The organism is Streptomyces sp. NPDC001450, from assembly GCF_053597295.1.
This window is the reverse complement of the sequence record NZ_JBSFHY010000032.1, coordinates 1-115343: the sequence shown is the minus strand read 5'-3', so window position 1 is coordinate 115343 and position 115343 is coordinate 1. Positions and strand designations below refer to the sequence as shown.

Sequence of the window (115343 nt, the reverse complement as noted above, 5' to 3'; positions counted from 1 at the left end):
GATGCCGTCGATGATCTCCCGGGCTCCCTGCCGCAGCAGCGCCACCGCGACCGAGGTGCCGAGCGTGGCCGCGTCCAGCCGGCCCGCCCACTCGTGGGCGTTCAGCCGCGTCTTGCCGTCCGGGGTGAACACACAGGCCCGTAGGGAGAGTTCACCGCCGCGGTCCACGTGTGCGTAGCCGGCGATCGGGCTGTTGCAGTGCCCCTGCAGCACGTGCAGGAACATCCGCTCGGCCGTGGCCTCCCGGTGCGTGGCGGGGTCGCCGAGCCCGCTGACCGCGTCGATCAGCTCGGTGTCGCCCTCCCGGCACTGCAGGGCGAGGATGCCCGCGCCGATCGGCGGCATCATCGTCTCCGGGGACAGCACCTCGCTGATCACGTCCTGGCGGCCGATCCGCTCCAGACCGGACACCGCGAGCAGCAGTGCGTCCGCCTCACCGGCGGCCAGCTTCTCCAGCCGGCGGTTGGCGTTCCCGCGGAACGGCACGCACTCCAGGTGCGGGTGCGTGGCGGCCAGTTGGGCGACCCGGCGCACCGAGGAGGTGCCGATCCGGGTGCCGGCCGGAAGTTCGTCGAGGGTGAGCCCGTCCGGGTGCACGAGCGCGTCCCGGATGTCGTCCCGCTTCAGGAACGCGGCGAACACCGTGCCGGCGGGCAGCGGCCGGTCGGCGGGCACGTCCTTGACGCAGTGCACCGCGAGGTCCGCCTCCCCGGCCAGCAGGGCCGCGTCCACCTCCTTGGTGAACGCCCCCTTGCCCTCGACCTTGGACAGGTCGCCGAGCCACTTGTCACCCGTGGTCTTCACGGGTACGACCTCGGTGCGCACCCCCGGATGCAGCTCGCCCAACTCGGAGCGCACGCGCTCGACTTGGGCGAGAGCCATCGGTGAGTCGCGGGACACGATACGGATCAGTTCCGGGACGGACATGAGGGACACGATAGACCCTCGGGCGTGATGCCCCGTCATGTTCCCACTCGGAATCAGGAGTTCGGGTATGGGTCAGGCGTTCGGGTCGAAGGTGATCCCGGACGGCTTGGCCGAGGCCAGGTGGGAGGGGAAACTCGCGTCCTTGAGGCCGAAGTGGGCGCTGCCGAAGTCGTAGGCGCTGAGCTTGTCGCGCAGGCCCGCCGGATAGCCGTTCCAGCCGACCAGCGGCGGGTACTGCCAGGTGTGCTCGTGGTTCTCCGGCGGCTCGTCGTTCGCGTTGGCGAGCCGGAAGCAGTGCGTGCCGATGCCGTCCTTGTGGTACACGACCTTCGGGTGGCTGCCCTCGAATCGGACCTGGGAGACCGGGTGCACGGTGAACGAGCCGTGGTTGGACGTCGACACGTACCGCACCTGCCCGTCCTGTACCCACACCACCACGTGCTCCCAGTCGTGCCGGTGCCCGCCGATGCTGCTGCCGGGGAGCGCCTGGTCCTTCTCGAAGTACAGGCCGTACAGGTAGGCGCACCAGCCGTTGTTGCACTTGTAGCGCGAGTAGCTGTTGGTGTTGTCCAGGTCGGAGGCGTCGTGGCAGCTGCCGTTGAGGGCGCCCGTCGGCTTGAGGCCGCCGTTGACGGTGCCGTCCGGCCCGATCGCGGGCGTCGGGTAGCAGCCGTCGGTGTCGTAGTCGAAGGCGGGCTGGTACGTCAGCTCGCCCGGCTCGGCGTCCGCGGGCAGCGCGAGCGGCGGTGCGGCGAAGGCGGAGGTCGGGAAGGCGACGACGAGAGCGGCGGCACCGGCGAGCGCGGCGAGCCATCTGCCGCGCCGGACACGGGAAGCGGACGACGACACGCAGGACCTCCAACAGCGGTGGGGCGCAAGGGAGTTCAGCATCGCGGGTGGAAGCCGTGCTGCCAAGAGATCACACGCGTTCCATGCGTGAAGCCCCGCACAACACCTACTGCCGGTCCTCCGGGACGTCCGCCGCCGACTCCTCCGGGGTGAGGTCGGGGCGCAGCCGCAGCCACGACGGCTGGCGGAGCAGCCCGGCCCGGGTCCGGGTGCTGTAGCTGACCTCGCCGACCAGCCGGGGCAGCACCCAGCGGGCGTCCGCGATCCGCGGCACCGGGTCGAAGGGGCACTCGGTGCCGGCGGCGGCCCGCAGCAGCGCCGCCAGCTCCGTCCGCTCCGCCTCGCTCCAGCCGGTGCCCACCCCGCCCACGTAGCGCAGCCGGCCGCCGGCCCGCTGGCCGACCAGCACCGCGCCGGGCAGCCCGGTCAGCCGCCCCCGGCCCGGCAGCCAGCCGCCGACGATCACGTCCTCGCTGCGCATGTTGCGGATCTTGATCCAGGTGCGGGAGCGCACCCCGGGCTCGTACACCGAGTCCAGCCGCTTGCACACCAGCCCTTCGAGACCGTGCTCCCGGGTCGCCCGCAGCGCCTGGGCACCGTGCCCGGTCACCGCGGCCGGCGTCGACCAGTACGGTCCCGTCAGGCCCAGCTCCTCCAGCCGTGCCCGCCGCTCCGCGTAAGGGAGCCTGAGGAGCGGTCGCTCCAGGTAGGGCACGTCGAAGAGCACCAGGTGGACCGGCACCTGCGCGGCCCGGCGGGCCGCTCGCGCGGGGGAGTGGGCGAGGCCCATCCGGCTCTGCAGCAGCTGGAAGTCCGCCCGCCCCTGCTCGTCCAGGGCCAGCACCTCGCCGTCCAGGACGGCGGCCGCGCCGCCCAGGGCACCGCCGAGCGCCCGGAGTTCGGGGTAGGCGCCGGTGATCTCCTCACCGGACCGGGCGCGCAGCAGCACGCTGCCGTCGCCGGGCAGGTAGACCATCACCCGCTGACCGTCCTGCTTGGTCTCGTACGCCCACCGCTCGTCCTGGGCGGCGGGCGGCAGCTTGCCCGGGGTGGCGAGCATCGGCGGAATCAACGGCAGGGTCACGGCGGTCACGGCAGAAGGTGTCGACCGCACCCGGCACCCTCACGCGCCTTTCGCCACCGGTTCCCCTGAACGGGCCCCTCTGGTCGCCTCGGTCGCGGCCGGCGCCGACTGACGGGCCGGCACCAGGAGTTGGGCTCGGTCAGGGGAGGCTCACGCGTGCTGCAGGTGGGCGAGCACGGCCAGCACCCGGCGGTGTCCGCCGTCGCTGGGCGGCAGCCCCAGCTTCAGGAAGACGTTGCCGATGTGCTTGCTGACCGAGCGTTCGGTGATGACGAGGGTCTTGGCGATGGTGGTGTTGTCGTGGCCCTCGGCCGTCAGCTGCAGCACCTCGCGCTCGCGCGGTTTGCCGTGGGCCGGTCCGCGTCCCGGCCCGCACCACGGCGAGCGTCAGTTTCGCGCGGTCACGATGCTGGTCGCGTTCGCGGCCACGACCGCGCCGATGCCCGCCCACTCCGGCGCGCCGAGCCCCTGGCCGAGGACGATCCAGCCGACCACCGCCGCGAGCACCGGATTGACGCTCATGAACAGCCCGAACGTCTGCGCGGGCACGGTTCGCAGGGTGAGAAGGTCGGCGAGGTACGGCACGGCCGAGGAGAGTACCCCGGCGGCCATGGCGCACAGCACGGCCCCGGCCGTGGGCGTGTGTCGTACGGCGACGACGATGCCGGCCGGCAGGAAGGCCAGCGCCGACACCCCCGCGGCGGCGGCCGCGCCCTGGGCCCCGGGGATGCGGCGGCCGACGACCCGGTTGAGCAGGATGTACGAGGCCCAGCAGCAGGCCGCCACCAGGCCGAGACCCATGCCCACGTAGTCGGTGGAGGGCTGCGGACGCATCAGGACCACGACCCCGGCCGCCGCCAGCACCGCGCACCCCGCGTCCAGCCGGCGCCGGGACGCGGCCAGGGCGATGGCGAGCGGGCCGAGGAACTCCAGGGTCACCGCGAGACCCAGACCGATCCGGTCGACCGCGCTGTACAGGGTGAGGTTCATCGTGCCGAAGACCGCCGCGAGCAGCAGCACGGGCCACCACTGGCGCCAGGTGAAGGACCGAAGGCGCGGCCGGCCGACGGTCAGCAGGACCAGCGCCGCGACGTACTGGCGCATCGCGACCACGCCGAGGGGCCCGAGCACGGGGAAGGCCAGTGCCCCGATGGCCGCGCCGGTCTGGTTGGACAGGCCGCTGCCGAACATGGTGGCCACCCCGGCCGGCCGCCGGACCTGCGGCGCGGAGCCGGACGGGGTGGTGGGCGCGGTCCCGGCGGCAGGGCGTTCGAGAGCTTGAGGCATGCCCGGATGGTGCGCCACCAGGGTGCTTACGCAAAATGCATGCTCGGGTTCATCTATACGCTGAGCGTATGCATGACGCCGACATCGACCTGCGCCAGCTCCGCTGCCTCGTGGCCATCGTCGACGAGGGCACCTTCACCGACGCGGCCATCGCCCTCGGCGTCTCCCAGGCCGCCGTCTCCCGCACCCTCGCCTCCCTCGAACGGGCCCTGGGGGTACGGCTGCTCAGGCGCACGTCGCGCGCCGTGACCCCGACCGCGACCGGGCTGCGCGTGGTGGCGCAGGCCCGGCGGGTGCTCGCGGACGTGACCGAGCTGGTCCTGGAGGCCACCTCGGGGCAGGAGCGGGTGCGGATCGGTTACGCCTGGTCGGCGCTCGGCCGCCACACCGTGGCCTTCCAGCGGCGCTGGACCGCGGCGCATTCCGACACCGACCTGCACCTGGTGCGCGTCAACTCCCCGTCCGCGGGGCTGGCCGAGGGCGCCTGCGATCTCGCGGTCGTCCGCAGGCCGCTGGACGACCGGCGCTTCGACTCCGCCATCGTCGGCCTGGAACGGCGCCTGTGCGCGCTGGCCGCCGACGACCCCCTCGCCAGGCGCCGCTCGGTCCGGCTCGCCGACATCGCCGGACGCACCCTCTTCGTCGACCGCCGCACCGGCACGGCCACGCCGGAGCTGTGGCCGCCGGACGCCCGGCCGGCCGTGGCGGAGACGTACGACGTGGACGACTGGCTCACCGTCATCGCCGCCGGACGGGGTATCGGCGTGACGGCCGAGTCCACCGCGAACCAGTACCCGAGGCCCGGCATCGTCTACCGGCCGGTGCGCGACGCCGAACCCGTCGCCGTGCGCCTCGCCTGGTGGCGCGACGACCCGCACCCCGCCCACCAGGCCGTGCGCGAACTGCTCACCGAGCTGTACCGGGCGGGCTGAGGCGGCTGAGGAAGTATGAACAAAATTGTTGACAATCTTGTTTGGCTAGATTTACGTTCGACAGGCACTCACTCAGGGAGGGCACGATGCCGAAGGAAGCCCGTCCGACCACCGGAGAGCAGGCCAAACAGCATGCGCTCGCGCAGCTGCGGCAGGCGATCGCGCACGGCGAGATGGCACCGGCCCAGCGGCTGGTGGAGAACGAACTCGCCGAGCAGTTCGGTGTGACGCGGGCCAGCATCCGGGCGGCACTGATCGATCTGGAGGCACAGGGACTGGTCGAACGGATCCGCAACCGCGGCTCGCGGGTGCGGGTGGTGACCGTGGAGGAAGCGGTCGCGATCACGGAGTGCCGCATGGTCCTGGAAGGACTGTGCGCGGCGAAGGCGGCCGTCGCGGCGAGCGACGAGCAACTGGCCGGGCTGGCCGACCTCGGCGCGGCGATGCAGAAGGCCGTCGCCGACGGCGAGCCGGTCACGTACTCCGAACTCAACCACCGACTCCACGACCGGATCCGGGAGATCTCCGGACAGCAGACCGCCGTCGAGCTGCTGGAGCGGCTGAACGCCCAACTGGTCCGCCATCGCTTCCAGTTGGCGCTCAGGCCGGGGCGTCCCCAGCAATCCCTGACCGAGCACCTGGCGATGATCGAAGCGATCAGGGCCAGGGACCCGCAGGCGGCCGAAGCGGCCGTCCGCGCCCACCTCGCCAGCGTGATCGAGGCGCTCAGCGACTGACGCACCGCGCGCGGGACGCGGGGCGGGCGCACACCTGTCCATCGAGGCGAGGGCACCGCAGGGGCACACCCCTGCGGTGAACCGAGCCTGAAAAGGGAGATTTCCGCAATGACGCACGCCCACGCGCCCGTGCCCCCCGCCCCACCACGTTCGACACTGGTCGTCACCGCGCACGCCGGGGACTTCGTGTGGCGCGCGGGCGGAGCCATCGCCCTGGCCGCCTCCCGCGGGGAGAAGGTCATCATCGCGTGCCTCACCTTCGGCGAGCGCGGCGAGTCCGCCAAGGCGTGGCGCGAGGGGAAGACCCTGGAGGAGATCAAGGCGATACGCCGGGCGGAGGCCGAGGAAGCCGCCGCCACGCTCGGTGCCGAGGTCCGCTTCTTCGACGCCGGCGACTACCCGCTCGTCCTCGGCGCCGAGTTGACCGACCGGCTCGTCGCCGTCTTCCGCGAGACCCAGCCCGACGTGGTGCTCACCCACCCGGTCGAGGACCCCTACAACGGCGACCACCCGGCGGCCAACCGCATGGCTCTGGAAGCCCGGGTCCTCGCCCAGGCCATCGGCTACCCCGGCCCCGGCGAGATCATCGGCGCCCCGCCCGTCTTCTACTTCGAGCCCCACCAGCCCGAGATGAGCGGCTTCCGGCCCGAAGTCCTGCTCGACATCACCGAGGTGTGGGAGACCAAGCGCAAGGCCATGGAGTGCCTCGGCGCCCAGCAGCACCTGTGGGACTACTACACCGACCTCGCCGTCCGCCGCGGCGTCCAGCTCAAGCGCAACGCGGGCCCCAACCTCGGCCTGCCCCACAAGGCCATGGCCGAGGCCTACATGCGCCCCTACCCGCAGGTCACCAAGGAGCTGGTATGAGCGGCGTGATCGTCACCGGCCCGCCCAAGGCCGACGCCGAGGACGTCGAGGCCCTCGCCGGGTACGGCGTGGCCACCGTGCACGAGGCCATGGGCCGCACCGGTCTCCTCCCGGCGCGGCTGCGTCCGATCCAGCAGGGCACCCGGGTCGCGGGCACCGCGGTCACCGTGCTGTCCTGGCCCGGCGACAACCTCATGATCCACGCGGCCGTCGAGCAGTGCGGCGAGGGCGACGTGCTGGTCGTCACCACCACCTCGCCCTCCACCGACGGCATGTTCGGCGAGCTGTTCGCCACCGCGCTGAAGCAGCGGGGTGTGCGCGGCCTGGTCATCGACGCCGGCATCCGTGACACCCAGGAGCTGCGCGAACTCGGCTTTCCCGCCTGGTCGGCGGCCATCTCGGCGCAGGGCACCGTGAAGGCGACCGGCGGCTCGGTCAACGTACCCGTGGCCGTCGGCGGTCAGCCGGTCCGGCCCGGTGACGTGATCCTCGCCGACGACGACGGAGTCGTGGTCGTGCCGCGCGAGAAGGCCCGCGAGGCCGTCGAGGCGTCCGCGGCCCGCGAGGCAAGGGAAGCCGCCTCCCGCGCCGCCTTCGTCGAGGGCCAACTGGGCCTGGACCGGTACGGGCTGCGGGAGAGGCTCGCGCAACTGGGCGTCAGGTACACCTCGTACGAGGAGCGCGCCCGGGACGGAGCCGGGGCGTGAGCGGGTCCACGGAGGTGCGCTGCATGCTGATGCGCGGCGGCACCTCCAAGGGCGCCTACTTCCTGGCCGAGGACCTGCCCGCCGACCCGGCGGCCCGCGACGACCTGCTGCTGCGGATCATGGGCAGCCCCGACCCGCGCCAGACCGACGGACTCGGCGGCGCCCACCCGCTCACCAGCAAAGTGGCCGTCGTCTCCGCCTCCGGCGCCCCGGACGCCGACGTGGACTACCTCTTCCTCCAGGTGGCCGTGGACCGCAGCGAGGTGAGTGACCGTCAGAACTGCGGGAACATCCTCGCCGGAGTCGGCCCGTTCGCGGTCGAGCGGGGGCTCGTGGCCCCCGGTGGCGGCGAGACCTCCGTACGGATCCGCATGCTCAACACGGGGGAGCGGGCCGTCGCCACCTTCCCCACCCCGGACGGGCGCGTCGACTACACCGGTGACGTCGAGATCCCGGGCGTGCCCGGCACCGCGGCGCCCGTGGTGATCGAGTTCCCGGCCGGGGACACCCCGCTGCTGCCCACGGGCCGTGTCCGCGACACCGTCGCCGGTACCGAAGTGACCTGCGTGGACAACGGGATGCCGACCGTGCTCGTCCCGGCGACCGCGCTGAAGGTCACCGGATACGAGGAACCGAAGGACCTGGAGGAGGACCCGGCGCTCGCCGACCGCCTCCGTGAGATCCGGCTGGGGGCCGGGCGGCTGATGGGACTCGGGGACGTGGAGACCGCCACGGTCCCCAAGCTCACCCTGCTCGCCCCGCCCCGCGCCGGCGGCGCGGTCACCACCCGCACCTTCATCCCCGTCCGCTGCCACACCTCCATCGGCGTCCTCGGTGCCGCGAGCGTGGCGGCCGGACTGCGGCTGCCCGGCGGGGTGGGGGAGGGGATCGCCCAGCCGCCCGAGCGCGGTGACCGCGTCCGCATCGAGCACCCCAGCGGCTTCCTGGACATCGAGACGGCCGTCGATCCGGCTGCCTGCCCGCCCACGGCGCGTCGTACCGCCGTCGTCCGCACGGCCCGAAAGATCATCGACGGCATCGTCTTCCCGCGTGCCGCCGCCCCCGCACCCGCACAACCCCTTGGAGGCAACGATGGCTCCGCCGCTCGGTGACATCGCCCATATCGGCCACGTCGAGCTGTTCACCCCGGACCTGGACGCCAGTGTCGCCTTCTTCACCGACTACCTCGGGCTCACGGTCAACGGAGAGGACGGCGACACCGTCTATCTGCGCACCTTCGACGACTACGAGCACCACAGCCTCGTCCTCACTGCCCGGGACCGGCCCGGCCTCGGCCGGCTCGCGCTGCGCACCTCGGGCGAGGAGGCCCTGCACCGCCGTATCAGGGCGATCGAGGCGGCAGGCGGCAAGGGGCGCTGGGCCGAGGACGAACCCGGCCTCGGCGCGCTGTACGTCACGACCGATCCGGACGGACACGAGCACGCCCTGTACTGGGAGAGCGAGCACTACCAGGCCCCCGACGAGCTGAAACCGGCGCTGAAGAACCAGCCGCAGGCCAAGCCCAACCGGGGCGTGGGGGTGCGGCGGCTCGATCACGTCAACTTCCTCGCTGCCGACGTACTCGCCAGTGCCGAGTTCCAGGAACACGTGCTCGGCGCCCGGCCCACCGAGCAGATCCGGCTCGACACCGGGCGGATCGCGGCCCGCTGGCTGACCTTCACGAACAAGTCGTACGACGTCGTGTACACGGACGACTGGACCGGTTCGAGCGGCCGGCTGCACCACATCGCCTTCGCGACCGACACCCGCGAGGACATCCTGCGCGCCGCCGACCTCGCGATCGACACCGGCGTCTTCATCGAGACCGGCCCGCACAAGCACGCCATCCAACAGACGTTCTTCCTCTACGTCTACGAGCCCGGCGGCAACCGCATCGAGCTGTGCAACCCGCTCACCCGGCTCGTCCTGGCCCCGGACTGGCCGCTCATCACCTGGACCGAGGCCGAGCGGGCCAAGGGGCAGGCCTGGGGGCTTAAGACCATCGAGTCGTTCCACAGCCACGGCACACCGCCGGTGGGCTGACCGCCGACGCCCTGCGTCCCCACGCCGGCGCCTTATTGTCAATGCGATTGTTGACAAAAATGTTGACGTTACGCGTGATGGGTCCTTAGCGTCTGGCGCACTCACTGATCCCCTCCAGGGAACGCCTCCTGGACGAGAGGAAAACAAAGATGTCCTCCTCCCCCGCCCCCTCCGCTCGCGGCAGCAGACTCGCGCTGCTGGTCGTCGGACTGTGCTGGCTCGCCGTCCTCTTCGACGGCCTCGACATGTTCATCTACGGCTCGGTGCTGCCCCACCTGCTGGCGACCAGGACCTTCGGCCTCACCCCCGACCAGGCCGGCGACCTCGGCAGCTACGCCACCTTCGGCATGCTGGTGGGCGCCCTGGCGGCGGGCACGATCGCGGACCGCATCGGCCGCAAGGGGCTGATGGTCGCCTGCGTCACGCTGTTCTCGCTGGCCTCCGGCGTGTGCGCGACAGCGGACAGCGTCGCGGTCTTCGGCCTCGGCCGGACCCTGGCCGGTGTCGGCCTCGGCGGTCTGCTGCCCACCGCGATCAGCATGGTCTCCGACTACGCCAGGGGCGGCCGCGGCGCCCTGACCATCGGCGCGCTGATGACCGCCCACCACGCCGGCGGCATCCTCTCCGCCTACGTCGCCAAGTGGCTCGTGGAGCCCGTCGGCTGGCGCTGCGCGTTCTGGGTCTGCGTGCTCCCGCTGCTCTTCGTCCCGGTGCTCGCCAAGGTGATGCCCGAGTCGCTGAGCTTCCTGGTCACCAAGGGCCGCACCGAACAGGCCCGGGCGCTGGCCGACCGCTACGAGGTCGAGCTGCCCGCCGCCGGCAGGAAGACGCCCGCCGACCGCTGGGACGCCCTGCTCAACCTGTTCCGCGGCGGCGAGTGGCTCCAGACCCTGCTCTACTGGCTGGCCTCCTTCGGCGGTCTCTTCCTCGTCTACGGCGTCGCCACCTGGCTGCCCACCCTGATGCGCGGCGAGGGCTACAACCTCGGCTCCGCGCTGACCTTCGTCGTCCTGTTCAACCTCGGCGGCATCGTCGGCATGCTGGTCGCGGGCCGCGCCGCCGACCTCCCCCACGCTCGGCTCCGCTCGCGCGGGGGGACCCCCACCGGCGCCCCGCGCATCTCCGCGATCTGGTTCGCGCTCACCGCGGCCGGTGTCTTCCTGCTCAGCGTCCACATGCCGCTGGGCGTGACCTTCCTGGTCGTCTTCCTCACCGGCGTGTTCCTCAACAGCGCCCAGACGATGATCTACGCGACCGTCTCCATCCGCTCCACCCCGGACAACCGCGCCACCGCCGTCGGCTGGACCTCCGGCATGGGCCGCTTCGGCGCCGTCTTCGGCCCCTGGCTCGGCGGTCAGCTGCTCGCCGCGGGCAACGGCGACTGGGGGTTCACCGCCTTCGCCCTGGCCGGTGTGTCGTCGATGGTCTTCATCGGCCTCGCGGCCCTGCGCTCGGCCCGGGGGCCGGAGCGAAGCGGCGCGGAGCAGCAACTCGTCGCCGCCCGGTGACCGACACGGTGCCGCACCCGGATCCCGGGTGCGGCACCGCCGTCTCCTCACTCGCCGGGCGGCTCCACATCCAGCCCCGTGCACGCCAGTTTCCCGTCCACCTCGGCGCAGGCCTCCACGCCCTTGGGGGAGCGGACGGCGAGCATCGGGCTCGTGTCCTCGGCGGACTCGCCCGCCGGATAGCTCGCCGACAGCACGTCCTGCCCGGCCCGTACCGACACCTCCCGTGCCATCGGGGTGCGGAGCCGTACCTCCGACCACGCGGTGCCGCAGGAGGGGGAGTAGCGCAGCCGGACGTCGTAGTCGGTGTCGGACACCGTGCTCTTGGTCAGCGCGTCCCGGGCGCACACCGACGCGTCGGGCAACTGGCCCTGACAGGAGCGGGCGTGGCAGCGGGGCACGGTCAGGAGGGTCTGCGCGGCGGGAGCGGGGGCGCCCTGCCGGCCGGAGACGGTGACCGCGGCGGCAACCGCGGCGGCCGTGCCGAGCAGCGCGAGCGCCGACAGCGGAAGCCATCGCGAGCGGGACCGGGCCGCCTGCTCGGGTGGACTCGGTGCGGGCGGCTCTCCGGCCGCCTCCCACAGGGCCAGTACGACTTCGGGGTCGGCGCCGGCCAGTCGGCTCAGCGCCTCCACCGCGGCCCGCGGGGGCCGTTTGCTGCCGGTCAGATAGCGGTGCCAGGCCGACTTGCTGTACGGGGTGCGCGCGGCCAGTGCCGCCAGGCTCAGTCCCGTACCGTCCTTCAGTTCGCGCAGTCTCACCACCAGTGGCTCGTCCGGCGTGGTCGATCCTTGGGGATGCCGCATCGTGCGTCCCTCGACTCCCATTCCGCTATGGGCACTTTCGCCCCTGTTGTCGGAATGGCTTCCCAGGGGATCGGGATCCGCAACACCGGCCGAGGTATGAGGACGGTGAGGCGTGTGTACGCCGAAGGCCTGTTCGGGAGAAGGGGGTTCCCGGGCAGGCCTTCGACGGTCAGGCGGTGCGTGTGTGAGTGGTCGTCAGCACCACGGGACGGCGGTGCGGCCGGTGCGGACGTAGCGGGCGGAGACATAGCCCCGGTGGTGCGGGAGGCGGTACCAGGTGTGGTTGCCGTACACCCAGGAGCCGTACGTCTTGCAGCTGAGTGCGAGCAGCCGGTGCGTGTGCCGGTGCCCGATCACGCGGTAGCCGGTGCCGGGACCGGAGCGGACGTTCAGCCGGGCGCCGTGCGTGGAGACCCGGCCGAGGGCGGGCAGGGTGCGGCGGTACGACATGCCCTGCGCGACCGCCCGCGCCACTCCCGCGGCGACGAAGTGGGGGATGTGACGCGTGCGGTAGCGACGGTGGTGGACGCGGCGGACGGTGCGCTTGGCGTGGTGGCCGCGGTGCTTGGTGTGGTGCGTGCGCTGCTTCGCGTGGTGCGTGGTGTGCTGGGCCGCGATGCTGGGCACCGGGCGTGGGGTGGTGGTCGCGCTCGCCGGGGCGGCCCCGGCCGCCGCGGGCAGGAACGCGAGCACCGCGACCGTGGCCAGTACCCCGCTCTTGAGAGTCCGTCGGATCATGGAAACCTCCGGCTGTCGTTCTCGTGACCACGAACCGTGATCACAACAGCCAGCGTTGCCGTGACGGACCGTCAGGATGCCGTTCCCGCATCCCCTGGGACGCGGGGGACGTCCCCGGGGACGGGCGCCGCCCCGCGTCTTGGTCCATCCGGTCCTGTGCCGAGAGGCGTTCCACCGTCCTGCCCGTCTCCGTGAACGTCCGGGCACGGGCACTTCACTAAGTTACTTAAGTTACGCAACCATATGCGTAAACTCGTGAGTATGTCCACGGAACCGCTGCCCGACGTCCCGTCCGCCTCCGCCGAGGTCATCGAGATCGAGCGGGCCCTGACGCGCATCACGTACCTGGCCACGCGTGCTCGCCGGCACGAGCGGCTGATGGCGCTGGCCGGCGTGCCGCTGGACCGGGCCGCGGTGGCGCTGCTGCGGCAGATCGCCGACTCCGAGCCGCTCAGGCCGGGGGAGCTGGCGCAGCGGCTGGGCGTGGAGGCCTCCCACGTGACGCGGACCGTGCAGCAACTGCAGCGATCGGGGTACGTAACCCGGGTCCCCGACCCCGACGACCGCCGGGCCCAGCGGATCCAGCTCACCGACGCCGGCCGGGAGGCCGTCGCGCGGGTCCGGGAGGCCGGGGCCCGCGGGATGCAGCTCGCCCTCTCCGACTGGCAGCCCGAGGAACTGCGGCAGCTGGCCGGGCTGTTCCATCGCATGGTCGACGACTTCCTCGCCTGCGCGGTGGACGACGAGTCCGTCCAGGAGGCCGACGTTCCCGTTTCGAAGGCCTGACGGTGGCGGCTCCGGCCGTGCCCCCGGAGTAATGGTGCCGCTCGTTCCTTCCGGAGCGGAGGGCCCGGCCGTTCCTCCCGCGGTAGCAGCCCCATCTGTTAGCGCCGAAGCAACGGCCCCGACGTCTACCGTCGAGTAATATCCGGCGGCAGGACACCAGAGGAGGAGCCGTGCCCCGGTCCGAACGCTCACCCCTGCTGCTGGCCGGCCTGCTGGCCGCGGCCGGGGTCGCCCACTTCGCCGCCCCGCGGCGGTTCGACGCCACGATTCCGAAGACGCTGCCGGGCTCGCCCAGGGCATGGACGTACGGCAGCGGGTTCGTGGAACTGGCGCTGGCGGCCGGTGTGGCCGCGCCCCGGACGCGCGCCGTGGCCGCGAAGGCGGCCGCCGCCTTCTTCGTCGGGGTGTTCCCCGCCAACGTGAAGATGGCCGTCGACTGGCGGCACCGGCCCGCACCGCAGCGGAACGCGGCCCTGGCCCGGCTGCCCCTCCAGGTGCCCCTCGTGCTGTGGGCCCGCGGTGTCGCAAGGAATGGAGAAGGACGGTCGTGAGCGAGCGTATCGAGGTCGGGGACAAGGTCGAGGACTTCGCCCTGCAGGACGAGACCGGCACCACCCGGCGGCTCACCGAGCTGCTGGCCGAGGGCCCGGTGGTCCTCTTCTTCTATCCCGCCGCCCTGACGCCCGGCTGCACCGCCGAGGCCTGCCACTTCCGCGACCTCGCCGCGGAATTCGCCGCCGTCGGCGCCCGCCCGGTGGGAATCAGCGGCGACAGCGTCGAACGGCAGCAGGAGTTCGCCGGCCGGCACACCCTCGGCATGCCGCTGCTGTCCGACGCCGACGGAGCGGTCCGCGAGCGCTTCGGGGTCAAGCGGGGCTTCACGCTCGCGCCCACCAAGAGAGTCACCTTCGTCATCGCCGAGGACCGCTCGGTCCTGGAGATCGTCCGCAGCGAGCTGCGGATGAACACCCACGCCGACCGGGCCCTGTCCGCACTGCGCGCCCACAAGGGCTGAGGCGGGCCGCTGCCGCGCTCATGCCCTGGAACGATTGGATCATCCTTGGGTGTATGGAGCGTGTCGCGGCCGCGGCGATCAGGCGGCCGCGGGCTGCTCCTGGTCGCCCGGCTCACCCAGTGCTGGGGCAGCCGGCAGACGGGCAGCGGCAAGACGATCCGGGCGGAACAGCCGCTGCCCGACGCCTGATCACTGGAACGAGCAGCCCGGGTTCGGCGCGTCCTCCGAGAACGGGGAGCCGTGCGGCAGCACGTAGAGCACATCGAGGACGAGCGGGGTGTCACCCAGGTTGCGGCCGATGTGGACGTGGCCCGGGCCGGACGGCTCCTGGATCGTCGAGCCCTTCCGGTACACGCTGTCCGAGGCGCAGGTGGAGTCGAAGTGGCTCAGCGTGCCCTGCTTCACGAAGCCGTACAGCGGACCGTCGTGGTAGTGCCATCCGGTGCTCTGACCGGGCGGGATGGTGATCTCCCGCAGGGTGTAGTCGGTGCCGCCGACGGTGGTCTGGCTGATGAGCCGGGCCGTGACCCCGGGCCCCGGCGGGGTCGCCCCGGCGGTGCCGCAGGTCAGGACGGTGGCGGCGGTCACCACGCCGGTGACGGCCATGCGGAGTGCGGTGCGCATGCGGAGCCTCCATGGGCGCGAGGGAGTACCGCCGTGAACATAGGCCCGGGGAGGTCGCGTTGGGGGCGGAACCTGTCGATCCGGATTTCCTGGAACCGCCCGGCGGACCGCGCCCTTGGCTTCCGGGCTCCGGGAGATCGCACTGGCTCCGCGGCCGGTCTGCTGCTGACCGGACCCGTGATGGACCTCGACCTCGTCCCCGTGAACAACGTGGCGGTGGGGACCGTCCCTGCCGAACCGCGCGGCTGAGCGCCTGCCCGCCCGGTCCCGAGCGGACTTCGCCACGAACCTTCGTGGCACGGCGCAGACGAGTCGGGCAGGCGGTGCGCGCATCCGGCTGCCCGACAGCCTTCCGGCCCACTTGCGGCCCCACGCACAGGACTTCGCCTCACAAGCCGTGCGAGCCGAACTCGCGCGTGCCGCGGCGGACACCCTGATGCTGGTGATCGCCGTGCTGCTCCCGCGTACCGGCGGCCGTCGTGGTGCCGGGGCGCCGACCGGTCCTGGCCGAGCCCGGCACCGCATGACGCCCACCGGCGCCCGCGGTCACTCCCGGCCGTCGTCGGCGGCGACCTGGGCCAGCGTGCGTCCGGTGCGGACCGAGCGGGCCCGGCGGGGGTCCGGCGTGCCCTGGGCCTCCGCGCGGGCGGCGCCCTTGCGGACCAGCAGCCAGGCCTCCTCCTCGTCCTGGCCGGTGCGGAAGCGGGTGAGGGCGTACTCGCCGTGCAGCTTTGCTCCGCGCAGCCGGAAGGTGGCGTGTCCCTGCTCCAGTGACTCCGCGAAGTCCACCGGACGGCCCCGGCGGTCGTGGCTGAGCGGCTCGTACGTCCCGTGATCCCAGACGATCACGGTGCCGCCGCCGTACTCGCACCGCATGATCAGTTCAGCGGGATGATGACCTCGTCCTCGACCGGCGGATCGAGTTCCTGGGCGCGGTTGCCCGTCGCGGCGAAGCAGCGCAGCCGTACCGCCTCCGGGGTGACGTCCAGGCGCAGGAAGCACTTGAAGAACGGCGGGCTGTAGGTGGCCGAGCCGGGCGAGAACAGCTGGGTGTACAGCTTTCGCACGGGCAGCCGGAAGCGGGAGGTGCGGTCGGGGCGGCTGCCGGTGCCCAGCAGGCTCGCGACCAGGCGGGTGCGCCGGGTGACCCGGGCCTCCGGGGCGGGTGCCCGGCCCGGCTCGATGCCCAGCCGCTCGGCGATGACGGCAGTCGCCTCGGACTCGGTGAGCGTGAAGAAGCGCGGCAGGCGCAGGCGGCGGCCGTACAGGCGGCTGTAGAAGGCCAGCGAGTCACCCCGCAGCGGATAGCAGCGGAAGTCCCGCTCGCTGACGCCAGCGACCGACACCCGCGGGATGGTGTGTGTGGCGTGCATGAACGCGCCGCCGCCGCCCGAGACCACGTACTGGATGGTCCGGCCGTCCACGTCGACCGGATAGCGCTGGTAGTTGTGGATGTCGCCGCCGATCGCGGCCACGTAGTGGTGCGCCGGGTCGCGGACGATGTCGTCGACCGTGCCGCCGCCCTCGATGGCGCAGGGGTGGTGCTCGCCGTCCACGTACAGCGGCGAGCCGGTGATCAGGATCTTCGGCTTCGGCCCGCGGGAGACCTCCCGCAGCCACCCGCCCTGTTCGGCGTCGATCGTGCCGAGCAGCCCGGTGTCGATGCCGACGATCCGCACCGGGCCGGCGTCGATCGCCCAGTACGGCCCCGGTTGTACGGCCTGTTGAGCTGGCGCCGACCTCAACTTCCGTGCGTCGGCGAGGCGTTGCCCGTCCGCCGGGCGCGGCCGGTGCCAGAGCAGGGCCTGCCACCAGGCGCCGGTGAGCGGGCGGGGCGCGGGCTCTGGGGCCGGCGGTGGTGCGTCGGCGCAGAAGACGCGCATGAACGCGCCGAGGTCCTCGTACCAGTCGTGGTTGCCCGGTATCGCGTATATGGGAGCCGGGTAGTCCTGGTACGGCTGGAAGAATTTGGTGCCGTAGTCGTCCGCGCTGCCGACGGGGTAGATGACGTCGCTCGCGATCACCGCGAACTCCGTGTCCTGACCTGCCTTCAGAAAGCCCGGCACGACGGCGTACTGGGAGTCGTCGCCCTCGCCGGTGTCCCCGATGACCATGAAGGAGAACCGGTCCGGCACCTCCCGCCGGATCACCTTGTCGACGGGTGCCCCCGCCTCGGCCTGCCGGGCCACCAGGCGGCTGCGGGTACGGCCCGTCGGGTCCCCGAACCAGGACGCCAGCACCCCGTTGCGGGCGGCCCACAGGGTCCTCGGGTTCAGCCACGACAGCTTCTCGACGTGGTCGGGCATGAGCTGTTGGTAGGCGCCGCGTTCGGCCGCGCCCCAGCCGGCGCCCTGTGCGGTATCGCGTGAGGATTCAGACACGCGGTGCACGGTAACAACGAGTCGATCACGGCCCGCAGGGCGGGTCCTGACACGATGCGTCCCCGGACCCGCACCGAGCGTTCCGGGAACCACACCGACCGAGAGGCCCGCATGACCGGCGACGACACCTCCGCCCCCGACTTCCTCGACCTCGTGCCCGACCTCGAAAGCGGCCCGGAGCGGCGGCTGTTGGGCATCCGCTACTTCGACGAGCCGTTCCTGCTCACCGTCTCGCTCTCCCAGGGGGTCGGGTCCAGCGAGCTGCAGCTGGACCGGGGGCGGGCGGGCAAGGCACGCCTCGCGGAGTTCCGCCGGGTGGGCGGCCGGGTGCTGCTCCTCGTGCGCAACAAGCACTTCCTGACCAGCGGTGAGCCGGCCGCCGTGCGGGCGGGGCAGGAGTCCTTCGCCGTGTCCGTGGTGTGGAGCGGACCGGTGCTGCGGGAGGAAGCGGGAGCGGTCGTCGTGGACGCCACCGGGCTCGTGCTGTACGACCACGACCGGGTCGCCGAGCACCTGGAGGACGAGGGGCAGGGCGAGTACGCCCTCGACGCCGCCACGAGTCTTCCGCTCGTCGCCGACAGTCGCACCGGGCCAGACGCCACCCGTCTGCCCGCGCTGCTCACCTTCCGGGGACCAGGCCGCGGCCCGGCCCTCCGGGCGGCCGCCGCCGACCCGCGCGCGGTGACCGTCGTCCAGCAGCTGGTCCTCCTGCGCCTGCCCAAGTACCCGCTGCCCGCCCGCCGTTACCATCCGGCCTCCGGCGGCTACGGTGTCGGGTGGGCCGACCACGGCCTGGCCGGACGTGCGGACACCCAGGTCAAGGTCCAGCCCCGGTTCCGTGCCGAGCCCGGTGGCGCGCCCATCGTCTTCCGCGTCGATCCGGCCGTCCCCGAGCCCTTCCGTACGGCGGTCGTCGAGGGCGGCAACTGGTGGCGGGAGGCCTTCGCCCGGATCGGCCTGCCCGACGCCTACCGCGTCGAGGCCGCGGGCGACGACTTCGACCCGCACGACCCAGCGGTCAACGGCGTGGTGTGGGTGCACCGTTCCGGCCGGGGCTGGTCCCTGGGGCAGGGCCTGACCGACCCGCGCAGCGGTGAGATCCTGCACGCCCGGGTCCGGCTCGGCTCCCAGCGCCTCGACCAGGTCCGCGCGCTCGGCGAGGCGCTGCTCGCCCCGTACGGCCGCCCCGACGAGGCCGAACGCCTCGCCGTCGTCCAGGAGTTGGTGCTCGCCCGGCTCCGCCTGCTCGCCGCGCACGAGATCGGCCACGCCCTCGGGTTCATGCACAACTTCGCCAGTACACGGCACCCGGCACCGTCCGTCATGGACTACCCGCACGCCCGCGTCACCGTGAGCGACACCGGCGAGCTCGACCTCACCCACGCCTACCCCACCGGCCTCGGCCCCTGGGACCACTTCCTCGTCGCCCATGGCTACGGCCACTTCGCCGACGAGGAACGCGAGTTGGCCGGGTTGCGCCGCGAGATTGCGGAGGCGGGTCTGGGGTATGTGAGCGACGTGGACGCCCAGGGCGCCGCGGCCGCGCACCCGGACGGCGTGCCCTGGGTCACCGAGGGAGACCCACTCCGGGCCTTGGAGACCGTGCTGCGGGTACGGCGCGTCGCCATGGAGGGCTTCTCACGCGCGGTGCTGCCGCCCGGCCGGCAGACCGGTGAACTGGAGGAACGGGCGGTTCTGCTGCATCTGCTCCACCGCCACGAGGTCACCGCCGTCGCCCGCCTCGTCGGCGGGGCCCGGTACGGCTATGCGCAGGCCGGGGACGACGCCCCGGGCGTCGAGCCCGTCGACGCGGCCACCCAGCGTACGGCCCTGACCCGACTGGCCGAGCTGCTCCGGGCCGGCCGACTCGGCCTGCCCGAGGCGGTGTTGGATGCCCTCACCCCGCCCGCGATCCGGTACGAGCGGAGCGACCAGTACTTCGACACCCGCACCGGACGGCTCCCCGACCCCTTCGAGGCCGTACGGACCGCCGTCACCCTCGTCACCGCCGAACTGCTCGACCCCGCCCGGCTCGGCCGCGTGGCCTGGCAGCACGCGAAGGACCCGGCCATGCCGGGGGTCGGGGATGTCGTGGACGCCCTGCTGGCCACGACCTGGCTGGGCGACGAGGAGGGCGGCGACGCACAGGTGCCCGGAGGGGAGGGCGTGCGGCACACGGCCGACTGGACCGTCCTGAACCATCTGCTCACCGTTCTCGAAACGCCCGGCCTGCACGCTCCGGCCAGGGCCACCCTCCGGGACGCCCTGCGACGACTCGCCGACGCGCTGCGTGTGATGGCCGGGGAACAGCGGCGTGAAGCGGCCAGGTTGATCGGTGCGTACCTGGCCGACCCACGCACGGTGAGGCTCGACCCGCTGCCCCGGGTGCCGCCCGGGGCGCCGAACTGAGGGTGCCTGGTCAGTCCACGGTCAGCGAGAACGGCCCGGCCAGCACCGAGTAGCCGTCGTTTGCGAGGTAGTACACGTCGTACTTGCCCGCGCCGTTGACCTTGCCGGTGGAGAAGGTGGCCGCACCGCTGGCGTTGGGTGTGTAGGCCCAGGTCAGTGCGGACCGTTGGCCCGGGGTGGCACCGGCCGGGTAGATGCCGATCCAGTTCTTCGCGCTGACCTGCCCGGCGGACGGGACCGCGTACCGGAAGGTGACGTTGCCGCCGTTCGCGACCGCGTCCAGGTCACCGGTGAGCGTCGGCGCCGTCGCGGTGGACGGTGCGAAGGCGGCGTTCAGCGGTGTCGCGTAGGTGTCGTTGGCGGTCAGGCCGGGCAGGCCGAGGGCCGCCTCGATGGTGCGGGCGATGCCGTAGTGGTCGTAGTGGGCCGGGCTGCTGGTGCCGGCCGGGACGGTGCCCTGCGAGCCGACGACCGTGGTGACGATGTGGTTGTAGGCCTCGCTCTGGCTCTCGTCCCAGGTCAGGACGAGCAGGGAGCGCTGCTGGGTCCAGGCGGGGGAGGACAGCACCGGGGCGAGGGTCTGCTTCAGCCAGCCGTCCTGCGTCTTCAGGCTGGTGGTGCTGCCGTTGCCGGAGGCCTCGCCGTCGTAGTAGTCGTCGGCCGCGATCCAGGAGAAATTCGGAGTGGTCGCGGCCGACTGCAGGTCGGTGGTCAGCTGCGAGGTGTCGAACAGGTGCGCGGCGCAGCGCGACGCGTTGCCGCTGATGTCGGTGTAGTTGATGAACGGGGCGTCGTCGGGCTCGTAGTAACTGTCGTAGGTGTTCTTGGTGTTGCAGGGCGTTCCCATGCCCTGCTCGTAGGCCTTCCAGGTCTTCCCGGCGTCCTCCAGGGTGTCGCCCAGGTTGCGCTGCGGGGAGTTGATGTTGGGCCAGTAGGTGGCGCCCCTGGCATAGGTGTCGCCGCCGGCGACGGCGAGGTAGTTCTCGTCGCTCGGGTGGTAGACGCCGTGGAAGTCGGTCAGGGTCGCGCCCTGGTTCATCAGGCTGTGCATGTAGGGCGTATCGGCCGGGTCGTTCATGACCTCGGAGTAGTCGGTGTTCTCCATCATGACCATGAACACGTGGTCGTAGCCGGGCACTTGGGACGCGGGCGGGGTGAGCGGCGCCGGCGCGGTGACCGGGGTGTTCAGGGTGAGGGAGAGGTTGTCGAGGTAGCCGGTCTCGTGCGACGTCGACAGGAACTGCACCTCGACCTGGATCGACCGGGTCCCCACGGGCACCTGGCCGGTGATGGCGCGGGACAGGAACTTGGTGACCAGGCCCCGGTCGGACGCGGAGGCCGTCGGCAGCTTGGCCGTCGTACCCAGCGGGTGGCCGCTCGCGTCGTGGAAGTGCAGGCCGACCGCGACATAGCCGCCGTAGACCGTCCAGCCGCCGAGCCAGCCGGAGAGGTTGTAGCTCACGCCGCCGCCGTCGACGGCCGTGGCCGCCGAGGAGACGTCCACGGTCTGCGACATCGAGCCGTCACCGAAGTTGCCGGGCCCGAAGAAGGCCTTGCCGGGGGACTTGCCGTCGCTCGGCAGCCCGAAGGACCCTGCGGTGTGGCACATGACGTCCGGGCCGCCGGCCTCGGTCGTCCAGCCGGGCACCGTGGTGGCCGCGGACCAGTCGTCGGTGCAGTAACCGCCGCCCTCCGCGTCGCCGTTGACGATCAGATTGCCGCTGCCGCCGGCCGCGTGGGCCGCGGGAGCGGAGACGATCAGTGCGCCGAGGAGGGCCAGGAGCCCGCCGAGGGATCTCCAACGCAGTCGCATGCGTGTACCTCGTCCCGTTCAAGAGGGTGTGGTGAGGGTGGGCCGTACGGCCCGGCTGTGCACGATGAACGGGACATAGGTATCGGTCTGCGCTGTCGAACGGAAGAACCGAGGCCAAACTTGACCAGACAAGTTGGCGTGGTGTTGGTCAGGTGGCACCTTGCTCCGGGGCGTCATCCAAGGGGACGCCCACTGGGTGCAGTTGATGACCGGACTCCCCGCCCGTACCGCCTCCGGCATCCTGTTCTCGCACGCCGACCTGGCCGTCCTGCACCGTCCGGACGTCTTCCACGCGGCCGTCGCCGGCGCGGGCGTCACCGACCAGCGGCTGTATCACGCCCACTGGCGCGAGAGGTTCCTCGGCCACCCGGACGAGCACCCCGAGCGGTAAGACGCCTGCTCGTTGCTCGGCGAGGCGCACCGGCTCGCCCGCCCCCTGCTGCTGGTCCACGGCCTCGCCGACACCAACGTCCGGCCCGTCCACACCCTGCGCCTGTCCGAGGCGCTGCTCCTGCCCGGCACGGGTCACCAGCCGATCGGCACCGACCTGACCGGAAATCTGCTGGGCCATCAGGTCCGGCTTCTGCGACACCGTTTGGGGCCATACCTGCGGGAGTGTCCCAAGCTGCCCCGCCCGCATAGGGAAAACCCTCGATTGCCCCCGCCGTGGCTGACATGCGCGGGTCAAAGCTGAAATCCTCCCCCCGCACACGGATCCTCCAAGTGTGTGCACGGATCACGGTCCCCGCACAGCTCAGCTCGTCCCGGGCAGCACACCCGTCTGTCCGGTCTGTCACCGGCCGCGACCCGGCGGCCGCAGCAGGAGGAGTACGAGTGAGACGTCTTCCCCACAGACGGGCCACGGTCGGAGCCGCACTGGTCTCCACCGCCGCCTTCCTCGCCGTCGGCATCCAGTCGGTCCCGGCGACCGCCAAGCCCGCAGGCCCCCACCCGAGCCCCCTTCGCACCGGAGGCCTGGAGGCCAAGCTCACCCCCGCCCAGCACTCCGCGCTGATCAAGAGCGCCAGGGAGAAGACCTCCGCGACCGCCCGCACCCTCGGGCTCGGCGCCAAGGAGAAGCTGGTCGTCAAGGACGTCGTCAAGGACAACGACGGAACCCTGCACACGCGTTACGAACGCACCTACGCCGGCCTCCCGGTCCTCGGCGGCGACCTCGTCGTGCACACCCCGCCCGCCTCCCTGGCCGCGGGCACCGTGAGCACGACCTTCAACAACAAGCACAGGATCAAGGTCGCCTCCACCACCGCGACCTTCACCAAGTCCGCCGCCGAGACCAAGGCCCTGAAGGCCGCGAAGGCCCTCGACGGGAAGAAGGCCACCGCCGACAGCGCCCGCAAGGTGATCTGGGCCGGCCACGGCACCCCGAAGCTCGCCTGGGAGACGGTGGTCGGCGGCTTCCAGGACGACGGCACGCCCAGCCGGCTCCACGTCGTCACCGACGCCTCCACCGGCAAGGAGCTGTACCGCTACCAGGCCGTCAGGACCGGGACCGGCAACACCCAGTACAGCGGCCAGGTGACGCTGACCACGACCCAGTCGGGGTCGACCTACACGCTGAACGACGGGGCGCGCGGCGGCCACAAGACGTACAACCTGAACCACGGCACCTCGGGCACCGGCACGCTGTTCTCCCAGACCAACGACACCTGGGGCAACGGCACCACGTCCAACGCGGCCACCGCGGGCGCGGACGCCCACTACGGCGCCGCGGTCACCTGGGACTTCTACAAGAACACCTTCGGCCGCAGCGGCATCAAGAACGACGGCGTCGGCGCCTACTCCCGTGTCCACTACGGCAACGCGTACGTGAACGCGTTCTGGGACGACAGCTGCTTCTGCATGACCTATGGTGACGGCTCCGGCAACGCCGACCCGCTGACCTCGCTCGACGTCGCGGGCCACGAGATGAGCCACGGTGTCACCTCCAACACCGCGGGCCTGGAGTACAGCGGTGAGTCCGGCGGCCTGAACGAGGCCACCTCCGACATCTTCGGCACCGGCGTGGAGTTCTACGCCAACAACAGCTCGGACGTCGGCGACTACCTCATCGGCGAGAAGATCGACATCAACGGCGACGGCACCCCGCTGCGCTACATGGACAAGCCCAGCAAGGACGGTGGATCCGCCGACAGCTGGTACTCCGGCGTCGGCAACCTGGACGTGCACTACTCCTCGGGCCCCGCGAACCACATGTTCTACCTGCTGTCCGAGGGCAGCGGCACCAAGGTCATCAACGGCGTCACCTACAACAGCCCGACGTCCGACGGCGTCGCCGTCACCGGCATCGGCCGGGCCGCGGCCCTGCAGATCTGGTACAAGGCGCTGACGTCGTACATGACGTCGAGCACCGACTACGCCGCCGCCCGCACCGCGGCCCTCAACGCGGCCGCCGCGCTCTACGGCACCAACTCCACCCAGTACGCCGGGGTGGGCAACGCCTTCGCCGGTATCAATGTCGGCGGCCACATCACCCCGCCCAGCAGCGGAGTGACGGTCACCAACCCGGGCAGCCAGACCGCCACCGTCGGCACCGCGGTCAGCCTGCAGATCCAGGCGAGCAGCACCAACAGCGGTGCCCTCTCCTACAGCGCCTCCGGGCTGCCGGCCGGTCTGTCGATCAACAGCTCGACCGGCCTGGTCTCCGGCACGCCCACCACCGCGGGCAGCTCCAGCGCCACGGTCACGGTGACCGACTCCACCGGCGCGACCGGCACCGCGACCTTCAGCTGGACGGTCAACCCGACCGGCGGCGGCTGCTCCTCGACCCAGCTGCTCAGCAACCCGGGCTTCGAGTCCGGCAGCACCGGCTGGACGGCGACCAGCGGAGTCATCGGCACCGACAGCGGTGAGGCGGCCCACAGCGGCTCCTACAAGGCCTGGCTCGACGGCTACGGCTCCTCGCACACCGACACCCTGTCCCAGTCGGTGACGATCCCCGCGGGCTGCAAGGCGACCCTGACCTTCTACCTGCACATCGACACCGACGAGACCACCAGCAGCACCCAGTACGACAAGCTGACGGTGACCGCCGGTTCGAAGACCCTGGCGACCTACTCGAACCTCAACGCGGCCTCCGGCTACAGCCAGAAGTCCTTCGACCTGTCCTCGCTGGCGGGCTCGACGGTCACGCTGAAGTTCAACGGAGTCGAGGACTCCTCGCTCCAGACCAGCTTCGTCGTGGACGACACCGCCCTGACGACCGGCTGAGTCCCACGTCACGGTCCCGCACACCGGAGGCTTCCGGGTGCGGGACCGTGGCCTGTCAGGACAGCGGATCCAGCGTCAGATACGCCTGCTGCGGGCTGCCGTCGTGGACCAGCGACTCCTGGTTGCCGACGTCGTCGAAGGCGAACGCGTACGCCTTGCCGTCGGCCATCTGTGCGTGGATCTTGCGCGCGTAGTGGTTGGTCACGGGATCCTGGTAGAAGTTCGCCGTCGAGGTGTCCGGCTGGTTGGGGTTCACCAGCAGGGTGGAGCGGTTGAAACCGGCGCACAGCGTGCGGGAGATGGGGCCGCGCACGGCGTCGTTGGGGGCGTCCAGCAGCTTGTGACAGCCGAAGATGCTGGACGCGTCCGGCTTCTGGAAGCTGGTGACGACCGCGCCGGAGGAGTTGGTGAAGTTCATGACGTTCCCCGAGACCCGGCCGTAGTACTTGGTGCCCGGCTGGTCGGTGAACGGCGTGACCGTGAGGGTCGACGTCGAGTACTTCTGCCACACCCGGTTCACGTAGTCGTCCATCACGTTCGCCGGCAGGGCCCCGGTCTCCACGCCGTACAGCGGGGACAGGGCGCGCAGCACGGTGCCGTCCGAGCGCGTCTGGATCAGGTTCGCCCAGCCGCCCGGCTGCCCGCGCAGCGCGTTGAAGAAGCCGGTGTAGCCGCCGGACCTGAGATGCCCGGTACTGCTCACGCTGCCGTCGGAGCGCTGCACGCCGACCGCGTACGGCGCCGAGAACATGTCCACCTGGGTGCTGTTGAGCCACAGCCCGGAGTCGTTGAGCGTGTACTCCGACCAGTTGAACAGGGTGTTCCGGTTCGGGTCGGACGGGTTCTGCACGGCCGGCTGCACCAGCCCGCCGGTGGTCAGCCGGAAGTCGAGCTTCTGGCCGTAGGAGAAGTAGATCCGGCCGGAGAACTTCGGGATGCGGATCGTCTTGGACTGCCCGGCGGCGGGCCCGGCGATCGCCGCGTCCGGCGCGGGAGTCGGCGGGTTGCCGCCCGCCGGCCAGGCGTGGAAGGTGCCGTTCGCGTCGGCCCAGCCCTGCCGTCCCGAGGACAGCTGGGTGCCGAGGTCGTAGACGTAGACCGGGTCGGAGCGGCCTGAGTTGTTGGTGATCTGCAGCGGGACGGTGTCCGGCACGGCGGCACCGGCGCGGTCCGGTGCGGCCAGCGTGAGCAGGCCGCCGACCAGGGCCGCCGCGGCCGCCAGGGGCAGCGCGGGGCGCGTGATGCTGGGGAGCACTCTCCACCTCCGTGTGGGGTCGGGGTCGTACGGACGTTGGTCCGTACCTGTTTGAGAGCGCTCTCAGCGTTGCGGTCGGGCGGGTGCATGTCAATGAGTTGAACGGGATCCCGGCGGCGCTCACCGCTTGGCGGGTGCCCCGCAGACCTCAGAAGGCGCGATTCAGCAGGTCGAGAAGCGCCGCCCAGTGCCGCTCGTCGGCCTCCCGGTCGTAGGCGGGGGTGTCGGCCTGCGTGTAGCCGTGCCGCGCCCCCGGGTAGACCTCCCAGGTGTTCCGCACGCCGGCGGCGGTGAGCGTGTCCGCCAGGAGCCGGATCTGTTCCTCGGGCATGGACTGGTCCTGGTCGGCGTGGCCGAAGTACAGCTCGGCGGTGATGTGCTCGGCGCCGCGATGCGGGCTGTCCGGGGCGTCGGTGGCCAGCCGGCCGCCGTGGAAGCCGGCCGCCGCGGCCACCCGCTCGGGATGGGTGGCCGCCGTGCGCAGCGCCAGTCGGGCGCCCATGCAGTAACCCGTCAGCGCGACCGGGCCGTCGGCGACCAGCGGGCTGTCGGCCAGCCAGCCCAGGTAGGCGTCCGCGTCCCGCCTGATCCGCTCGGGGGTGAGGGAGGCCATGACCGGGCCGATCCGTTCCCAGATGGTCGGGTCGGCCGCGGGGTCGATGAACTCCGGAAGCTCTCCGATCGGGGTGCGGCCGTGCCGGTAGAAGACGTTCGGCACCAGGACCGTGTAGCCGGCGCCGGCCAGCCGGTCGGCCATCGCCCTCAGCTGCGGGCGCAGGCCGTAGGCGTCCTGGTAGAGCAGGACGCCCGGATGCGGGTTCCCGTCCGCAGGGTGGGCGAGGTAGGCGTCGGCGGTGCCGTCCTCGGTCGGGATGTCGACGGCTGTTCCCTGTACGGCGGTCATGCTGAGAAGCCTCCTGAGGAATCAGCGGCGGGAGGCGGATGCCCCTCGTCGCCGCGTGTACCTCTCATGCTGCCACGCAAGATCCACACCGCCGGGACCGGACCTGCGTCCTCTACTCGAACCGGGAGGTGTCCCCGGCGCCCCGCCGCACGATCTCCGCCTCGCCGCTGGAGAAGTCCACGACCGTGGTCGGCTCGGTGCCGCAGTCCCCGGAGTCCACCACCGCGTCCACCACGTGGTCGAGCCGGTCCTTGATCTCCCAGCCCTGTGTCATCGGCTCCTCCTCGTCCGGCAGCAGCAGCGTGCTGGACAGCAGCGGTTCGCCCAGCTCGGCCAGCAGCGCCTGGGTCACCACGTGGTCGGGGATGCGCACACCCACGGTCTTCTTCTTGGGGTGCTGCAGCATGCGCGGCACCTCGCGGGTGGCCGGCAGGATGAAGGTGTAGCTCCCTGGAGTCGACGCCTTGACGGCCCGGAACACGTCGTTGTCGACGCGGACGAACTGGCCGAGCTGTGCGAAGTCCCGGCACATCAGCGTGAAGTGGTGCCGGTCGTCGAGCCGACGGATGGAACGGATCCGGTCGATGCCGTCCCGGCTGCCCAGCTGGCAGCCGAGCGCGTAGCAGGAGTCGGTGGGGTATGCGATGAGCGCACCCGAGCGGATCGCGTCGGCGACCTGAGCGATGCTGCGCGGCTGGGGGTTCTCGGGGTGCACGTCGAAGTACTTCGCCATCCGCCGAGCTTATGCCGTCGCCGGGCGCCGCGCCCGGCTCCGGCGCGCTGCGCCGCGATGCCCGTGAGGACGGTGCGCTTTGCCTGCCGGGCGCGGTCTCGCCACTGCCCGGATGCGGGCCGCAGCCGAACGGCGAACTGCCAACGGACGTACCGGAGTTGTGGGACATCCGGCTGGTGCCCGATCCCCTGCCCGGGGTGCCATGTCCCCGCCGCCGCGTTCGCGCTCGCCACCAACGGGAGGCGTGAGGCCCCGCTTGGGGTAACGTCCACATTCGAAAGCCGAGGTCAAACCGACGACGAGGAGAAGGGCGACGTGGCCGGCCGAGCCGACGAGGGCCCTCACGCCCAGCAGCCGCGGGACTCCGACACCACGTGGGCGGAGCAGCTGCTCGACCAGCTGCGTCCCGCCGGCCGCGACCCGCGCCGGGTCGTCGCCTGGCTCGCGCGGACCGTCGGGGCCACGGTCTGCCTCCAGGACGCCCACGGAAGCCTCCTCGCCGGTGAGCGCCTGCCGCTCGACGGCACCGTGCTCGCCGACGTGGTCACCGGCCGGATCTCCGCGGCCGCCCTGGAGGACGGCGAACGTCATGTCCGCCTGGTCGGGATAAGGCACCCCGAACGGGGCCCGGCGGCGGGAGCGGTGCTCGCCGTGGCCCGCCCCGACCCCTTCGACCGGCGCGCCGCCGACGTCGTGAACCGCACCGCTTCCGTGCTCGAACTCCTCCTGAGGGAGCGGAAGCTGACGGACGACGGGAACCGGCTGCGCCGGGCCACGGCGGACCTGCGGCTCGCCATCCTGCAGCTGCTGATGGTGGAGGACACCGTCTCCGCCCGCCGGGTCGCGGCAGGACTGTGGCCGGGCCTGCTCGAGGAGGACACCGCGTGCGTCTACGTCGTCGAGGTGTCGCCCGCCGAGCGGGACGCGCTCGCCGACGCCTGCGCACACATCACCGAAGGCCTGGCACTCGTCGTGCGCTGCCCCGCGATGGACGGGCACGTCATCGTCGTCAGCCCCCGGCCGGCGGCAGGGGACCGGCTGCGCTCCCTCGTCGACGGCCGGCCGGGCACCTTCCTCGGCGGCAGCCTGCGTCAGCGCCTCGCCCGGACCGCCACCGCCTACGGGCAGGCCATCAGCGCCCTCGCCGTCGCCCGCTTCCGCCCGGACCAGACGGCCGTCTACGCCGAACGCACCCACCCCGAACGGCTCATGGACCCCGTCGCCCTGCGCGCCTGGTCCGCGGGCGTGCTGCGCCCCCTCGACATGCTGCCCCACCACATCCGTGCCGAACTGCTCGCCACGACCCGGCTGGGTCTGGAGTTCACCGCCGTCAACGCCGCCAAGGTCCTCGGCGTCAGCCGCAACACCGTCCGCGCCCGCATGGACCGTGTCGAGGCGCTGCTCGGCACCGACTTCTCCCACCTCACCACCCGCGCCGCCGCCCACCTCGCGCTCAACACCGAGGCGGTACAGGGCCCGTACGACCCCGACGCCACGGCCCCGCACCCGGTCCCCGACAGGCTCGGCGACCTGCTCGCCTCGCCCGCGCTGCGGGCCTGGGCGCAGGACCTCCTCGGCCGCCTGGACGGCGACGGCCGCGACCTGCGCGGCACCCTGCGCGCCTGGATCGCCGCGGACTCGAACGCCGAACGCACGGCCCGGGACCTGGGCGTGCACGCCCAGACCGTACGCGACCACGTCCGGGCCGCCGAACCGGTCCTGGAACGCCAGCTGCTCGCCATGGGCAGCGACCTGTACGAGGTCGTCCTCGCCCACCTGGCCACCGGCGCCCTCGCCGCACCCGCGATCGGCGGCGCGAACCGGGGCCAACCGGACTCCCCTGTGCACAAGTGAGTCCTCGCCGGTCCGGAAAGGGCACCGGCGCGATACCCACCGCCGTGTCCCGCACGTAAGTTCAGCAGTCGCGGGGCACGACCGGAACGGGGGACCGGTCGGAGCCCCGCACGTGTCTCAGCCGCCCAGCCGGACCGGTACCTCCTGCCAGCCGTGGGCGATGAACGACGGCACCTGCCGCAGCTCCTCGGCGCCGACGGCCAGGTGCAGCTCCGGAAAGCGGGCGAACAGCGCGGGCAGTGCCGTCAGCGCCTCCATGCGGGCCAGCGGAGCACCGATGCAGCGGTGCACGCCGATCCCGAACGCCAGATGGTCGTCGGCGCCGCGTGCCGCGTCGAAGTCGGCCGCGTGCGGCCCGTAGCGCGCCGGGTCCAGGCCGGCGGCCGCGTACGTGGTGATGATCGCGTCCCCGGCCGGGACCGTCACGCCACCGACCTTCAGGTCCGCGACCGCGAAGCGCAGCGGTAGCGCGGCGACCGACGGATGCACCCGCAGCGTCTCCTCGACCACTCCTGCCCAGCCGATCTCCCCGGAGCGCACCGCCGCCAGCTGCGCGGGACGCGTCAGCAGGGCGACGACCGCGTTGCCGATGAGATTGACGGTGGTCTCGAACCCGGCGCCGACCACCAGCAGCAGTGTGTGCAGCAGCTCCTCGTCGGAGAGCCGGTCGCCGTCCTCGTCCCGGACCCGGATCAGCTCCGTGGTGAGATCGTCGCCCGGATCGTTGCGCCGGTACGCGAGCAGCGCTCCCAGCACCGTGCCGATCCGCTCCTGCACGGACGCCGCGTTCTCCGGGCTCGGGTCGGAGGTGTCGAAGATGTCGGTGATGAGGCGCGCGGCGTCCGCGCGCAACTCGCCGGGCACACCCAGCAGATCGGAGATCAGGCGCATGGGCAGCGGATGGGCGAACCCGGCCCGCAGATCGACGGCTCGGCCGTCGGCGCCCTCGTCCGCGAGCGTGTCCAGCAGTTCGGCGGTGATGACCGCCACGCGCGGGCGCAGCGCCTCGGTGCGCCGGAGCGTGAAGCTCGGCGCCACCAGCTTGCGCAGCCTGGTGTGGTCGGGACCGTAGGTGGACAGCATGTTGACCACGCCCACCCAGGTCACGATCCAGCTCCAGGCGGGGCGCTCGCCGGTCTGCGGCCACAGCCGCCAGTGCCGGCGCGCGTCCTTGCTCACCAGGGGATCGAGGATCAGCTCCTTGAGGACGTCGTACCCGGTGGGTGCCCAGGCGGGGATGCCGCCCGGCAGCTCCACGGGGACGACCGGGCCGAGGGCGCGCAGCCGGGCGCTCTCCGCGACGATGTCGGTGCCGAACGGGTCGAGCGGGATGCGGTCGGTGACGGTCACGACGGCTCTCCTGGCTGGTCGGCTCTCGCGAGGCGGGCGCGGTCCAGTACACACCGTCGTCGTCCGGCAGCGAACAGGGCGTCCTCGACTCGACCGGAAACCGCCCAGGTCGAGACCTCACCTGGCGGCGGGTTCGGCCGGCAGGTCGAAGACGTGGTCCGGGGAGATGACCTTCGTGATCGCCTCGCCGAACAGGGTGCTCGGCTCCTGGCCGTTGTGGTCGATGTCGGTGTTGAGCAGCACCACGAGGGTCGCCTGTGCCGCCGGGAGATAGATGGTCAGGGACTCGTAGCCCGGAAGCGAACCGTTGTGGCCGATCCAGCCCTGCACGTTGAAGATGCCCAGCCCGTACCCGGCGCCCGGGATCGGCGTAGCCGGGGTGATGAGCCGCTGCTTCTGCGTGGCCGGGCTGATCATCCGGCTGCCGTCCGGGAATTGGCCGGTCGCCACCGTGCGCGCCCACAACCGCAGGTCGTCCTGCTTGGAGATCATCGCGCCGGCCGCCCACGCCCAGGACGGGTTCCAGTCGGCCGTGTCCGCGATCTTGCCGTCGGCCGTCTGGTTCGTGTAGCCCTGAGCGTGCGGGGCGGGGAACTCCGCGCCGGCCGGGAACAGGGTGTTCTTCATCCCGGCGGGCTCCAGGATGTGCTGATGGATGTAGTCGCCGAGGCGCTGTCCGCTCTGCTGCTCGACGACCAGACCGAGCAGGATGAGATTGGTGTTGCTGTAGTAGAACTTCTGTCCCGGCGGGAACAGCACCGGGTGCTTGAAGGCGTAGGCGAGCAACTGCTGGGGCGTGAAGGGACGTTGCGGATCGGACGTGAGCGCCTTGAAGAAGTCGTCGTCCTGGGAGTAGTTGAAGAGCCCGCTGCGCATCCCGGCGAGCTGCCGCAGCGTGATCTCGTTCCCGTTCGGCACCCCGTCGACGTACTTGCCGATCGGATCGTCCAGACCGACCTTGCCCTGGTCCACCAGCTGCAGCAGTGCCGTCACGGTGAACGTCTTGGTCTCGCTGCCGATCCGCGTGTACAGGTCCGGTGTCATCGGCCGGCCGCTGCTCTCGTCGGCGACGCCGAACGAGCTGACGTAGCTGCCCCGGTGCGGCGTCCAGACGCCGACCGTCACGCCGGGCACGTTCGCCTCGGTCATCACCTTCCGCACGGCGGCGTCGAGTTCGCGGGCCACGTCCGGCGTGATCGTGCGGACCTCCGTCCCCGAAGGGGAGGGGGTGGGCCGGCCGGTGGCGAACGCGGTGGGTACGGAGGCCGGTGCCGCCCCTGCGGGAGCGCCGCCGAGCGGCACCGTCAGTGTTCCCAACACGACGGCGACCGCGGCCCCCCGGCGCAGGCGTGCGGATGAATGCGACATGGCCTGACTCCAAGCACGTGGGAGCAGAACGTGCGGCGGGCGAGACGTCGGAGCCCTGGCTCCCCAGCATAGGAGCGCGCACCCGGCCGCGCCTGTCGGCCGGGCAGGCCCCTCGGCGGCATGATCCGCCCTGCTCCGGGACGCTTGCCGGACGGGTGGAAGGCCCCGTTCGAGGGGTGTGTTCACCCGGCCCGGTGAGCGGGCGGAGCGGAGCGTACCGGTGGCGCGGCAGCCGCAGGGCCCCGGCGGACCGGACCCGAGAGCCGATGTACGCCCAACTCGTGGCGGAGTGGCGGACCCAGGGGCGCACCGTCCCCGCGGAACCCGACGTGCTCCGGGTCACCCTCGCCGGGCTTGCGCTGCGCATCGTGCCCGAGTCCGAGCGCGCCTGATCCGCTAGGGCCCGCACAGCGGCGCGAGGACCGCCAGCGTGCCGTTGGCCTCCTGCAGCGCCGCCTCCAGCGTGCCGGGCCGGTGCAGGCTGCCGGTGCCGTCCGGCGGGACCAGCCACTCCAGGGAGCGGGCGGGCCGGTACGGCGGCGGTACGGCGACCCAGGACCCCTTGGCCGCGTACCGCAGGCCGGCGCCGACCCAGCCCCCGGACGGGTCCGGCGGCAGGAAGAAGCCGACCCGACCCGCGGCGGTGTCCACCAGGGTCGGCCCCGGCACGGGCAGCGAGGGCCGCCACAGCAGGTCCAGGGTGAGCAGGCCGAGCCGCTCGGGAACGCTCAGGACGTCCCAGAAGCGCCCCGCTTCCAGCAGTGAGATCCCCTCCCCGTGGTCCCACTCCCATTTGCACGCGCGGGGATCGGCAGCCGCCGCGGCGAGCCACTCGACGCCCCGCATCCACATCCTGTTCGTCATGCACCGCTCCGCGTGATCCTGCACAGCAATCCGGCATATGCATGCTGATAGATATTTCTACCTGGCGGAAGGGGTGGCGAACCCTGGCGTTTAAGACGTCGCGTTCGAACACCGGGCAATGGTTCGCCAGTTGGGGCATCACGGTCATGGCGGCCGAGCGTCCAGCCGACACTCGATTCAAGCGTGATGGCAATCGATTCGAGCGTCAGCTCTTGATGTCATCACGTTTTCGCTCGTATGCTCGGACCGTTCCGTCCCCGGTATGCATCGAGGTACTCCATGGACCGCACGCGTCTGCACGCCCTCCTGGCCCGCGAGAGCGCCGAGGCCGAACGCCGCAACCCGCGCTCCAAGGCGGCCTACGCGCGCGCCGACCACCTCTTCGGCCGGGTGCCGATGACCTGGATGAACAAGACGGCCGGTGCCTTCCCGCGCTACCTGGCCGGGGCGCGTGGCGCACGGATCACCGACGTGGACGGGCACGAGTACATCGACTTCTGCCTCGGTGACACGGGCGCGATGGCCGGTCACTCGCCCGCCGCGGTCACCGAGGCCGTCGACCGCCGGTACGCCGGCCTGGGCGGGGCCACCGCGATGCTGCCCACGGAGGACGCCGAGTGGGTCGGCGCCGAGCTGACCCGCCGCTTCGGCCTGGCCCGGTGGAGCTTCTCGCTCACCGCGACCGACGCCAACCGGTGGGCGATCCGGCTCGCCCGGGCCGTCACCGGGCGCCCGAAGATCCTGGTCAACAGCTACTGCTACCACGGCAGCGTCGACGAGTCGCTGATCGTCGTCGGCCCGGACGGCCGGGGCGCCGCCCGCCCCGGCAACGTCGGAGCCCCCTGTGACGTCACCCTGACCAGCAGGGTCGCCGAGTTCAACGACCTCGCCGGACTGGAGCGCGAGCTGGCCCACGGGGACGTCGCCGCCGTCCTCATGGAGCCCGCGCTCACCAACATCGGCATCGTCCTGCCCGAGCCCGGCTACCTCGCGGGCGTACGTGACCTGACCAGACGGTACGGCGCCCTGCTCATCAACGACGAGACCCACACCTTCTCCGCCGGCCCCGGCGGCTGCACGGCCGCCTGGGACCTCGAGCCGGACCTGCTCACCATCGGCAAGGCGATCGGCGGCGGCATCCCGGCCGGCGCCTACGGCCTCTCCGCGGACCTCGCCGAGCGGCTGCTGGACCGCGCCGACCTGGACCTCGTCGACATGGGCGGCGTCGGCGGCACCCTCGCCGGCAACGCGCTGTCGGTCGCCGCGACCCGGGCCACGCTGGAGCACGTGCTCACCGACGAGGCCTTCGCCCGGATGGCGAAGCTCTCCGAGCGCTTCGAGGCGGGCGTCCGGGCCGGCATCGAGGCCCACCAGCTGCCCTGGTCCGTCAGCCGCCTCGGCGCCCGCACCGAGTACCGCTTCACCTCGCCGGCGCCCCGCACGGGCACCGAGTCCGCCGCGGCGGCCGACCCGGAGCTGGAGGACTTCCTGCACCTCTACCTCGCCAACCGGGGCATCCTGCTGACCCCGTTCCACAACATGGCGCTCATGTGCCCCGACACCACCGAGCAGGACGTCGACACGCACACCGAGGTGTTCGCCGCGGCCCTCGCCGAACTGGCCGGCTGAGCCGGGAAGTCCACCCGGGACGGCACGAAAGGAGAGTCGTGGACGAGATCGACCGGGCCATTCTGCGCGAGCTGCAGACCGACGGCCGTATCGCCTATGCCGACCTCGGCCCGAAGGTCGGCCTGTCCGCCTCGGCGGCCCGTCAGCGCCTGCAACGCCTGCTGGACTCCAGGACCGTTCAGGTCGTCGGCGTCACCGACCCGATGGCCATGGGCGGCCAGGCCATGGCCCTGCTCGGCATCGGCGTCGACGGCGACCCGCGCGTCGTCGCCGACGCCCTCGCCGAACGCCCCGAGGTGGTCTACTCGGTGCTGACGTCCGGCGGGTTCGACCTGTTCGCGGAGGTGGTCGCGCCGGGCCCCAAGGACCTGCTGGACTTCGTCAACGACGTGGTCCGGCCCATCGAGGGCGTGCGTGAGATCCAGTCCTTCCCGTACTTCGGCATTCACACCCATCGGTTCCTGTGGGACGTGGGCTGACCCGTGTCTCCGCACAGGCACGGGGTGCCGGGTCAGGTACCCGGCGGCACGGGGGTCAGGACCAGCAGGGTGGCGTCGTCGCGGACGTCGAAGTGCTGTAGCCCGAGGTCGGCCCACACGGCCTCGGCCAGGTCACCGGAGACGGTGTCCGCGATGTCGGACAGCCGCTCGGGCAGCGGATAGAAGGTGCCGGAGGCGTTCCGGGCCTCCCAGACGCCGTCGGAGGCCAGCAGCAGGCGGTCGCCCGGCCCGAGCTGCACGGTGACCTCCTTGGGGGGATCGGCGCCGATCAGCCCGAGGCCCAGCGGGGGAGCCGACGTGACGGTCACCTCGCGGGCCCTGCCGTCGTGCAGCAGCACCGGGGCCGGGTGCCCATAGGCGGCCATCCGCACCGCCCGCGCGTCGGGCGTGAACTCCAGCAGCACCGCGGTCGCGAACAGCTCCGCATGCCGCACCCCGGCCGAGTCCACCGCCAGTCTGCGGTCCATACGGGCCGCGACCGACGCCAGGTCGGGCTGGTCCAGCACCGCCTCCCGGAACGCGCCCAGCAGCGACACCACCGTCGCGACCGCCGCCAGCCCGTGCCCCTGTACGTCCCCCATCACCGCCCGGACGCCGTGCGGCCCCGCCCGCACGTCGAAGAAGTCACCGCCCACCAGCGTCCCGTCCTGGGCGGCCCGGTAGAAGCCCGCGCACCCCACCCGCCCGATGCGCTCCGGCAGCGGCGGCATCACGGCTCGCTGCACGGCCTCGCCGATCGCGCGCTCCATGACCAGCTGGGCGTCCCGGAGCCTGCGCACATAGGAGAGGAACACACTAAGCAGGGCGACGAACACGATGGTGAGCACATCGGTGTTGCCCGGACGGTTCAGGTGCGTCGCCGGGATGTGCAGCGCCACGACGACCAGAGCGCCCAGGACGGCGGTCCCCACCGGCCCGTACGACAGGACGGCGAGCGGCGGGATCGCGCCCAGCAGGAAACCGAGATCGCCTGCGTGCGGAGTGATGAACGCGGCTGCGGTCACCCCCACCAGCAGCGCCACCGGCAGCACCCGCACCCATGGCGGCGGTGGCGCGCCCCGCAGCCAGCCGCGCTCCTCCCGGTTCCGCCGCGACGACGAGCCGCGCACCGATCTCACATCTCCACGCTACGCCGTCGCCGGGAAGGGGGTGCACCGCGAGAAAAGCGGTCGACACCCGGCCGTCCGTCCGCCTAGCGTGTGCGGCACGCCCGAGACGGCACCGGAAGAAGGCGAGCGTCGTCATGCAGTCCGCAGCCACCCAGCGCTCCCGCCTTCCCGTTCCTCGGGCGTAGCACCTCTGACCCGACCGGGAGCGCGCCCCGCTGTACGCAGCACGCATCCCGGAGGAATCCATGACCGCTGTGGTCATCCGCACGCTCGACGAGAACAGTGCTCACCTTTTCGACACCCTGCCCGACCCGCTGGACTTCCGCGAGAAGCACCGGCGGACCCGGTACCGGCCCGACTGGAAGCGGGTCGCCCTGCGCGACGGCCGGGTCGTGGCCCGCGCCGCCTGGTGGGCCCGGCCGGAGGACCCCGAGCCGCTCGTCATCAACTGGTTCGACGTGGCCGAGGGCGAGGAGGACGCGGGAGCCGAACTCCTGCGTACGGCACCCTGGCGCACCGAGGAGCTCGAACTCGACCTGCCCCCCGGATGGCGGGACGTCCCCGGTCTGCCCGCCGCCGTCACCACCCGCACCGCCGCCGCCCGCACAGCCGGATACGAACCGCTGGTGGAACGCTTCATCTACCGCTGGACCCCGGACCACGGCCTGCCCGAGCGCCCCGGACGCCTCGTCTTCTCCGCCGAACCGGACGACGCCGTCTTCTTCGACGCCCTGCGCCGCATCCACTCCGTCACCCTGGACTCCCACGCCCGGCGGGCCATCGAACAGGGCGGGGTCGACCAGGCCGCCCAGGAGGAACTCGACATCTTCCGCTGGTTCCCGTCACCGCGCGAGTGGTGGCAGCTCGCCCGCACGCCCGAGGGCGAGCCGGTCGGTATCCACATCCCGGCCCGCAATCCGTCCGGACCGTGCATCGGTTTCATCGGCGTCCTGCCGGAGCACCGAGGCCACGGCTACGCCTACGACCTGCTCGCCGAGTGCACCCACTTCCTCGTCGAACGCGACGCCGAGTTCATCGCCGCCGCCACCGACCAGGGCAACGTCCCGATGGCCGCACACTTCACCAGGGCCGGCTACCCCGTCGTACAGGAACGCCTCAACTTCTGGTCCGAGCGCGTTGTCAGTGCCGGGTGACATGCTGACGGGGTGATCGACGGCGGCCGAGCGGGGGAGGGGCCATGGGGTTCGACGGTGAGGTGTGGCGGGTGCGCGCCGGGGCGGAGCCCGTCGGCGAGATCCTGATCGACGCGGCCGACTTCCCCTGGCTGTCGGGGAGCCTCACCACCGGCCCCGGCTTCGCCGCCGTACAGGACCTCTTCGTCCGTGAGCTGGCCCTGCTGGAGGACGAGCGCCGGGAGGAGTGGGAGTCCGCGTACGACGAGATACGGCGGCGTGTCTCGCTGTCCTCGCCGGAGGGCCCGGTCCCCGAGTTCCTGCTGCACATCGAGGGAGACCGGGCTTGGTTCCGGTGGAGCGACGAGCCGTTCGAGGAGGACTAGGCGAGGGAGGCCGGAGGCTGGTCGGCCGGTTCCCCGGTCAGTCTCGCCTCCGCCGCCGCCAGGATCTCGGTGACCCGCAGGCCGAACGCCGCGTCGCAGGGGTGCGGGCGGCCGCTGCGGGTGGAGGTCAGCAGGGCGTCGGCGGCGCGGGTGAGGGCGGGAACGGCGCCCTCGGAGCTTCTCGGCAGGAGCGACACACCGGCCTCGCCCCGCAGTTCGAGGTCGGCCCCGGCCGCCGCGGGCGGTGCCGTCAGGCTCAGCGTGAGCGTGCTGGACGCGCCCGTGGCGTGGTCGAGGACCAGGTGCACGGTGTCGGAGGGACCGTGCGCCGCCGCCAGGACCTGGCGTACGTCGCCGAGGACCGGCAGCAGGACCGACAGGGCATGCGGTCCCACGTCCCACAGCGCGCCCTTCTCCCGCCGCCAGGGGGAGGCCGCGAACGGGCTGTCGCTCGTGAACACCGCCCCCAGCCACTGCGCCCGCGCCGTGAACCAGCCCGCCGCGGCGGCCTGTTCGTCGATCCAGGCCTCCGGTTCCTTCTGGAAGCGTGTGGTGAAGAACACGACCGAGGCCACCCCGGCCCGTTCCGCGGCCTCGGCCACGGCCCGCGCCTCGGTGGCCCCCACGGCCAGGGGTTTGTCCAGGAGGAGATGCCGCCCCGCCTGGGCGGCCCGTACCGCCAACTCGGCCTGCACGGACGGGGGAAGGGCCACCGCCACCGCGTCCACGTCGGCCAGCAGCGCGTCCACGCCGTCGTACGCCTGGACGCCGTAGTGGTCCGCCAGCGCGGTGGCCGCCTCCGGGCGGCGGCCCCACACCCCGGCGAAGTCCAGGCCGGTGTGCCCGGCCAGCGCGGGGGCGTAGGCCGCCTGGGCCCACGGGCCCGTTCCCAGCAGTCCGATGCGCATCTCGCGTTCCTTTCTGCGGACCGGTCGCCACGGTCTCACGAAGCCGTGTGCCGGTCGCCGTTGACGTACGAGACCGAGTGCTCCCCGTGCCCGGCCAGCCACCGCGCGATGGTCTCGGCGATCGGCTGGCCGGTGTCCATCTCGACGAAGCCGAACTGGCCCGACTGGTTGCACTCCAGGAACCACCAGATCCCGTCCGTGTCCTCCGCGAAGTCGAAGGCACCGTACGCGAGTTCAGCGTCCTTCATGTAGCGGAGGACGGCCTCGGCGACGCGCGGGGGCACTTCCGCCGGGAGCCAGGGGGAGACCGACGGGGTGAAACGGACGTCGATGTCGTCGGGGTGGCCGTCCGGGTCGGCGGGCTTGCGCGCGGCCAGCAGCCGCTCGCCGACGACCGTGAGCCGGATGTCGGCCCTCTTGGGGATCCGCCGCTGCAGCAGGGTCGGACCGAAGGCGACGGCCGCGAAGTCGGCGTCCGGCGCGACCCGGCTGGTGGGCACCGCCCGCGGCGGCTCCTGGGGGTGCGCGCCGGAGACGGGCTTGACCACCAGGTCCGGGAAACGCTCGGCGAACTCCCGGGCCGCCTGCGGAAACGTCGTGATCAGCGTGGCCGGCACGGCGAGCCCGCTGAGCTGGGCGAGCCGCAGCTGCCAGGGCTTGTGGCGGGCGCGGCGGGCCGCGTCCGGATGGTTCATCCAGCGCGCGCCGGTACAGCGCAGCATGCCGTACAGCGCTTGGGAGGACTCCTCCGTCAGCCAGGCGGAGGGCTGGCCGGCGCGGGTGGCCGCGTCCCCCGGCCTGCGCACCCAGACGGAGCGCAGGCCGTTCATGCTCACCAGGCGCCCGCCGACGGACAGGTGTCCGCGGCAGGCGCCCTGCACGTACTCGCCCGACAGCGCCACGCCGTTGGTGAGGTCGGCGGGATCGAGCCGGACCACGGGCACGCCGGCCTCGCCCAGCCGGAGGACCACCATGTCCGCCGTCACGTCCTCTTCACTGGTCAGGATGAGCACGGTCATCTTGCGCAAGCCCGCGTTCAGTCGTCGAAGTGCGTCTTGGAGCCGGCCGTGGAGGTCGTTGTCCCCAGTGCTCTCAGAGTCGCGTGGTCGGTGGCGGCGATCCGCCCGTCCGGGAGGACGTTCAACTGCAGTCCGGAGTCGTACGCGTACGGAGCGGTGACGTCCAACTGCACAGCGGGGCGCGCGTAGTTGAGCGTGAACGGTTGCATGGTCTCTCCCTGATTCGGCTTTCACGTCCTTATACGAATCGAACGGGTGGTTGGTTTCCTTACACTCCGTAACCGGGGTCCGGAGAGGGGTCGTTCGGGGCGTCGGGTAGGAGGACGTCGGGTCGGCCGAGGGGAGTTGCGCGGTCCGCTGTCCGGCGTGCGGTGGCCTTCGTTCCGTTCATTTGGTGAGGGCGTCGCGGGCCGCGGCGAGGGCCTGTTCGGCGTAGCCGCGGCCGAACAGCACCACGTGCACCAGCAGCGGGAAGAGCTGGTGCAGGCCGACGCGCCGCCGCCAGCCGTCGGCCAGCGGCGCCGCCTCCTGGTACCCGGCCAGCACCCGGTCCAGATGCGGGCAGCCGAACAGCTGGAGCATCGCCAGGTCGGTCTCCCGGTGCCCGCCGTGGGCAGCCGGGTCGATGATCCGGACCTCCCCGTCTGTGGCCCACAGCACATTGCCGTTCCACAGGTCGCCGTGCAGCCGGGCGGGCGGCTCGGCCGGCCCGGCGAGTTCCGGGAGCCGCTCGCAGACCCGCTCGATCACGGCGGCCTCCGCGCCCCGCATGGTGCCGGCGTCCACCGCTTCGCGCAGGTACGGCAGCACGCGGTGCTCGGCGTACCAGCCGGGCCAGTCCTCCCCGGGGACGTTGCGCATGGGCGCGAGGCCGATATACGCCTCCTGAGGGCCGCCCGGCGGCGGCGCGCCGAACGCCGGCGCCCCGGTGGCGTGCAGGGCGGCGAGGGCCTGGCCGAAACGTAGCGCCGCCGCGCCTTCGGGCTGCCCGGTCGGTACGCGCTCGGTGACCATCCACCGCTCGTCGTGGCCGAGCACCTCCGGCACCCGGACCGCTCCCGCCGCGCCGAGCCAGCGCAGCCCGGTCACCTCGGCGCGCACGGCGCCCGGGGCGTCGCCACGCTTGACCATCACCGCCGTTCCGTCCTCGAGCGTCACCTCGGCGGGCGACCCGGACGGCGTCCGCGCGGTCGTGGCCCGGCGCCCGGTGAGCCGGGACGCCACCTGCCCTGGATCCTCGTCTCGGTTGACCACGGCCCCAGCGTACGGCCCGTAAATGAGGTTCCTCTGAGAGTACTTCGACCGTTGATACGACTGATTTCGGCCAAACCCGAGTAGTAACTACCCGTGTTGACGTCGTACGACTAGCGTGAGGGCGCCGCGTCGCCACACCAGGGGCACAGGGCCCTGACGGGACTAGCGAGCGGCGGAGGGTTATCCCCCTTGACCACAGCATCCGTGCTGATGGCCGACGTCTTCGAGGTTCAGCCCTACACCCCCCACTGCGAAGTCATCTTCGGCGAGGGCGCACACGCCGTGATCGGCGTGTCCCCGGGCAACAGCTACTTCTCCGCCCAACGCCTGCACGACCTCGCCCGCTGGGGGCTGGACCACTTCGACAGGGTCGACTTCGTCTACACCGACCTGTACGTGGCCGAGATGTACGAGGCCTCCGGCTACGCGCCGGACGAGGCCCGCCGCAAGGCGGTGAAGAACCTGCGGGGCGTGCGCGCGAAGGTCCGCGACGCGGTGACGGAGGCCGACCCGGAGGGCACCCGGCTCGACTGGCACCCGATGTCGGCCTTCCGCACCAACCCCGCCTACCAGGAGATCCACCGGCAGCTGCGGCGCAGGCTGCGCTGCGACGGCGACTTCCGGCGCGTCTGCAACGCCCTGGTGAGCCGCTTCCTGTCGGCCCGCGGCGAGCAGGCGAGCGAGCGGCAGCGCGAGGTGTGCCTGGAGTACGTGTGCGCCGAGGCGCCGCTGTTCCTGGACACCCCCGCCATCCTCAAGGTGCCCTCATCGCTCAACTGCTACCACCAACTGCTGCCGATGGCCGAGTTGTTGTACTCCCGCGGCGCCGGACTGCGCGCCTCCCGCAACCAGGGCCACGCCATCGTGACGCCCGCCGCCCAGCAAGGAGCCGCGGCATGACCACCGCCCCCGACATCCGCACCGATGCGCCGCTGCTGGACTTCCCGTTCTCCTGGGACGGCACCCGCGTGCCCGCCGAGGTCGAGGACCTGCGCGCTGCCACCCCGGTACGGCGCGTGCGGACCATCGCCGGCGACGCGGCATGGCTGGTCTCCTCCTACGACCTGTGCCAGCGGGTCCTGAAGGACGACCGCTTCTCCCTCAAGGACACCTCCGCACCCGGCGTCCCCCGCCAGTACGCGCTCACGATCCCGCCCGAGGTCGTGAACAACATGGGCAACATCACCGGGGCGGGGCTGCGCCGGGCGGTGATGAAGGCGCTCAACCCCAAGGCCCCCGGCCTCCTGGACCGGCTGCGCGAGGAGGCCCACCGCCTGGTGGACCTGATGGCGGCCGAAGGGCCGACGGCGGACCTGCGCCAGGCGTTCTGCGAGCCGTACTCCGCGGGCATGCACTGCCGCATCCTCGGCATCCCGCAGACCGAGGCCCCGGCCTTTCTGCGCAGCCTCGACATCGCCTTCATGAACTCGGCGTGCCCGATCACCGGCGCGAAGATCAACTGGGACCGGGACATCGCCCGGATGACCGCCCTGCTCGACGACCCGGCCACCCACGGGCTGATGGGCGAACTCGCCGCCCTGCGCGACGACCCCGACTACGCCCACCTGACCGACGAGATGCTGGCCACCGTCGGCGTCACCATGTTCGGCGCCGGCACCATCTCCACCTCGGGCTTCCTCGCCATGGCCCTGGTCTACCTGCTCACCCACCCCATAGCCAGGGACCTCCTCCGGGACCGCCCCGACCTGATCGGCCCGGGCGTGGAGGAACTGCTGCGGGTGAACCTCTCCATCGGCGACGCCCTGCCGCGCCTCGCCCTGGAGGACGTCCGGCTCGGCGACGTGCAGGTCCGCCGGGGCGAACTCGTCCTGGTCCTGGTGGAGGGCGCCAACCTCGACCCGGCGAAGTTCCCCGACCCGCACCGCTTCGACGTCCACCGCGACAACACCGCCGACCACCTCTCCTTCGGCGGCGGCGCCCACTACTGCCCCGCCACCGCACTTGGTCGCGCGCACGCCCGGATCGCCCTCGAGGTCCTGCTCGAACGCCTGCCGGACCTCGCGCTCGCCGTGCCGTCGAGCCAACTGGTGTGGCGTACCGGCTTCATGAAGCGGATCCCCGAACGGCTCCCGGTGGCCTGGTAACCCACAGGCTCCCCGTACGTCCTGTACGGCGTCCCCGGTCCGGCACCCCGGACGGGGACGCCGACGTGCGCCACCGTCACCGGCGCGCGGACTCCCGTCGCGTCAGCCCCACCGGATTGCCGGGCGGCAGCAGCCCCGAGACCTCGACGGTGCGGGCCAGCGGCTCCAGCAGCTCGGCCAGGCGTGCGGAGCGTTCCGTACCCAGCGCGGTCCACGGGCGCTCGGCCGCCTCGTCGGTCCGCGTCTCGATGTGCGCGCGCCCGGCGACGCCCGCTCGGGTCAGTGATCCGTCCTCGGCGAGGAAGCCGCGCTCCCGCAGGGCGGCCTCGGCCGCCGCCCAGTCCGCCGGTTCCCACCTGCGGGTCTCGCGCAGGAACACCCCGTCCGACTCCCCGGCGGCAGCCTTGAGCACCATCGCCTCGACCGGCCCGAGCCCCAGGCCCACCAGGACGGCGACATGCCCGTCGCCCCGGTGCTCGCGCAGGGTCGTCAGGGCCTGCCACAGCCGTACCGTCGCCCGCTCGGGCCGCTCCAGCGCCTGGTTGGCCGCGGCCAGTACCCGTCCCGGAACGTCCGCCGCGGCCGCCGCCTCCCACGCGAGGTCGGCCGCCTCCGCCAGCTCCGTTGAACCCGTCACGTCCGGCCCGAACAGACGGGTCATGGCCGCGTCCATGGCCTCCCACCGGGCCGCCAGCACATCCTCCGGAGCCGCGTACCCCCAGGCGTCGGGCAGCGCACGGGACACCCGGGCGGGGTGGAAGACGTAGAACGAACCGGTGACCACGGACGCCGGCGCCGCGCCGAGCGGGGCCGCCCGCAGCGCGAAGTACCCCATCCAGAACCCGCGCATCCCCAGCCGGTCCGCCGCCTGCCTCGCCTCGGGCGCGAAGTACACGAGATCGTGCACCGGCTCGTACCGCTCCCACATCGTCCGTGCCATCCCGCCCGCCACTGCTTCCTCCCACCGCGTCGGCCTGCCGTGCTGTCGGCACCAGCCTGCGCTATGACGGCTGTCATAACAAGCGGGTACGGGTCAGTTTCCGGCCAGTGTGATCACTCGGGCAGGGCCTGGACGCGCCCGATGGCATTGCCGAGCAGTCCCGTGAACCACACCCCGCGGTCGGGACCGGCGGCGATGCGGAACGGCACCTTGTCCGCGCCGCCCGGCACCGGGAAGCTGGTGATCCTGCCCGTCGCGTCGACACGACCGATCCGGCCGACCTCATCGGCGTACCACACCTGTCCGTCCGGCCCGAGGGTGATGCCGCTGGGACTGCTGTCCGGGGCGGGCAGCGGGATCCGGGTGACGTGTCCGGTGGAGTCGATCCGGTCGACCGAGTTCGAGCCGGACGTGGTGAACCACATGCCGCCGGGGCCGGTGACGATGTCGTCGGGAAAGCCGGCCTCGGGAGGCAGCGCGAACTCGGTGATCCGGCCGGAGCTGTCGATCCGCCCGATCTTCCCGCCGGTCAGTTCGGTGAACCACAGCGCTCCGTCCCCGCCCGCCGCGATGGAGTGGGGGGAGGCGCTCGGGGTCGGGACCGGGTACTCGCTGATCTGGCCGCAGGTGGTGATGCGGCCGATCTTGTTGCCGTTCGCCTCGGTGAACCACAGGGCGCCGTCCGGTGCGGGCGCGATCCCGGCCGGGAAGCCGTCCGCCGTGGGCACCGGGAACCCCGTGAGCTGTCCGGAAGTGGTCATCCGGCCGATCCTGTTCGCCTTCCCCTCGGTGAACCACAGCGCCTGGTCCGGGCCCGCCGTGACGGCGAGCGGAGAGCTGTCCGGACCGGAGGTGGGGAAGTCGGTGACCTTGCCTTCGACCGTGATCCGCCCGATCCGCCCGACTCCGGACGCGGCGAACCACAGCGCCCGGTCCGGTCCCGTGGTGAGGCCGGCCGGGAGGGTGTCGGCCGTGGTGGTGATCGGGTACTCCGTCGCATCGCCGACGTCGGCCCGGGCCGGGGCGGCGACGGCGACGCAGGCGAGGGCACCCAGGAACGCCGTGAGCAGTCGGCGGGTGCCGCGTCCGGGCATGGCTGCGGCGGCGGGCATGGAGCGGCCCCTTCTCGTTCTCGGCGGGGCGAGGGACACAGGGGCACCGCCGTGCCGTGATGGATCGTCGCCCTCAGGCTAGGGGTGTCCGCACGGCCGGACGACCGCACCGGCCCGGATGGGCGACGGCGTCCGCTCCCCATGGGCGCGCCCCTGCCTCACAGCCCTCTTCCCCGTCACAGGCATTGACGCGCCCCTCCCGCACCTCTACTTTCTGACCGACTTACCGAACTCCGTTCGAAATACCGGCAGTTGAAGAGTCCCGGGAGACCACATGCGCGCAACCCCCCACCGCCCAGGCCTGCCCTCACGTCGGCTGTTCCTCGGCATGGCCGCGGCGGTGCCGTTGGCAGCGGCCACCGACCTGGCCCTGGGTGCCCGCCCCGCCCACGCCGCGGACTCCGCCTATGTGATGGGGTACTTCACCGAGTCACCGAACGGCACCGGCACCGACTACGGCCTGCACCTCGCCGTCAGCACGGACGCGCTGCGCTGGATGCCGCTCAACCAGAACAACCCCGTCGTCACCCCGACCGAAGGCGCCGGCGGACTGCGCGACCCGTTCATCCTGCGCAAGCAGAACGGCGCCTTCGTCGTCCTCGCCACCGACCTCAAGGGCACCGACTGGAGCTACGTCAGCCAGTACATCCACGTCTGGGACTCCGCCGACCTGCGCACCTTCACCAACTACCGTCGCCTGAAGCTGCACGACATGAACACCCACAGCTGGGCCCCGGAGGCCTTCTGGGACGCGGGCCGCGGCCGGTACGGCATCATCTACTCGTCCGTGAACTCCGGCGGGCACAACGTGATCATGGTGAACTACACCAGCGACTTCCAGACCGTCTCCACCCCGCAGGTCTTCTTCGACCCCGGCTACGACGTCATCGACGCAGACCTGGCCGTAGGCGTCAACGGCGTCAACTACCTCTACTTCAAGAGCAGTTCGGCGCAGGCACTGGTCGGCGCCCGATCCACCTCGCTGGACCCCGGGAGCTTCACCGTCTTCAGCACACCGGTCGCCCACGGTGGCACCGAGGCCCCCATCCTCGTCAAGTCCCGGACCTCCGGATCCTGGTGGCTGTGGGGAGACACCTACACGCCGAACGGCGTCTTCTACGCCTGGCAGAGCACCGACCTGGCCGCGGGCACCTGGACCGCCCTCGACCAGCGCACCTACACCCAGCCGGTCAACTCCAAGCACGGCACCGTCCAGCCCATCACCACCACGGAGTACACCAACCTCGTGGCCAGGTGGGGCGCACCCGCCTGGAACCGGATCCAGTCCTACAACCATCCGGACCGCTACATCCGCCACGCCGACTACGTGGGCCGTATCGACGCCTACCCCTTCGACCCGTACACCGACTCCCAGTGGAAACTCGTCCCCGGCCTGGCCGACGGCTCCGGCGTCTCCTTCCAGTCGGTGAACTACCCGACCCGCTATCTGCGGCACTACGCGTACCAGCTGCGTCTCGACGTGAACGACGGCACCTCGACGTACGCCCAGGACGCCACCTTCTACCGGACCGCGGGCCTCGCCGACGCCGGCTGGACGTCCTTCCGCTCGTACAACTACCCCACCCGTCACATCAGGCATTCGGACTACGTCCTGCGCATCGACCCGATCTCCACGGCCACGGACCAGGCGGACGCCACCTTCTTCGTGGGCTACTGACGGCGCCGGGTGAGCGGCGGGCGGTCGGGTGACGGGGCTGGTCCGAACGAGGGGGGTTCCGGCGTGTCGCTGGGGCAGACGGGTGGAGCGATGACACGGCTGGGCGGCCCGGATGGTGCGGGGCGACCGCCTGACTGACGGTGGTTCATGTCGAGGCCGGGTTCATTCAGCCGATGTCGAATCCGCTGCCCGGCCACGGCGGAAGGACCTCGACATGCGTTCTGCCCGCATCCTGCTCGCCACGGCTGCCGCCGCGGCCGCCCTCTCCTTTGCCACACCCGGCGCCGTGTTCGCCGTATCGGCCGGGGACGACGGCGGCCGTGACGACTCCTCGTACAGCAGGGACCAAGAAAGCGATTCCGGCCACGACAGTGATTCCGGCGGCGGCCACGACAAGGGCTCCGGCGGCGACCACGACAAGGGGTCGGACAGCGACCAGGACAACGACTACAGCACGGATCGCGACAACGGAGGCAGCCACGACTCGCCGCGCGGCGGAATGCACACGGGCGGCGGTGCCCTCGCCGCGGTGCGGGGTGACGACGACTGGAGCTCGAGCGGCGACGACAGCAGGTTCGACCCCGAGACCTACAAGGACAAGGACGAAGACAAGGGCGACAAGGGCGACAAGGGAGACAAGGGAGACAAGAGAGACAGCGACAAGGGGGACAAGGACGACTGGGGCGGCGGCGGTGACGACCACGACAAGCCGCGCGGCGGCATGCACACCGGAGGCGGCGCCCTCGCCACGCCCGGTGTCACCGCGGGCGGGCTCGCCGTGCTCGCGGTAGGCGCCACCGGCATGTACGCACTGCGTCGCAAGAAGGCCGCCGAGCCGGCGTCCTGACCGGACTCCCACATGCCAGGGGATGCGGCCGCCGCCGGCGCACACCGGGCCGGCGGCCCGCCCCCGAGCCCCGATCCGCGTGCTGCCGTGCCCGAGTGAGGTGGTGTCCGATGGCAGCAGATCCCTCCTCCCCGCCCCCCGCCGAACGGGCGGCGGGCCAGGCGACCCCCGGCTTCGGCGGGCGGCTGACCCTGTGGGGCGTGGCGATCGCCGTCCTCGCCGTCAGTCTCTTCGGCGGCCACCACGGTGCGAACGACACCCCGGACGCATCCCGCACCTCGGGCGCGACCGGCGCCGCCACGGGCGACACCCAGCAGGCAGGCCGGCCGCTGCCCCGGTCCGTGCCGATCCGGCTCCTCATCCCGAAGATCTCCGTGGACGCCCCCTTCGCCGCCCTCTCCCTCGACCCCTCCGGCCGGCTCGAGCCCCCGCCGGCGGCCAACATCAACCTGGTCGGCTGGTACTCGGAAGGCGCCTCGCCCGGCGAGGCGGGCACGTCGATCATCGCCGGACACGTCGACACGGTGACCTCCGCGGCCGTCTTCGCCAACCTCGACCAGTTGGAGGCCGGCGACCGGTTCTCCGTCGACCGGGCCGACGGGCGCAGGGCGAACTTCGTCGTGGACGACACGGAGACCTTCGCCAAGGACGACTTCCCGAGCAAGCGGGTGTACGCCGACACGGCGCGCCCCGAGGCCCGGCTCATCACCTGTGCGGGGGACTACGACCACTCGGTGAAGGACTACACCGACAACCTGGTGGTCTTCGCCCACCTCGTGTGACGGACCGGCAGACCGGTACGGTCAGACGGCGCCGTCCGCGAAGGGGCCGCCCGGGGCGAAGGCCAGCGCGGCGAAGCGCTCGCCGATCCGGCGGTGCGTGGCGGCGTCCGGGTGGAGGTCGTCGGGCAGCGGAAGTTCGGCGCTGTCGGCCTCCCCGTAGAGGTCACGGCCGTCGAGGTGGTACAGATGCGGATCATCGGCGGACCGCTGCCGCACGATCCGGGCCAGCTCCTCCCGGACGACTCCCAGGGTGAGCTTGCCGTACGCCCGATCCGCCGGATCGCCGGTGGCCCGGAACCGCAACTGCCCGGAACTCAGGGAGCCGAAGTCCACGGCGCAGGGGCCTGGCGTGTCCTCGTGGATGGGGCACAGGATCGGCGAGATCACGAGGAGAGGGGCGTCCGGCCGGCCCTCGCGGATGGTGTCGAGGAAGCCGTGGACGGCGGGCCCGAAGGCGCGCAGCCGCATCAGGTCCGTGTTGACCACGTTGATGCCGAGCTTGACGCTGATCAGGTCGGCGGGAGTGTCGCGCAGCGTGCGTGCGGTGAACGGGTCGAGGAGGGCGCTGCCGCTCAGGCCGAGGTTGATCAGCTCCACCCCGCCGAGCGAGGCGGCGAGTGCCGGCCAGGTGGTGGTGGGGCTGGCGGCGTCGGAGCCGTGGCTGATCGAACTGCCGTGGTGCAGCCACACCTTGCGGCCCCGGCCCGGCACCGGCTCGACGGGCGCGTCGGTGCGCAGGGCGACCAGTTCGGTGGTCTCGTTGTGGGGCAGCCAGATCTCGACGTCCTTCACCACGGCGGGCAGGCCGGTGAAGCGCACGGTGCCCACCGGGCCGGGGCGCTGCTCGGCGGTGCCGGCGGCCATGTCGATCGTCAGGGTGGTGCCGCCGGTGACGGACGCGCTGCCGGCCGGGCGCCCGTCGACGATCAGGTCGTACACGCCGTCCGGGCGTGGCGGGGCGCCGACGTAGACCCGTTTGGTCGGCAGCGTGTCGAGTTCGACCGAGGTGGCACGCGTGCGGAAGACCAGCCGCACGCCCGACGGCTGGGACTCCGCCATGTGCAGCTGTGGGTCGGCGGACTGGGCTCGGGCCCGGGCCGGAAGCCGGTGCGGCAGCAGTCCGTGTTCGGTGCGTTCCAGTTCGAGGGCGCCGCGTATGAGGTCGGCGGTCAGGGGGGTGGTGAGCCGGTCGTACGAGGACATCGGTGCGAGCCTGTCGATGGAAGGGGAGGGGGAGTCAGGGCGTCGGCCAGTTGCGCAGCAGCGAGTCGAGGGCGTCCAGGATCCGGTTCCAGGAGTCCTGCGAGTCGGGGGCGCTGTGGCTGAACCCGCCGGCCGACTCGAGACTGACGTAGCCGTGGAAGACGCTGCCGAGCAGCCGGACCGCATGGGTCTGGTCGGGTTCGGTCAGGTCGTAGCCGCGCAGGATCGCCCGGGTCATCTGGGCGTGCCGGCCGCCGGCGCTCGCGGCGGCGGTCTCCGGGTCGAGCCGGAACCGGGCCGCTTCGTAGCGGCCGGGGTGCTCGCGGGCGTAGTCGCGGTAGACGTTCGCGAAGGCCTGGAGGGCGTCCTTGCCGGCCCGGCCGGCCAGCGCGTCGGCGGCGCGGTCGGCGAGTTCCTCCAGCGCGAGCAGGGCGATCTTGGTCTTGAGTTCCTGGGAGTTCTTCAGGTGCGAGTACAGGCTGGCGACCTTGACGTCGAAACGCCGGGCCAGCGCGGACAGCGTCACCTGCTCGAAGCCGACCTCGTCGGCCAGCTCCGCTCCCGCCCGGACGAGACGCTCCGCGGTCAGTCCTGCGCGCACCATAAGCTTCCTCCTATTTGCCGATAGAGATTATGTGGCTTCCTAAATGGTTTAGGCAAATGGGATAGTGCTGTAGTGAGACTCGGTGCCGAGGAAAGGTGGTGTCAGCCGCCCGTCGACTCGCGGGCGACCAGGGAGAAGCGGCTGACGAACTCCTCCTGGTCCACGGGCGGCCCCGCCCTCCCGGTCCGCGGCCAGGAGCGCGACCGCCTCGCCATCCTGCCGCCGCTCTTCACGGAGTTCGCGCAAGACGCCGACAGTGGCACCTACTCCGGGGCGGTCAACCCCGTCACCTCGGCCGTCTCGACCATGGCCCATGTCGTCGCCCTCTCCGAGACCCACGGCATCGACGCGGGCGTGATGCGCGCGGCGGAGGGCATGGCCCGGCGGGTCATCGGCCTGGGGCCCGGCACGGACGGGTTCATCCGGGTCGCGGAGGTGCTCGGCCGGCACTGACGCGGGGTACGACGACTCCCCGTGCCGGCGTGCGGACGGAACGTAACGGACGCGGATCCGCGACTTGTGCGAGCGTCCGTGCGATGGAACGCTTCCGTCCGCGGGCCGCGACCAGGCCGGCGGAGCTGTGAGCATGGGTTTCCCGGGAGACGGACGGTCCCCCGGAGCCGGCCGTGGGACGAGACGGGGGAGTGCACCGATGGAGCTGGAGCTTCGGCACCTGCGTGTGCTGTGCGCGGTCGCCGACGCGGGCAGCGTGGGCCGCGCCGCAGCGCACCTCGGGTACTCGCAGCCCGCCGTGAGCACCCAGCTCAGACGCATCGAGCGCCACCTGGGCGAGCCGCTCTTCGAACGGAGCGCGAGCGGAGTGCGGCCCACCCGGTACGGCGCCGAGGTGGTCGCCCAGGCCCGGGACGTGCTGGCCCGCGCCGACGCCATCGGCCACCGCCCCGCCCCCGCCCGGCCGCGCCGCACCCTGCGTGTGGCCGCGACCAACTCGCCCATGCTCTCCGGCACGGTCTCCCGCGTCCGCACCCGGCTGCCGGATCTGTCCCTCGCCGTGACCAGCGTCTACGCCTCCTCGCGGATCGTGGAACTGCTGGAGGAGGGGACGGTGGACGCGGCCATCGCCGCCGACTACCCGGGCATGGAGCTGCGGCACTCGACCGCCGTGCAACACCGCGGCATCGTCACCGAGCCGACGTTCGTCGCCCTGCCCTCGCGTCACCGCCTGCGCCAGTACGCCCAGGTGCAGCTGGCCGACCTGGCCGAGGACGACTGGTTCGTGACCCCGGACGACGGCGCCGGCTGGCCCGGGGTGTTCTACGACGCCTGCGCCGCGGCCGGGTTCACCCCCGTCGCGGTACACGAGTTCCTCGGCGACCAGACCCAGCTGCAGAGCATGATCGCCGATGGCCTCGGCGTGTCCCTGGTGCAGCCGACGCTGCGCCCGATCCCGCACGTCACGGTCAAGCCACTGGCCGGCTCGCCGCTGTGGTGCCGCTATGTGCTGGCCTGGCGTCCCGACGCCGTCACCGCCGACGTCGTGGAGACGCTCTTCCAGTCGGCCCTCGGCGCCTACCGCGATCTGGTCGCCCAGGCACCGCACTTGAGGACCTGGGCGTCGCGCACCTGGAGCATCGCCGGGGCGTAGCGGACGCCGTCGCCGCGAGCCGCGATGTTATGGGCCCGTAGTGCCATGTGCTATGTCACACGCCATTGTTGTGCGGGTGGCGCGCTGAGACAGTGCCTCACACGCCTCAACACCCCACCGAGGCGCATCCCTTCGTGGAGGAATCCCGATGCGCTATCGCTTCGCGCTGCCCAGACGCATGGCCGGCACCGCCGCCGTCTGCGTCACCGTGGCCGGCCTGCTGTCCACACCGGCGCTGGCAGCACCTCAGCCGCAGTCCGGTACTGCCGCGCACACACCCGGCAGGCACACCCCGGCGCCACCCCCCACCGGCCCGACCATCGGTGGCACCGAACGCCCCGCGACTCAGGCGAAGAGCCTCAGCCCCGCCCAACTCCCGCCCCAGCCAGCGAAGTTCACCCGCAGCATGGAGACCGCTCCGCACGGTGTGACCAAGGCGGCCTCCTGCACTCCGGCCGACTTCGGCAGCCGTACCGGATCCGCCCTCGTCTCGTTCGTGAAGGCGTCCTCGGCGGACTGCGTGAACACCCTCTTCTCGGTCACCGGCCGGGACGCGCACGACATCTTCCGTCAGGCGCAGATGCTGACCGTGACCAACGCGTTCACGCGATCGGCCGGGCAGTACCAGGGCGACAACTCCGGCAGCCTGCTGCAGCTCGTCCTCTTCCTGCGCGCGGGCTACTACGTGCAGTTCAACCACCCCGGTGACGTGGGGTCGTACACCTCCCGGCTCACCACCGCCGTCACGGGCGGCCTGGACACCTTCTTCGCCCGCTCCCACTCCCGGGACGTGACGGCCGCGAACGGCGACATCCTCGGCGAGACCGTCATCCTCACCGACAGCGCCGACCAGCAGAGCCGCTATCTGTACGTCTACCGACGGCTGCTGGGCGACTACGACAGCTCCTACGACGCCGTCGACAGCATGGTCAGGGCCGTCAATGACGTCTACACGCCGCTGTGGCGCGGCAACTGGAACCCGGCGTACGTGCAGGCGGTCGACGCCGACCCGCGCATCATCGACACCCTGTACGACTTCGCGCTGGCCAACACCGACCAGCTCGGCACCGATCTGGCCTTCCTGGACTCCAACGCGGGGATGAACCTGGCCCGTTACGTCGAGCACCCGGAACTGCGGGAGACCGTCCAGCCGCTGACCAAGGATCTGCTGGACCAGACCGAGATCACCGGCCCCACGGCCGGGCTCTGGGTCGCCGTGGCCACGCAGGCCAACTACTACGACAGCGCCAACTGCGCCTACTACGACGTCTGCGACCTGCCGGCGAAGCTCACCAAGGCCATTCTGCCGATCAGCCGCCGCTGCGACGCGAACGTCACGATCCTCGCCCAGTCCCTGACCGCTGACGACCTCGACGCCGCCTGCGCCAGCGTGCTGAACCAGAGCACCTACTTCCGCGGTCTGGTGAAGGCCGACGGAGCGATACCCGGCCAGTACGTGTCCACGATCCAGCTCGTGGTCTTCGCCAGCCGGACCGACTACCAGACCTACGCCGGCCCGATCTACGGCATCAGCACCGACAACGGCGGGATGACCCTCGACGGCGACCCGTCCGACCCGGCCAACCACGTCACGTCGATCATGTACCAGAAGAACTACGACGACGGCTTCGTGGCCCGGATCTGGAACCTCAACCACGAGTACACGCACTTCCTCGACGCCCGCGACGACATGTCGGGCGACTTCACCCGGCAGACCTCGGTGCCGGACGTGTGGTGGATCGAGGGCCTCGCCGAGTACGTCTCCTACAGCTACCGGGGTCTCGCCGACGACCAGGCGATCCAGGAGGCCGCCAAGCACACGTACAGGCTGAGCACCCTGTTCGAGAACACCTACGCCAACAGCGACGTGACCCGCACCTACCCGTGGGGTTACCTCGCCGTGCGCTACATGTCCGAGCGGCACCCCGACGACATCCAGCGCATGCTCGACCGCTTCCGTGCCGGTGACTACGCCGGCGGATACGCCGTCTACCACGACGGCATCGGCACTCGCTACGACGCCGACTTCGACCAGTGGCTCACGGCGTGCGCCGCGGGCGCCTGCGCCAGGCCTTCGGCGGCCTGACCGCCCGCGCCCGAGCGAACGGCCGCCGACCGGAACCCCGGTCGGCGGCCGTACGTGTCACGCGGGTCGCCGGCGTCAGACCGCCGTCGCCGGGTACGTCGGGTACTCGACGCCCGAGACGTGCTGGACGACCCGGACGACCTGGCAGGAGTAGCCGAACTCGTTGTCGTACCAGAGGTAGAGGATCGCGTTGTCACCCTCGACCTTGAGGGCCCCGGCGTCCACGATCGAGGCGTGGCGCGAGCCGATGAAGTCGCTGGAGACCGCGTCGGGCGCCGTGGTGAAGTCGATCTGGCGCTTGAGCGGCGAGGTCAGCGACACGTTCCGCAGGTAGTCGTGGACGTCCTCGCGGGTGGTCTCGCGGCCCAGCTGGAGGTTGAGGATCGCGATCGAGACGTCCGGCACCGGGACGCGGATCGAGCTGCCGGTGATCTTCGCCTTGAGGTCGGGCAGGGCCTTCGCGACGGCGGAGGCGGCACCGGTCTCGGTGATCACCATGTTGAGCGGCGCGGAACGGCCGCGGCGGTCGGCCTTGTGGTAGTTGTCCAGCAGGTTCTGGTCGTTGGTGAACGAGTGGACGGTCTCCACGTGACCGCGCAGCACGCCGTACTCGTCGTCCATCGCCTTCAGCGGCGGGACGATCGCGTTGGTGGTGCAGGAGGCGCAGGACAGGATCTGCTCGTCCGGCTTGATCGTGTCGTGGTTGACGCCGTGCACGATGTTCGGGACGTCGCCCTTGCCCGGCGCGGTCAGCACGACCTTGTCGATGCCGGGGCGCAGGTGCTTGGACAGGCCCTCGCGGTCGCGCCACTTGCCGGTGTTGTCGATGAGGATGGCGTCCCGGATGCCGTACTCGGTGTAGTCCACGGACGTCGGGTCGTCGGCGTAGATCACCTTGATCGCGTTGCCGTTGGCGACGATCGTGCTGTTGTCCTCGTCCACGGTGATCGTGCCGTGGAACTGGCCGTGGATGGAGTCCCGGCGCAGCAGCGAGGCGCGCTTGACGATGTCCTGGTCTCCGCCGCCGCGGACGACGATGGCGCGCAGCCGCAGGCCGTTGCCGGAGCCGGACTTCTCGATCAGGAGGCGGGCGACGAGTCGGCCGATGCGGCCGAAGCCGTAGAGGACGACGTCGCGGGCCTCGCGGCGCTCGATCTTGCCCGCGCCCGTGGCACCGGCGACGGCCTCGGCGGTGAACTCGGCCACGCTCAGGCCGCGGTCGTCGGCCTTGTAGGTGGCGGCGAGCATGCCGATGTCGATCTGGGACGGCCCGAGGTCGAGGGTGGTCAGAGCCTGGAGGAACGGCATGGTCTGGGTGACCGACAGCTCCTCGCCGGCGATCTGCCGGGCGAAGCGGTGCGTCTTCAGGATGCTGACCACCGACTTGTTCACCAAGGAGCGGCTGTGCAGCAGGACCGTCACGTCCCGCTCGCGGTGCAGCTTCCCGATGATCGGGATCATCGACTCCGCGATCTCCTCGCGGTTCTTCCAGTTGGTGAACGAGTCGTCGTTGACAGTCACAGATCCATCTTTCGAGCTAGGCAGCGCTCAGATGATAACAACAACCGCTTCTGGTCTTTACGGGGGTCCTGAATCAGGGTGGAAGACCGTAAGAAAGCCGGGTCGCGGTTTGCATGCCCGCAGTGCCGTGACCATGGTCTGAGGGTGAGAACGTCCTCTGTGCCCCGGCCCGAGCCGGCCGCCCCGTCCCGTCCCTTCCGCCGCCCCGCGCTGCCCCTCGTCGCCCGGCAGCGGATCCCCGAAGGCGCCCTGCCGGCCCTCGCGTTGTTCGCGGCGGTCCGGTCCGCCGGGATCCTCGTCGTGATGGTCGCCAACCACCTCACCGGACACCCGCTGGTCAGGAGCCTGGCCCACTCCTGGGACTCCCGCTGGTACCTGCACATCGCCACCCATGGCTACGGGCGCCTCATCTGGATCACCCCGAGCGGTGGGGTGCAGGCCGACTGGGCGTTCTTCCCGCTCTACCCCGGGCTCGTCCGGGCCCTGACCACGGTCCTCCCGCTCACCCCCGGCCAGGCCGCGCTGCTCGTCGCCTGGGCCGCCGCGGGCGCGGCCGCCTACGGCATCTACGTCCTCGGCCACCACCTGTACGGGCGTGCCGTCGCCACCGCCCTGGTCGGACTGTGGGCCGTCCTGCCGCACGCCGTCGAGCTGACCATCGCCTACACCGAGTCCCTCTTCGCCGCGCTGGCCGTCTGGTCCCTGTACTGCGTGCTCAGGGGCCGCTGGCTCTGGGCCGGTTCGCTGGCCGCGCTGGCGGGTCTGTCCCGGCCGACCGGATTCGCCGTGGCGGCGGCCGTAGGCCTCGCCGCCGCGCAGGAGGTGCTGCGCCAGCGTGGCCGGGTGCCCGCGACCCTGTGGGCCGGCGCCCTGCTCGCCCCGCTGGGCTGGCTCGCCTATGTCGTGTGGGTGGGGCAGCAGACCGGCGACCCGCTGGGGGGCTACTTCAAGATCCAGAGCGCCTGGGACTCGCGCTTCGACTTCGGCGCCGGTGCCCTGCGCTTCCTCAGGGCGCTGTTCCTGCACGGCGGCGGCTTCGTCTACCCCGCCGCCCTGATGATCGTCGCGGTCTCCGTGGTCCTCTTCGGGCTGCTCTGCCTGGACCGCGCCCCGCTCGCCCTGGTCGTCTTCGCGGGGGTGCTGGTGCTGCTCGTGGTCGGCGGCTCCGGTTCGTTCTCGTCCAAGCCGCGTTTCCTGCTGCCGGTCTTCCCCCTGCTGATCCCTCCGGCGCGTGCCCTCGCCCGCACCTGGCGGGTACGCCCGGCCCAGGCCCTGCTCGTCGGCGGTTCCCTGGCCGTCGTGTCCCTGCTGTACGGCGCGTACGTGACGGTGGTGGTCCACTCCCCGCTATGAGTCACCGGCCGACCCGGGGCCGGACGGCGGCCGGCGGTTCTTCACGGGGCGAGCGGCCGCCGCACCAGGAATCGGCCGGATCCGGGGTCGGTTCAACGAAAGGATCGTGCGAAGTCCTGACGAGAGAGGCGCGTTGATGAAGCTGCACACCCGTGAATGGGGGACCGGGGACCGGGTCGCTGTCCTGGTCCACGGGATCATGTCCGACCACAGGACCTGGCGCCGGGTCGCGCCGGCCCTGGCGGACAAGGGGTACCGGGTCATCGGCGTGGACCTGCGCGGGCACGGCGCGAGCGGCCGGGGGGAGTACGGCGCCGAGATCTGGGCCGACGACCTGGTGGAAACCCTGCCCAAGGGCCCGGAGTTGGCGATCGGCCACTCGCTCGGTGCCATGGCACTGGCCCTCGCCGTCGAGCGCCTCGCACCGGACCGGGCCGTCTACTGTGACCCGGCCTGGGAACTGGGTGGCAACGCCACCGCGGCCGCCACCGGCTTCGCGTCCTTCAAGAACGCGCCCCGTGCGATGATCACCGGCTTCAACCCGCGGTGGGAAGAGGCCGACGTGGAGATCGAGTTGGCCACGCTCGCCGTCTGGGACCCCGCGACCGCCCACGCCCTCCCCGACGCCTACGCGGTCAGCCGGACCCCGGCCCGCCCGGTGGTGCCCTCACTTGTCATGCTGGCCGACTCCAGTCGTCTCGTATCCCCGGAAGCGGCGGCGGAGCTGGCGCGGAGGGGTTTTGAGATCCGCACCGTCCCGGGGGCCGGGCACACCCTCTACCGGGACGACTTCGAGGGGTTCATGTCGGCACTGGACGGATGGATGTGAGATCGCGTCCGCCGCTCGGGTGCCGGGGCCGGTACGGCTGAGCCGCACACCGGGGGACATCCTCACCCCTCTTCCGGGGGTCTGCCGCAGTGCCCCGGCGCTCTGCCGCGTGATCGGCTGTGGGCACCGGAGTCGACCGAAGGCAGTCGAGGAGAGGCGGACAGGTGCGGTATCGGTGGGGGTGTGCGGCGTGGGTCGTGGGTGTGGCGCAGTTCTTCGTCCTGCACGGCGTCGTCGAGTCGGCGTGGGCGAGGCCGTACAGCTGGGCGCGCAACAACATCAGTGATCTGGGCAACGCGCACTGCGCCTGGCAGCCGGACCCCGAACCGCGTCACGTCTGCTCGCCCCAGCACACGCTGATGAACGTCTCGTTCGTCACCCTCGGTGTGCTGTTCGTCGCCGGTGTCCTGCTGACCGGCGCCCTGTGGCGGCGCGGTGCGACCGCGACCGCGTCCCGGCTGCTGCTGGCCGGTGCCGGCGCCGGGTTCGTGCTGGCCGGGCTCGCACCCGCGGACGTGCACGAGAACCAGCACGTCCTGGGCGCTCTGCTGATCATGGCGACCGGCAACCTCGGCCTGCTGCTGGCGGGCGCCGCTCTGGACGTGCCGCGCCTCCTGCGGTGGGGGAGCGGACTGCTCGGCGCCGTGGCACTCACCGCCTTCGGTCTCTTCCTCTGCCACCACTACCTCGGGCTCGGCATGGGCGGCATGGAGCGGGTCGCGGCGTTCCCGCTGCTGCTGTGGGCGGCCGCCCTCGGCGTCCGGGGCCTGGCCGTGCGGGGCGCTCGGTGACCAGACGTCTCAGGGCGGGAAATCCCCCTGGGGCAGGATCCCCCGGTAAAGATAAAATCTAGGCGTTTGCCCCGACGGGCCACCGCCCATCCGGAAGTGATCGATGCCCCGCAAGCGCTCCACGGACGACGGCGACGAGCTGCTGGCCAGACTCGGCTCGCTCACCGCCCAGGCACGCGAGCGCGCGGAGCTGCAGCGCACCCAGGTCGAGCTGGCCATCGCGCTGCAGCGCGGCATGCTGCCCCGGGACCTGCCCGCCGCCCCGGGCCTGCACCTCGCGGTGCGGTACGCGCCCGCCTGCTACGGCCTCAACGTGGGCGGCGACTGGTACGACGCCTTCGCCATGCCCGACGGCCGGATCGGGCTGTGCATCGGCGACGTACAGGGTCACAACATCGAGGCCGCCGCCTTCATGGGCCAGGTCCGGGCCGGGCTGCGCGCCCTCGCCTCGGTCACCAGCGAGCCGGGCGAACTCCTCGCCCGGACCAATGAGCTGCTGCTCTCGCTGGGCAGCGAACTGTTCGCCACCTGCACTTTCATGCGGCTCGACCCGGCCACGGGCGTGCTCGAGAGCGCGCGGGCCGGGCACATCCCCTTCGTCTGGGCCACGGCGGACGGAAAGTCCGGTGTGGTGGACGACGAGGGAGGGCCACCGCTCGGCATCGTGCCGGGGATGAAGTACTCCGTGACCCGGCACCGGCTCACCGCGGGCGGGGTGTTCGTCCTGCTCACCGACGGTGTCGTGGAGGGCCCGTCCCTGAGTATCGAGGACGGCCTCGACCAGGTGGTGCGGCTCGCGGGCATCGCGGCCGTCGCGGGACTGGAGGCGCACGCGCTGGCCGCCGCCGTGATCAAGGGCGCGGAGAGCGTGGGGCACGAGGACGACGCAGCCGTCCTCGTCGTGGGCCTCGACGGGCCGGGGACATGGCTGTCGGACAGGTGGGGCGATGTGAGGCCCGGCATTCAGCCATAGAGCGGGACCGGACGGCTCTCACCTCGCCGACGGCGGGCCATCGGTGTGAGATTGCTGCTGTGGTGGGTTTCGAGGATCTGCGCCGGCCGGGCGGCTACGTCGTCAAGGTGCTGGTCGTCACGGCCGGCTACTACGGCGCGGCGCGGCTCGGGCTCCTGCGCCGGCTCGTCGTCGAGGGCTCCGTGTTCACCCCCATCTGGCCGCCCACCGGCGTCGCCGTCGCCGCCCTGCTGATCTTCGGACTGGGCTGCTGGCCCGGAGTCGCCCTCGGGGCGCTCCTCGCCGTCCTGTACCTCTCCCCGCCCAGCCTCGATGTGCTCGGCTTCGTGTTCGGCAACACCGCCGCGCCCGTGTGTGCGGTACTGCTGCTGCGCCGGGCCCGCTTCCGCACCGACCTCAGCCGGTTGCGCGACGGCCTCGCCCTGGTGTTCCTCGGCGCGCTGACCGCCATGCTGATCAGCTCGACCATCGGCGTCGGCCTCCTCGTGCTCACGGGCAAGCTGGCCGAGCACGGCTTCTGGGCCGTCTGGCTGGCGTGGTGGGTGGGCGACGCGATGGGCGTCCTGATCGTCACCCCCCTCCTGCTGGTGCTGTACAGGGCCCGCTGGCCGCCGCCGCTCGCGCGCTGGAAGGAGGCCACCGTGCTGGCGATCGTGGTCTGCTGCGTCGTACCGCTGGCCGCCTACAGCTCGCTGAGCATCCTCTTCCTCGTCTATCCGCTCATCATCTGGGCCGCCCTGCGCTTCGAGCTCGTGGGCGGCATGTCCTGCGCGCTGGTGACGTCCGTGCTGGCCACCGTCGCCGCGACGGACGGCGTCGGGGCCTTCGCCGGGCTGAACCGGATCGAGGTCATGGCGAAACTCCAGGCCTTCAACGGGGCGATGGCCCTGACCGCGCTGCTGCTGTCCGCCGTCATCACCGAGCAGCACAACACCCGCCGCTCCGTCGAACGGGCGTGCCAGGAACTGGTAGGGGTCCTGGAGCACCTCACCGCGGGCGAGCCCCCGCCGTCCCGCCCGCCTCCGAACCCCGACGACCGGCCGTGACCCAAGGCGTGGCCGCCGCCCGGCCCCGCGCCGATTGCGCACGCCTGGTTGAACAGTCCAAACTGATAAACCTATTGTTAGTAATCGTGGACGTGGAGAACAGGACCGAGAACGGCACCCACCCCCCGTGCCCGCCGCAGGACAACACTGCGCTCGCCGCCGCCCTGCGGCTGGCCATGGGCCGGACAGTACGCAGGCTGCGCCAGGCGCACGCCGTCGGGGACGTGACCCTCTCCGGGGTCTCCGTGCTGTCCCGGCTGGCCACCGCCGGACCGGACTCGCCAGGCTCGCTCGCCGAGCTGGAGCGCGTCCGCCCCCAGGCGATGGGCACCACACTCGCCGGGCTCGAACAGCGCGGACTGGTCAGCCGTACCCCCGACGCAGCCGACGGACGGCGGGCCATCGTGTCGATCACAGACGCGGGCCGGACCGTGCTGGAGGAGCGCCGCTCCGAGTCCGTGGCCCGGCTCGCACACGCCCTGGACGAGTTCACCCCGGAGGAGCGCGAAGCACTGCGCGCCACGCTGCCCCTCCTCGACCGGCTGGCGGAACGGCTGTGAGCGGCCAGGTGCCCGGCAGCGTCCCGGGAGGGTCCGCCGAAAGCCCGCGCGACCGGCTGTTCGCCCGCTCCGCCCGCCTCCGTAACACCCCGCCCGGACCCGGCTACAAGTGGGTCGCCCTGTCCAACACCACACTCGGCGTCCTGATCGCCACGATGGACGCCTCCATCGTGATCATCTCGCTGCCCGCGATCTTCCGCGGGATCGGCCTGGACCCGCTCGCCGCGGGCAACATCGGCTATCTGCTGTGGATGATCCTCGGCTATCTGCTGGTCTCGGCCGTGCTGGTCGTCGTCCTCGGCCGGCTCGGCGACATGTTCGGCCGGGTCCGCATCTACAACCTCGGCTTCCTGGTCTTCGCCTGCGCCTCCGTCGCGCTGTCCCTCGACCCGTTCCGGGCGGGCGCGGGCGCCCTGTGGCTGATCCTTTGGCGCATCGTGCAGGCCTTCGGCGGCTCCATGCTCACCGCCAACTCGGCCGCCATCCTCACCGACGCCTTCCCGGCCCGGCAGCGCGGCATGGCCCTCGGCATCAACCAGATCACCGCGCTCGCCGGGCAGTTCCTCGGCCTGCTCGCCGGCGGCCTGCTGGCCGCGGTCGACTGGCGTGCGGTCTTCTGGGTCAGCGTCCCGGTCAGCGTGACCGGCACGATCTGGTCGTACCTCAGCCTGCGCGAGACCGCGGCCGGCGGACGCGGCCGGATCGACTGGCTCGGCAACTTCACCTTCGCCACGGGCGCCGGCATCCTCCTCGCCGGCATCACCTACGGCATCCAGCCCTACGGCGGCCACGCCACCGGATGGACCAACCCCTGGGTGCTCGCGGGCCTGATCGGCGGCGTCGGCCTGCTGCTCACCTTCTGCGTGGTCGAGACCCGGGTCGCCGAGCCGATGTTCCGGCTGTCCCTGTTCCGGGTGCGGGCCTTCGCCGCGGGCAACCTGGCCGCCCTGCTGACCGCGATCGCCCGCGGCGGGCTGCAGTTCATGCTCATCATCTGGCTGCAGGGCATCTGGCTGCCGCTGCACGGCTACGACTTCGAGGACACCCCGCTGTGGGCCGGCATCTTCATGCTGCCGCTGACCCTCGGCTTCCTGATCGCCGGCCCCGTCTCCGGCTACCTCTCCGACCGGTTCGGCGCCCGCCTGTTCTCCACGGCCGGCCTGATCGTGGTCGCCGGCTCCTTCCTGGGCCTGCTGGCGCTCCCCGTGAACTTCGCGTACGGCCCGTTCGCCACGCTGCTCTTCCTCAACGGCTTCGGCCAGGGCATGTTCTCCGCGCCCAACACCTCGTCCGTGATGGGCAGCGTCCCCGCCCGCTACCGGGGCGTGGCCTCCGGAATGCGCTCCACCTTCCAGAACTCGGGCACCGCCCTGTCCATCGGCGTCTTCTTCTCGCTGATGGTCTCCGGGCTGGCCTCCTCGCTGCCGTCGACGCTCAGCAGCGGACTCCAGGCGCACGGCGTGCCCGCCGGCACCGCCCACGAGGTGGCCTCACTGCCCCCGGTCAGCACCCTCTTCGCGACCTTCCTGGGCAACAACCCCATCGGCCACCTGCTCGGTTCCGGCGGCGCGCTGGACCACCTGACGGCAGCCCAGCGCGCCACCCTGACCGGTCACACGTTCTTCCCGCAACTGGTCTCCGGCCCCTTCCACCACGGCCTGACCATCGTCTTCGGTGTCGCCGCCGGCATGGCCCTGGTCTCGGCCGTCGCCTCCGCCCTGCGCGGGGGCCACGAGCCCGTCGGTGACGACACCACGAAGGGCTCCTATCCGGCGTACGCCCGCAAGGGGTAGTGGTCCGAGAGGTTCGTGTACGTGTACGACGTCCCCCAGCTGGTCACCGTCCAGGGCGCCGACTGCTCCCTGACGACCTCGTTGCGCCACCCCGCCGGGCGGGCGTGACCGGCGCGGGCGAGGACGTAGTCGAGGTCCTCGCGCGGGTCGTTCGGGTAGCGGTCGTGGGCGATGGAGTTCTCCTGCGTGTCGAAGGAGTACGGGTGCCCGGTGCGCCCGTCGGCGCCGACGACACCGGCGTCGGACAGCATGGACGCGTACTCGCCGCTGCGTGAGTCGACGTTGAGGTCGCCCGCGAGCAGCACCTCCTCGTCGGCGGGGATGTTCTTGGCGTCCAGGAACGCGTCCATGGCCTTGAACTGCCGGCTGCGCATCGCCGCCGCCTCACCCGCACCGCACCCGGGATCCGTGGACTGTGCGTGCGTACCGACCACGTGCACCTTGGTGCCGTTCACGTCCAGGACGACGTACGCGAAGCCCTTGTTGGACCACCAGTCCGCGCCGCACGCGTCCTTGTAGACGTACTGCTCCTTGTGCACGATCGGCCACTTGCTCAGCACGGTGACCCCGCCGTCCTCGGGCGTGGTGTACGAGTACGCGCCTCCTGTCGCGTCCCAGCCGTCCTTGCTGCGGCCCACCACCGGTGTCTGGTACGGGTATTCGGCCGCGGCCGCGCTCTTCAGCGCGTTCGACGAGGAGTTGTCGAACGCCTCCTGGAGGACGACCACGTCGTTGCCGTGGAAGAAGGACGCCTTCGGGATCTCCGCGGCGCGGTGGTCCTGGCCCCAGTTCGGGTACAGGTTCTTGCTCATGAGGAAGACGTTGTACGTCAGGACCTTCAGCGCCGGTGCCTGCCCGGCTGCCGCCGCCGGCGTGGAACCGGCGAGCGCCGCCGCGGGCAGGGCGAGGGCGAGCACGGCCGCGCCGAGAGCACGGCGGGGTGCGAAGAGCGTCACTGGATCTCCCTGTGGGTGAAGGGGGTTGAGTGGCGCCGCACATCAAATCACCTGGGATTACCCATTGGTAACACCCGTGCGGGCAGCAGATGGCTCACAGTGGAGGAGGCGAGGAGTCCGCTTCGGGGCAACCGCGACCTCGTCGTCTCAGGGGCGCCCCACCGTGTCCTCCAGCGGGGCCGCGTCCTCGGCCGGTCCGGCAGCCGGAGCCGTACGGCGGGCTCGCCGGCCGGTGAGCGGCAGAGTGACCGGCTCGGTGTAGCGGGCGGTCAGCGGGCCGAGGACCACCAGGATGAGGACGTGGTGCCGACGGCCAGGGCGAGCGCGGGCAGCAGCACGGGCGGGATGCTGCCCGGATCGGTGTGCAGCCCGAAGAGGACGAGGAACACCGCCGCGAACTGCTCCCGCGGGGGCGCGAGCAGGTTGTGCGCGCCCGCGCCCACCGCTGCCGCGACCTGCAGCTGCTGGGCGACACCGGCCGCCAGCAGGGTCAGCCCCAGCACGACCAGCAGCAGGACCAGGCCCGCGATGCCCAGGGCGATGGCGAGCGTGACGCTGCCCGCCGCCAGACCGGTCCCGGCCGGCAGGGCGGTGGCCACCGGCAGGTAGACCGCCCGCCATCGACAGGTCCTCCAGCACGAGGATGCTGAGGATCACCGGGGTCTCCCGGTTGCCGGTCCGGCCCAGGTCGCCGAGGACCTTGGCGATCACTCCGGACGAGGAGATCCAGGGCCGGGCAGCCCGAGGGCCAGGATGATCGCGTCGGACTCGATCAGGAAGACCGCGGAGGAGTGCATCCGCCTCACTCCCGGCCGGGCATGACGGCGGCGTCGACGCCCTCACGGGTGCCGATCAAGATCAGCGTGTCCCCGCCGGCCGGCCGGAAGCCGGTGCCCGTAAGCCTGACCTGGTGGCGAACGGCCGTGTGAAGGGTTCCGGTCGGACAGGGGGGGCAGGCTACGAGGCGGAGCGGAGGCCGCCCTCGCCGTCGCCCTGGTCGGGCTGGCAGGTGCGGCACAGTTCGTGGTCCCCGTCGCGGGTGACGACGGTGCCCCAGCCGAGGCACTGCGTGCAGTCGCGGGCGAGACGCAGGTCGGGATGGGGGGACGGGAAGGGGCTGTGATGGGCTCCGTGCGCCATGCGGGAAGCGGCTCCTTGAAATAGCGGGGTCGCGGGCCGGATCGCTTCCATTATGTCCTATTTCTTCCTTATGTCAGTGTCAGGTGTCACTGCGTGCCGGATTTCAGTCCAGATTTCCCAGCCGCGCGTCCCGCCACAGGTCCACACCGCCGTCGGTGGCGTACTTGTCGATCTCGGCCAGTTCCTCGGCGCTGAAGTCGAGGTTCTCCAGCGCGGCGACGTTCTGCTCCAGCTGCTCGACGCGGGAGGCGCCGATGACCAGTGAGGTGACCCGCTCGTCCCGCAGTGCCCAGGCCAGCGCCATCTGGGCCAGGGTCTGTCCGCGCCGGGCGGCGATGGCGTTCAGGGAGCGCAGGCGGTGCCGCATGTCCTCGGTCAGCCACGCCGGGTCGAACGACGTGCCGGCCGCGGCCCGCGAGCCCTCGGGTACGCCGTCGAGGTAGCGGCCGGTCAGCAGGCCCTGGGCGAGCGCCGTGAACCCGATGACGCCGAAGCCCTCCTCCTCGGCCGTGTCCAGCAGGCCGTCCGTCTCGATCCAGCGGTTGACCATGCTGTACGACGGCTGGTGGATCAGCAGCGGGGTGCCCAGCTCGCGCAGGATCGCGACCGCCTGCCGGCTGCGCTCGGCGTCGTAGGAGGAGATGCCGACGTACAGGGCCTTGCCCTGGCGGACGGCCGTGTCGAGCGCGCCCATCGTCTCCTCCAGCGGCGTGCTCGCGTCCAGCCGGTGGGAGTAGAAGATGTCCACGTAGTCCAGGCCCGTGCGGCGCAGGGACTGGTCCAGTGAGGCCAGCACGTACTTGCGGGAGCCGCCGCCCTGCCCGTAGGGGCCGGGCCACATGTCCCAGCCCGCCTTGGTGGAGACCACCAGCTCGTCCCGGTACGGTGCGAGGTCCTGCTTCAGCAGCCGGCCGAAGTTGATCTCGGCCGCACCGTAGGGCGGACCGTAGTTGTTGGCCAGATCGTGGTGGGTGATCCCGAGGTCGAAGGCGCGCAGGGCGATCTCGCGCTGGGTCTCGAAGGGGCGGTCGTCGCCGAAGTTGTGCCAGTAGCCCAGGGACAGGAGCGGGAGGTCCAGTCCCGAGCGGCCGGTGCGGCGGTAGCGCATGGTGCCGTTGTAGCGATCGGGGTCCGCGACGTGGTTCATCGGGTGGTCTCCGGGTGGTGCCGTAGGGGTGCCCCCCCGTGTGCGAAGGGGCTCGTCCACCCTGCGCCTTCATGATTCGTAAGTCCAACCGCTGCCTCGCATGGCATTGAGCGGTCCGGTTTCTGAATCGAATGCGGTACAGCCGCGCTGTTCGATCCTACGAACTTCCCCCGAGACGGGTTACCGGTCCCCGCTGGGTTTGATAGGAAACTTTCCTACCAGTGCGTTACGGACCAACTTCCCACCCCCCACACCTACTTGGAGTCCTAGTGGAGCACACAGAGCGCGAATCGGCAGTCTCCGCCCGCCTCTCCCGCCGGACCGTCGTCGCCGTCCTCGGCGCCGTAGCCTCCGGCGCCCTGCTCGGCGTCGAGCGCGTCGCGGCGGCACCGGCGGCCGCGTCCGGCCTCGACGACCCGGCGAAGAAGGAGACAGCCATGCAGCTGGTCTCCAGCGCGGAGAACTCCTCGCTCGACTGGAAGGCCCAGTACAAGTACATCGAGGACATCGGCGACGGCCGCGGCTACACCGCCGGCATCATCGGCTTCTGCTCCGGCACCGGTGACATGCTCGACCTCGTCCAGCTCTACACCGACCGCAAGCCCGGCAACGTCCTGGCCAAGTACCTGCCGGCCCTGCGCCGGGTCAACGGCAGCGACTCGCACAGCGGCCTGGACCCCAACTACCCCAAGGACTGGCGCAAGGCCGCCCAGGACTCCGCGTTCCAGCAGGCGCAGAACGACGAACGCGACCGCGTCTACTTCAACCCCGCGGTCGCCCAGGGCAAGACGGACGGGCTGCGCGCCCTCGGCCAGTTCACCTACTACGACGCCATCGTCATGCACGGCGACGGCGACGACCCCACCAGCTTCCGCAACATCCGCAAGCGGGCCCTGCGCAGCGCCAAGCCGCCGGCGCAGGGCGGCAACGAGACGACGTACCTCAACGCCTTCCTCGACGCCCGGGTGTGGGCCATGAAGCAGGAGGAGGCGCACAGCGACACCAGCAGGGTCGACACCGAACAGCGGGTCTTCCTGCGCAGGGGCAACCTCGACCTGAACACCCCGCTGGACTGGAAGGTATACGGGGACAGCTACCACATCGGCTGAGCAGCCCGGACCGCGCCGCCGTTCCGCGCGGCGGCCTAGGACACGTCCGCTTCCGGGCGCTGCAGTTCCGCGGCGCCCGGGAACGGGCGTGCCGCGTCGAGCGCGGCGGACTGCCGTGCCGTGACACGCTGGATCACGGCGATCGCCAGGGCCCCCGCGGCCAGTTCCAGGAACTCGGTCACGAGGAGGAGGGCGAGCGAAGTCCCCTGGTGCGGCCAGACGGCCACGGCGGCGACCAGCGCATGCCCGACCCAGGCCGCCCACCAGACGTTGACCAGCACGCGGTCGCGTCCCTCGGCCGTACCGGGGCCGCTCGCCCGATGCACGTCGAGGACCAGCCCGCGCGGAACCCAGAAATGGAACACCGGGATCAGCCATGCGAGCACGGCCCAGGCGGCGGAGCCGGGCAACGGCGTGGGGGAGAGGAGTTGAGCGTTGCGCCGGCAACGGGAGAACCACACCAGGAACAGAACGATCGCGACGATCGACTCGTCCACGTACACCATGGACGCCCGCCCCGACGCGCTCAGGGGCGTGTCCTGCGGATGCAGCCGGTGCGCCCGCACGGTCACCGCCCGCCAGACGTCCGTCACGGCTGCCGCGGCCACGGCGGCCTGGGCGCAACGGGCGAGCGGCCAGGGGGCCTTGACGATGGGTCCGGACACAGGGGGACACCTGCCTGTCGGGGACGGCACGCGTGGGCACAGCGTGACGGTGGTCGGGTCGGAAGATCGGAGGACCGGATCATAGGGCAGCTGCCCCAGTCCGCTCGCCACCCGGTGGCGCACTCGCCTGCCGGACCCCTGACGAGGAAAGATGGGGCCCGAGCGATCGATCACACCGATGCGGAGGAGCGGACTCATGCCGCACGAGCGAGCCGGCCGGCCGGCCGGTCCCGAGGACCTTGTCGACGTGGCCCGGCTGGTCACGGCGTACTACACGCTGCATCCCGACCCGGCCGACCCGGGGCAGCGGGTGGCGTTCGGCACCTCGGGGCACCGGGGTTCGTCCCTGGCGACCGCCTTCAACGAGGACCACATCGCCGCCACCAGCCAGGCCATCTGCGAGTACCGCGCCGCCCAGGGCGTGGACGGCCCCCTGTTCCTCGGCGCCGACACGCACGCCCTGTCCGAGCCCGCGAAGGTCACCGCCCTGGAGGTGTTCGCGGCCAACGACGTGAGCGTGCTCATCGACAGCGCGGACGGCTACACCCCCACGCCCGCGGTCTCGCACGCGATCCTCACCCACAACCGCGGCCGCACCTCAGGCCTCGCCGACGGCGTGGTCGTCACCCCGTCGCACAACCCGCCCGCCGACGGCGGCTTCAAGTACAACCCGCCCAGCGGCGGCCCGGCGGCCTCCGGGGCGACCTCCTGGATCCAGGACCGGGCCAACCAGATCATCGCCGGCGGCCTGAAGGACGTGCAGCGGCTGCCGTACACCCGTGCGCTCGGGGTCGACACGACCCAGCGGTACGACTTCCTGGGCGCCTATGTCGGCGACCTGCCGAACGTCCTCGACCTCGACGCGATCCGCGCGGCCGGTGTGCGCATCGGCGCGGACCCGCTCGGCGGAGCGTCCGTCGCCTACTGGGGCCGGATCGCCGAGGAGCACGGCATCGACCTGACCGTGGTCAACCCGCACACCGACCCCACCTGGCGGTTCATGACGCTGGACTGGGACGGGCAGATCCGGATGGACTGCTCCTCGCCCTACGCGATGGCCTCCCTCATCGAGCAGCGCGCCCGCTTCCGCATCGCCACCGGCAACGACGCCGACGCCGACCGGCACGGCATCGTCACCCCCGACGCGGGCCTGATGAACCCCAACCATTACCTCGCGGTCGCCATCTCCTACCTCTACCGGCACCGCGAGCAGTGGCCCGCCGACGCGGGCGTCGGCAAGACGCTCGTCTCCTCCACGATGATCGACCGCGTCGCCGCCGACCTGGACCGGCAACTGGTCGAGGTGCCGGTCGGGTTCAAGTGGTTCGTGGACGGGCTGGCCGACGGCACCCTCGGGTTCGGCGGCGAGGAGTCGGCCGGCGCGTCCTTCCTGCGTCGCGACGGCTCGGTGTGGACCACCGACAAGGACGGCATCCTCCTCGCCCTGCTCGCCTCCGAGATCACGGCGGTCACGGACAGGACGCCGTCCGAGCACTACGCAGACCTGACCGCCCGCTTCGGCGAACCCGTCTACGCCCGTATCGACGCCCCCGCCACCCGCGAGCAGAAGGCACTGCTCGCGAAGCTGTCCCCGGCCCAGGTCACCGCCGACACGCTCGCCGGCGAGGCGGTCACCGGCGTCCTCACCGAGGCGCCGGGCAACGGCGCCGCCATCGGCGGGATCAAGGTCACCACCGCCAGCGCCTGGTTCGCGGCCCGCCCTTCGGGCACCGAGGACGTCTACAAGGTCTACGCCGAGTCCTTCCTCGGCCCGGACCACCTCGCCCGGGTGCAGGAAGAGGCCAAGGGCGTGGTCCAGGCCGCGCTCGGCGGCTGACGCCCCAGGACCCGTACGACGGCGGTACGACGGCCTCCGCGACCGATGCGACCGGTGCGCGGAGGCCGTCGCCGAGTCCGCTCAGCCGCGTCCGCGCCCCCGCTCCAGCCGGTCCAGCACGGCCTGTGCCATGGCGGCCTCGCCCTTGGCGTTGGGGTGCGCGGGGGCCGCGGGCGAAGCCGGCTGCAGCGGCTCGATCCAGCGGTCCGCGGGCGCCTTGCACATGTCGTGGCCGACCGTGGGGCCGTAGGTGTCCACGTACTCGGCCCGGTTCCACGCGGCGACCAGGCGCAGCATCAGGTTCAGCCGCTTCTCGGTGTCCCGCAGATAGGGGAAGTCCCGCTGCGCGAACGGCACCGAGGGGAAGCAGCCGCTGCCGTCGTCCGGCAGCAGGTCCGGATAGCCGACGAGGACCACCCGCGCATGCGGGGCACGGGCGTGCACGGCCCGCAGCACCCGGTCGATCTTCGGCGCGGTCTCCAGGATGGTGAGCGCCAACTGGTCGTAGCCCGCGGCCTCGTAGGAGCGCTCGCAGGGGTTGCCCGTCGGGTCCTGGGCGCCGAGGCGGGCACAGGTGCCGATGATCGAACCGAAGCCGACGTCGTTGCCGCCGATCTGCACCGTCACCAGGTCGGTGTCCCGTCCCAGCGCATCGAGTTGAGGGTCGTTGGTGCCCTGCGGCTTCCACATCTCGTTCGTGGTGGCCCCGGCGCAGCTCACGTCCTTGAACGTGGTCGCCTCGCGCTGCGCCGCCACGAGCGAGGGGTAGTTGTGGTCGGAGCGGGCGCAGTTGGCGTCCACCTGGCTCGGGATGAGCGGGCCCGAGGTGTAGGAGTCCCCGAGGGAGACGTAGGTGAGGTCGCGGCCGTGGGCCGCCGCGGGCACCGTCGACGCGGCGACGAGGGCGCAGCCCCCCAGTACCGCCCCCAGCGCGGCGGTTCGCCGCCGGCCTCTCGCCCCGCCCGTCCTGTGCGTGTCGTTCGCCATGGATTCCTCCCCCTGAGGCCGTGACATCGCACGGCCCCCCTCGAAGAGTGGTCCGCGCGTTCAACTGGGTCTGTATACCGTCCGGTAGGTCTCACGGACCAGAAGCGGGAAGCAACATTCGCGCCGGGACGCAGCTGGTACGCCGGAGGCGCGGCGGCCGGAAAGCGGTGTTTGGCAAAGAATCGCCCCAGTACACAAACGGTGGCCCGCATTCCGTGCGCCCGGGGAGGGCATGTACCCGCCAATACCGTCCGTCCGCACGTCCCTTCCGGCGAACCCGTGGGCCCCGCGAAACCACCCGCTCACACCGTGCATGTATACGGTCAGTGACACACCGTCACAGGCTCATCGCATCCTCTTCACAGAACGTCCACTTTCGGCCGGGCGGTGTGCGGGGCGCTACCGGCGGGGCAGACGCCGTGCCTCCCGCCTGCCTAGCCTCCCGGCCATGCGATCACCTCTGATGAGACGCCTCGGTCTCACCGCCGTCCTCGCGTTCGCCCTCGCCGTCTTCGGTCTCGCGCCGACCGCCGGTGCCGATCCCGCGCCGGCCGCGCTGACCTTCAGCACCGACAGTGCCACCACCACGCCCGGCGGCACGGTGCACCTGTCGATGACCATCACCAACAACAAGACCTACGACATCTGGTTCGTGTACCAGACCATCGACCCGACCTGGCTCACCACCCAGCGCCCCGACCTGAAGTACAGCTTCACCGGCTGCAGCCTGGCCACGGCCGCCGGCGGCACCTCCTGCTCCGGCACGGGCCCGGCCAACCTCGGCGGCAACTACGGCGCCACCATCCCGCCCGGCCAGAGCCGCACCGTCACGCTGACCCTGCAGGTCGCCGCCGACTCCGGCTGCAACGGCAACATCGGCTTCTACTCGTACTACTACGCCGAGTTCAGCGACAGCTCCAACACCAGCACGGGACCCGTCTACACGCCCGAGACGCGCGTGCTCTGCGCCTGACGGACCAACCGGACGGAGGGTGCGAGTGACCTGAACCGGACCCTCGGGCCAGGTCTCCACCCGGTCTGGACCACTGGCACTTCGCCCGGCGGGCCCCAGCGGCCCGCCGGTGCGTCGTCCGGGGCCCGGACCAGCGCGCCACAGCCGCCGGTTCGCCGCCGTCCCCCACGCGGCGCCAATGGAAATACGGTCCGCGAGGTTCCCTGGCGAGCCGTTGGACACCTGCGCTTTTCCGTCAGGTTTCGCGACTCGACCACAAAAGCTACACAGAGACATCACCATGTGACGCGACGGAAGCGTCGACGACCGGCCTCTGAGGGGGACGCCGGCGTCACGCAAGGGGGTGCGTCCGCTCCACGGAGCCGTGCTCACCCCTGCCCGGGGAGGGGACTTCACCGCATGAAGCGGACCTTACGCACCACCGCACTGACGGTGGGCGCGCTCATCGCCGCGCTCGGACTGCCGGCCGGCGCGGCCCAGGCCGACAGCGCGGCGCCTCGCATCGATCTGAGAGTCCTGCTGGTCAGCGACGGCGGCCCGGCCACCGACGCCATCGCCGCCGAACTCGACTCCGCCGGAACCCCGTACACCGACATCGACCTCACCCGGTCCGACCGGCCCACCATCGACGCCGCCTTCCTCGCCGACACCGTCGACGGGCGGCCCCGCGCCAGGTACCAGGCCGTCGTCCTGCCCAACGACAACCCGTTCGCCGCAGGCTCCCCCGAGATGGCCGCGCTCGCCTCCTACGAGCAGGCCTATGCCATCCCCCAGGTCGACGCCTACACCTACGCCCGCCCCGAAGCCGGCCTGCAGTACCCGGTCCTGGGCGGCTACTCGGGCAGCATCGACGGCGTCCAGGCCCAGGTGACCGCCGCCGGCGAGGCCGGACCCTTCGGCTACCTCGACGGCGCGGTGCCCTTCGAGGACAACTCGCCCTCCGTCGGAGAGAGTTACGCCTACCTGTCGACGCCCGCGGCCGGCGCCGACTTCACGCCCTACGTGCAGGCGGCGATCCCGGGCACGTCGAAGCGGGGCTCACTTGTCGGCGAGTACCGGCACGACGGGCGGCGCGAGCTGGTCGTCACCTTCGTCTACAACCAGTACCAGCAGCAGTTCCGGCTGCTGGCCCGGGGCATCGTGGAGTGGATGACCGGCGGCGTGCACCTCGGTGCCGCGCGCGACTACTTCGCCGTGCACGTGGACGACGTGTTCGCCGCCGACGACCGCTGGGACACCCAGCTCAACTGCACCCCCGGTGACGTGGACTGCACCAACGGCGCCGGCACGCCCAACCCGATCCGCATGACCCCGGCCGACGTCGACTACGCCACCGCCTGGCAGAACAGCCACCACTTCACCCTCGACCTGGTCTACAACGGCGCCGGCAGCGTCGACCAGCGCGAGGACAACAACGGCGTCGACCAGCTCGCCGACAAACTCATCGCCGACCGCGACCGGTTCCGCTGGGTCAACCACACCTACACCCATGCCTTCCTCGGCTGCGTGCAGAACACCACCGTCGTCCCCTGGACGTGCGAGACCAACGCCGACGGCAGCACCAAGTGGGTCGGCCGGAGCACCATCGACCACGAGATAGCCACCAACCGCGCCTGGGGACAGACCGCCGGACTCCCGCTGCAGAACGACGAGTTGGTCACCGGCGAGCACTCCGGCCTCAAGCTCCTGCCGCAGCAGCCCGCCGACAACCCCAACCTGGCCGCCGCCCTCGCCGACAACGGCATCGACTGGCTCGCCTCGGACAACTCCCGTGACCCCGAGCAGCGCAGGGTCGGCCCCGCCACCACCGTCTCGCGCTACCCGATGAACGTCTTCTACAACGCGGGCCGGGCCGCCGAGCAGGTCGACGAGTACAACTGGATCTACACCAGCCGCGCCCAGGGCGGCAGCGGTATCTGCGAGGACAACCCCGCCACCACCACCTGCCTGCCCTCCCCGCTGAACACCAGCACCGGCTACGGCGACTACATCGTGCCGTTGGAGACCCGCATCGCCTTCGGCCACGTCCTGTCCAACGACCCGAAGCCGCACTTCATCCACCAGTCCAACCTCGCCGAGGACCGCATCGCCTACCCCGTCCTGGGCGGCGTGCTCGACGGCTACGACGCCCTGTTCGCGGACAACACCCCGCTCGTGAACCTGAGAATGAAGGACATCGGCACCGAACTGCAGCGCCGCGCCGCCTGGAAGACCGCGGTGGACGCCGGCCAGGTCACCGCCTACCGCATCGGCGACGCCGTGACCGTGCAGGCGCCGAGCGGCGTCGCCGTCACCGCGACCCTGCCCACCGGCACCACGCTCGGCGGCAGCGCCTTCGGCAGCGCGTACGCGGGCCGGGTGTCCGGCTGGACCACCTCCTCCGGCAGCGCGCTCGCCTTCACCCTGCCGTCCACCACCACGGCCCCCGCGGCGACCGCGGCCGCCGGGGCCCCGGCCACAGATCCCGCCCCGCGCGTCTTGGTCCCCGCGGGCGTGACCGAGCAGGTGCCGTACACCCCGGACAGCTGAACGGCGCACCGAAACGAGGTCCCGGCCGCCCACCGACGGCCGGGACCCGCACGACCACCCCACTTCTCGGCCGTGGAGCACATCGATGCACGTTCACCACGGCGCGCGTGGCCCAGGCGCGACGCGCGTCACCCTGCTCACCGAAGGCACCTACCCGCACAGCCATGGCGGCGTCAGTGTCTGGTGCGACCAACTCGTCCAGGGCATGCCCGACCTCGACTTCGACGTCATCGCCGTCACCGGCACCGGACGCGAACCCGTCGTCTGGGACCTGCCCGCCCACGTCCGCAGCGTGCGCTCCGTCCCCATGTGGGGCACCCCGCCCGAAGGACGTCCGCCCCGGGGCCGCGCCCGCAACCAACTCGCGGCCGCCTACGAGCGGTTCCTGACCGCGCTGCTCGACCCGCACGCCGAGGACGGCTTCGCACCCGCCCTCTACACGATGGCGCGGGCCGCCGCGGACGGCACCCTCAGCCCGTTCCTGCGCGGGGACCGGGCGATCGCCATCCTCGCCGCGGTGTGGAACCGTCCCGGACTCACCGTGCGCGAGGCCCGGCCCACCCTGCACGACGCGGTCACCGCCACCTCCCTGCTCGAACACGCCCTGCGCCCGCTGGCCGCACCACCACCCCGGCACGGCGTCGCCCACGCGGTCAGCGGTGGCGTCGCCGTCCTGCCGGGCCTGGCCGGCCTGGATCGCTACGACGTTCCGCTGCTGCTCACCGAACACGGCGTCTACCTGCGCGAACGCTACCTCGGCTACCGCACCGCGCCCTACCGCTGGCCGGTGAAGGCCGTCGTGCTCGGCTTCTTCCGGCTGCTCGCCGAGGAGAGCTACCGCCGGGCAGCCCTGATCACCCCGGGCAACCGCTACAACCGGCTGTGGGAGGAACAGGGCGGCGCCGCACCGGAGTCGATCCGCACGGTCTACAACGGCGTGGACCCCGCCGCCTTCCCGCCCGCCGGACCCGAGCCCGACGCGCCCACGCTCAGCTGGGCGGGCCGCGTCGACCCGATCAAGGACCTGGAGACCCTGATACGGGCCTTCTCCCGGGTCAGGGAGCGAATACCCGAGGCGCGACTGCGCCTGTTCGGCGGCACGCCCCGGGGCGGAGAGGCCTACCGGGAGCGGTGCGAGGCGCTCGCGGCGGAGCTGGGCCACGCGGACGCCGTCACCTTCGAGGGCCGCGTCGACGACATCAAGGACGCCTACGCGGCCGGCAACGTCGTGATGCTCTCCAGCATCAGCGAGGGCTTCCCGTTCACCCTCATCGAGGCCATGTCCTGCGGCCGGGCGACCGTCTCCACCGACGTCGGCGGCGTCCGCGAGGCCGTCGGGGACGCCGGGCTCGTCGTCCCGCCGCGCGACCCGGCCGCCATGGCCGCGGCCGCCCTGGAACTGCTCGCCGACCCGGGCCGCCGAGCGGCGATGGGGGAGGCGGCCCGGCTGCGCGTGGTCGAACAGTTCACCCTGCGCCAGACCATCGACACCTTCCGCTCCATCTACCTCGAAATGCCCGCGCTCGCACGGACGTCGCTCACGGAGCCGGGGCTGCCCCAGGAAGCCCGGGCCGACGCCGGGAGCCTCGCCGGATGAGCGGCCCGATGGCGCTCGAACCGGGCGGAACGGAACAGGACACGCTGGCCCTGCGGCTCGCGGGGACACCCGCGCACGGCCGCCGCGGCGACGACCACACCCTCGCCCTGCGGCTGCCGGGGCCCGGTACGGACGCGGCGGCGGTCAGCCGGCTCGCCGCCGAACTCGCCGACCGTATCGGCCCGGCCGTCCACCCCTACGAGGTGGCCGCCCTGCTGGAGGCCGAGGGCCTGTCCGCCGACCTGATCAAGGAACGGTACGGCCACCCCGGCCTGTTCTCGCTCGCCAAGGCCCTGCACGAGCAGGTGCCCAGAGCCTTCCCCGAGCCGGCACCGGCGGCCGACCCCTGGCGCCCCGACCACATCCGCTGCCTGCTGCGGGGCGTGCTCTTCGCCCTGCCCGGGGTCGCCTACCTGCTCACCGCCCCGCTGTGGCACCCCGGCCGGCACGCCGCCGCGCTGATCGTCGCGGGGCTCGTCTCCTGGGCGTGGGGGCAGGGGCTCGGCCACCGCGCCCACTTACGGATGGCAACCGGGCGCCGGGAGGCGGCCCGCACCCTCCTGGCCGGCGCGCCGGTGGGCGCGGCCCTGGCCACGGCCGCCGCCGTACCAGCCGCCGACGACGGTCCGGTGCTCCTGGCGACAGCGGCCCAGTCGCTGTACCTGGCCGCGGCGGGCGTGCTGCTCGTCCTGGCCAGGGAGCGGCTGCTGCTCGCCGCGCTCACCCCACTGATCGCCGGCGCCGCCGTACTGCCCTGGTGGGAACCGGGCCGTCTCCTGCGGGTCGGGTTCCCCGTGCTGGCCCTGCTGGCGACGCTCGCCGTCACCGGTCACGCCCTGCACGGCGCCCACACCGCCCCGGCCGGCCCCGGCAGCAGCCGCCCCCGCCTGCTGTCGTCCCTGCCCTACGGGCTGTTCGGCCTCGCCGCGGGTCTGCTGGTGCTGCTGGAGGGCCGGCAGGCGCCGTACGCGGTGATCGTGCTGACGGTGAGCATGGGACCGGCCGAGTGGCTGCTGTACCGCTACCGGGGCCTGTCCGTCGCCGCGCTGCGCGGGACCGCCACCCCCGCCGGATTCCTGCTGCGCTCCGCCGCCGTCCTCGGCCTCTGCCTGCTCGCCTACCTCCTCCCGCTGCTGCCCGCGGCGCTCCTGACCGGCGCCGATCCGGCCGCCCTGCTCCTGCTCGCCGCCACCTTGTGGACCGCGCTGCTCCTCCAGGCGTTCGGGGTCGCCTGGCCACCGGCCGCCATCTGCCTCGCCGCCGCGGGCTGTGCCTGCGCGGCCGCGTTCCTGCGACTGTCACCGGGCCCGCTCGCCCTGCCGCTGTGCTGCGGCGCCGCCGCGCTCTGCCTGGCGGGGTGCACGCTGCGGGAGCTCGGCCGGCCCGCCCGGCACGCCTGATGCACTCCCGCCCAAGCAACCGACCGGAAGGACCCACGAGTTGACCTCCGTACCGCTCGCCGCCGTCACCGGAGCCGAGGGCTTCATCGGCTCCCATCTCACCGAGGCCCTGGTCGCCTCCGGGCACCGGGTCAGGGCCATGGCCCAGTACAACTCCTTCTCCTCCTACGGCTGGCTGGAGACTCTCGCCCCGGACGTCCTCGACCACGTGGAGATCGTCCTCGGCGACGTCCGCGACCCCGGCTCGGTCCGCGGGCTGCTCGAAGGCGCCGACATCGCCTACCACCTGGCCGCGCTGATCGCGATCCCGTACTCGTACCAGGCGCCGCACAGCTACGTGGAGACCAACGTCACCGGCACCCTCAACGTGCTGGAGGCCGTCCGCGCCCTCGGCACCCCCCGGCTGGTGCACACCTCCACCAGCGAGACCTACGGCACCGCGCAGACCGTGCCGATCACCGAGGACCACCCCATCAACACCCAGTCCCCGTACGCCGCTTCGAAGGCCGGCGGGGACCGGCTGGCCGACAGCTACCACGCGAGCTTCGGGACGCCCGTGGTCATCCTGAGACCGTTCAACACCTTCGGACCGCGCCAGTCGATGCGCGCGGTCATCCCCACCGTCATCGGCCAGGTCGCGGCGGGGGAGCGCACCATCACCCTCGGTGACCTGCGCCCCACGCGCGACTTCACCCATGTCGAGGACACCGCGCAGGCGTTCCTCGCCGTGGGCACCGCGCCCGCCGAGAACGTCGTCGGACGCACCTTCAACGCCGGTACCGGCGGCGAGATCTCGGTCGGCGACCTCGTCGCACTCATCGGCAAGGTCATGGACACCGCCCTCGACGTCCGCGCGGACCCCGGGCGCATCCGGCCCGCGAACTCCGAGGTGATGCGGCTCGTCGCGGACGCCACCCGGCTCGCGGCGGCCACCGGCTGGCAGCCCGCCCAGACCCTCGAACAGGGCCTCGCGGACACCGTGGACTTCTTCCGTGACCCGGTCAACCTGGCCCGCTACAAGACCGGCATCTACAACATCTGACCCTGTCCGGCACGTCACCCACGTCATGTAGGAGGAGTCCCATGCACGCAGTGATCCTGGCGGGGGGCAAGGGCGTCCGGCTGCGCCCCTACACCACCGCGCTGCCCAAGCCGCTCGTCCCGATCGGCGACCAGCACGCCATCCTGGAGATCGTGCTGCGCCAGCTGTCGGCCGCCGGCTTCATCCGCTGCACCATCGCGATCGGCCACCTCGGCGAGATCATCCGCGCCTACGTCGGCGACGGCTCCCAGTGGGACATGGCCGTCGACTACGCCACCGAGGAGAGCCCCCTGGGCACCATGGGCCCGCTGCTCACCCTGCGCGACCGGCTGCCCGAGACCTTCCTGGTCATGAACGGCGACGTCCTCACCGACCTCGACTACGCCGACGTCCTGCGCCGGCACGAGGCCTCCGGTGCGCCGCTGACCATCGCGACGTACGCCCGCAAGGTGCACATCGACTTCGGCGTGCTGACCACGGACGCGAGCAAGGTCGTCGCCTTCACGGAGAAACCCAGCATGGACTACCGCGTCTCCATGGGCGTCTACGGCCTCAGCCGCTCGACCCTCGACGGCTACACACCCGGCCTGCCGCTCGGCTTCGACGAACTCGTCCTCGACCTCCTGGCCGCCCAGAACCCGCCGCACGCCTACGAGTTCGACGGGTACTGGCTGGACATCGGCCGCCCGGACGACTACGACCGCGCGAACGCCGAGTTCACCACCCGCAAGTCGCTGCTGCTCAAGGGAGCCTGAGTTCCGCATGCGCATTCTCGTCCTGGGCGGCACCGGATACCTGGGCCGCCATGTGGTCGATCGGCTGGGCGCCCTCACCGGCGCGCAGGTCCTCGCCGGCGGCCGCTCGCCTGCCGCGGAGTTCCGCGTCGACCTCGCCACGGACCGGCCGGAGCGGCTCGCGAATACCCTGGCCGCGGCGGCGCCCGACGCCGTGGTCAACTGCGCGGGCGCGACCGGCGGCGACCCGGTGACCCTCGCCGAGGTCAACGCCCGTGGCCCCGCCGCGCTGTGCGCCGCGCTCCGCGAGGCGGCACCCACCGCCCGCCTGGTCCACCTGGGTTCGGCCGCCGAGTACGGACCCGGTGTCCCGGACACCCCGGTGACCGAGTCGGCACCCGCCTGCCCGGTCACCCCGTACGGCGTGACCAAGCTCGCGGGCACGGTCGCGGTGACCTCCGCCGTCCTGGACGGCGTGGTGCTGCGGGTCGGCAACCCGGTGGGCCCCGGAGCGCCCGTCGCGAGCCTGCCCGGCCGGATGGCGGCGCAGCTGCGCGCCACCGGCCGGGACCCCGAGGCGGTCCTGCGGCTCGGTGACCTGTCCGCCCACCGCGACTTCGTGGACGTACGCGACCTCGCCCGGGCGGTCGCCCTCGCGGTCACCACTGCGGGACCGCTCCCGCCCGTGCTCAACATCGGCGGCGGACGGGCCGTACCGGTAAGGGAGTTGGTGCACGGCCTGGCCCGGCGGGCGCGGTTCCGGGGACGGCTGGAGGAGAACGCGGGCGGCTCGGCCCGTTCCGCGCGCGTGTCGTGGCAGTGCTCCGACATCACGGCCGCCGACCGCGCCCTCGGCTGGCGGCCCGTCCACGGCCTGGACGACGCCCTCGACGCCCTGTGGGCGGCCACGGCCGGGAACGGGCGGACGCCATGAGCCTGTTGGTACCGCTGTACGTGCACCCGGCCGAGGACCCCGGCGCCTGGCACCGGCTGATCACCGCGGCCGCCCGCACCTACGCGGTCGTGCTCAACCCCGCCGACGGACCTGGCACCGCCCCCGACCCCGCCTTCACGGCGGCCGCCCGGGCGCTGCACGCGGCAGGCGCCCGGCTGCTCGGGTACGTCGACACCGACTACGGCGTCCGGGACCGTGCCGAGGCCGTCGAGGACGTGCGCCGGCACCAGGAGTGGTACGCGGTCGAGGGCTGTTTCCTCGACCGCGTCACCGCCACCGCGGAGGGCCTGCCGGCCTGCCGGCGTCTGGTCCGGGAGCTACGACGTCTCGGCGCGGGGACCGTCGTCCTCAACCCGGGTGTCCACCCGGCCCCCGGCTACATCCGTGTCGCCGACCTGACCGTCACCTTCGAGGGCCCCTGGTCCACGTACGTCTCGGCGTTCACCCGGCCCGCCTGGACGGCACGCCACCCGCCCGAACGGTTCTGCCACCTCGTCCACGGCGTACCCGAGGCCCTCGTCCCGCTCGCCGTCCGCACCGCGCACGAGCGCGGCGCGGCGGTCTGCGGGCCGGTCACGGGCGAACCGCCCAACCCCTGGTCGGAGTTGACCCCCGCGCTGGCCGGGGCGCAGGAGTGACCAGCTCGGCCGGTGTGGAAAGCTTCGAGGGTCCACAACAGCCCGACGGAGGAGAGCCCACCGGCATGGCCGTCATCCACCACACCACCATCAAGCCGACCAAGGTCGAACTCCTCACCACCTGGCTGCCCACCCGGCCCTGGTACCACGGCGGTCCGGACGCCCCCGTGCTGACGAAGTCCGGCGGCTTCCGGCTGGACGACCCGGAGGGCGAGGTCGGGATCGAGTTCATGGTGGCCACCGACACCTCCACCCCCGAGCCGACCGCCTACCTGGTCCCGCTCACCTACCGCGGCACGCCGCTGGAGGGGGCGGAGCACGCGCTCGTCGGCACGATGGAGCACGGCGTGCTGGGCAAGCGCTGGGCCTACGACGGCTGCCACGACCCGGTGCTGGTCACCGAACTGCTCTCGCTGATCGAGGGCAAGGCCCGGCCGATGGCCCAGAGCATCAGCGACACCCCCGACCGCGAGGTGACCCGCTCCTACGCGGGCGAGCCGTTCTCCCCGCAGGACTTCACGCCCCGCCCCATCGACGACGAGCGGGGCACCCACCTCCCCGTGCCGCACGGCACCACGCTTCACCTCCACCGCGTCCTGAAGCCCGTCGCCGAGAACCCGCCGCTGCCCGCGCAGGGAGCGCTCGGCCATGTCGCGGGCGGCTGGCCGGGACCGGACGGCACCCGGCTGCGGGCGGTGTTCATGGCCCTGGACAGCCGCTGAACCACTCGCCCCGGGGGAGCTTCGACATGCCGGGGGCCGGCGGCCGGGGTGTAGTGGGGCCGAGGAAGGTGAGCCCATGCCCGGACGACCCGGCCACCCCGACCCGCTCCCGAAGGCGCTCCTCGTCGTGACCGCCGCCACGGGAATGGTCGACGCGGTGGCCTACCTGGGCCTCGGGCAGGTCTTCACCGCCTTCATGACCGGCAACATCCTCTTCCTCGGCTTCTCCCTCGCCGGCGCGGAAGGGGTCTCGCCGGTCGGATCCGCTACCGCGCTCACGGCGTTCAGCGTCGGCGCGGTCGCCGGCAGCCGTCTGGGCGTCGCCATGTCCGAGCGGCGCCGCCGCTGGCTGCTCACCTCCGCCGCCCTCGCGGCCACCCTTCTCGTGGCCGCGGCGCTGACCGCGGTCGGCCTGCGACCCGTCGGCCAGAACCCGGAACCGCGCCACTACGCCGTGACCGCGCTGACCGCGCTGGCCATGGGGCTGCGCAGCGCGACGATGTGGCGCCTCGGCGCGGTGCTGAACACCACGCTCGTCACCGGCACCCTCGTCACCCTGATCAGATGGTCGCCCCTGGGCGGCGGGACCGGAGACAGCGCCCAGCGCTACCGTGCCGCCGGCCTGCTGGCGGTCCTGGTGGGCGCGGTCATCGGCGCCCTGCTGCTCCAGCTGAGCATGACCATGGCCCTGCTGTTCGCCGCGGCGGGCGTGTTCGGGGGCATCGGGGGCTACGTGGCACTTCCGGCGTCGCGGTCCTGACCCCCCACCGCACCGCCTCACGGCATCAGGAGCACCGCCACCCACTTTCTGTGCCCGTCTGGCATGCCCTGGTCAAATCTGTCACTCTTTCGGCAGTCCTCGCCCCGACCCCATGAGGGCGCGGCGCACCACCCCGCACAGCGATCGCGCAACCCCAACCCCGCGGCCGCCCCGGCGCACCCCAGCCGGCCGGGCGGCCATCGAGCAGGCCGCAATCCCGGCCGCCGCAAAGGAGTAGCGTGTGAGACCGACCCCCCACAAGGCCCTCGGTGCCGGTGCTCTGACCGTCGCCGCGCTGGTCGCCCTCTCCCTCCCCGTCACCCCCGCCGCCGCCCAGCCCGCCAAGGAGCCGGTGGCCGCCGCCTGCACTCCGGCGCAGGCGGTCACCAACGGCGGCTTCGAAAGCGGTACCTCGCCCTGGACCCAGTCCTCGTCCAGTGTGATCACCAGCCGCACCGGCGAGAGCGCCCACGGCGGCTCCTCCTTCGCGTGGCTGAACGGTGTCGGCAGCACCCACACCGACACGCTCTCCCAGAGCGTCACCATCCCGAGCGGCTGCAGCACCGCCACCCTCACCTTCTGGCTGCACATCGACACCGACGAGACGACCTCGTCCGTCGCGTACGACAAGCTGACGGCCAAGATCGGCAGCACCACGCTGGCGACCTACTCGAACCTCGACGACAACACCGGCTACGTACAGAAGTCGTTCGACGTGTCGTCGTTCGCGGGCCAGACCGTGAACCTGTCCTTCACCGGGACCGAGGACTCCAGCCTCCAGACGAGCTTCGTCCTGGACGACGTCGCCCTCGCCACCTCCGGCGACACCACCCCGCCCCCGGCGGACTCGACCCGCACCCCCGCCGCGCCCTCCTACACCGTCAGTCTCAGCAGCGACACGAGCGGCACCGTCTGGAACGGGCACGAGAGCGTTTCCTTCACCAACGCCTCGGCCACCGCGATCGGCGAGGTGTACCTGAGGCTGTGGGACAACTACCACGGCACCTGCTCGGCGATGCCCATCACGGTCACCAACGTCACCGGCGGCACCGCGGGCGCCCTCTCGGTGGACTGCACGGCCCTGAAGGTCACCCTGCCGACGCCGCTGAACCAGGGGCAGACCGCCACCATCGGCTTCGACCTGGGCATCACCGTGCCCAGCGGCGCCGACCGGTTCGGCCACGACGGCGCCTTCAGCTTCATCGGCAACGCCCTGCCCGTCCTCGCGGTCCGCGACAGCGCGGGCTGGCACCTGGACCCGTACACCAACAACGGCGAGTCCTTCTACTCCCTGGCCGCCGACTTCAAGGTGACCCTCGACCACCCCAGCACCCTGCTCGTCCCGGCCACCGGCACCTCCACCGACACCCCCGGCTCCAGCGGCCGCACGGTCACCACCGCCACCGCGTCCAAGGTCCGTGACTTCGCCTGGGCCGCCGGGCCCTTCAGCAAGATCTCCGGCACCTCGCCCGGCGGCGTCCCGGTGAACATCTACTCCGTCTCGGGGATCAGCTCCTCCAGCGCCCAGTCGATGCTCAGCACCGCCAGGACCGCCGTCGACGCCCACGCGGCGCGCTTCGGCGCCTACCCCTACGGCGAGCTGGACGCGGTCATCGACAACAACTACTGGTTCGGCGGAATGGAGTACCCCGGGTTCGTCCTCGACCTGGTCAGCACCACGGCGCTCACCCATGAGATCGGCCACCAGTGGTGGTACGGCATCGTCGGCGACGACGAGTACAACAGCCCGTGGCTGGACGAGGCCTTCACCGACTACGCCACCGACCTGGCCCTCGGCAAGACCGGCAGCAACTGCTGGAGCAGCGTCTCCTGGTCCTCCAGCGCGGAGAAGATCACCAACTCGATGGCCTACTGGGACGCGCACTCGTCCCGGTACTCCACCGTGGTCTACGGCTACGGCAAGTGCGCCCTGCACGACCTGCGGCGCGTCCTCGGCGACACGGCCATGGCCAAGCTGCTGAAGGACTACGCGGCCGCGCACTGGTACGGCGTCTCGACCACGGCCGAGTTCAAGGCGGCCGCCCAGGCCGCCACGAGCACGGACCTGTCCTCCTTCTGGACCCAGCACCGCATCGACGGCTGACCCGGACCGGACCGGACCGGCCGGTCGTGGGCGGCGCCTTGCCCGGCGCCGCCCACGACCATGCGGGTATGACCGTCGTGCCACTCACTTGGCGTAAATACCCGGCCAATATGGCGTAGTTGGGTGGAATCCGGCGTGCGGCCCGGTCCGCCTGCGGGTCTGATGGATCCCGTGACGAGCCAAATATCCCGAAACCGCCGCCGCTCACGCTGGTCCGTCGCCAGCGCCCTGACCGGCCTCCTGCTGACCCTGTCGATCCCCGCGGCCGTGCCCTCGGCAGCCGAGTCCACACTCGAACGCGGCAGCGCCTACATGGGCATGGGGGTGCTGGCCCACGACGGCGAAGCCGCCACCGACGACGCCCCCGTGTCGATCCCCCGGGTGACCCAGACCGAGGGAGTGGACGTCGCCAGCTACCAGGGCGACGTCGCCTGGAGCACCCTGTGGAACAGCGGCGTGCGCTGGGCCTACACGAAGGCCACGGAGGGCACGTACTACACGAACACCTACTTCAGCGAGCAGTACGACGGCTCCTACGACGCCGGTATGATCCGCGGCGCGTACCACTTCGCGACCCCGGACACCACCAGCGGAGCCGCCCAGGCCGACTACTTCGTCGACCAGGGCGGCGGCTGGTCCAAGGACGCCAAGACCCTGCCCGGCGCGCTCGACATCGAGTGGAACCCGTACGGCGACGCCTGCTACGGCAAGTCCAAGAGCGGGATGGTCAGCTGGATCCGTGACTTCCTGGACCGCTACAAGGCCCGCACCGGCCGCGACGCCGTCATCTACACCGCCACCAGCTGGTGGGACGACTGCACCGGCAATTACGCGGGCTTCGCTGACACCAACCCGCTCTGGATCGCCCGCTACGCCTCGTCGGCGGGGACACTGCCGGCGGGCTGGTCGTCGTACACGATGTGGCAGTACACCTCCTCCGGCCCGACCGTCGGGGACCACGACCGGTTCAACGGCTCCCTGGACAAGGTGAAGAGCTTCGCCACCGGCTGACGCGCCGTCGGCGTGCTCAGCCGGCCGCCCAGGTGCCGAGCGCCCTGGCCAGGCGGTCGCTGTGCTCCCGGGAGACGCCCTGGGCCAGCCGCATGCCGCACCGCGGGCTCATGGGGCCGTCACAGACCATGATGCCCGCGTACGGATCCACGCCCCCGCTGAGCGGCGACGGACCGGGCAACGTCCACTGCGCCGGGTCCCACAGCGGGTGGTCGAGCAGACACTCCACCAGCCACGGAGTGTGGTCCGCCGGCACCCCGGCCCGCACCAGAGCCTCGGCGATGGTGCGGGCCGCGTCGTCCGGCAGGTCGTCGTCGCCGAGCGCGGGCAGCAGCATGAGCAGCCGGGCGTGCACGTCGTGGACACCGGGAGCGTCCGTGTCCGGGGTGCGCGCCATGTGCGCCAGTTCCCGCCAGGCCAGGCCCGGGCCGGCCTGGTGCCCGTCCAGGGTGGCCAGGAAACCGTGCCGGTCCCACTCCGGATGGACGACGAAGTAGTCGATGCCGGCCTCGTCCGGAAAGTTCCGGCCCACCACCACGGCCGTGTGGCCGTCCCCGAACGGCACCCGGAACGCCGGCCACCGCTCCTCGTCCGAGAGCGCCTCGAAGGCCGCGTCGACATCGGCGGGGTCCGCGCCGAACCACTCCGGACTCGGATCGCCGTGCTCCTCGTCACCCCCGCACACGTACATCAGGTAGGCGGCCCAGAATCCGGGCAGGTCCAACAGGGCCTCCCCGGCGACGACCGGGCCCTCGTATCCGTCGATCACCATGGGGCAAGCCTGCCGGACACCACTGACAACGGCTGTCCCGCCCCGGTCGAGCCGAGCGGAGAGGGCAGGATTCGAACCTGCGCGGGCCGTGAGGCCCGACCTTGAGGCGTGCTCGCTGGTCCCCGATAAGCCACTCCGGGCACCTCTCCTCGCTCCCGGCCCGGTCTCCCGCGCCGTTCACGAGAACAACAGTGACAGGGACCGCTGACGGCACGCTGACACGCGGGTCGGGAGCTGCCTGCCGTCAGATCACATCCGAGGCGGCCCTCGTCACTGGCCCACCCGTCCGTCGACGCACTCGCGCAACAGGTCGGCGTGCCCGCAGTGACGGGCGTACTCCTCGATCCTGTGCACCATCAGCTCCCGAACCGAGATCGCGTCCTTCCCCACACGCTCGCCCAGGTCCGGGTGCTCGGCCAGCGCGGCGTCGGTCGCGGCCTGCTCGCGCTCCAGATCGGCGTACGAGGCACCGACCACGGCCTGCTCGGCGACGGCTCCGTCGAAGTCCCCGTCACGCACGCCGTACAGCTTCGGCAGCGGGTCGCCGTCGGTGATCCAGTTGCGCCAGTCCCGTTCCACCTCGGCGAGGTGCCGCACCAGGCCGAGCAGCGACATCGTGGACGGCGGAACCGACCGACGGGCCAGTTGCTCCGCGTCCAGGCCCTCGCACTTCATCCGCAGGGTCAGGCGGTAGCTCTTCAGGTAGTCCAGCAACGTCGCCAACTCGCCGTCCGGACTGGGGCCTTCGCGGGGGTCGACGTCCGGGTCCGCCCACATGTCGGGGTAGACGGTCGCCTGGCTCCAGCGCACGGGTTCGTCACTCATGCGTCGCATGGTCGCCTGTGAGGGCCCGACCCCGCCACCGAGTTGTCTGCGTCCGGTGCTGCGTCTTCTTCCCTATGGGCCCTCGCGCGGCGGCGGCAGTCTGCTGGAAAACACGGCTTGGAGGCGCACAGTGACAGCAGGCCCGGCCCCCGCGGGGGCACCGACCGACGGCGACACCCTCACGGCATCCTTCGCGCAGCGCCGGCTGTGGTTCCTGGACCAGCTGGCCGGAGATTCGGCCGGGTCGATGCTTCCGCTGGTCCTCAGGCTGCGCGGGAGCCTCGACGTGCCGCGCCTGGAGCACTCCCTGTCCGGGATCGTGGAGCGGCACGAGGTGCTGCGCACCCGGTTCACCGCCGTCGGCGGAGAGCCGGTGCCGAGCGTGGACGCCCCCGGCGGGATCGTCCTGGAACGGACCGAGGCGAACGGCCCCGACGACCTCTTCGCCCGGTACCTGGGCCGCCCCGTGAACCTGTCCGAGCAGCACCCGGTGCGGGCCACGCTCGCCCGGGTCGCGCCCGACGAGCACCTGCTGCTGGTCGAGGTCCACCACATCGCCGTGGACGGCTGGTCCTGGGGTGTCCTGCTGGACGAACTCGCCGCCGGCTACCGCGGCGAGACCGTCGCCCCGCCCGCCGTGCGGTACGCCGACCTCGTCCGCTCCCAGGCCCTGCGGCTCTCCGGCGAGCGGATGGAGCGGCTGCTCGGCCACTGGCGCGACCGCCTCGCCGGTCTGACCCCGCTGGACCTGCCCACCGACCGGCCGCGCCCCCAGGTCTGGAACGGCTCCGGCGACGTCGTCCGCTTCGACCTGCCGGCCGACCTGGTCGCCGACGTCGACGGCCTGGCACGCTCCCGGCGCGCCACCCGCTACATGCTGCTGCTCACCGTCTACCAGGCGCTCCTCGGCCACTGGTCGGGCCGCACCGACGTCGCCGTGTGCAGCACGCTCGCCGACCGCGCCCAGCGCGGTGCCACCGGTCTCATCGGCCCGCTCGTCAACACGGTCGTGCTGCGCACGGACCTGTCCGGCCGCCCGGGCTTCGCCGCGCTGCTGGACCGCGTGCGCGGGCGGGTGCTGGCGGACCTCTCCCACGCCGAGGCTCCGTTCGACCACGTGGTCGGTGCGCTGGGCGGCGGGCGGGACCTGTCCCGGCACCCGTTGGCCCAGGCCTCGTTCACCCTGCTCAACAGCCCGATCCGCCCGGTCCGCATGCCCGGCCTGGCCGTGGAGCTGGTCGAGCCGCCGCTGACCGAGACCCCGCTGGACGTGTTCCTCGACCTCACCCTGCGCGCGGACGGCAGCATCGCCGCCGTCCTGCAGTACGCCACCACCCTCTTCGACGCGGCCACCATGCGGGCGTTCGCCCGCGCCTACGTGGCCCTGCTGCGGGCCGTCCTGGCCGATCCCGACACGCCTGTACAGGAGTTGGCGCGCACCCTGCCCACAGCGGGCCCGGCCCGCCCCCGCCCCGAGTGGCAGCACGCCCCCGACCGGCCCGCCGGCCCGCTGCCGCCGGTCGCCTTCTCCGGGTCTCCCGAGGCTACGGCCCTGATCTGCGGTGACGAGCGCGTCACCTACGCCGAGCTGAACGCCATGACCGCTGGGCTCGGCGCCGCGCTCAAGGCTGCCGGGGTCGACTCCGGCAGCCCGGTGGGCGTGCTGCTGCGCCGGAGCCCGTGGTCGGTCGCCGCGATCGAGGGAGTCTGGCGGGCGGGCGGGGTGTACGTCCCGCTGGATCCCGAACTCCCGGCGGAGCGGCTGCGGTTCATGGCCGAGGAGGCCCAGCTGGCGTGCGTCGTCGCCGATTGCGCGACCGTCGAGGCGGCCGCGGCGCTGGCTCCGGTCACCGTCGACGTCACAGCCGTAACCCCTGTCGTGGACGGGCCCCGGCACCGCCCCGACCCCCGCGAACTGGCCCACGTCATCTTCACGTCCGGTTCCACCGGGCGCCCCAAGGCGGTCGGTGTCGAACACGCCGCTCTCGCCTCCCATGTGACCGCCGCCCGCGAGCGGTTCGGCATCACCGCCGCCGACCGGGTCCTGGCCTTCGCCTCCTTCTCCTTCGACGCCTCCCTGGACCAGGTGCTGCCCGCGCTCGCCTCCGGCGCGACCGTCGTCCTGCGCCCCGACGAACCCTGGCTGCCCACCCAGGTCCCCGAGGTCGTCCGGCGGCACGCCCTTACCGTCGTCAACGTGCCCCCGACGTACTGGGCGGAGCTGACCCTCTCCCTCGACCGGCGCCTGGCCGCGGCGCTCGCCTCCCTGCGCCTGCTGGTCCTCGGCGGGGAGGCCGTCCCGGCCGACACCCTCGCCGTATGGCGGGCCGCCGTCCCGTGGGTGCGGGTGTGCAACGCCTACGGGCCCACCGAGACCACCGTCACCGCCACCACCTACGAGGCCGCCGACCCGCCCGCCGGCAGCGTGCCCATCGGCCGCCCGCTCGGCGACCGCCGGGTGTACGTGGTCGACGCCGACGGCGAGCCCGTCCCGGTCGGCGTGTCCGGCGAACTCCTCATCGGCGGCACGGAAGTGGCCCGCGGCTACCTGCGCCGCCCCGCCCTCACCGCCGAGTGCTTCGTGCCCGACCCGTACGGACCGCCCGGCAGCCGCATGTACCGCACCGGCGACCTCGTGCGCTGGCAGGCCACCGGAGACCTGGAGTTCCTCGGCCGCGGCGACGACCAGGTCAAGATCCGGGGCTTCAGGATCGAACTCGGCGAGATCGAGGCGGTGTTGCGCGCCTGCCCGCTGGTCGCCGCGGCCGCCGCCCGCCCCGACCGGGCCACGGGACGCAGCCTCGTCGGCTACGTCGTACCGGCCGGGGACGCCCGGGCCGCCGTGGACCGGGCGGAGCTGCGCGCCTGGTGCGCCCGTTACCTGCCGCACTACGCCGTACCCTCCGAGTTCGTCGTCCTGGAGGCCCTGCCGGTCGGCGTCTCCGGCAAACTCGACCGCTCCGCCCTGCCGGACCCCGCCCACGCCCGCTCCGCCGAGGCCGCCTACGCGCCGCCCCGCGACGAGACCGAGCGCATCGTCGCCGAGGTGTGGGCGGACGTGCTGGGCCTGGACCGGATCGGCATCGACGACAGCTTCTTCGACCTCGGCGGCCACTCCCTGCTCGCCACCATGGCCGTCTCCCGCATCGCCCAGCGCCTGGACCGCGAGATCGAGCTGCGCACGGTCTTCGAGCACCCCACCGTCCGGGGCTTCGCCCCGCGCGTCGCCGCCGCCCGCGCGTCCGGCACCACCGAGGTGGTCCCCGTCGACCGGACCCGCCCGCTGCCGCTGTCCTTCGCGCAGGAGCGCCTCTGGTTCCTGGACCGCACCTCGGACCGGGGCGACTCCTACCTCCTCTGGTACTGCTGGCGGGTCCGCGGCGGCCTCGACCGCACCGCCTGGCAGCAGGCCCTGGACGACCTGGTCGAGCGCCACGAGGTGCTGCGCACGGCGCTGATCGAGTCCGACGGCCGCCCCGTGCAGGAGATCTGCGAGCCCGTACGGGTCCCGCTCCACTGGGAACCGGCCCCGGCGGCCCCGGACGAGCAGGCCCGGCTGGCGGCCGTACGACAGCGGGCCGCGGCCTTCGCAACCCGCCGGTTCGACCTCGCCCGGCCGCCGCTGCTGCGGGCCGGCGTGTGGGAGCTGACCCCGGACGACCACGTCGTCGTCCTGGCCCTGCACCACGCGGTCACCGACGGCTGGTCCAAGGGCGTCCTCCTCGACGAACTCGCCCTGCACTACCGGGCCCGGCGGACGGGCGAGCCTGCCCCGCTGCCGCCGCTGCCGGTGCAGTACGGCGACTTCGCCGTCTGGCAGCGCGACCGCGCCGACAGCGGAGCGCTCGAGCCCCAACTCGCCTACTGGGAGCGCACCCTGAAGGCCGCGCCCGCCCTGGAGCTGCCCACCGACCGGCCACGGCCGTCGGTGTTCACCGGCCGCGGCGGCGCTGTCGAGGTCGACCTGCCCGCCGGCCTCGCCGACCGGGTGGACGAGTACGCCCGCGAGCGCGGCGCGACCCGATTCATGGTGCTGCTGGCCGCCGCCCAGGCCGTCCTAGCCCGCTGGTCCGGACAGACCGACGTGTCGGTCGGCACCCCCGTCGCCGGGCGCGGCCGGCTCGAACTGGAGCCGCTGGTCGGCTTCTTCGTCAACACGGTGGTGCTGCGCACCGACCTCTCCGGGCGGCCCACCTTCGCCGGGCTCGTGGACCGGGTGCGGGACGTCGTGCTGGGCGCCTTCGACCACCAGGAGGTGCCGTTCGAGCGGGTCGTGGAGCGGCTGCGCCCGGAGCGCGACCTGTCCCGCAACCCGCTGTTCCAGGTCATGGTGGACGTGCAGGACGCGAGCACGGGCGGCTCGGGACTGCCGGGGACGGACGCCACCGGCTTCGAACTGCCCTGGTCCTCGGCGAAGTTCGACCTGACGGCCACCTTCCTGGTCAGGCCCGACCGGTTCGCTCTCAACGTGGAGTACGCCGCCGACCTCTTCGACCCGCAGACGGCCACCCGGTTCACCCACCACGTCGGCCGGCTGCTCCGGGCCGTGCTCGCGGACCCCGGAACCCGGGTGGACGAGGCACCGCTGCTCACCGCGCGGGAGCGGCAGCGACTGGTGGCCGAGGCGGGCCGGGACGCCGGGCCCGCGCCGGCGTTCCGGGTGGCGGGCCGACCGGACGCCCTGGCCGTCGGGTGCGAGGGGCGGACCGTCGACTACGGCCAACTGGACGCGCTGACAGGTGGGCTGGCCACCGAACTGGCCGCCGCCGGCGTCACGCCGGGGGCTGCCGTGGGCGTGTGCGTGGACCGGGGCGTGTGGTCGGTGGCCGCGATGATCGCGGTATGGCGGGCGGGCGGTGTGTACGTCCCGCTCGACGCCCGACTCCCGGCCGAGCGACTGCGGTTCATGCTCCAGGGGGCGGGAGTGCGGCACGTGGTCGCGGACGCGGGAACCCGGGGGGCGGTCGCCGGGCTCGGGGTCGTGACGGTCGACGCCGACCGGGTGCGACCGGCGCCCGACGGCCCCCGGCACGTCCCCGACCCGGGCGACCTCGCCTACGTCATCTTCACCTCGGGCTCCACCGGCCGTCCCAAGGCCGTCGGCGTCGAGCACCACGCCCTGGACGCGCATGTGGCCGCCGCCCGCGAGGAGTTCGGGCTGACCTCCGCCGACCGGGTGCTCACTTTCGCCTCGACCTCGTTCGACGCCTCGCTGGAGCAGATCCTGCCCGCGCTGAGCACCGGGGCGACGGTGATCGTACGCCCGGAGGAGATCTGGTCCCCGGAGGAACTCGTCGCCCGTGTCGCAGCCGAACGGGTGACCGTCATGGAACTCACGCCGTCCTACTGGGCGGAGCTGGTGGCCCGCCTGGACACCCTGGCCCCTCAACTCGCCTCGCTGCGGCTGCTGGTGACCGGGGGAGAGGCCCTGCCCGCCGACCCCCTGCGGCACTGGTTCGCGCACCTGCCCGGCGTGCCCGTGGTCAACACCTACGGCCCCACCGAGGCGGTGGTCTCCGCGACCGCACACCGTGTCGGCGAGATCCCGCACGGCCGGGTGCCTATCGGACGCGCCCTGGGCAGCCGGCGCACCTACGTGGCGGACGCCCTCGGTGACCTCGTCCCGGACGGCTTGCCCGGTGAACTCCTCATCGGGGGACCCGAGTTGGCGCGCGGCTACCTCGACCGGCCCGCCCCGACGGCCGAGCACTTCGTACCCGACCCGTTCGGCGCGCCGGGTGGCCGGCTCTACCGGACCGGCGACGTGGTACGCCGACTGCCCTCCGGAGAACTGGAGTTCCTCGGCCGCAACGACGACCAGGTCAAGATCCGCGGGTTCCGCGTCGAGCCCGGAGAGGCCGAGGCGGTGCTGCGCCGCCATCCCGGCGTCCGGGCCGCGGCCGTCGTGGTCCGCACCCTGCACGGCGAACCGGCCCTCGTCGGCTACGCCGCCGGTACCGGCCTGTCCGCGGAGTCCCTGGAGACACACAGCCGGGCCCACCTGCCCCACTACCTCGTCCCGTCGGCGTTCGTGCTGCTCGACCGGCTCCCGCTGACCGTGCAGGGCAAGCTGGACACCGCCGCCCTGCCCGACCCCGTGGCACCCGCACCGCACGCCTTCGTGGCGCCGCGCACCCCCGCGGAGACGGTCGTCGCACAGATCTGGTGCGAGGTGCTCGACCTGCCCCGGGCCGGCGTCCACGACGACTTCTTCGCCCTGGGCGGGCACTCCCTGCGCGCGGTGTCCGTCACCTCCCGCCTGCGGACCGCCTTCGACTGCCCGCTCCAGGTCCGGGACCTCTTCGAGCACCCCACGGTCGAACGGCTCGCCGCCGAGGTGGAGCGCCGCCTGCTGGAGCTGATCTCGCAGATGAGCGACGACGAGATCGACCTCTCCCTGACGGCCGACTTCTGAGCGCCACGGTCGCCTTCCGGGCGCCGAAGCCCGCGTTCCGGGCGCCGAGGCCCGCCTGCTGAGCGCCGCGGCCCGGCCCCACCCCTCGCCAGCTTCTTTCCAAGAGTGAGAACGGAGTGCCCTCATGACCACTTCGGACGTGCGTCCCGGCCCCCTCGCCCCCGACAGCGGCCTGTCACCGGCGGCACGCCGACTGCTGGAGCAGCGGCTGCGCGGGGCCGCCGCCCGGGCCGACGGGCCGCGGCGGGTCCGGCCGCGCCCGGACCGGATCCCGCTGTCCGCCGCCCAGCAGCGCCTGTACTTCCTGGACCGCCTCGATCCCGGCGCGCCGACCTATCTGCTGCCCGCCGCCTGGCGGTTCACCGGCCCGCTGGACGTGCCGGCGCTGCGGGCCGCCGTGGCCGGCCTGGTCGCCCGGCACGAGCAGCTCCGGGTGGTCTTCCCCGAGTACGAGGGCGTCCCGTACCAGCGTGTGCTGCCCGCCGACGGGACGGTGCTGGACGTGGCGGACGTGACCGGCCCGGCCGGCGCCGACCGCGAGCGGCGCCTCGCGGCCGCGGTGCACGCGGCCGCCGTACGCCCCTTCGACCTCGCCCGCGAACCCGCCTTCCGCGCCACCCTCGTACGGGCCGCCGACGACGACCACGTGCTGGTCCTCGGCATGCACCACATCGTCTCCGACGGCTGGTCCCTCGACCTGATCGTGCGCGACCTGACCGAGCTGTACCGGGCCAGGACCGAGGACCGTGCCGCGCGTCTGCCCGAACTGCCCCTCGACTACGCCGACTACGCGTTGTGGCAGCGCGCGAGCGACCAGTCCGCCGCCCTCGGCCACTGGCGTTCCCGGCTCGCCGGCCTGACCCCGCTGGACCTGCCCACGGACCACCCCCGCCCCGACACGCCGAGCGGACGCGGGGCCGCCCACACCGTCACCCTGCCGCCCGCGCTCGCCGACGGACTGGCCGCGCTGGGCGGGCGTGTCGGTACGACCCCGTACATGACGGTGCTCGCCGCCTTCCAGGCCGCGCTGGCCTTCCACAGCGGGCAGAGCGACATCGCCGTCGGCACGGTGGTCGCCAACCGGGAGCAGGCCGAGACGGAAAAGCTGGTCGGCTTCTTCGCCAACACCCTCGTGCTGCGCGGCGACCTCTCCGACGACCCGACCCCGGCCGCCCTGCTGGAGCGGACCCGCGACCGCGTCCTGGAGGCGTTCTCCCACCAGTCACTGCCGTTCGAGCAGGTCGTCGACGCGCTCAGCCCGGAACGCGACCTCGCCCGCAACCCGCTCGTCCAGGTCCTCTACACGCACACCGACGCCACACAGGCCGGGTTCGCCCTGGGCGGCGCGAGCGGCACGCCGTACCGGATCTCCCTCACCACCGCCAAGTTCGACCTCACCCTGGACCTGCGGGACGGGCACGGCCGTACCGACCTGGTGTTCGTCTACCGGCCCGACCTGTTCGAGGAGTCCTCCGTCGCCGCCCTCGCCCGGCACACGGTGGCTCTGCTGGAGGCTTTCCGCGCAGCGCCCGACACCCCGCTCGGCGCCGTCGACCCGCTCAGCCCCGCCGAACGCGCCCACCTGCTCGGACCCGACGGCCCCGCCAACTCCGGCAGCGACCTCCTCCCGGCCCCGCGTACCGCGCCGGACCGCCTCGCCGAGCACATCGCCCGGACCCCTCGCGCGGTGGCCGCGACCGGCTCCGGGCGCTTGCTCACCTACGCCGAACTCGACGCCCGCGCATCGGGGTTGGCGGCCCGGCTCCGCGCCTCGGGCGTCACCCCCGGCTCCCTCGTCGGCGTCTGCCTCGACCGCACGCCCGACCTGGCCGTCGCCCTGCTCGCCGTCTGGCGCGCCGGAGCCGCCTACCTGCCGCTCGACCCCTCCCACCCCAGGGCCCGGCGCGAGTTCACCGTCACCGACTCCGGCATCGACTGGGTCGTCACCGACGCGGCCACCCGCCCCGCCGTGGAGGGGCTGCCGGTGAGCCTCGTCGAGCTGGGCACCGAGACCGGGACCGGGTCCGACGGCAAGGACGTCCGCCCCGGCCCGCAGGACCTCGCCTACGTCATCTACACCTCCGGCTCCACGGGCCGCCCCAAGGGCGTCGAGATCACCCACGGCAACCTCGCCTGGCTGCTCGGCGCCGCCGGCCGGCACTTCGACTTCGGGCCCGCCGACGTGTGGACGCTCATGCACTCCCCGGCGTTCGACTTCTCCGTGTGGGAGCTGTGGGCCCCGCTCACCAGCGGCGGGCGCGTCGTGGTCCTCGGTGCGGACGAGGTGCGCGACCCGGCGGCCGTGCACCGTGTGCTGCGGGACGAGGGCGTCACCGTCCTCAACCAGACCCCCGCCGCCTTCAAGGGCCTGCGCGCCCACCTCGAAGACGCCGGCGCGGACTTCTCCGAACTCGCCCTGCGCACGGTGATCTTCGGCGGCGACGCCTTCGACGTGCGCGACTACCGCGACTGGTTCACCACCCCGGGACGCCGTCCCGCCCTGGTGAACATGTACGGCATCACCGAGACCACCGTGCACGTCACCATCCGCACCGTCACCGAGGAGGACATGACGGCCGCGGTCCGCTCGCCGATCGGGCGTCCGCTGTCCGGCCAGCACGGTTACGTCCTCGACGCCTGGGGCCGGCTCGTCCCGACGGGCAGCGTCGGCGAGCTGTACGTCTCCGGTGGCGGGGTCGCCCGCGGCTACCGCAACCGGCCGGAGCTGACCGCCGAACGCTTCCTCGACGACCCCTTCGGTGAGCCCGGCGCCCGCATGTACCGCACCGGCGACCTGGTACGGGTCCTGCCGGACGGCCAACTCGCCTACGTCGGCCGGGCCGACCACCAGGTGAAGATCCGCGGCTACCGTATCGAACCCGGCGAGATCGAGACCGCCCTGCGCACCCTGCCCGGCGTCGCCGACGTCGCGGTGGTCGCCCGGCGAGACGGCGACGGAGCCCGTCTGGTCGCCCATGTGGTCACCCCCGAGGCCCGCCCGCTTGACGCGCCCGCCCTGCGGGAGGGGCTGCGGCTGACCCTGCCCGACCACATGGTCCCGGCGCTGTTCGTCCGCCACGAGCGGCTGCCGCTGACGGCCAACGGCAAGGTCGACCGCGCCGCGCTGACCGCCGTCGTACCCACCACCACCGGACAGGGCAGCACGCACGTGCCGCCCGAGGGGCCGGTCGAGGAGGCCTTGGCCGGCGTGTGGACACAGGTACTGGGCGCCGAACACGTCAGCCGTACCGACAACTTCTTCGACCTGGGCGGTGACTCCATCCTGGCCCTGCGGCTGGTCGGCCTGGCCCGGCAGGCGGGACTCGGCCTCACCGTCGCCGACGTCTTCCGCGCCCGTACCCTCGCCGACCTCGCCCCGCTCGTCACCGACGACTTCGACACCCCGGCCCCCGTCGCCCCGTTCTCCCAGCTCGGCCCCGTCGACGCCGACCGCCTGCCGGACGGGCTCGCCGACGCCTACCCGCTCACCATGCTCCAGGCCGGCATGCTGCACGAGATGCTCGCCGACCCGCGGCGCGGCGCGTACCACAACGTCACCGACCTGAAGATCAGCGTCCCCGAGGGCTTCGACCTGGACGCCTTCCAGGCCGCCGTGGACGCGGTGGTCGCCGGACACCCGATCCTGCGCACCTCCGTCGACCTCGTCTCGTACCGCGAACCGCTCCAGCTCGTGCACCGCAGCGCCCACCTCCCGGTCGGCTACACCGATCTGCGCGGGCTGTCCCGGGAGGAGCAGCGGGCGCGGCTCGGCCGGTTCGTGGACGAGGAGTTCGGGCGCCGCTTCGACCTCGCCGCCGCGCCCCTGGTCCGTATCCACCTCCACCACGTCACCGACCACGACCTGCGGCTCGTCCTCACCGACTGCCATGTCGTCCTGGACGGCTGGAGCCTGACCTCGCTCGTCGCCGACCTGCTGTCCCTGCACCGGGAGGCCGTCGCCCACCGCACCGCACCACGGCCGCCGAGCGCCCCGGCCTTCGCCGAGTACGTCGCCCTGGAGCGGGCCGCGCTCGACAGCGCGGAGTCGCTGGAGTACTGGCGGGGCCGGCTCGCCGACCTGCGGCCGGTCCGCCTGGGCCGGCGCCCGGCCGTCGGCCCGGACGCCGGGCAGCCGCCGGTGCACGAGGTACGGCGCTCCTACGCCCACCTCGCCGAGCGCATCGGCAGGCTGGCCAAGGAAGCCGGAGTGCCCCGCCGTACGGTCCTGATGACCGCCTTCCACCACACGATGAGCCTGTTCGCGGAGCGCGACGACAGCGCGCTCGGCCACAGCATCGGCCTGGTCACCAACGGGCGGCCCGAGGTTCCTGGCGCCGACCGGATGCGCGGACTCTTCCTGAACACCGTGCCGTTCGGCGTGGCCCGCCCGCGCGGCAGCTGGCTCGCCTACCTGCGGGACGTGTTCACCGCCGAGCAGGAGATGCTGCCGCACCGCAGGGTCCCGCTGGTGCGCATCGCCCAACTGCGGCCCACGGAGCCGAGCTGGACCGACGCGGTCTTCAACTACGTGAACTTCCACCGGCTTTCGCACGAGTCCTGGGACGACTCCCTGGAGATCGCCCGGACCATGTTCCCGCTGCTGGTGAACGCGAGCGTCAACGCCTTCACGCTGGACGCCGACCCGGAGTTCGTCGCACCCGCCACCGCCGAGCAGCTGGCCGACGTGTTCTGCGCCCAGCTGGAGGCGATGACCGAGGACCCGCACGCCCGGGTGACCCGGCCCGCGCTCACCGGCGCCGCCCGCGCCGTCGCCCTCGACGTCTGGGCCCGGGGACTCGAAACGCCCTCCTCGCCGCTGCTGTTCCACGAGCACATCGCCGCCCACGCCGCCCGCACCCCGGACGCGGTCGCCGTCGAGCACGGCGGACACCTGCTGACGTACGCCGCACTGCAGTCACAGGCCGAGGCGCTGGCGATGCGGCTGCGCGCGCTCGGGGTGGGCCCCGAGACGGTGGTCGGCATCTGCGTCGAGCGCGGACCCGACCTGGTGCGTGCCGCCGTCGGTGTGCTGCGCTCGGGCGGCGCCTTCCTGCCGCTCGATCCACAACATCCCACCGACCGGCTGGCGTTCATGGCCGAGGACAGCGGCATGCGCGTCCTGCTGACACAGCGGGCACTCGACGCCACGGTGCCCTTCGACGGCCCGGTGCTGCTCCTCGACGCCGACACGCCCACCGAACCGGCCGACACGAGCACCGCACCGGCCGGCGCCCCCGCCACCGGAGAACCCGACGCCGACACCCTCGCCTACATCATCTACACATCCGGCTCCACCGGCACCCCCAAGGGCGTCGCCATCCCGCACCGCGGCCTGTCCAACATGCTCGAAGGCCAGCGCGACCTGGTGCGGCCGACCCCCGAGGACCGGGTGCTGCAGTTCGCGTCCTTCGGCTTCGACGCCTCGATCCTGGAACTCACCTGGTCCCTCGCCAACGGCGGCCGCCTGGTCACCGCCCCGAAGGACGCGCTGCGCCCCGGCCCCGACCTGGCCCGCACCCTGCGCGAGTACCACGTCACCGGCGCCATGCTGCCGCCGAGCGCGCTCGCGGTTCTCGGCGAGGACGACTTCCCCGAGCTGCGCGTGCTCCAGGTCGCCGGGGAGGCCTGCCCGGCCGAACTCGCCGACCTCTGGGCCCGGGGCCGTCGCTTCCACAACGTCTACGGGCTCACCGAGACCTCCGTGTGGTCCGTGGCCGCGGAACTGACGCCCGGCCAAGGCCGCCCGCCCATCGGCAGCCCCATCCGCAACACCCGCATCCACGTCCTGGACGAGGACCTCCAGCCGGTCCCGGCCGGCGTCCCCGGCGAGATCTACCTCGGCGGCCAAGCGGTCGGCCGTGGCTACCTCGGCCGCCCCGCCCTCACTGCCGCCACCTACGTCCCCGACCCGTACGGCGCCCCTGGTGAGCGCCTGTGCCGCACCGGCGACCTCGGCACCCATCGGCCCGACGGCTCGGTGGAATGGCTCGGCCGCCGTGACTCCCAGGTCAAGCTGCGCGGCTTCCGCATCGAACTCGGCGAGATCGAGCACGCGTTGCGCGTGCTGCCCGAGGTCCGCCAGGCCGTGGTGCTGCACCGCACCGATCTGCCCGGCGAACCGGCCCTCGTCGCCTATCTCGTCGTACGCGGCCCGGAACAGCCCGCTCCCGAGGAACTGCGCCGAGCCCTGCGCGCCTCGCTGCCCGCCTACATGCTGCCCGCCCGGTTCGTGTTCCTGGAGGAGATGCCCGTCAACCGCAGCGGCAAGATCGACAAACGGGCACTGCCGCTGCCCACGGCGGAGCAGGCCGGGAGCGACACCGAGTACGTCGCCCCCGCCACGCCCGCCGAGAAGATCCTCGCCGAGGTGTGGCGCGAGGTCCTCGGACTGTCCCGCATCGGCGTCCACGACGACTTCTTCCGGATCGGAGGAAGCTCACTGTCCACGGTCCGGGTCTCCCTGACGGCCGCCGGACGCGGCCTGACCGTGTCGGTCGGCGACCTGATCGAGCACCCGACGATCGCCCAGCTCGCCGCCCACGCCACCCGCACCGCCACGGCCGGGGTGCCCGCCGCCGTCACCTCCGAGGTCCGGCTGCGCGAGGGCGCGGGAGAACCCCTGTGGTGCGTACACCCCACCGGCGGCAGCGCCGCCTGGTTCGTGCCGCTCGCCCGCGCCCTGCCGCCCGGCCGCCCCGTGCACGCCTTCCAGGCGCGCGGCCTGCTCGGCGGCGTGGACCCGAGCACCGTGACGGGCATCGCCGCCAACTACGTGGCCGAGATGACCGACCGGGGCGGCGAGGGCCGGCACGCCCTGCTGGGCTGGTCCATGGGCGCCAACATCGCCCTGGAGATGGCCACCCAGCTGCACCGCGCCGGGCACCGGGCCGCGCCGCTGGTCCTCATCGAGCCGTACCTGCCCAACGCCGCGGCCCGCGCCCGCCTCACGGGCGTCACCAAGGACCTGCGCGAGGCACTGCGCCTGCGGGACCGGCTGCGCGAACTGCCGCCCTCACCGCGGCGCGACCGGGCCACGGCCGAACTCACCGCCACCCTGCTCGGCGCAGGCATGAGCCCCGCCGAGGCCGCCCTGGTCGAGGACGCGCCGGTCGAGGTGTGGCACTCCCTGCTCGCCGCGCTCGCCGCCTACGAGGTCCGGCCCTACCCCGGACATGTGCACCTGGTGGTGGGCAGCGAGGCCGCCGCACTGCCCCGCGGGCGTACGATGCCCGGCCTCGACGTCGACTACGACACCTACGTCGCCCGCTGGCGGGAGGTGGCCGAAGGCGGCCTCACCCTGCACATCAGCGAGGGCGACCACATGTCGATGATGGCCGAGCCCAGGGTGGCCGGCATCGCCGAACTGCTCGTCGACATCGAGGCGGAGGACGCCCGATGACCACCGTCGCCCCCGCCTTCACCGAGCGCTACCTCCTCTCCCCGGACATGGTCGCCGAGCCCTATGGCTATCTGAACGCGCTGCGCGAGCACGCGCCGGTCCACTGGAGCCCGGTGCACCACGCCTGGATCGTCACGGGCTACGACCAGGTCATGCGCTGCCTGCGCGACCCGGCCGTCTCGGCCGACCGGGTACGGCCCCTGATGGACGCGGTCCCGCAGGGCGCCCGCGCGGACGCCGAACGGGCCTTCGGGATCCTGTCCCGCTGGATGGTCTTCAACGACCCGCCGCAGCACCGCAGACTGCGCCAGGTGTTCCAGGAGGCGTTCGCCGCCCGGGCCGTGGCCCGCTATCGCACCTTCACCGAGAGGGCCACGGCGGCCGTCCTCGCCCGCCGGGCCACCCCCGGCCGCTCCGGTGACCTGATGGCCGATGTCGCCAAGCCGCTGCCCGCCCTGGTCTTCGCCCGCTGGCTCGGCATCCCGCGCACCGACGCCCCCTCCTTCTGGTACTGGAACGCCCGCGTCGCCGACCTCGTCCTCGGCACCGCCCAGGAGGAGAGCGAGTACCGGGCCTCCCTGCAGGCGTTGGTGAGTCTGGAGGACTATCTCGGCGGCCTGGTGGCCCGGCGCCGCGCCGAACCGGCCGACGACCTCATCAGCCAGGTGCTGCGCGAGGGCCGGGTGGGGGACTCGGTCACCGAGGAGGAGTTCGTCGGGATGCTCACCCAGATGGCGTTCGCCGGCGGGGAGACCACCAGCAACCTCATCGCCAACACCCTCCTGGCCCTGCACGCCAATCCTGCCCAACTGACTGCCGTGCGTGAGGACTTGGGACTGGTCCAAGGGGCTGTCGAGGAGGCGCTGCGGCTGGACGGCCCGTCCAAGATGTCCATCCGCACGGCCGCCCGCGACCTCGACCTCGACGGCCACGCCCTGCGCGCCGGAGACCGGATCTTCCTGGTGACCGCAGCCGCCAACCGCGACCCGGCCCGCTTCGCGGACCCCGACCGGTTCGACGTCCGCCGCACCGGCGCCACCCACCTCGGCTTCGGCTTCGGCGCCCACTTCTGCATCGGCGCCGCCCTGGCCCGGCTCGTGGCCGTGGCCGCCGTGGGGACGCTGGTCCGCGACCACCCTGACCTCATCCTGACGGACCCCGACCGGCTCACCTGGCAGCCCTCCCTGCTCAACCGCAGCCTCACCGCCCTGCCCGTCCGCTACTGACCGCCGACCCGCGCCGCGGCACCCGCCGTATCCACCGGGTGCCGCGCCCCGCTGACCACGAAAGGCTTCACCATGGCCACCACCCTCGCCGGCGCCGGTCCGCGGCTGTGGGCACCCGCCCGGCACCGCCCCTTCCAACTCCTCTGGCTGGGGCAGTCGTTGTCCCTGCTCGGCGACGGCTTCAGCGTCGTCGCGTTCTCCTGGATCACCCTCGGCCTGACCGGCTCCACCCTCACCCTCGGCTACGTCCTCGCCTTCCAGGCCGTGCCCCGCGCCCTGCTCACCCTGGTCGGCGGCACCCTCAGCGACTCCTGGTCCACCCGCACGCTGATGGTCGCCTCCAGCTGGACCCGGGCCGCACTGATGGCGGTGGTCGGACTGGCCGGGCTGACCGGTCATCTGACGGTGTGGATGCTGTGCGCGGCGGCCGCCGCCTTCGGCGCCGTCGACGCCTTCTTCCAGCCCGCCCGCGTGTCCATCCTGCCGTCCGTGGTCGACGAACAGCTCCTCACTCCGGCCAACGCGCTGCTGGGTGCCGGATCGCGGACGGCCGCCGTCGTCGGCCCGGCCGTCGGCGGTGTGGTCATCGCCCTGACCCGCGCGCCGGTCGCCTTCCTCGTCGACGCCGTCTGCTTCGCGCTGTGCGGCTGGTGCGTCGCGAGCATCCGCACCCGGCCGCGAGCGGCCGGTCCGGAGGCCGACAAGGCCGCCGACGCGCCCAAGTCCCTGGGCGCCCGCATCCGCGAGGGCGTGACCTACACCTGGCGCGACCCCCGGCTGCGGACCGTCGTCGTCCTCGACACCGCCGTCAACTTCTGTTACGCCGGGCCCTTCACGGTCGGCTTCGCCACCCTCGCCGACCAGGTGCTGCGCGGCGGCTCGGCCACGCTGGGCGTGCTCAACGGCTCTCTCGCCGGGGGCGCGATGCTCGGCACCCTGGCCGGTGGCGCCCTCGGCGGCCGGCCGCGGGTGGGCCTGCTGGTGGCCGGTCTCGCGGGCTGGCTCGGGGCCGGGATGGCCGTGCTCGGGCTGGTGCACAGCACGCCGGCCGTGGTGGCGACCGTACTCGCCATGGGCTTCGCCATCGGCTTCCAGGGCGTGTTCGGACTGAGCTGGATCCAGCGCAACATCCCGCACGACGTGCTGAGCCGGGTCGTCTCGGTCGACATGGTCCTCGGCTACGCGGCCGCCCCGCTCTCCCTCATTGTGTGCGGCGCGCTGGCCCGGGTCGACACGCTCGCCCTGTTCGGGGTGGTGGCCTGCGTGCTCGCCGCGACCGGTGTGGCGGTGCTCGGGTCGCGGGCCGTGCGCGAGATGCGCTGAGGCCTGTCCGCACCCGCAGGACGGCCGCGTCGACGAGCGCCGCCTCCTGCGAGTCCCGGAATATCGTGCCGACGTACTTCTCCGCCGACCAGTTGTCCAGCCAGGTGTCGGATTCCGGGGCGGCCGGGTGCGGCCGCCCCGGAAGGAGGCGTTGCCGCCGCCGGTGCGCCGTCGTGAAGGGCCTGCCCGCGGTGCGCCCGGCATCAGCGGCGGAGCGCTTCCTGAGGTTCGATACGGGCCGCGCGGACCGAGGGGTAGAGACCGGCGAGGAGACCGACACCGGCCCCGATGAGAGGCGCGGGGAGCACGGTCGCAGGGTCGACGACTGCTGTCCAGCTCTTGGCGAGGGCGACGGCCAGAACAGCCGCCACGGCGAGGGCCGTTCCCACCAGCCCGCCGATCAGGCCGAGGGCGGTGGACTCGGTGAGGAACTGGGCGGCGATGTGCCGCGCCCGGGCGCCCAGGGCCCGGCGCAGCCCGATCTCCGCGGTCCGCTCCAGCACCGCGACGAACGTGGTGTTGGCGATGCCCACCATGCCGATGACCAGGCAGATGCCGGCCAGGACGAGGAAGAGACCGGTCAGGTCCACCTCGACGTGGTCCCGCAGTTCGTGGGGGTCGGGCGGGGGAGTGGCCACGAAGTCCCGCGGGTGCGCGGGCCGGAGCGCGACCGGCGCCTGCTCGGCGATCAGCGGGGCCGCTCCCAGCCGTGTCCGGATGATCATCTTCGTGGGGGTGTTGGCCGCCGGCTGCCCGTACACCTGCTCGGCCGTCCGCCGGGGGACGGCCACTGCGGTGAGCAGTTCGGGGGCCTGCCGCACATCGTCGAGGATGCCGACGACCGTGTAGGCCACGTCGTCGACGAACACGGCGGGCCGGGTGTCGACCCGGCTGATGCCCAGCCGCGCGGCGAGCGTGCCGCCGAGGACGCAGACGTGTTCCGCGCGCTGGTCGTGGAAGGCGTCGAAGAGCGCACCGCGGACGCTCGGCCGGACGGAGCGCAGCAGTCCCGGTGAGGCCGCGTACACCTGGGCGGATCCGCCCGCGTCCTGCCGGGTCCCGGCGCGCACGCCGGGGGTGTCGGCGATCACCGGCTGGGCGGTGGTCGTCACCGGCCACCAGACTCCGGCGGAGACGACTCCGTTCAGCCGGCCGATGCGTGCGTCGGCGTCGCCCGGGAACGTCCGCGGTTCGCCCGAGCCGGTGGCGTCACCGCCGCCCGACGAGGCCGTGGAGACCGTCACGGTGGTCGCGTCCAGGACCGTGAACCGGTGGCCGATCTGTCCGGAGGCGGTCGAGGTGAGCCCGAGTACGGCGACGAACGCGCCGACCCCCAGCACGGTCCCGAGCATGGTGAGCAGCGACCTGCCGGGCCGCTGGGTCAGTCCGGCCAGCGTCTCCGCCACCAGGTCGCGCAGGGCGAGACGGGAGGTGTGACCCACGGTCGGGCGAGTGGTCGTTCGGGGACGGATCACCGGGCGTCGACGGAGTGTCACGCGTCCTCCGCGGGTGTGTCGTCGTGCAGCAGCCCGTCACGGATCACCACGGTCCGCCCCGCGTCGGCCGCGATCTGAGGATCGTGGGTGATCACGACGATGGTCTGCCCGGCGGCGTGGATCTCCTCGAGGACACCGAGTACGGCCTTCGCCGTGTCGGAGTCCAGGTTGCCCGTCGGCTCGTCGCACAGCAGGATGCCCGGCTCGTTGACGATGGCGCGGGCGATGGCGACACGCTGGCGTTCACCGCCCGACAGGGTGGCCGGCAGCGCGTGCAACCGGTGCCCCAGACCGACGAGTTCGAGCACCCGCCGACAGCGTCCGGCGCGTTCGGCACGCGGAGAGCGGTTGTAGAGCTGGGCCACCATGACGTTCTCCAGCGCGGATCGGTGAGGCAACAGGTGGAAGTGCTGGAAGACGAAGCCGATCCGGCGGCCGCGCACCGCCGACCGCTCCGCTTCCCCGAGCGCGGCGACGTCGACGCCGTCCAGCTCGTACACGCCCGTGGTGGGCCGGTCCAGCAGACCCAGGACGTTCATCAGCGTGGACTTTCCGGCGCCCGAGGGCCCCATGACGGCCAGGTACTCGCCGCGCGGGACGGTCAGGTCGACCCCGCGCAGCGCCTCCACGGGAGGAGGGCCGGGGAAGACCCGGGCGACGCCGCGCAGCGCGACGGCGGCGCTCATCGCTCACCCACCACCACTCGGTCGCCGGTGGCGAGGGCCTGTCCGGCGGCCGGGTCGACCGCGACCAGCCCGTCGGCGGAGGCACCGGGAGTCACCTCGACGCGGCGCTCACGCCCGCCCGGCCCGACCACCGTGACGGAGGCGGTGCCGTTGGCCGTCGTGGTGACGGCACCTTCGGGCACCGCCAGCACCCTGCCGTGGGAGACCTGCGTGTACGCGGTGATCCGTACGTCCTCACCGAGGAGGCGCACGTCCCAGGGGCCGGACACGGGGCTGGTGTCGACGGGCAGGTACGGCGCACCCGTGTCGGACTTGGCCGACTGCCCGTCGCCGTCCGTGCCCGGTGTGACCAGCCTGCCGACCGTGTCGATGCGGCCCTTGTAGGTGGTTGCCAGGGTCTCGTCGAAGACCTTCACCGGCTGACCGGCCTTGACGACACCTTCGAACGCGGGATCCAGACGACCGCGCAGCCGCAGGCCGTTGGTGGCCAGTGTGACGAGAGGGGTTCCCGCCTTCTCGCCGACTCCGCCGTCGAGCCGTGTGACGGTGGCGGGGAAGGAAGGGACGTACAGCACCTCGGAGGCGGGCATCATGACGGCCTTCTTCCGCCCGCCGGCGGGCCGGGTGGGCACGGGGTAGCCGATCGCCGCGTAGAACCTCCCGACCGCCGAGACGGTACCGCTGCCGAAGGTCCCCGGCCGGTCGGTGCCGTGTCGGTACCCCAACTCGTCCAGTGCGTCCTGCAGTTCGGTGACGTCCGGACCGGTGTCGCCCTCCGCGAGATTTCGCAGGGCCGGTACCCGGCCGGGCAGGGCGACGACGGGACGGTAGCCCACCTCCACGAGCACCTTGCCGGCGCGGACGCGCTGCCCCGTCCGTGCCTTCACCGCGGTCACCACGGCGGTGTCGGCGCCGTTCCCGGCCGCCGCGGTGCCGTCCGGCGCGAGCGGAGCCCTCGGGGTGAGACTCACCGTCCCGTTCGCGGTGAACGTGCCCCGGAAGACGGTGGCGGACGTGAGTCGCTGGTGGACCACGCGTGCGGTGAGGACGGTCGGCGTCGGCGGGCTGGTGTCGGCTGCCGCCTCGGCCGGCGACCGTACCCAGGCGGAGGCGCCCAGGCCACCCATGGACAGCACGGCCGCCAGGGTGGCGCCCCACAACAGGGTTCGCTGCCGTCGGTTCATCCGGCTCCCGCTCCTTCGCTCACTCACCGCGAGCCCACAGCCGATCGATGTTCCGGGCCGCCCGCTTGTTGTCCGTCTTCAGCCCGTCAAGCGCTTCGGCGTTCTTCTCGATGTCCCTGTTCTCGTACTCCGCCTCGACCGCGAAGGAGACACCGAGCACGTTCGTCTCGTACACGCAGTCGACCTCGGCGGCCGCCGCCCCGGCCTCCTGCGGGGTGACCTCGGCCCGCAGGGCCGCCGGGGTGCGCCGGCCGGACTGCTTCCACCGGTTGTCCGAGGCCGCGTCCAGGGGTGTCGCGTAGGGGTAGCCCTTCCGCCCCATGCACGTGGACCACTTCCTGAACACCCCGAGTACGCGGGGATCCGACTGCGAGGCCTTGAAGTCCCTGGCCTTGAGATCCGCGGCGAGGTCGCTCTGCTCCTGCCCGGGCGAAAGCCCCTTGTCCCGCTGCTCCTTGGCCGCTTGCTCCCCACACGTCGTCATTGCCTCCCGCAGGGGCTTCGACAGCGAACCGAGGGAGACGGGCGGGGCGGTTCCCTGGGTGAACGGCGGGAGGTGATAGCCGTACCGGCGTGCCGTGGCCCGGTCGCTGATCGCGTACCGGCGGGTGTCGTAGTACCGCCAGAGCCGCACATAGCCGGCCGCCGCCTGCTGCCCGGTGACGGTCATCGACGGGGGAGTGAACCCCTTTTCCCGCACACAGGCGTCGCGCAGCCCGAGCAGCAGCACCTCCAGCTTTCCCGCGTGCTCGTGGTCGAGAAGGTAGGTCTCCAGCGGCAGATGCAGCTCGGCCATGCTCTTCGGCGTGGGCGTGGCCACCGGCGCACCGGCCGTCGCGGCCCCGCCGCCGCCCGAGGAACATGCCGCCGTGGACGCCAGCACCAGCAGTGCCGCCGAAGTCCCGCGTGCGAAAGAGGAAAACACAAGCCGTCTCCCAACGAGGTCGAGCCGGAGGCCGCCCGGAGGAACGGGCCCGGCCGGCGGCCTCAGCCGTCCGGCCGAGCCGTTCACGGTTCTCGCGCGATCCGTGTCAGGTGCAGTTGGCGGTGGCGTCGAAGGAGTTCTCGTTGTTGCGCAGGGCGGAGTTCAGGTTGCCCCCGCGACCGGCGTGCACCCAGTTGTAGTTGCCCACGGAGCCGGCGGACACCCACGTCGTGGCGCCGCAGTTGGTCGTGTAGCTCCCGATCGAGGCGGCGTTGTTGCGCACGGCGTGGCCGTCGCTGAACTTGTAGCCGGACAGGTCGGAGTAGTAGCCGTAGCCCTTGAAGATCCCCCCTGCGCCGTTCGGGCTGTAGTAGAGACAGCCGTACGCGCCGGTGTAGTTGCAGTGGTCGGACCAGCTGTCGACGTTCCAGCCGGTGGCCGAGGCCGGCGCGACGGCCGCTGCGACCCCCACCAGCGCCATGGCGGCCACCAGGCCGGCCTTCTTGCGTATCCCTCGCAGACGCATGTCGGCGTCCTCTCTCATCGGGTCCGGTTCGTCGGGCGCCCTTCATGGGCGCCCGGTACGGCCGCCGTCGTCGGCTGGGCCGTGCCGGGCACAGCGTTGCCGGGGCGGCGAGGCCGCGGCTTGTACGAATGCGACCCGTGCGTCCCTGACGCCGGATATCGGCCAACTCCTCGCCGATTGACCCGCTCGTCCCGTGCACCCCCTAGGCTCGCTGCCGTGTCCGCGTCGATCGAGGGGGGATCGGCTCATGCACGAATTACTCGCGTGCCCGGCGGCGGAGGGCCTGCGCGACCAGGTCCTCGGCTATCGGGGCTTCCGCTTCGACGCGATCGGAGCGCGGCGCAGACTCCTGGTACCCGACGGGGTCGTGAAGGTGATGCTGGGCTTCGGCGACACACTGCGCGTGCTGGACCCGTCCGACCCGACACGCTCCTACTGCGCCGCCTCCCTCGCCAACGGCGTCCGAACCACCGCCGCGATCGGCGAGCACACCGGCGGTATCCACGGGGTGACCGTGCTGCTCACCCCCCTCGCCGCCTACCGGTTGTTCGGGGTGCCGATGTCCGAGTGGGCTCAGCTGTGTGTGCGCCCGGACGACCTCTGCCGCTCACCCTGGTCCGACCTCCCGGCCCGGCTGGCGGAAGTCCCGGACTGGCGCGGCAGGTTCGCGCTGCTGGACCGGGTGCTGCGGGCGGCACTGGAATCGGGCCCCGCCGCCAGCCCCGAGGTGGCCTGGGCCTGGCACACCCTCCAGGGCACGGCCGGGCGGGTACGGGTGGAGGAACTCGCCGACCGGACCGGCTGGAGCCGCCGCCACCTCGAACGGCGCTTCCGCTCCCAGACCGGGCTGACCCCGAAGGGCGCGGCGCAGGTGATGCGGCTGCAGGCGGCCCTGCGGCTGAAGGAGGCCGGCGCGAGCTGGGCCGACGCCGCCGCGCAGGCCGGCTACCACGACCAGCCGCACTTCGACCGCACGTTCAAGGCGATGACGGGCCGCACGCCGAGCGCCTTCCGCGCCGACCGTACGGCCGCGTCCCCGTGCGACGCCCAGGACTTCGTGCCGGGTCAGGTGACGAGCGCCATCCTGACGCGCCGGACCTGGCCGTGTCCTGGGTGGTGAGACGGGGAGCCCTGTCACCCATCCTCCGCGGCCTCATCCGCAGCAGCCGCGGCGGCGGTCGTCAGCCGGGATCGTCACCGGTTCTCCTCACGAAGTGCTGCGCAGAGGGACGACCTCCCGCTGATTCTCGCGGAGTCGTTCACGGCGCCGGGGTTGCCGGGCACGTGGCGTCGTCGGCCGGGAGCCGCCCGGTCAGCAGATAGCGGCTGCCGTGTCGGTCCATGCAGGTGTTGCCGTCGAACAGGTACTGGCCGTGGTTGCCACCTCCTGCGACGACGAGGCGGGAACCGGCCAGCACCTGGTGCATGCGCCGCGCGCCCTCGACCGGGGTCGCCGGGTCGTCCTTCGCCTGGAGCAGCAGGACCGGTGGCACCTTCACCGAGCCGATCTTCACGGGCCGGGCTGTCGGCGCCTTCCAGAACGCGCACGGCGCGCTGTACCAGGTGTTCAGCCAGGCGAACAACGGAGCCTTGGGGGCCGCCGCCGTCGTGTCCCGGTGCCAGGTCGCCCAGTCGCGGGGCCACGCGTCGTCCACGCAGTTGTAGGCGAGCTGGGCCGGGTCCACGCCGCCGAGGGCGAGCTGGTCGGTCGCACCGAGCAGGGTGCTCGCATCCCCGCGCCGGTAGTCCGAGACGGCGCGGGCCACGTCGCCCCAGACCAGATCGGTGTACATGGAGGAGGCCAGCAGATCGTCGAGTTCGGCGCTGCCGGCCCTGCCCCCGGCGGGGTGGGTGTCCACCTGCTTGCGGACGGCGTTCCACGCGGCCGACACCTTCGCCGCACTGGCGCCCAGGTGGTAGGTACCGTCCTTCCTGGCCGCCCATGCGAAGAACTGTTCGGCCCGGTGCTGGAGCGCTGGATTCTGCTCGTATTGGGAGGCGTAGGTGGTGACGGTCGGGTCGACGACGCTGTCCAGGATCATGCGACCGGTGTGCGACGGGAACAGCGTCGCGTAGGTGGCGCCGAGCTTCGTACCGTACGAGTACCCGAGGTAGTCCAGCTTGTCGCGGTGGAACGCGGTACGGATCCGGTCCATGTCGCGGGCCGCGTTCTCGGTGGTGATGTACGGCAGCAGGTCCTTGGAGTTCGCCTGGCACTGTTCGGCGATCTTGCGGGCCACGGTGCGTCGCGCCTGCTCCTGCGTCTTTGTCGCGGGCGAGTACGGCAGGGCGGGATGCTTGATCAGCTTCCTGGTGTCGCCGCAGGAGACCGGGGTACTGACACCGACGCCGCGCGGGTCGAAGCTGACCACGTTGTACTGCGCGCCGACATCCTGGGGCAGTGAACTCCACACCAGCTTCGCCGTGCCGATACCCGGTTCACCCGGCCCGCCCGGGTTGACCACGAGGGTGCGCGGCGCCTTCAGATCGCCGGCGATCGACAGGGTGAGCTTGATCTGCCGGCCGCTCGGCTCGGCGTGGTCGAGGGGCACCTCGAGGGTGGAGCAGTAGGTACCGCGAGGTGCGTCGGAGCCTGCGGGGCAGGTGGACCAGTGGAGGGCCGCGGGCCCGGTGACGGTGGCGGCCGGAGCGGCGTCGGCGGCCTGCGGCCCGGCGAGGGCGATGAGCCCGAAGGCGGCAGCCGCGGCCGCACTACGCCGTAGGAGGGGAGAGGTCGCGCTGGTCAAGTGTTCCTGCTTTCTGGTCGGTTCTGCTGTCGCCGGAAAGCAAGACGGGGCGGAGGGCCGAAGCGTTGTGTCGAGGCAGAATTCGGACGAGGTTGGCGGCGGCGACGTCACGGTGCAGTCGAGAGCGGGGTGGCGCAGGGATGGGGCCGATGCCGAACGGTGCGGCGTAGCGGACGGTTCCGCTGGGCAGCGGTGGCCGGCGTCAAGGGTGTGGGCCATCAGGGCCTCGTCCGGGACGTCGATGGTCAGGCCGATGCCGTGGGCGCAGGCGCGGGTGAAGCCGAACCAGGGGTAGGAGGTCGGGTGCCCCAGGACGACGACGCAGCGCTCGCCCATGTCCTTGGCCGCATCGAGGGCGGCGCGGACGGCCGCGGAGCCGGCGCCGCTCCTCTGCTGCTCGGTCGGACGCCGCCGATGTGGCAGAGGGTCAGCGGTGCGTGGCCGACGAGGTGGCCGGCATGGTCCGTGGAGACGAGGGAAATGCCGACGATCCGCGCGTCCGCGTCGGCGCGCAGGGCGTCGACGAGGTCGGCCTCTGCCTCGGCACCGAAGGCGGCGAGGTGGATCTCACGGATGGCGGGGATGTCGCCGCGGGTCTCGGCGCGCGTGATCCAGGTACTGGTCATGCGACCCGATCACGACCCACTTACCAGGATTCATCATGGCGCTCCCGTAGGTGACGGTGAGTCAAGGATGCCACGACGATGCCGCTCGGCTGCCGGGCAAGCCTCAAGTGACGTCCACGTAGTCACCAGGGGCATTGGCCGACCCGGTCGTGCCGGTTCCCGCGAAGCTCCAGCGCCAGTAGCCGTCCGCGGTGGCCGTCGCCGTGGTCTTCAGGGCGCCGCCGGTTGCGCTGGTCACCGTCTTCACGGTGGTGTACGTGGTCGTTCCGGCCTTGCGGAACTGCAGCTTCACCTTCTGGCCCGCGTAGCCGTCGTAGGTTCCGCGGTCCCAGTTGGCGCGGGTCAGCGCCCCATTGACGGTGAGGGTCCTGCCCGCGGCCACCGGCTCGGGGGAGGCGTCGGCGGTCAGCTTGGCGGAACGTTTCATCGAGAAGGTGCCCGCGCTGTCCAGGTTGATGTAGTCGAAGTCGTAGGCGTCGACGGAGGTCCACACGTGCCAGATGCCGGCGGTGGAGTTCGTGTGGGCCGTACGCGGGCCGATGGTGATGTCGGTGGTGCAGGTGGAGGTGGTCTCGCTGCCGGGATCGGGGGAGCAGGTCATCGGGGTGTCGGACCCGGGCCCCGCGTTGCCGTCGGGGTTGTCGAACGAGCCGTGGTAGACGAGTCCGAAGGCGTCCTTGATCCCCGAGTTGTCGGCGGCGGTGATGCTCAGCGTGAACGTCTTGTAGCCGGTGGCGCCGACCACGACCGGCTTTCCGCCGTTGACGACGACCTGGACGATGTGGGTGTCCCCCTGGCCGGAGTCGGCGTCGGCCGTCGTCACGGCGAGGGCGGACAGGACCAGCGCGCCCGACAGGGCGGTGACGGCGGAACGTATGAGCATGTGTCCTCGCATGGGATGAGTGGTCCGCCCGGGATCGGGACAGAGGCCGGACGACAAGTAGGGACGCCGGACGGCGTCAGGCGGTTCGCAGCGCGGCCGACCGGGCGCACAGGTCCGCCCGGTTGACCGCCCCCGTCTTCGTCATGAGGCTCGCGATGTGCTTCTCGGCCGTACGCGGCGAGATGAACAGGCGGTCCGCGATGTCCTTGTTGCCGAGCCGCTCCGCGAGCAGCCGGAAGACCTCGAACTCCCGGACGGTGACGCCCTGCGCGCGCAGGTGCTCGGGGATGCCGCTGGTGCCCGAGCGGTGCTGGTGCACGGGAGCGCCGAGCCGGCGCAGCCCGGCCCGGCAGGCGCCCGCGACGGCCGCGACGTCCCGTTCGTGGAAGTAGTGCTCCGCCCGCCGCAGCCACCCCACCGGATCGCCCCAGCCGTCCTGGTGCGCCGCGTCCGCGATCAGCCGCAGCCCGAGGTGCTGGGTCATCGGATACGGCTCCGCCACCGCCAGCGCCGCCTCGACCGTGGCGGCGGCGCGTGCGCCCTCGCCCTCGCGGCCCAGCAGCACGGCGTCGGCGAGCATCACGAACTGACGGTTCCAGCGCATCCGGGCCACCGCGGTGGCGGTGACCTCCTCGTGCCGTGCCCGGTCCGCCTCCCCGGCGAGCAGGTCCAGCAGCAGGACGAGGCCGTGGGTGCCGCTGAGGTGGTAGGTGGAGGGGTTGCCGGCCTCCAGCGCCAGCACCTCCCGCAGCTGCGCCCGGCCCAGCTCGCGGTTTTCCTCCATCAGCGCGCAGAAGGCGCGGGCCAGGCCGAAGCACAGCGGCTCCTCCTGCGAACCGGAGCCGTCCCACTCGGCGAACGCGGCCAGCGCCGCCTCCATCGCCGTACGGTCGCCGAGGTGTGCCTCCAGCGTGGCCTGTGCCATCAGGACGTAGCGCACCGCGGGGGCGAGCCGCAGCCGGCGTACGACGGCCAGGCACTCGGCTGCGGCCGCGCGGGCGGTGTCGTACCGGCCGCGCAGCACACCGTCGAGGACGAGGATGCCGTCCACCGTGTGCACGATGTTGACCGAGCCGAGCCGGAGGGCCTCCGCACGGGCCGCCAGCAGGCCTGAGGTGTCGCCCTCGGCGAGCCAGGCGTTGCCGCCCATGCGGGTGGCCGCGTACATGCGTTGCAACGGCAGCCGGTGCCGCTCGGCGGTGGCGAGGGCCTGTTCCAGCATCGCCTGGGACTCCTCCGGGTCCCGTTCGCGGGCCACGGTGGCGAGCAACTCCCGTGCCTGGCAGGCGACGACGGGCAGCCCGTACCGCTCGGCGGTGTCGGCGGCCGAGCGGGCCAGCTTCTCGGCGTGCAGGGTGCGGTCGGGGCCGGGCGTGTCCAGGGCGAGGTAGGCGGCTGTGACGTCGACGGCCGCCGCGGTCGCGTCGTCCGGAGCCGCCGCCAGTACCTCCCGGGCCCTGGCTGTCTGCCGGTTGCCGTCGCTCCAGCGGCCCGCCGTGTGGGCGACCTTGGCCAGCCGGGTATGCAGGGTCGCCAGCCGGGCCGGGCTCAGGCCGGAGCCGTCGAGCACATGGAGGTCCTCGGCCAGGTCGAAGGCGCGGGCGAAGTCACCGGCCTCGGCGAGCGCGGGCAGCAGGTGTTCGAGCACCTCGGCCCGGGCCTGCGGATCGCTGCCGGACGCCAGCAGGTCCTCGGCCCGGCTGAGCAGGGTCACCGCCGAGCCCAGCGCGCCCGCCGCCAGCGCCCGCCCGCCGGCCTCGGCGAACAGCCGCCCGGCCTCGGCGGTGTCACCGGCCTCGCTGCGCAGCCCGGCGGCCAGCGCACACCAGTCACCGGCGAGGCCGGGGTGCAGCTCCTCGACCGCCTCGGCGCCCCGCCGGGCCAGCTCGGCCCGCTGGCCGGGCGTCATCTGGGTGAACAGGGCCTCCACGGTGAGGGAGTGGCGGAAGGAGTACCAGTCCGGGGCGGGCTCGTCGGGCAGCACCAGCCGGGCGGCAACGCCCGCATGCAGGTGGCTGAGCAGGGCACGGTCGTCGATGCCGGTCATGCGCTGCAACACGGTCAGCGGGAAGCGCCGGCCGAGGACGGCGGCTGCCGACAGCAGGGTGAGCCCCTGTGCGCCGAGCCGGTCGATACGGCGGAGGATGCCGCGGGCCAGCGTGGAGGAAACGTCACTGCGCAGATCCCCGACCGCCCGCCAGCCGTCCGGGCCCTGCACCAGCGTGCCGGCCCCGATCATGGACTGGAGCAGCTCCTCGACCAGGTACGGGCTGCCCGCGCTGTCCTCCCACAGCCGCCGCAGGACCGGTGCGGGCACCTCGTCGGGGGCGGACACGCCGAGCTGGGCCGCGATCATGTCATGGACCTGGGGGCGGGTCAGTGACGGCAGTTCGACCAGGGTGGCGGCACCGCGCCGGCGGGCCGACTGTGCCAGGTCCAGGGCGTCGCTGAAGTCCGTCCGCACGGTGGCCAGCAGCAGGACCGGCGTGTACTCGAGGTTGTCCACCAGGTACTCGAGGACGCCGAGCGTCTCGGGGTCGGCGTCGTGCAGGTCCTCCAGCAGCAGGAGCTGGCCCTGGCCGCGGGCGGCGGCGATGAGCAGGCGCAGGACCGCCTCGCCCAGGATCACCATCGAGCTGCTCTCCCGCTCCCCGGTGTCCCAGTCGGGAATCAGCCGCCCGAGGACCGGCCGGTAGGGCCCGAGGACCAGGTCGTCGAGGGGTTCGCCGCTGCGGAACAGCGACATCAGCGCCTCGGTGAGCGGCCGGAACGGCACGGCCGGACCCGTCGTGCTGCTGCGGCCGCGCAACACCCGCATTCCGGACCCGAGCGCACCGCCCACGGCCTCCGCCGCCAGTCGCGACTTGCCGACCCCGGCCTCGCCGACCAGGAAGACGACACCACCGCGCCCCTGCCGGGCGTCGGACAAGGCACGCTCAAGCAAGCCCAGTTGGGGATCCCGCCCGACCAAGGAAGGCGCATGGGAACGCATGAACGCAGATGATAATCGGAATTTCGGGACGTGTGGCAGGTCGACCGTACACGTTCCGGTTCCCGTGCCGAAGCGGTGGTGCGGGCCCGCCGGAGGGGCCCGCACCGGCCGGGGTGCTGCCGGTCGCCGACGAGGCGGTGGCGGGCGTCCTGTCGACCGCCGGGCACGCTGTCGCC

93 protein-coding genes and 8 pseudogenes (1 of these 101 running past the window's edge) are annotated in these 115343 nt (G+C 72.3%); 54 read left to right on the top strand and 47 right to left on the bottom strand.

Annotated features, from left to right (window positions below; genetic code table 11):
- The 5 genes and pseudogenes from hemC to ACWC5O_RS30595 form a co-directional block, all read right to left on the bottom strand.
- Positions 1-927, bottom strand: partial view of a hydroxymethylbilane synthase gene (hemC, locus tag ACWC5O_RS30615; RefSeq protein WP_450591850.1) — the 5' portion only. It extends 9 nt beyond the left edge of the window; only the first 927 of its 936 coding nucleotides appear in the window; the start codon lies at positions 925-927; its stop codon lies off the left edge, out of view.
- Between the two features lie 72 nt (positions 928-999).
- Positions 1000-1776 (bottom strand): NPP1 family protein, encoded by a 777-nt coding sequence (locus tag ACWC5O_RS30610; protein WP_450591849.1) that lies wholly within the window; start codon positions 1774-1776, stop codon positions 1000-1002.
- Between the two features lie 106 nt (positions 1777-1882).
- Positions 1883-2860, bottom strand: coding sequence for an ATP-dependent DNA ligase (locus tag ACWC5O_RS30605; protein ID WP_450591861.1), 978 nt, complete (start codon positions 2858-2860; stop codon positions 1883-1885).
- Positions 2861-3010: 150 nt separating this feature from the next.
- A pseudogene (locus ACWC5O_RS30600) lies at positions 3011-3202 on the bottom strand (response regulator transcription factor); the annotation flags it as partial.
- Positions 3203-3247: 45 nt separating this feature from the next.
- Positions 3248-4147, bottom strand: a complete 900-nt coding sequence (locus tag ACWC5O_RS30595; RefSeq protein WP_450591847.1) for an EamA family transporter — start codon at positions 4145-4147, stop codon at positions 3248-3250.
- 68 nt (positions 4148-4215) lie between these two features.
- Here ACWC5O_RS30595 and ACWC5O_RS30590 point away from each other — a divergent pair, with 68 nt between their 5' ends.
- The 7 genes from ACWC5O_RS30590 to ACWC5O_RS30560 all read left to right on the top strand — a co-directional run bounded on the left by ACWC5O_RS30590 (position 4216) and on the right by ACWC5O_RS30560 (position 10941).
- A complete protein-coding gene (locus tag ACWC5O_RS30590) occupies positions 4216-5079 on the top strand; it encodes a LysR family transcriptional regulator (protein WP_450591845.1) in 864 nt (287 codons plus the stop codon).
- An 86-nt stretch (positions 5080-5165) separates the two neighbouring features.
- The gene (locus ACWC5O_RS30585) at positions 5166-5816 is read left to right on the top strand and encodes a GntR family transcriptional regulator (protein WP_450591843.1); all 651 of its coding nucleotides are present in this window, start codon (positions 5166-5168) and stop codon (positions 5814-5816) included.
- A 108-nt stretch (positions 5817-5924) separates the two neighbouring features.
- Positions 5925-6683: a PIG-L deacetylase family protein gene (locus ACWC5O_RS30580; protein ID WP_450591842.1), complete on the top strand. Its 759-nt coding sequence runs from the start codon at positions 5925-5927 to the stop codon at positions 6681-6683.
- Positions 6680-7390, top strand: coding sequence for a 4-carboxy-4-hydroxy-2-oxoadipate aldolase/oxaloacetate decarboxylase (locus ACWC5O_RS30575; RefSeq protein ID WP_450591840.1), 711 nt, complete (start codon positions 6680-6682; stop codon positions 7388-7390). Before ACWC5O_RS30580 ends, ACWC5O_RS30575 begins: the two co-directional genes overlap by 4 nt.
- Positions 7387-8502, top strand: a complete 1116-nt coding sequence (locus ACWC5O_RS30570) for a 4-oxalomesaconate tautomerase (protein WP_450591839.1) — start codon at positions 7387-7389, stop codon at positions 8500-8502. Before ACWC5O_RS30575 ends, ACWC5O_RS30570 begins: the two co-directional genes overlap by 4 nt.
- Positions 8483-9433, top strand: a complete 951-nt coding sequence (locus tag ACWC5O_RS30565) for a VOC family protein (protein WP_450591838.1) — start codon at positions 8483-8485, stop codon at positions 9431-9433. Before ACWC5O_RS30570 ends, ACWC5O_RS30565 begins: the two co-directional genes overlap by 20 nt.
- Before the next feature lie 149 nt (positions 9434-9582).
- A complete protein-coding gene (locus ACWC5O_RS30560) occupies positions 9583-10941 on the top strand; it encodes an MFS transporter (protein WP_450591836.1) in 1359 nt (452 codons plus the stop codon).
- Between the two features lie 47 nt (positions 10942-10988).
- Here the strand turns inward: ACWC5O_RS30560 and ACWC5O_RS30555 are convergent, their stop codons facing one another.
- Positions 10989-11747: an XRE family transcriptional regulator gene (locus tag ACWC5O_RS30555; protein WP_450591835.1), complete on the bottom strand. Its 759-nt coding sequence runs from the start codon at positions 11745-11747 to the stop codon at positions 10989-10991.
- Between the two features lie 195 nt (positions 11748-11942).
- Positions 11943-12485 (bottom strand): hypothetical protein, encoded by a 543-nt coding sequence (locus tag ACWC5O_RS30550; protein WP_450591833.1) that lies wholly within the window; start codon positions 12483-12485, stop codon positions 11943-11945.
- Positions 12486-12746: 261 nt separating this feature from the next.
- Here ACWC5O_RS30550 and ACWC5O_RS30545 point away from each other — a divergent pair, with 261 nt between their 5' ends.
- From ACWC5O_RS30545 to ACWC5O_RS30530, 4 genes are all read left to right on the top strand, one after another.
- Positions 12747-13271, top strand: coding sequence for a MarR family winged helix-turn-helix transcriptional regulator (locus ACWC5O_RS30545; protein WP_450591831.1), 525 nt, complete (start codon positions 12747-12749; stop codon positions 13269-13271).
- Positions 13272-13441: 170 nt separating this feature from the next.
- Positions 13442-13822: a DoxX family protein gene (locus ACWC5O_RS30540; protein ID WP_450591829.1), complete on the top strand. Its 381-nt coding sequence runs from the start codon at positions 13442-13444 to the stop codon at positions 13820-13822.
- Positions 13819-14286: a peroxiredoxin gene (locus tag ACWC5O_RS30535; RefSeq protein WP_450591827.1), complete on the top strand. Its 468-nt coding sequence runs from the start codon at positions 13819-13821 to the stop codon at positions 14284-14286. The genes ACWC5O_RS30540 and ACWC5O_RS30535 overlap by 4 nt, the downstream gene beginning before the upstream one ends.
- A 60-nt stretch (positions 14287-14346) precedes the next feature.
- On the top strand, positions 14347-14475 hold the full coding sequence (locus tag ACWC5O_RS30530) for a hypothetical protein (RefSeq protein WP_450591863.1): 129 nt from the start codon (positions 14347-14349) through the stop codon (positions 14473-14475).
- On the opposite strand, the gene ACWC5O_RS30525 is transcribed toward ACWC5O_RS30530, so the two are convergent.
- The 3 genes and pseudogenes from ACWC5O_RS30525 to ACWC5O_RS30515 all read right to left on the bottom strand — a co-directional run bounded on the left by ACWC5O_RS30525 (position 14476) and on the right by ACWC5O_RS30515 (position 17291).
- Positions 14476-14910 carry a cupin domain-containing protein gene (locus ACWC5O_RS30525; protein WP_450591826.1) on the bottom strand — a complete coding sequence of 145 codons (435 nt, stop codon included), beginning with the start codon at positions 14908-14910 and terminating at the stop codon, positions 14476-14478. It abuts the gene before it with no gap.
- A 546-nt stretch (positions 14911-15456) separates the two neighbouring features.
- A pseudogene (locus ACWC5O_RS30520) lies at positions 15457-15783 on the bottom strand (DNA polymerase ligase N-terminal domain-containing protein); the annotation flags it as partial.
- Positions 15784-15788: 5 nt separating this feature from the next.
- Positions 15789-17291 carry a metallophosphoesterase family protein gene (locus ACWC5O_RS30515; RefSeq protein WP_450591824.1) on the bottom strand — a complete coding sequence of 501 codons (1503 nt, stop codon included), beginning with the start codon at positions 17289-17291 and terminating at the stop codon, positions 15789-15791.
- A gap of 3 nt (positions 17292-17294) precedes the next feature.
- On the opposite strand from ACWC5O_RS30515, the gene ACWC5O_RS30510 reads away from it, so the two are divergent.
- On the top strand, positions 17295-19700 hold the full coding sequence (locus ACWC5O_RS30510; RefSeq protein WP_450591823.1) for a zinc-dependent metalloprotease: 2406 nt from the start codon (positions 17295-17297) through the stop codon (positions 19698-19700).
- A gap of 10 nt (positions 19701-19710) precedes the next feature.
- On the opposite strand, the gene ACWC5O_RS30505 is transcribed toward ACWC5O_RS30510, so the two are convergent.
- Complete coding sequence (locus ACWC5O_RS30505; RefSeq protein WP_450591821.1) at positions 19711-21513, bottom strand: alkaline phosphatase family protein; 1803 nt, start codon at positions 21511-21513, stop codon at positions 19711-19713.
- A gap of 205 nt (positions 21514-21718) precedes the next feature.
- Between ACWC5O_RS30505 and ACWC5O_RS30500 the strand changes: the two genes are divergently transcribed.
- Both ACWC5O_RS30500 and ACWC5O_RS30495 read left to right on the top strand, forming a co-directional pair.
- Positions 21719-21904, top strand: coding sequence for a prolyl oligopeptidase family serine peptidase (locus ACWC5O_RS30500; protein ID WP_450591820.1), 186 nt, complete (start codon positions 21719-21721; stop codon positions 21902-21904).
- Between the two features lie 443 nt (positions 21905-22347).
- Positions 22348-24741 carry a M4 family metallopeptidase gene (locus ACWC5O_RS30495; RefSeq protein ID WP_450781108.1) on the top strand — a complete coding sequence of 798 codons (2394 nt, stop codon included), beginning with the start codon at positions 22348-22350 and terminating at the stop codon, positions 24739-24741.
- A gap of 55 nt (positions 24742-24796) precedes the next feature.
- Here the strand turns inward: ACWC5O_RS30495 and ACWC5O_RS30490 are convergent, their stop codons facing one another.
- The 3 genes from ACWC5O_RS30490 to ACWC5O_RS30480 all read right to left on the bottom strand — a co-directional run bounded on the left by ACWC5O_RS30490 (position 24797) and on the right by ACWC5O_RS30480 (position 27633).
- Positions 24797-25996 carry a glycoside hydrolase family 64 protein gene (locus ACWC5O_RS30490; protein ID WP_450590705.1) on the bottom strand — a complete coding sequence of 400 codons (1200 nt, stop codon included), beginning with the start codon at positions 25994-25996 and terminating at the stop codon, positions 24797-24799.
- Between the two features lie 148 nt (positions 25997-26144).
- Entirely contained in the window at positions 26145-26900 is a 756-nt protein-coding gene (locus ACWC5O_RS30485) for a dienelactone hydrolase family protein (RefSeq protein WP_450590707.1), read from the bottom strand.
- Between the two features lie 112 nt (positions 26901-27012).
- Positions 27013-27633, bottom strand: coding sequence for an L-threonylcarbamoyladenylate synthase (locus ACWC5O_RS30480; RefSeq protein WP_450590709.1), 621 nt, complete (start codon positions 27631-27633; stop codon positions 27013-27015).
- A 315-nt stretch (positions 27634-27948) separates the two neighbouring features.
- On the opposite strand from ACWC5O_RS30480, the gene ACWC5O_RS30475 reads away from it, so the two are divergent.
- Positions 27949-29487, top strand: coding sequence for a helix-turn-helix domain-containing protein (locus ACWC5O_RS30475; RefSeq protein ID WP_450590710.1), 1539 nt, complete (start codon positions 27949-27951; stop codon positions 29485-29487).
- Between the two features lie 117 nt (positions 29488-29604).
- Here ACWC5O_RS30475 and ACWC5O_RS30470 read toward each other — a convergent pair whose 3' ends face one another.
- Both ACWC5O_RS30470 and ACWC5O_RS30465 read right to left on the bottom strand, forming a co-directional pair.
- Entirely contained in the window at positions 29605-30837 is a 1233-nt protein-coding gene (locus tag ACWC5O_RS30470; RefSeq protein WP_450590711.1) for a cytochrome P450 family protein, read from the bottom strand.
- Positions 30838-30954: 117 nt separating this feature from the next.
- Positions 30955-32205: a serine hydrolase domain-containing protein gene (locus ACWC5O_RS30465; protein WP_450590713.1), complete on the bottom strand. Its 1251-nt coding sequence runs from the start codon at positions 32203-32205 to the stop codon at positions 30955-30957.
- A 266-nt stretch (positions 32206-32471) separates the two neighbouring features.
- Between ACWC5O_RS30465 and ACWC5O_RS30460 the strand changes: the two genes are divergently transcribed.
- Positions 32472-32597 carry a hypothetical protein gene (locus tag ACWC5O_RS30460; RefSeq protein ID WP_450590715.1) on the top strand — a complete coding sequence of 42 codons (126 nt, stop codon included), beginning with the start codon at positions 32472-32474 and terminating at the stop codon, positions 32595-32597.
- Between the two features lie 4 nt (positions 32598-32601).
- Here ACWC5O_RS30460 and ACWC5O_RS30455 read toward each other — a convergent pair whose 3' ends face one another.
- Positions 32602-33069 (bottom strand): hypothetical protein, encoded by a 468-nt coding sequence (locus ACWC5O_RS30455; protein WP_450590716.1) that lies wholly within the window; start codon positions 33067-33069, stop codon positions 32602-32604.
- A gap of 279 nt (positions 33070-33348) precedes the next feature.
- Between ACWC5O_RS30455 and ACWC5O_RS30450 the strand changes: the two genes are divergently transcribed.
- Both ACWC5O_RS30450 and ACWC5O_RS30445 read left to right on the top strand, forming a co-directional pair.
- Positions 33349-34698 carry a transaminase gene (locus tag ACWC5O_RS30450; RefSeq protein ID WP_450590717.1) on the top strand — a complete coding sequence of 450 codons (1350 nt, stop codon included), beginning with the start codon at positions 33349-33351 and terminating at the stop codon, positions 34696-34698.
- A 38-nt stretch (positions 34699-34736) separates the two neighbouring features.
- Complete coding sequence (locus tag ACWC5O_RS30445; protein ID WP_450590719.1) at positions 34737-35177, top strand: Lrp/AsnC family transcriptional regulator; 441 nt, start codon at positions 34737-34739, stop codon at positions 35175-35177.
- A gap of 32 nt (positions 35178-35209) precedes the next feature.
- On the opposite strand, the gene ACWC5O_RS30440 is transcribed toward ACWC5O_RS30445, so the two are convergent.
- Positions 35210-36316 carry a PP2C family protein-serine/threonine phosphatase gene (locus ACWC5O_RS30440; RefSeq protein WP_450590721.1) on the bottom strand — a complete coding sequence of 369 codons (1107 nt, stop codon included), beginning with the start codon at positions 36314-36316 and terminating at the stop codon, positions 35210-35212.
- Between the two features lie 236 nt (positions 36317-36552).
- On the opposite strand from ACWC5O_RS30440, the gene ACWC5O_RS30435 reads away from it, so the two are divergent.
- Together ACWC5O_RS30435 and ACWC5O_RS30430 are read left to right on the top strand one after the other, a co-directional pair.
- A complete protein-coding gene (locus ACWC5O_RS30435; RefSeq protein WP_450590723.1) occupies positions 36553-37461 on the top strand; it encodes a GNAT family N-acetyltransferase in 909 nt (302 codons plus the stop codon).
- A gap of 44 nt (positions 37462-37505) precedes the next feature.
- A complete protein-coding gene (locus ACWC5O_RS30430) occupies positions 37506-37826 on the top strand; it encodes a hypothetical protein (protein ID WP_450590725.1) in 321 nt (106 codons plus the stop codon).
- On the opposite strand, the gene ACWC5O_RS30425 is transcribed toward ACWC5O_RS30430, so the two are convergent.
- The 4 genes from ACWC5O_RS30425 to ACWC5O_RS30410 all read right to left on the bottom strand — a co-directional run bounded on the left by ACWC5O_RS30425 (position 37823) and on the right by ACWC5O_RS30410 (position 41007).
- Complete coding sequence (locus tag ACWC5O_RS30425; RefSeq protein ID WP_450590726.1) at positions 37823-38734, bottom strand: Gfo/Idh/MocA family protein; 912 nt, start codon at positions 38732-38734, stop codon at positions 37823-37825. The two genes, ACWC5O_RS30430 and ACWC5O_RS30425, sit on opposite strands and share 4 nt — an antisense overlap.
- A 35-nt stretch (positions 38735-38769) precedes the next feature.
- Positions 38770-39753: an ATP-grasp ribosomal peptide maturase gene (tgmB, locus tag ACWC5O_RS30420; RefSeq protein ID WP_450590727.1), complete on the bottom strand. Its 984-nt coding sequence runs from the start codon at positions 39751-39753 to the stop codon at positions 38770-38772.
- Positions 39754-39770: 17 nt separating this feature from the next.
- On the bottom strand, positions 39771-39962 hold the full coding sequence (gene tgmA / locus ACWC5O_RS30415; RefSeq protein WP_014670659.1) for a putative ATP-grasp-modified RiPP: 192 nt from the start codon (positions 39960-39962) through the stop codon (positions 39771-39773).
- 178 nt (positions 39963-40140) lie between these two features.
- Positions 40141-41007: a fructosamine kinase family protein gene (locus ACWC5O_RS30410; protein WP_450590728.1), complete on the bottom strand. Its 867-nt coding sequence runs from the start codon at positions 41005-41007 to the stop codon at positions 40141-40143.
- A gap of 189 nt (positions 41008-41196) precedes the next feature.
- Between ACWC5O_RS30410 and ACWC5O_RS30405 the strand changes: the two genes are divergently transcribed.
- Positions 41197-41907, top strand: coding sequence for a tRNA-dependent cyclodipeptide synthase (locus tag ACWC5O_RS30405; RefSeq protein ID WP_450590729.1), 711 nt, complete (start codon positions 41197-41199; stop codon positions 41905-41907).
- Positions 41904-43112, top strand: a complete 1209-nt coding sequence (locus ACWC5O_RS30400) for a cytochrome P450 (RefSeq protein WP_450590730.1) — start codon at positions 41904-41906, stop codon at positions 43110-43112. Before ACWC5O_RS30405 ends, ACWC5O_RS30400 begins: the two co-directional genes overlap by 4 nt.
- A 76-nt stretch (positions 43113-43188) precedes the next feature.
- Here ACWC5O_RS30400 and ACWC5O_RS30395 read toward each other — a convergent pair whose 3' ends face one another.
- Positions 43189-44052 carry an SCO6745 family protein gene (locus tag ACWC5O_RS30395; protein WP_450590732.1) on the bottom strand — a complete coding sequence of 288 codons (864 nt, stop codon included), beginning with the start codon at positions 44050-44052 and terminating at the stop codon, positions 43189-43191.
- A 113-nt stretch (positions 44053-44165) separates the two neighbouring features.
- Positions 44166-45164: a Vgb family protein gene (locus ACWC5O_RS30390; protein ID WP_450590734.1), complete on the bottom strand. Its 999-nt coding sequence runs from the start codon at positions 45162-45164 to the stop codon at positions 44166-44168.
- 274 nt (positions 45165-45438) lie between these two features.
- Here ACWC5O_RS30390 and ACWC5O_RS30385 point away from each other — a divergent pair, with 274 nt between their 5' ends.
- The 3 genes from ACWC5O_RS30385 (at position 45439) to ACWC5O_RS30375 (ending at position 48471) form a co-directional block, all read left to right on the top strand.
- A complete protein-coding gene (locus ACWC5O_RS30385) occupies positions 45439-46842 on the top strand; it encodes a glycoside hydrolase family 43 protein (RefSeq protein WP_450590735.1) in 1404 nt (467 codons plus the stop codon).
- 214 nt (positions 46843-47056) lie between these two features.
- Positions 47057-47689, top strand: a complete 633-nt coding sequence (locus tag ACWC5O_RS30380) for a hypothetical protein (RefSeq protein ID WP_450590736.1) — start codon at positions 47057-47059, stop codon at positions 47687-47689.
- Positions 47690-47799: 110 nt separating this feature from the next.
- On the top strand, positions 47800-48471 hold the full coding sequence (locus ACWC5O_RS30375) for a class F sortase (RefSeq protein ID WP_450590738.1): 672 nt from the start codon (positions 47800-47802) through the stop codon (positions 48469-48471).
- Between the two features lie 21 nt (positions 48472-48492).
- On the opposite strand, the gene ACWC5O_RS30370 is transcribed toward ACWC5O_RS30375, so the two are convergent.
- Positions 48493-49674 carry a GDSL-type esterase/lipase family protein gene (locus tag ACWC5O_RS30370; protein WP_450590739.1) on the bottom strand — a complete coding sequence of 394 codons (1182 nt, stop codon included), beginning with the start codon at positions 49672-49674 and terminating at the stop codon, positions 48493-48495.
- Between the two features lie 34 nt (positions 49675-49708).
- The gene (locus tag ACWC5O_RS30365) at positions 49709-50278 is read right to left on the bottom strand and encodes a TetR/AcrR family transcriptional regulator (protein ID WP_450590741.1); all 570 of its coding nucleotides are present in this window, start codon (positions 50276-50278) and stop codon (positions 49709-49711) included.
- Between the two features lie 210 nt (positions 50279-50488).
- Between ACWC5O_RS30365 and ACWC5O_RS30360 the strand changes: the two are divergent.
- From ACWC5O_RS30360 to ACWC5O_RS30350, 3 genes and pseudogenes are all read left to right on the top strand, one after another.
- A pseudogene (locus tag ACWC5O_RS30360) lies at positions 50489-50731 on the top strand (imine reductase family protein); the annotation flags it as partial.
- Positions 50732-50930: 199 nt separating this feature from the next.
- Positions 50931-51884, top strand: a complete 954-nt coding sequence (locus ACWC5O_RS30355; RefSeq protein WP_450590743.1) for a LysR family transcriptional regulator — start codon at positions 50931-50933, stop codon at positions 51882-51884.
- 148 nt (positions 51885-52032) lie between these two features.
- Positions 52033-53970: a collagenase gene (locus ACWC5O_RS30350; RefSeq protein ID WP_450590745.1), complete on the top strand. Its 1938-nt coding sequence runs from the start codon at positions 52033-52035 to the stop codon at positions 53968-53970.
- A 75-nt stretch (positions 53971-54045) separates the two neighbouring features.
- On the opposite strand, the gene ACWC5O_RS30345 is transcribed toward ACWC5O_RS30350, so the two are convergent.
- A complete protein-coding gene (locus ACWC5O_RS30345; protein ID WP_450590746.1) occupies positions 54046-55491 on the bottom strand; it encodes a glyceraldehyde-3-phosphate dehydrogenase in 1446 nt (481 codons plus the stop codon).
- A gap of 144 nt (positions 55492-55635) precedes the next feature.
- Between ACWC5O_RS30345 and ACWC5O_RS30340 the strand changes: the two genes are divergently transcribed.
- The 7 genes from ACWC5O_RS30340 (at position 55636) to ACWC5O_RS30310 (ending at position 62836) form a co-directional block, all read left to right on the top strand.
- On the top strand, positions 55636-56844 hold the full coding sequence (locus ACWC5O_RS30340) for a hypothetical protein (RefSeq protein ID WP_450590747.1): 1209 nt from the start codon (positions 55636-55638) through the stop codon (positions 56842-56844).
- Between the two features lie 136 nt (positions 56845-56980).
- Positions 56981-57673: an alpha/beta fold hydrolase gene (locus ACWC5O_RS30335; protein ID WP_450590748.1), complete on the top strand. Its 693-nt coding sequence runs from the start codon at positions 56981-56983 to the stop codon at positions 57671-57673.
- A 164-nt stretch (positions 57674-57837) separates the two neighbouring features.
- Complete coding sequence (locus ACWC5O_RS30330) at positions 57838-58464, top strand: DUF998 domain-containing protein (RefSeq protein WP_450590749.1); 627 nt, start codon at positions 57838-57840, stop codon at positions 58462-58464.
- Positions 58465-58567: 103 nt separating this feature from the next.
- Entirely contained in the window at positions 58568-59437 is an 870-nt protein-coding gene (locus ACWC5O_RS30325) for a PP2C family protein-serine/threonine phosphatase (RefSeq protein WP_450590750.1), read from the top strand.
- Between the two features lie 59 nt (positions 59438-59496).
- Entirely contained in the window at positions 59497-60483 is a 987-nt protein-coding gene (locus ACWC5O_RS30320; RefSeq protein WP_450590751.1) for an MASE1 domain-containing protein, read from the top strand.
- 86 nt (positions 60484-60569) lie between these two features.
- Entirely contained in the window at positions 60570-61043 is a 474-nt protein-coding gene (locus ACWC5O_RS30315; protein WP_450590753.1) for a MarR family winged helix-turn-helix transcriptional regulator, read from the top strand.
- Positions 61044-61198: 155 nt separating this feature from the next.
- A complete protein-coding gene (locus tag ACWC5O_RS30310; protein ID WP_450590808.1) occupies positions 61199-62836 on the top strand; it encodes an MFS transporter in 1638 nt (545 codons plus the stop codon).
- Here the strand turns inward: ACWC5O_RS30310 and sph are convergent.
- The 5 genes and pseudogenes from sph to mgrA form a co-directional block, all read right to left on the bottom strand.
- Positions 62809-63792, bottom strand: a complete 984-nt coding sequence (gene sph / locus ACWC5O_RS30305) for a sphingomyelin phosphodiesterase (protein WP_450590755.1) — start codon at positions 63790-63792, stop codon at positions 62809-62811. The genes ACWC5O_RS30310 and sph overlap by 28 nt on opposite strands.
- Before the next feature lie 147 nt (positions 63793-63939).
- A pseudogene (locus tag ACWC5O_RS30300) lies at positions 63940-64521 on the bottom strand (cation:proton antiporter); the annotation flags it as partial.
- Positions 64522-64594: 73 nt separating this feature from the next.
- Positions 64595-64678: pseudogene (locus ACWC5O_RS30295) on the bottom strand (potassium transporter TrkA); the annotation flags it as partial.
- A gap of 71 nt (positions 64679-64749) precedes the next feature.
- Positions 64750-64932 carry a hypothetical protein gene (locus ACWC5O_RS30290; protein WP_450590757.1) on the bottom strand — a complete coding sequence of 61 codons (183 nt, stop codon included), beginning with the start codon at positions 64930-64932 and terminating at the stop codon, positions 64750-64752.
- A gap of 103 nt (positions 64933-65035) precedes the next feature.
- Entirely contained in the window at positions 65036-66079 is a 1044-nt protein-coding gene (gene mgrA / locus ACWC5O_RS30285) for an L-glyceraldehyde 3-phosphate reductase (RefSeq protein WP_450590759.1), read from the bottom strand.
- Between the two features lie 269 nt (positions 66080-66348).
- On the opposite strand from mgrA, the gene ACWC5O_RS30280 reads away from it, so the two are divergent.
- The gene (locus ACWC5O_RS30280; protein WP_450590761.1) at positions 66349-67188 is read left to right on the top strand and encodes a chitosanase; all 840 of its coding nucleotides are present in this window, start codon (positions 66349-66351) and stop codon (positions 67186-67188) included.
- Positions 67189-67223: 35 nt separating this feature from the next.
- Here ACWC5O_RS30280 and ACWC5O_RS30275 read toward each other — a convergent pair whose 3' ends face one another.
- The gene (locus tag ACWC5O_RS30275) at positions 67224-67853 is read right to left on the bottom strand and encodes a DUF4328 domain-containing protein (RefSeq protein WP_450590762.1); all 630 of its coding nucleotides are present in this window, start codon (positions 67851-67853) and stop codon (positions 67224-67226) included.
- Positions 67854-68049: 196 nt separating this feature from the next.
- Between ACWC5O_RS30275 and pgm the strand changes: the two genes are divergently transcribed.
- Positions 68050-69690 (top strand): phosphoglucomutase (alpha-D-glucose-1,6-bisphosphate-dependent), encoded by a 1641-nt coding sequence (gene pgm / locus ACWC5O_RS30270; protein WP_450590763.1) that lies wholly within the window; start codon positions 68050-68052, stop codon positions 69688-69690.
- 81 nt (positions 69691-69771) lie between these two features.
- Here the strand turns inward: pgm and ACWC5O_RS30265 are convergent, their stop codons facing one another.
- On the bottom strand, positions 69772-70677 hold the full coding sequence (locus ACWC5O_RS30265; protein WP_450590765.1) for an SGNH/GDSL hydrolase family protein: 906 nt from the start codon (positions 70675-70677) through the stop codon (positions 69772-69774).
- 448 nt (positions 70678-71125) lie between these two features.
- On the opposite strand from ACWC5O_RS30265, the gene ACWC5O_RS30260 reads away from it, so the two are divergent.
- The 12 genes from ACWC5O_RS30260 to ACWC5O_RS30205 all read left to right on the top strand — a co-directional run bounded on the left by ACWC5O_RS30260 (position 71126) and on the right by ACWC5O_RS30205 (position 85142).
- Positions 71126-71650 (top strand): hypothetical protein, encoded by a 525-nt coding sequence (locus tag ACWC5O_RS30260; RefSeq protein ID WP_450590766.1) that lies wholly within the window; start codon positions 71126-71128, stop codon positions 71648-71650.
- Between the two features lie 399 nt (positions 71651-72049).
- Positions 72050-74179 (top strand): hypothetical protein, encoded by a 2130-nt coding sequence (locus ACWC5O_RS30255; protein WP_450590767.1) that lies wholly within the window; start codon positions 72050-72052, stop codon positions 74177-74179.
- An 85-nt stretch (positions 74180-74264) separates the two neighbouring features.
- Entirely contained in the window at positions 74265-75776 is a 1512-nt protein-coding gene (gene pelF, locus ACWC5O_RS30250; protein WP_450590769.1) for a GT4 family glycosyltransferase PelF, read from the top strand.
- Positions 75773-77176 carry a hypothetical protein gene (locus tag ACWC5O_RS30245; RefSeq protein WP_450590771.1) on the top strand — a complete coding sequence of 468 codons (1404 nt, stop codon included), beginning with the start codon at positions 75773-75775 and terminating at the stop codon, positions 77174-77176. The genes pelF and ACWC5O_RS30245 overlap by 4 nt, the downstream gene beginning before the upstream one ends.
- 40 nt (positions 77177-77216) lie before the next feature.
- On the top strand, positions 77217-78218 hold the full coding sequence (locus ACWC5O_RS30240) for a GDP-mannose 4,6-dehydratase (protein WP_450590772.1): 1002 nt from the start codon (positions 77217-77219) through the stop codon (positions 78216-78218).
- A gap of 41 nt (positions 78219-78259) precedes the next feature.
- Entirely contained in the window at positions 78260-78973 is a 714-nt protein-coding gene (locus ACWC5O_RS30235; RefSeq protein ID WP_450590773.1) for a nucleotidyltransferase family protein, read from the top strand.
- A 7-nt stretch (positions 78974-78980) separates the two neighbouring features.
- Positions 78981-79886 (top strand): NAD-dependent epimerase/dehydratase family protein, encoded by a 906-nt coding sequence (locus ACWC5O_RS30230; protein WP_450590775.1) that lies wholly within the window; start codon positions 78981-78983, stop codon positions 79884-79886.
- Positions 79883-80545, top strand: a complete 663-nt coding sequence (locus ACWC5O_RS30225; RefSeq protein WP_450590777.1) for a spherulation-specific family 4 protein — start codon at positions 79883-79885, stop codon at positions 80543-80545. Before ACWC5O_RS30230 ends, ACWC5O_RS30225 begins: the two co-directional genes overlap by 4 nt.
- Before the next feature lie 65 nt (positions 80546-80610).
- Positions 80611-81267, top strand: a complete 657-nt coding sequence (locus ACWC5O_RS30220; RefSeq protein WP_450590779.1) for a maltokinase N-terminal cap-like domain-containing protein — start codon at positions 80611-80613, stop codon at positions 81265-81267.
- 76 nt (positions 81268-81343) lie between these two features.
- The gene (locus ACWC5O_RS30215; protein ID WP_450590781.1) at positions 81344-82027 is read left to right on the top strand and encodes a YoaK family protein; all 684 of its coding nucleotides are present in this window, start codon (positions 81344-81346) and stop codon (positions 82025-82027) included.
- 241 nt (positions 82028-82268) lie between these two features.
- Entirely contained in the window at positions 82269-84131 is a 1863-nt protein-coding gene (locus tag ACWC5O_RS30210; protein WP_450590783.1) for a M1 family aminopeptidase, read from the top strand.
- Between the two features lie 162 nt (positions 84132-84293).
- Positions 84294-85142, top strand: a complete 849-nt coding sequence (locus ACWC5O_RS30205) for a lysozyme (protein ID WP_450590784.1) — start codon at positions 84294-84296, stop codon at positions 85140-85142.
- Between the two features lie 16 nt (positions 85143-85158).
- Here ACWC5O_RS30205 and ACWC5O_RS30200 read toward each other — a convergent pair whose 3' ends face one another.
- From ACWC5O_RS30200 to ACWC5O_RS30190, 3 genes and pseudogenes are all read right to left on the bottom strand, one after another.
- Complete coding sequence (locus ACWC5O_RS30200) at positions 85159-85914, bottom strand: hypothetical protein (RefSeq protein WP_450590786.1); 756 nt, start codon at positions 85912-85914, stop codon at positions 85159-85161.
- Positions 85915-85970: 56 nt separating this feature from the next.
- Positions 85971-86063 (bottom strand): annotated as a pseudogene (locus ACWC5O_RS30195).
- 121 nt (positions 86064-86184) lie between these two features.
- A complete protein-coding gene (locus tag ACWC5O_RS30190; protein WP_450590788.1) occupies positions 86185-86748 on the bottom strand; it encodes a DinB family protein in 564 nt (187 codons plus the stop codon).
- Between the two features lie 121 nt (positions 86749-86869).
- Between ACWC5O_RS30190 and ACWC5O_RS30185 the strand changes: the two genes are divergently transcribed.
- From ACWC5O_RS30185 to ACWC5O_RS30170, 4 genes are all read left to right on the top strand, one after another.
- The gene (locus ACWC5O_RS30185; RefSeq protein ID WP_450590789.1) at positions 86870-93154 is read left to right on the top strand and encodes an amino acid adenylation domain-containing protein; all 6285 of its coding nucleotides are present in this window, start codon (positions 86870-86872) and stop codon (positions 93152-93154) included.
- Positions 93155-93278: 124 nt separating this feature from the next.
- Positions 93279-100553: an amino acid adenylation domain-containing protein gene (locus ACWC5O_RS30180; RefSeq protein WP_450590791.1), complete on the top strand. Its 7275-nt coding sequence runs from the start codon at positions 93279-93281 to the stop codon at positions 100551-100553.
- Positions 100550-101779, top strand: coding sequence for a cytochrome P450 (locus tag ACWC5O_RS30175; protein ID WP_450590792.1), 1230 nt, complete (start codon positions 100550-100552; stop codon positions 101777-101779). The genes ACWC5O_RS30180 and ACWC5O_RS30175 overlap by 4 nt, the downstream gene beginning before the upstream one ends.
- 72 nt (positions 101780-101851) lie before the next feature.
- Positions 101852-103102 (top strand): MFS transporter, encoded by a 1251-nt coding sequence (locus ACWC5O_RS30170; protein ID WP_450590793.1) that lies wholly within the window; start codon positions 101852-101854, stop codon positions 103100-103102.
- A gap of 10 nt (positions 103103-103112) precedes the next feature.
- On the opposite strand, the pseudogene ACWC5O_RS30165 reads toward ACWC5O_RS30170, so the two are convergent.
- From ACWC5O_RS30165 to ACWC5O_RS30140, 6 genes and pseudogenes are all read right to left on the bottom strand, one after another.
- A pseudogene (locus tag ACWC5O_RS30165) lies at positions 103113-103211 on the bottom strand (SCO4402 family protein); the annotation flags it as partial.
- A gap of 94 nt (positions 103212-103305) precedes the next feature.
- Positions 103306-104544, bottom strand: coding sequence for an ABC transporter permease (locus ACWC5O_RS30160; protein ID WP_450590794.1), 1239 nt, complete (start codon positions 104542-104544; stop codon positions 103306-103308).
- A gap of 50 nt (positions 104545-104594) precedes the next feature.
- The gene (locus ACWC5O_RS30155) at positions 104595-105284 is read right to left on the bottom strand and encodes an ABC transporter ATP-binding protein (RefSeq protein WP_450590796.1); all 690 of its coding nucleotides are present in this window, start codon (positions 105282-105284) and stop codon (positions 104595-104597) included.
- Positions 105281-106468, bottom strand: coding sequence for a peptidoglycan-binding protein (locus ACWC5O_RS30150; RefSeq protein WP_450590798.1), 1188 nt, complete (start codon positions 106466-106468; stop codon positions 105281-105283). The genes ACWC5O_RS30155 and ACWC5O_RS30150 overlap by 4 nt, the downstream gene beginning before the upstream one ends.
- Positions 106469-106487: 19 nt before the next feature.
- Positions 106488-107393 (bottom strand): hypothetical protein, encoded by a 906-nt coding sequence (locus ACWC5O_RS30145; protein ID WP_450590799.1) that lies wholly within the window; start codon positions 107391-107393, stop codon positions 106488-106490.
- Positions 107394-107499: 106 nt separating this feature from the next.
- Positions 107500-107919, bottom strand: coding sequence for a hypothetical protein (locus tag ACWC5O_RS30140; protein WP_450590801.1), 420 nt, complete (start codon positions 107917-107919; stop codon positions 107500-107502).
- Between the two features lie 247 nt (positions 107920-108166).
- Here ACWC5O_RS30140 and ACWC5O_RS30135 point away from each other — a divergent pair, with 247 nt between their 5' ends.
- Positions 108167-109039: a helix-turn-helix domain-containing protein gene (locus tag ACWC5O_RS30135; RefSeq protein WP_450590802.1), complete on the top strand. Its 873-nt coding sequence runs from the start codon at positions 108167-108169 to the stop codon at positions 109037-109039.
- Positions 109040-109178: 139 nt separating this feature from the next.
- Here ACWC5O_RS30135 and ACWC5O_RS30130 read toward each other — a convergent pair whose 3' ends face one another.
- The 4 genes and pseudogenes from ACWC5O_RS30130 to ACWC5O_RS30115 form a co-directional block, all read right to left on the bottom strand.
- Positions 109179-110666 carry an alpha/beta hydrolase gene (locus tag ACWC5O_RS30130; protein WP_450590803.1) on the bottom strand — a complete coding sequence of 496 codons (1488 nt, stop codon included), beginning with the start codon at positions 110664-110666 and terminating at the stop codon, positions 109179-109181.
- A gap of 148 nt (positions 110667-110814) precedes the next feature.
- Positions 110815-111292, bottom strand: a pseudogene (locus tag ACWC5O_RS30125) (GNAT family N-acetyltransferase); the annotation flags it as partial.
- A 103-nt stretch (positions 111293-111395) separates the two neighbouring features.
- Positions 111396-112175, bottom strand: coding sequence for a calcium-binding protein (locus ACWC5O_RS30120; RefSeq protein ID WP_450590804.1), 780 nt, complete (start codon positions 112173-112175; stop codon positions 111396-111398).
- 76 nt (positions 112176-112251) lie between these two features.
- Positions 112252-115167 (bottom strand): helix-turn-helix transcriptional regulator, encoded by a 2916-nt coding sequence (locus tag ACWC5O_RS30115; RefSeq protein WP_450590806.1) that lies wholly within the window; start codon positions 115165-115167, stop codon positions 112252-112254.
- Between the last annotated feature and the right edge of the window lie 176 nt (positions 115168-115343).

Excerpts from the sequence above, each read along its gene's own strand:
- ACWC5O_RS30595 (WP_450591847.1), bottom strand. The coding sequence starts at position 4,147 with ATGCCTCAAGCTCTCGAACGCCCTGCCGCCGGGACCGCGCCCACCACC.
- ACWC5O_RS30590 (WP_450591845.1), top strand. The coding sequence starts at position 4,216 with ATGCATGACGCCGACATCGACCTGCGCCAGCTCCGCTGCCTCGTGGCC.
- ACWC5O_RS30585 (WP_450591843.1), top strand. The coding sequence starts at position 5,166 with ATGCCGAAGGAAGCCCGTCCGACCACCGGAGAGCAGGCCAAACAGCAT.
- ACWC5O_RS30580 (WP_450591842.1), top strand. The coding sequence starts at position 5,925 with ATGACGCACGCCCACGCGCCCGTGCCCCCCGCCCCACCACGTTCGACA.
- ACWC5O_RS30575 (WP_450591840.1), top strand. The coding sequence starts at position 6,680 with ATGAGCGGCGTGATCGTCACCGGCCCGCCCAAGGCCGACGCCGAGGAC.
- ACWC5O_RS30565 (WP_450591838.1), top strand. The coding sequence starts at position 8,483 with ATGGCTCCGCCGCTCGGTGACATCGCCCATATCGGCCACGTCGAGCTG.
- ACWC5O_RS30560 (WP_450591836.1), top strand. The coding sequence starts at position 9,583 with ATGTCCTCCTCCCCCGCCCCCTCCGCTCGCGGCAGCAGACTCGCGCTG.
- ACWC5O_RS30555 (WP_450591835.1), bottom strand. The coding sequence starts at position 11,747 with ATGCGGCATCCCCAAGGATCGACCACGCCGGACGAGCCACTGGTGGTG.
- ACWC5O_RS30550 (WP_450591833.1), bottom strand. The coding sequence starts at position 12,485 with ATGATCCGACGGACTCTCAAGAGCGGGGTACTGGCCACGGTCGCGGTG.
- ACWC5O_RS30545 (WP_450591831.1), top strand. The coding sequence starts at position 12,747 with ATGTCCACGGAACCGCTGCCCGACGTCCCGTCCGCCTCCGCCGAGGTC.
- ACWC5O_RS30525 (WP_450591826.1), bottom strand. The coding sequence starts at position 14,910 with ATGCGCACCGCACTCCGCATGGCCGTCACCGGCGTGGTGACCGCCGCC.
- ACWC5O_RS30505 (WP_450591821.1), bottom strand. The coding sequence starts at position 21,513 with ATGCGACTGCGTTGGAGATCCCTCGGCGGGCTCCTGGCCCTCCTCGGC.
- ACWC5O_RS30500 (WP_450591820.1), top strand. The coding sequence starts at position 21,719 with ATGACCGGACTCCCCGCCCGTACCGCCTCCGGCATCCTGTTCTCGCAC.
- ACWC5O_RS30485 (WP_450590707.1), bottom strand. The coding sequence starts at position 26,900 with ATGACCGCCGTACAGGGAACAGCCGTCGACATCCCGACCGAGGACGGC.
- ACWC5O_RS30480 (WP_450590709.1), bottom strand. The coding sequence starts at position 27,633 with ATGGCGAAGTACTTCGACGTGCACCCCGAGAACCCCCAGCCGCGCAGC.
- ACWC5O_RS30465 (WP_450590713.1), bottom strand. The coding sequence starts at position 32,205 with ATGTCGCATTCATCCGCACGCCTGCGCCGGGGGGCCGCGGTCGCCGTC.
- ACWC5O_RS30460 (WP_450590715.1), top strand. The coding sequence starts at position 32,472 with ATGTACGCCCAACTCGTGGCGGAGTGGCGGACCCAGGGGCGCACCGTC.
- ACWC5O_RS30455 (WP_450590716.1), bottom strand. The coding sequence starts at position 33,069 with ATGACGAACAGGATGTGGATGCGGGGCGTCGAGTGGCTCGCCGCGGCG.
- ACWC5O_RS30450 (WP_450590717.1), top strand. The coding sequence starts at position 33,349 with ATGGACCGCACGCGTCTGCACGCCCTCCTGGCCCGCGAGAGCGCCGAG.
- ACWC5O_RS30435 (WP_450590723.1), top strand. The coding sequence starts at position 36,553 with ATGACCGCTGTGGTCATCCGCACGCTCGACGAGAACAGTGCTCACCTT.
- ACWC5O_RS30430 (WP_450590725.1), top strand. The coding sequence starts at position 37,506 with ATGGGGTTCGACGGTGAGGTGTGGCGGGTGCGCGCCGGGGCGGAGCCC.
- ACWC5O_RS30425 (WP_450590726.1), bottom strand. The coding sequence starts at position 38,734 with ATGCGCATCGGACTGCTGGGAACGGGCCCGTGGGCCCAGGCGGCCTAC.
- tgmB (WP_450590727.1), bottom strand. The coding sequence starts at position 39,753 with ATGACCGTGCTCATCCTGACCAGTGAAGAGGACGTGACGGCGGACATG.
- tgmA (WP_014670659.1), bottom strand. The coding sequence starts at position 39,962 with ATGCAACCGTTCACGCTCAACTACGCGCGCCCCGCTGTGCAGTTGGAC.
- ACWC5O_RS30400 (WP_450590730.1), top strand. The coding sequence starts at position 41,904 with ATGACCACCGCCCCCGACATCCGCACCGATGCGCCGCTGCTGGACTTC.
- ACWC5O_RS30395 (WP_450590732.1), bottom strand. The coding sequence starts at position 44,052 with ATGGCACGGACGATGTGGGAGCGGTACGAGCCGGTGCACGATCTCGTG.
- ACWC5O_RS30390 (WP_450590734.1), bottom strand. The coding sequence starts at position 45,164 with ATGCCCGCCGCCGCAGCCATGCCCGGACGCGGCACCCGCCGACTGCTC.
- ACWC5O_RS30385 (WP_450590735.1), top strand. The coding sequence starts at position 45,439 with ATGCGCGCAACCCCCCACCGCCCAGGCCTGCCCTCACGTCGGCTGTTC.
- ACWC5O_RS30380 (WP_450590736.1), top strand. The coding sequence starts at position 47,057 with ATGCGTTCTGCCCGCATCCTGCTCGCCACGGCTGCCGCCGCGGCCGCC.
- ACWC5O_RS30375 (WP_450590738.1), top strand. The coding sequence starts at position 47,800 with ATGGCAGCAGATCCCTCCTCCCCGCCCCCCGCCGAACGGGCGGCGGGC.
- ACWC5O_RS30370 (WP_450590739.1), bottom strand. The coding sequence starts at position 49,674 with ATGTCCTCGTACGACCGGCTCACCACCCCCCTGACCGCCGACCTCATA.
- ACWC5O_RS30365 (WP_450590741.1), bottom strand. The coding sequence starts at position 50,278 with ATGGTGCGCGCAGGACTGACCGCGGAGCGTCTCGTCCGGGCGGGAGCG.
- ACWC5O_RS30355 (WP_450590743.1), top strand. The coding sequence starts at position 50,931 with ATGGAGCTGGAGCTTCGGCACCTGCGTGTGCTGTGCGCGGTCGCCGAC.
- ACWC5O_RS30350 (WP_450590745.1), top strand. The coding sequence starts at position 52,033 with ATGCGCTATCGCTTCGCGCTGCCCAGACGCATGGCCGGCACCGCCGCC.
- ACWC5O_RS30335 (WP_450590748.1), top strand. The coding sequence starts at position 56,981 with ATGAAGCTGCACACCCGTGAATGGGGGACCGGGGACCGGGTCGCTGTC.
- ACWC5O_RS30325 (WP_450590750.1), top strand. The coding sequence starts at position 58,568 with ATGCCCCGCAAGCGCTCCACGGACGACGGCGACGAGCTGCTGGCCAGA.
- ACWC5O_RS30310 (WP_450590808.1), top strand. The coding sequence starts at position 61,199 with ATGGACGCCTCCATCGTGATCATCTCGCTGCCCGCGATCTTCCGCGGG.
- ACWC5O_RS30290 (WP_450590757.1), bottom strand. The coding sequence starts at position 64,932 with ATGGCGCACGGAGCCCATCACAGCCCCTTCCCGTCCCCCCATCCCGAC.
- mgrA (WP_450590759.1), bottom strand. The coding sequence starts at position 66,079 with ATGAACCACGTCGCGGACCCCGATCGCTACAACGGCACCATGCGCTAC.
- pgm (WP_450590763.1), top strand. The coding sequence starts at position 68,050 with ATGCCGCACGAGCGAGCCGGCCGGCCGGCCGGTCCCGAGGACCTTGTC.
- ACWC5O_RS30265 (WP_450590765.1), bottom strand. The coding sequence starts at position 70,677 with ATGGCGAACGACACGCACAGGACGGGCGGGGCGAGAGGCCGGCGGCGA.
- ACWC5O_RS30260 (WP_450590766.1), top strand. The coding sequence starts at position 71,126 with ATGCGATCACCTCTGATGAGACGCCTCGGTCTCACCGCCGTCCTCGCG.
- ACWC5O_RS30255 (WP_450590767.1), top strand. The coding sequence starts at position 72,050 with ATGAAGCGGACCTTACGCACCACCGCACTGACGGTGGGCGCGCTCATC.
- pelF (WP_450590769.1), top strand. The coding sequence starts at position 74,265 with ATGCACGTTCACCACGGCGCGCGTGGCCCAGGCGCGACGCGCGTCACC.
- ACWC5O_RS30245 (WP_450590771.1), top strand. The coding sequence starts at position 75,773 with ATGAGCGGCCCGATGGCGCTCGAACCGGGCGGAACGGAACAGGACACG.
- ACWC5O_RS30235 (WP_450590773.1), top strand. The coding sequence starts at position 78,260 with ATGCACGCAGTGATCCTGGCGGGGGGCAAGGGCGTCCGGCTGCGCCCC.
- ACWC5O_RS30230 (WP_450590775.1), top strand. The coding sequence starts at position 78,981 with ATGCGCATTCTCGTCCTGGGCGGCACCGGATACCTGGGCCGCCATGTG.
- ACWC5O_RS30225 (WP_450590777.1), top strand. The coding sequence starts at position 79,883 with ATGAGCCTGTTGGTACCGCTGTACGTGCACCCGGCCGAGGACCCCGGC.
- ACWC5O_RS30220 (WP_450590779.1), top strand. The coding sequence starts at position 80,611 with ATGGCCGTCATCCACCACACCACCATCAAGCCGACCAAGGTCGAACTC.
- ACWC5O_RS30215 (WP_450590781.1), top strand. The coding sequence starts at position 81,344 with ATGCCCGGACGACCCGGCCACCCCGACCCGCTCCCGAAGGCGCTCCTC.
- ACWC5O_RS30205 (WP_450590784.1), top strand. The coding sequence starts at position 84,294 with ATGGATCCCGTGACGAGCCAAATATCCCGAAACCGCCGCCGCTCACGC.
- ACWC5O_RS30200 (WP_450590786.1), bottom strand. The coding sequence starts at position 85,914 with ATGGTGATCGACGGATACGAGGGCCCGGTCGTCGCCGGGGAGGCCCTG.
- ACWC5O_RS30190 (WP_450590788.1), bottom strand. The coding sequence starts at position 86,748 with ATGCGACGCATGAGTGACGAACCCGTGCGCTGGAGCCAGGCGACCGTC.
- ACWC5O_RS30180 (WP_450590791.1), top strand. The coding sequence starts at position 93,279 with ATGACCACTTCGGACGTGCGTCCCGGCCCCCTCGCCCCCGACAGCGGC.
- ACWC5O_RS30175 (WP_450590792.1), top strand. The coding sequence starts at position 100,550 with ATGACCACCGTCGCCCCCGCCTTCACCGAGCGCTACCTCCTCTCCCCG.
- ACWC5O_RS30170 (WP_450590793.1), top strand. The coding sequence starts at position 101,852 with ATGGCCACCACCCTCGCCGGCGCCGGTCCGCGGCTGTGGGCACCCGCC.
- ACWC5O_RS30155 (WP_450590796.1), bottom strand. The coding sequence starts at position 105,284 with ATGAGCGCCGCCGTCGCGCTGCGCGGCGTCGCCCGGGTCTTCCCCGGC.
- ACWC5O_RS30150 (WP_450590798.1), bottom strand. The coding sequence starts at position 106,468 with ATGAACCGACGGCAGCGAACCCTGTTGTGGGGCGCCACCCTGGCGGCC.
- ACWC5O_RS30140 (WP_450590801.1), bottom strand. The coding sequence starts at position 107,919 with ATGCGTCTGCGAGGGATACGCAAGAAGGCCGGCCTGGTGGCCGCCATG.
- ACWC5O_RS30135 (WP_450590802.1), top strand. The coding sequence starts at position 108,167 with ATGCACGAATTACTCGCGTGCCCGGCGGCGGAGGGCCTGCGCGACCAG.
- ACWC5O_RS30120 (WP_450590804.1), bottom strand. The coding sequence starts at position 112,175 with ATGCTCATACGTTCCGCCGTCACCGCCCTGTCGGGCGCGCTGGTCCTG.
- ACWC5O_RS30115 (WP_450590806.1), bottom strand. The coding sequence starts at position 115,167 with ATGCGTTCCCATGCGCCTTCCTTGGTCGGGCGGGATCCCCAACTGGGC.